The organism is Citrobacter sp. Cy070, assembly GCF_030332245.1.
Lineage (GTDB): Bacteria > Pseudomonadota > Gammaproteobacteria > Enterobacterales > Enterobacteriaceae > Citrobacter > Citrobacter youngae.
In genome coordinates, this window is record NZ_JAOWIG010000077.1 from 1 (window position 1) to 115,343 (window position 115,343).

At 51.6% G+C, this 115,343-nt stretch carries 100 protein-coding genes, 1 tRNA gene and 1 pseudogene (1 of these 102 running past the window's edge); 40 read left to right on the forward strand and 62 right to left on the reverse strand.

Annotated features, from left to right (window positions below; genetic code table 11):
- The first annotated feature begins 32 nt into the window (after positions 1 to 32).
- Positions 33 to 1,001, forward strand: a complete 969-nt coding sequence (locus OGY19_RS15770) for an IS5-like element IS903B family transposase (protein ID WP_000654812.1) — start codon at positions 33 to 35, stop codon at positions 999 to 1,001.
- Between the two features lie 52 nt (positions 1,002 to 1,053).
- On the opposite strand, the pseudogene OGY19_RS15775 reads toward OGY19_RS15770, so the two are convergent.
- The 20 genes and pseudogenes from OGY19_RS15775 to OGY19_RS15870 all read right to left on the reverse strand — a co-directional run.
- A pseudogene (locus OGY19_RS15775) lies at positions 1,054 to 1,830 on the reverse strand (mannose-1-phosphate guanylyltransferase/mannose-6-phosphate isomerase); the annotation flags it as partial.
- A 383-nt stretch (positions 1,831 to 2,213) separates the two neighbouring features.
- On the reverse strand, positions 2,214 to 3,104 hold the full coding sequence (gene galF / locus OGY19_RS15780) for a GalU regulator GalF (protein ID WP_115643576.1): 891 nt from the start codon (positions 3,102 to 3,104) through the stop codon (positions 2,214 to 2,216).
- A gap of 165 nt (positions 3,105 to 3,269) precedes the next feature.
- Positions 3,270 to 4,658: a colanic acid biosynthesis protein WcaM gene (gene wcaM, locus OGY19_RS15785; protein ID WP_286596775.1), complete on the reverse strand. Its 1,389-nt coding sequence runs from the start codon at positions 4,656 to 4,658 to the stop codon at positions 3,270 to 3,272.
- Positions 4,659 to 4,669: 11 nt separating this feature from the next.
- On the reverse strand, positions 4,670 to 5,890 hold the full coding sequence (gene wcaL / locus OGY19_RS15790; RefSeq protein ID WP_286596777.1) for a colanic acid biosynthesis glycosyltransferase WcaL: 1,221 nt from the start codon (positions 5,888 to 5,890) through the stop codon (positions 4,670 to 4,672).
- Positions 5,887 to 7,167, reverse strand: coding sequence for a colanic acid biosynthesis pyruvyl transferase WcaK (gene wcaK / locus OGY19_RS15795; RefSeq protein ID WP_048212030.1), 1,281 nt, complete (start codon positions 7,165 to 7,167; stop codon positions 5,887 to 5,889). The genes wcaL and wcaK overlap by 4 nt, the downstream gene beginning before the upstream one ends.
- Before the next feature lie 63 nt (positions 7,168 to 7,230).
- On the reverse strand, positions 7,231 to 8,709 hold the full coding sequence (locus tag OGY19_RS15800) for an MOP flippase family protein (protein WP_061067682.1): 1,479 nt from the start codon (positions 8,707 to 8,709) through the stop codon (positions 7,231 to 7,233).
- Position 8,710: 1 nt separating this feature from the next.
- Complete coding sequence (gene wcaJ, locus OGY19_RS15805) at positions 8,711 to 10,105, reverse strand: undecaprenyl-phosphate glucose phosphotransferase (protein ID WP_115602245.1); 1,395 nt, start codon at positions 10,103 to 10,105, stop codon at positions 8,711 to 8,713.
- Positions 10,106 to 10,400: 295 nt separating this feature from the next.
- The gene (gene cpsB / locus OGY19_RS15810) at positions 10,401 to 11,843 is read right to left on the reverse strand and encodes a mannose-1-phosphate guanyltransferase (protein ID WP_115602246.1); all 1,443 of its coding nucleotides are present in this window, start codon (positions 11,841 to 11,843) and stop codon (positions 10,401 to 10,403) included.
- 3 nt (positions 11,844 to 11,846) lie between these two features.
- Positions 11,847 to 13,070: a WcaI family glycosyltransferase gene (locus tag OGY19_RS15815; RefSeq protein ID WP_115602247.1), complete on the reverse strand. Its 1,224-nt coding sequence runs from the start codon at positions 13,068 to 13,070 to the stop codon at positions 11,847 to 11,849.
- Positions 13,067 to 13,546, reverse strand: coding sequence for a GDP-mannose mannosyl hydrolase (locus tag OGY19_RS15820; RefSeq protein WP_061067678.1), 480 nt, complete (start codon positions 13,544 to 13,546; stop codon positions 13,067 to 13,069). Before OGY19_RS15820 ends, OGY19_RS15815 begins: the two co-directional genes overlap by 4 nt.
- A complete protein-coding gene (gene fcl / locus OGY19_RS15825) occupies positions 13,546 to 14,514 on the reverse strand; it encodes a GDP-L-fucose synthase (RefSeq protein ID WP_115602422.1) in 969 nt (322 codons plus the stop codon). Before fcl ends, OGY19_RS15820 begins: the two co-directional genes overlap by 1 nt.
- Positions 14,515 to 14,519: 5 nt before the next feature.
- On the reverse strand, positions 14,520 to 15,641 hold the full coding sequence (gene gmd, locus OGY19_RS15830) for a GDP-mannose 4,6-dehydratase (RefSeq protein ID WP_115602248.1): 1,122 nt from the start codon (positions 15,639 to 15,641) through the stop codon (positions 14,520 to 14,522).
- A 24-nt stretch (positions 15,642 to 15,665) separates the two neighbouring features.
- The gene (gene wcaF, locus OGY19_RS15835; RefSeq protein ID WP_115602249.1) at positions 15,666 to 16,220 is read right to left on the reverse strand and encodes a colanic acid biosynthesis acetyltransferase WcaF; all 555 of its coding nucleotides are present in this window, start codon (positions 16,218 to 16,220) and stop codon (positions 15,666 to 15,668) included.
- A gap of 9 nt (positions 16,221 to 16,229) precedes the next feature.
- The gene (gene wcaE, locus OGY19_RS15840) at positions 16,230 to 16,976 is read right to left on the reverse strand and encodes a colanic acid biosynthesis glycosyltransferase WcaE (protein ID WP_115602423.1); all 747 of its coding nucleotides are present in this window, start codon (positions 16,974 to 16,976) and stop codon (positions 16,230 to 16,232) included.
- Between the two features lie 5 nt (positions 16,977 to 16,981).
- Entirely contained in the window at positions 16,982 to 18,199 is a 1,218-nt protein-coding gene (wcaD, locus tag OGY19_RS15845; RefSeq protein ID WP_115602250.1) for a colanic acid polymerase WcaD, read from the reverse strand.
- Positions 18,174 to 19,391 carry a colanic acid biosynthesis glycosyltransferase WcaC gene (wcaC, locus tag OGY19_RS15850; RefSeq protein ID WP_115602251.1) on the reverse strand — a complete coding sequence of 406 codons (1,218 nt, stop codon included), beginning with the start codon at positions 19,389 to 19,391 and terminating at the stop codon, positions 18,174 to 18,176. The genes wcaD and wcaC overlap by 26 nt, the downstream gene beginning before the upstream one ends.
- Before the next feature lie 37 nt (positions 19,392 to 19,428).
- The gene (gene wcaA, locus OGY19_RS15855) at positions 19,429 to 20,271 is read right to left on the reverse strand and encodes a colanic acid biosynthesis glycosyltransferase WcaA (protein ID WP_115602252.1); all 843 of its coding nucleotides are present in this window, start codon (positions 20,269 to 20,271) and stop codon (positions 19,429 to 19,431) included.
- A 77-nt stretch (positions 20,272 to 20,348) separates the two neighbouring features.
- The gene (gene wzc / locus OGY19_RS15860; RefSeq protein WP_115602253.1) at positions 20,349 to 22,511 is read right to left on the reverse strand and encodes a tyrosine-protein kinase Wzc; all 2,163 of its coding nucleotides are present in this window, start codon (positions 22,509 to 22,511) and stop codon (positions 20,349 to 20,351) included.
- Complete coding sequence (gene wzb / locus OGY19_RS15865) at positions 22,508 to 22,957, reverse strand: low molecular weight protein-tyrosine-phosphatase Wzb (RefSeq protein WP_115602254.1); 450 nt, start codon at positions 22,955 to 22,957, stop codon at positions 22,508 to 22,510. Before wzb ends, wzc begins: the two co-directional genes overlap by 4 nt.
- 5 nt (positions 22,958 to 22,962) lie before the next feature.
- Positions 22,963 to 24,102, reverse strand: a complete 1,140-nt coding sequence (locus tag OGY19_RS15870) for a polysaccharide export protein (protein WP_048212045.1) — start codon at positions 24,100 to 24,102, stop codon at positions 22,963 to 22,965.
- A 656-nt stretch (positions 24,103 to 24,758) separates the two neighbouring features.
- On the opposite strand from OGY19_RS15870, the gene OGY19_RS15875 reads away from it, so the two are divergent.
- A complete protein-coding gene (locus OGY19_RS15875) occupies positions 24,759 to 26,342 on the forward strand; it encodes a TerC family protein (protein ID WP_048212046.1) in 1,584 nt (527 codons plus the stop codon).
- Between the two features lie 43 nt (positions 26,343 to 26,385).
- Here the strand turns inward: OGY19_RS15875 and asmA are convergent, their stop codons facing one another.
- From asmA to udk, 3 genes are all read right to left on the reverse strand, one after another.
- Positions 26,386 to 28,239, reverse strand: a complete 1,854-nt coding sequence (asmA, locus tag OGY19_RS15880; RefSeq protein WP_115602255.1) for an outer membrane assembly protein AsmA — start codon at positions 28,237 to 28,239, stop codon at positions 26,386 to 26,388.
- Positions 28,240 to 28,264: 25 nt separating this feature from the next.
- A complete protein-coding gene (dcd, locus tag OGY19_RS15885; protein ID WP_003036774.1) occupies positions 28,265 to 28,846 on the reverse strand; it encodes a dCTP deaminase in 582 nt (193 codons plus the stop codon).
- A gap of 91 nt (positions 28,847 to 28,937) precedes the next feature.
- Complete coding sequence (gene udk / locus OGY19_RS15890) at positions 28,938 to 29,579, reverse strand: uridine kinase (protein ID WP_005128328.1); 642 nt, start codon at positions 29,577 to 29,579, stop codon at positions 28,938 to 28,940.
- Positions 29,580 to 29,894: 315 nt separating this feature from the next.
- Between udk and OGY19_RS15895 the strand changes: the two genes are divergently transcribed.
- Positions 29,895 to 33,224, forward strand: coding sequence for a diguanylate cyclase (locus tag OGY19_RS15895; RefSeq protein ID WP_115602424.1), 3,330 nt, complete (start codon positions 29,895 to 29,897; stop codon positions 33,222 to 33,224).
- On the opposite strand, the gene alkA is transcribed toward OGY19_RS15895, so the two are convergent.
- On the reverse strand, positions 33,192 to 34,061 hold the full coding sequence (gene alkA / locus OGY19_RS15900; RefSeq protein ID WP_115602256.1) for a DNA-3-methyladenine glycosylase 2: 870 nt from the start codon (positions 34,059 to 34,061) through the stop codon (positions 33,192 to 33,194). The genes OGY19_RS15895 and alkA overlap by 33 nt on opposite strands.
- Before the next feature lie 136 nt (positions 34,062 to 34,197).
- Here alkA and yegD point away from each other — a divergent pair, with 136 nt between their 5' ends.
- Entirely contained in the window at positions 34,198 to 35,550 is a 1,353-nt protein-coding gene (gene yegD / locus OGY19_RS15905) for a molecular chaperone (RefSeq protein ID WP_115602257.1), read from the forward strand.
- A 99-nt stretch (positions 35,551 to 35,649) separates the two neighbouring features.
- On the opposite strand, the gene OGY19_RS24475 is transcribed toward yegD, so the two are convergent.
- Complete coding sequence (locus tag OGY19_RS24475) at positions 35,650 to 35,763, reverse strand: type I toxin-antitoxin system Ibs family toxin (RefSeq protein ID WP_115602258.1); 114 nt, start codon at positions 35,761 to 35,763, stop codon at positions 35,650 to 35,652.
- A 224-nt stretch (positions 35,764 to 35,987) separates the two neighbouring features.
- On the opposite strand from OGY19_RS24475, the gene OGY19_RS15910 reads away from it, so the two are divergent.
- The 7 genes from OGY19_RS15910 to trhP all read left to right on the forward strand — a co-directional run bounded on the left by OGY19_RS15910 (position 35,988) and on the right by trhP (position 48,496).
- Positions 35,988 to 37,235: an MdtA/MuxA family multidrug efflux RND transporter periplasmic adaptor subunit gene (locus OGY19_RS15910; RefSeq protein ID WP_061067668.1), complete on the forward strand. Its 1,248-nt coding sequence runs from the start codon at positions 35,988 to 35,990 to the stop codon at positions 37,233 to 37,235.
- Positions 37,235 to 40,357, forward strand: coding sequence for an MdtB/MuxB family multidrug efflux RND transporter permease subunit (locus OGY19_RS15915; RefSeq protein ID WP_286596786.1), 3,123 nt, complete (start codon positions 37,235 to 37,237; stop codon positions 40,355 to 40,357). Before OGY19_RS15910 ends, OGY19_RS15915 begins: the two co-directional genes overlap by 1 nt.
- The gene (gene mdtC / locus OGY19_RS15920; RefSeq protein WP_115602260.1) at positions 40,358 to 43,438 is read left to right on the forward strand and encodes a multidrug efflux RND transporter permease subunit MdtC; all 3,081 of its coding nucleotides are present in this window, start codon (positions 40,358 to 40,360) and stop codon (positions 43,436 to 43,438) included.
- Complete coding sequence (locus OGY19_RS15925; protein WP_286596788.1) at positions 43,435 to 44,847, forward strand: MFS transporter; 1,413 nt, start codon at positions 43,435 to 43,437, stop codon at positions 44,845 to 44,847. Before mdtC ends, OGY19_RS15925 begins: the two co-directional genes overlap by 4 nt.
- Positions 44,847 to 46,250, forward strand: a complete 1,404-nt coding sequence (gene baeS, locus OGY19_RS15930) for an envelope stress sensor histidine kinase BaeS (RefSeq protein WP_048212054.1) — start codon at positions 44,847 to 44,849, stop codon at positions 46,248 to 46,250. The genes OGY19_RS15925 and baeS overlap by 1 nt, the downstream gene beginning before the upstream one ends.
- Positions 46,247 to 46,969, forward strand: coding sequence for an envelope stress response regulator BaeR (gene baeR, locus OGY19_RS15935; RefSeq protein ID WP_008785214.1), 723 nt, complete (start codon positions 46,247 to 46,249; stop codon positions 46,967 to 46,969). The genes baeS and baeR overlap by 4 nt, the downstream gene beginning before the upstream one ends.
- A gap of 165 nt (positions 46,970 to 47,134) precedes the next feature.
- Positions 47,135 to 48,496, forward strand: coding sequence for a prephenate-dependent tRNA uridine(34) hydroxylase TrhP (gene trhP / locus OGY19_RS15940; protein WP_115602261.1), 1,362 nt, complete (start codon positions 47,135 to 47,137; stop codon positions 48,494 to 48,496).
- A 269-nt stretch (positions 48,497 to 48,765) separates the two neighbouring features.
- Here trhP and clpA read toward each other — a convergent pair whose 3' ends face one another.
- Together clpA and clpS are read right to left on the reverse strand one after the other, a co-directional pair.
- On the reverse strand, positions 48,766 to 51,042 hold the full coding sequence (gene clpA, locus OGY19_RS15945; protein WP_048212056.1) for an ATP-dependent Clp protease ATP-binding subunit ClpA: 2,277 nt from the start codon (positions 51,040 to 51,042) through the stop codon (positions 48,766 to 48,768).
- Positions 51,043 to 51,072: 30 nt separating this feature from the next.
- Positions 51,073 to 51,393: an ATP-dependent Clp protease adapter ClpS gene (clpS, locus tag OGY19_RS15950; protein WP_005128368.1), complete on the reverse strand. Its 321-nt coding sequence runs from the start codon at positions 51,391 to 51,393 to the stop codon at positions 51,073 to 51,075.
- 322 nt (positions 51,394 to 51,715) lie between these two features.
- On the opposite strand from clpS, the gene cspD reads away from it, so the two are divergent.
- Complete coding sequence (gene cspD / locus OGY19_RS15955) at positions 51,716 to 51,940, forward strand: cold shock-like protein CspD (RefSeq protein ID WP_005128369.1); 225 nt, start codon at positions 51,716 to 51,718, stop codon at positions 51,938 to 51,940.
- 84 nt (positions 51,941 to 52,024) lie between these two features.
- Here cspD and macB read toward each other — a convergent pair whose 3' ends face one another.
- Positions 52,025 to 53,971 carry a macrolide ABC transporter ATP-binding protein/permease MacB gene (gene macB, locus OGY19_RS15960; protein ID WP_115602263.1) on the reverse strand — a complete coding sequence of 649 codons (1,947 nt, stop codon included), beginning with the start codon at positions 53,969 to 53,971 and terminating at the stop codon, positions 52,025 to 52,027.
- Positions 53,968 to 55,083 carry a macrolide transporter subunit MacA gene (gene macA / locus OGY19_RS15965; protein WP_048212058.1) on the reverse strand — a complete coding sequence of 372 codons (1,116 nt, stop codon included), beginning with the start codon at positions 55,081 to 55,083 and terminating at the stop codon, positions 53,968 to 53,970. The genes macB and macA overlap by 4 nt, the downstream gene beginning before the upstream one ends.
- A gap of 161 nt (positions 55,084 to 55,244) precedes the next feature.
- Between macA and OGY19_RS15970 the strand changes: the two genes are divergently transcribed.
- The gene (locus OGY19_RS15970; protein WP_115602264.1) at positions 55,245 to 56,195 is read left to right on the forward strand and encodes a VirK/YbjX family protein; all 951 of its coding nucleotides are present in this window, start codon (positions 55,245 to 55,247) and stop codon (positions 56,193 to 56,195) included.
- Here the strand turns inward: OGY19_RS15970 and OGY19_RS15975 are convergent.
- Entirely contained in the window at positions 56,192 to 57,850 is a 1,659-nt protein-coding gene (locus OGY19_RS15975; RefSeq protein WP_048212060.1) for an ATP-dependent endonuclease, read from the reverse strand. The two genes, OGY19_RS15970 and OGY19_RS15975, sit on opposite strands and share 4 nt — an antisense overlap.
- Before the next feature lie 364 nt (positions 57,851 to 58,214).
- On the opposite strand from OGY19_RS15975, the gene aqpZ reads away from it, so the two are divergent.
- The 4 genes from aqpZ (at position 58,215) to hcr (ending at position 62,865) form a co-directional block, all read left to right on the forward strand.
- Positions 58,215 to 58,910 carry an aquaporin Z gene (gene aqpZ / locus OGY19_RS15980; protein ID WP_048212061.1) on the forward strand — a complete coding sequence of 232 codons (696 nt, stop codon included), beginning with the start codon at positions 58,215 to 58,217 and terminating at the stop codon, positions 58,908 to 58,910.
- Between the two features lie 268 nt (positions 58,911 to 59,178).
- Entirely contained in the window at positions 59,179 to 60,078 is a 900-nt protein-coding gene (locus OGY19_RS15985) for a LysO family transporter (protein WP_048212062.1), read from the forward strand.
- 155 nt (positions 60,079 to 60,233) lie between these two features.
- On the forward strand, positions 60,234 to 61,886 hold the full coding sequence (hcp, locus tag OGY19_RS15990) for a hydroxylamine reductase (RefSeq protein ID WP_048212063.1): 1,653 nt from the start codon (positions 60,234 to 60,236) through the stop codon (positions 61,884 to 61,886).
- A 10-nt stretch (positions 61,887 to 61,896) separates the two neighbouring features.
- Positions 61,897 to 62,865, forward strand: coding sequence for an NADH oxidoreductase (hcr, locus tag OGY19_RS15995; protein ID WP_048212064.1), 969 nt, complete (start codon positions 61,897 to 61,899; stop codon positions 62,863 to 62,865).
- A gap of 87 nt (positions 62,866 to 62,952) precedes the next feature.
- On the opposite strand, the gene OGY19_RS16000 is transcribed toward hcr, so the two are convergent.
- Entirely contained in the window at positions 62,953 to 63,387 is a 435-nt protein-coding gene (locus OGY19_RS16000) for a DoxX family protein (protein ID WP_115602265.1), read from the reverse strand.
- A 153-nt stretch (positions 63,388 to 63,540) separates the two neighbouring features.
- On the opposite strand from OGY19_RS16000, the gene poxB reads away from it, so the two are divergent.
- The 4 genes from poxB (at position 63,541) to OGY19_RS16020 (ending at position 68,968) form a co-directional block, all read left to right on the forward strand.
- A complete protein-coding gene (gene poxB / locus OGY19_RS16005) occupies positions 63,541 to 65,259 on the forward strand; it encodes a ubiquinone-dependent pyruvate dehydrogenase (RefSeq protein WP_048212066.1) in 1,719 nt (572 codons plus the stop codon).
- A gap of 155 nt (positions 65,260 to 65,414) precedes the next feature.
- The gene (gene ltaE / locus OGY19_RS16010; protein WP_286596793.1) at positions 65,415 to 66,416 is read left to right on the forward strand and encodes a low-specificity L-threonine aldolase; all 1,002 of its coding nucleotides are present in this window, start codon (positions 65,415 to 65,417) and stop codon (positions 66,414 to 66,416) included.
- Between the two features lie 10 nt (positions 66,417 to 66,426).
- A complete protein-coding gene (locus OGY19_RS16015; RefSeq protein WP_115602425.1) occupies positions 66,427 to 67,857 on the forward strand; it encodes an SDR family oxidoreductase in 1,431 nt (476 codons plus the stop codon).
- A gap of 97 nt (positions 67,858 to 67,954) precedes the next feature.
- A complete protein-coding gene (locus OGY19_RS16020) occupies positions 67,955 to 68,968 on the forward strand; it encodes a 3-beta-hydroxysteroid dehydrogenase (protein ID WP_115602266.1) in 1,014 nt (337 codons plus the stop codon).
- Positions 68,969 to 69,074: 106 nt separating this feature from the next.
- On the opposite strand, the gene OGY19_RS16025 is transcribed toward OGY19_RS16020, so the two are convergent.
- Entirely contained in the window at positions 69,075 to 69,905 is an 831-nt protein-coding gene (locus OGY19_RS16025) for an N-acetylmuramoyl-L-alanine amidase (protein ID WP_286596796.1), read from the reverse strand.
- The gene (locus tag OGY19_RS16030; protein ID WP_001160725.1) at positions 69,902 to 70,225 is read right to left on the reverse strand and encodes a heavy metal-binding domain-containing protein; all 324 of its coding nucleotides are present in this window, start codon (positions 70,223 to 70,225) and stop codon (positions 69,902 to 69,904) included. Before OGY19_RS16030 ends, OGY19_RS16025 begins: the two co-directional genes overlap by 4 nt.
- Before the next feature lie 126 nt (positions 70,226 to 70,351).
- Between OGY19_RS16030 and OGY19_RS16035 the strand changes: the two genes are divergently transcribed.
- The 6 genes from OGY19_RS16035 (at position 70,352) to artJ (ending at position 74,872) form a co-directional block, all read left to right on the forward strand.
- Positions 70,352 to 70,867, forward strand: a complete 516-nt coding sequence (locus OGY19_RS16035; RefSeq protein WP_115602268.1) for a lipoprotein — start codon at positions 70,352 to 70,354, stop codon at positions 70,865 to 70,867.
- A gap of 225 nt (positions 70,868 to 71,092) precedes the next feature.
- The gene (artP, locus tag OGY19_RS16040; RefSeq protein ID WP_003027295.1) at positions 71,093 to 71,821 is read left to right on the forward strand and encodes an arginine ABC transporter ATP-binding protein ArtP; all 729 of its coding nucleotides are present in this window, start codon (positions 71,093 to 71,095) and stop codon (positions 71,819 to 71,821) included.
- Between the two features lie 16 nt (positions 71,822 to 71,837).
- A complete protein-coding gene (gene artI, locus OGY19_RS16045; RefSeq protein WP_003027298.1) occupies positions 71,838 to 72,569 on the forward strand; it encodes an arginine ABC transporter substrate-binding protein ArtI in 732 nt (243 codons plus the stop codon).
- A gap of 6 nt (positions 72,570 to 72,575) precedes the next feature.
- Entirely contained in the window at positions 72,576 to 73,292 is a 717-nt protein-coding gene (artQ, locus tag OGY19_RS16050) for an arginine ABC transporter permease ArtQ (RefSeq protein WP_040231854.1), read from the forward strand.
- A complete protein-coding gene (artM, locus tag OGY19_RS16055) occupies positions 73,292 to 73,960 on the forward strand; it encodes an arginine ABC transporter permease ArtM (protein WP_048212073.1) in 669 nt (222 codons plus the stop codon). The genes artQ and artM overlap by 1 nt, the downstream gene beginning before the upstream one ends.
- Positions 73,961 to 74,140: 180 nt before the next feature.
- Positions 74,141 to 74,872, forward strand: coding sequence for an arginine ABC transporter substrate-binding protein ArtJ (gene artJ / locus OGY19_RS16060; protein WP_115602269.1), 732 nt, complete (start codon positions 74,141 to 74,143; stop codon positions 74,870 to 74,872).
- A gap of 177 nt (positions 74,873 to 75,049) precedes the next feature.
- Here artJ and phoH read toward each other — a convergent pair whose 3' ends face one another.
- The 5 genes from phoH to putP all read right to left on the reverse strand — a co-directional run bounded on the left by phoH (position 75,050) and on the right by putP (position 81,389).
- Positions 75,050 to 75,838, reverse strand: coding sequence for a phosphate starvation-inducible protein PhoH (phoH, locus tag OGY19_RS16065; protein WP_005122110.1), 789 nt, complete (start codon positions 75,836 to 75,838; stop codon positions 75,050 to 75,052).
- 520 nt (positions 75,839 to 76,358) lie between these two features.
- Positions 76,359 to 77,642, reverse strand: a complete 1,284-nt coding sequence (efeB, locus tag OGY19_RS16070; RefSeq protein WP_048212075.1) for an iron uptake transporter deferrochelatase/peroxidase subunit — start codon at positions 77,640 to 77,642, stop codon at positions 76,359 to 76,361.
- A 5-nt stretch (positions 77,643 to 77,647) separates the two neighbouring features.
- Positions 77,648 to 78,775 (reverse strand): iron uptake system protein EfeO, encoded by a 1,128-nt coding sequence (gene efeO / locus OGY19_RS16075; RefSeq protein ID WP_286596799.1) that lies wholly within the window; start codon positions 78,773 to 78,775, stop codon positions 77,648 to 77,650.
- A gap of 58 nt (positions 78,776 to 78,833) precedes the next feature.
- A complete protein-coding gene (efeU, locus tag OGY19_RS16080; RefSeq protein ID WP_061067658.1) occupies positions 78,834 to 79,667 on the reverse strand; it encodes an iron uptake transporter permease EfeU in 834 nt (277 codons plus the stop codon).
- 213 nt (positions 79,668 to 79,880) lie between these two features.
- Positions 79,881 to 81,389, reverse strand: coding sequence for a sodium/proline symporter PutP (putP, locus tag OGY19_RS16085; RefSeq protein WP_115602271.1), 1,509 nt, complete (start codon positions 81,387 to 81,389; stop codon positions 79,881 to 79,883).
- A gap of 422 nt (positions 81,390 to 81,811) precedes the next feature.
- Between putP and putA the strand changes: the two genes are divergently transcribed.
- Both putA and OGY19_RS16095 read left to right on the forward strand, forming a co-directional pair.
- Positions 81,812 to 85,774 (forward strand): trifunctional transcriptional regulator/proline dehydrogenase/L-glutamate gamma-semialdehyde dehydrogenase, encoded by a 3,963-nt coding sequence (putA, locus tag OGY19_RS16090; protein ID WP_286596802.1) that lies wholly within the window; start codon positions 81,812 to 81,814, stop codon positions 85,772 to 85,774.
- 58 nt (positions 85,775 to 85,832) lie between these two features.
- Positions 85,833 to 86,228 carry a lysozyme inhibitor LprI family protein gene (locus tag OGY19_RS16095; protein ID WP_061067656.1) on the forward strand — a complete coding sequence of 132 codons (396 nt, stop codon included), beginning with the start codon at positions 85,833 to 85,835 and terminating at the stop codon, positions 86,226 to 86,228.
- Here OGY19_RS16095 and rutR read toward each other — a convergent pair.
- The 3 genes from rutR to OGY19_RS16110 all read right to left on the reverse strand — a co-directional run bounded on the left by rutR (position 86,225) and on the right by OGY19_RS16110 (position 88,172).
- Positions 86,225 to 86,863: an HTH-type transcriptional regulator RutR gene (gene rutR / locus OGY19_RS16100; protein ID WP_101741504.1), complete on the reverse strand. Its 639-nt coding sequence runs from the start codon at positions 86,861 to 86,863 to the stop codon at positions 86,225 to 86,227. The genes OGY19_RS16095 and rutR overlap by 4 nt on opposite strands.
- 58 nt (positions 86,864 to 86,921) lie before the next feature.
- A complete protein-coding gene (locus OGY19_RS16105; protein ID WP_048212081.1) occupies positions 86,922 to 87,836 on the reverse strand; it encodes a DMT family transporter in 915 nt (304 codons plus the stop codon).
- Between the two features lie 162 nt (positions 87,837 to 87,998).
- Positions 87,999 to 88,172, reverse strand: a complete 174-nt coding sequence (locus tag OGY19_RS16110; RefSeq protein ID WP_003036022.1) for a con-10 family general stress protein — start codon at positions 88,170 to 88,172, stop codon at positions 87,999 to 88,001.
- A gap of 385 nt (positions 88,173 to 88,557) precedes the next feature.
- On the opposite strand from OGY19_RS16110, the gene wrbA reads away from it, so the two are divergent.
- Complete coding sequence (gene wrbA / locus OGY19_RS16115) at positions 88,558 to 89,154, forward strand: NAD(P)H:quinone oxidoreductase (protein ID WP_003832057.1); 597 nt, start codon at positions 88,558 to 88,560, stop codon at positions 89,152 to 89,154.
- Positions 89,155 to 89,174: 20 nt separating this feature from the next.
- Positions 89,175 to 89,402: a YccJ family protein gene (locus tag OGY19_RS16120; RefSeq protein WP_061067654.1), complete on the forward strand. Its 228-nt coding sequence runs from the start codon at positions 89,175 to 89,177 to the stop codon at positions 89,400 to 89,402.
- A 38-nt stretch (positions 89,403 to 89,440) separates the two neighbouring features.
- On the opposite strand, the gene agp is transcribed toward OGY19_RS16120, so the two are convergent.
- The 16 genes from agp to OGY19_RS16200 form a co-directional block, all read right to left on the reverse strand.
- The gene (gene agp / locus OGY19_RS16125) at positions 89,441 to 90,682 is read right to left on the reverse strand and encodes a bifunctional glucose-1-phosphatase/inositol phosphatase (protein WP_115602273.1); all 1,242 of its coding nucleotides are present in this window, start codon (positions 90,680 to 90,682) and stop codon (positions 89,441 to 89,443) included.
- Between the two features lie 88 nt (positions 90,683 to 90,770).
- The gene (locus tag OGY19_RS16130; protein WP_115602274.1) at positions 90,771 to 91,478 is read right to left on the reverse strand and encodes an ArsR/SmtB family transcription factor; all 708 of its coding nucleotides are present in this window, start codon (positions 91,476 to 91,478) and stop codon (positions 90,771 to 90,773) included.
- Positions 91,479 to 91,547: 69 nt separating this feature from the next.
- Positions 91,548 to 92,303 (reverse strand): sulfite exporter TauE/SafE family protein, encoded by a 756-nt coding sequence (locus OGY19_RS16135; protein ID WP_101741507.1) that lies wholly within the window; start codon positions 92,301 to 92,303, stop codon positions 91,548 to 91,550.
- 86 nt (positions 92,304 to 92,389) lie between these two features.
- Entirely contained in the window at positions 92,390 to 92,878 is a 489-nt protein-coding gene (locus OGY19_RS16140; protein ID WP_061067652.1) for a hypothetical protein, read from the reverse strand.
- 24 nt (positions 92,879 to 92,902) lie between these two features.
- Positions 92,903 to 93,388 carry a TlpA family protein disulfide reductase gene (locus OGY19_RS16145; protein ID WP_142879276.1) on the reverse strand — a complete coding sequence of 162 codons (486 nt, stop codon included), beginning with the start codon at positions 93,386 to 93,388 and terminating at the stop codon, positions 92,903 to 92,905.
- Positions 93,375 to 94,070, reverse strand: a complete 696-nt coding sequence (locus OGY19_RS16150) for an ABC transporter ATP-binding protein (RefSeq protein ID WP_048212087.1) — start codon at positions 94,068 to 94,070, stop codon at positions 93,375 to 93,377. Before OGY19_RS16150 ends, OGY19_RS16145 begins: the two co-directional genes overlap by 14 nt.
- Positions 94,071 to 94,074: 4 nt before the next feature.
- Positions 94,075 to 95,205, reverse strand: coding sequence for an ABC transporter permease (locus tag OGY19_RS16155; RefSeq protein ID WP_061067650.1), 1,131 nt, complete (start codon positions 95,203 to 95,205; stop codon positions 94,075 to 94,077).
- A complete protein-coding gene (locus OGY19_RS16160) occupies positions 95,195 to 96,478 on the reverse strand; it encodes an ABC transporter permease (RefSeq protein ID WP_286596808.1) in 1,284 nt (427 codons plus the stop codon). The genes OGY19_RS16155 and OGY19_RS16160 overlap by 11 nt, the downstream gene beginning before the upstream one ends.
- Positions 96,479 to 96,482: 4 nt before the next feature.
- On the reverse strand, positions 96,483 to 97,862 hold the full coding sequence (locus tag OGY19_RS16165) for a Fe-S-containing protein (RefSeq protein ID WP_286596809.1): 1,380 nt from the start codon (positions 97,860 to 97,862) through the stop codon (positions 96,483 to 96,485).
- A 200-nt stretch (positions 97,863 to 98,062) separates the two neighbouring features.
- Positions 98,063 to 98,590: an iron transporter gene (locus OGY19_RS16170; protein ID WP_003035987.1), complete on the reverse strand. Its 528-nt coding sequence runs from the start codon at positions 98,588 to 98,590 to the stop codon at positions 98,063 to 98,065.
- Positions 98,591 to 98,619: 29 nt separating this feature from the next.
- Complete coding sequence (locus OGY19_RS16175) at positions 98,620 to 100,569, reverse strand: FTR1 family iron permease (RefSeq protein WP_201442548.1); 1,950 nt, start codon at positions 100,567 to 100,569, stop codon at positions 98,620 to 98,622.
- Between the two features lie 272 nt (positions 100,570 to 100,841).
- Positions 100,842 to 101,594: an NADH:ubiquinone reductase (Na(+)-transporting) subunit C gene (nqrC, locus tag OGY19_RS16180; protein WP_286596811.1), complete on the reverse strand. Its 753-nt coding sequence runs from the start codon at positions 101,592 to 101,594 to the stop codon at positions 100,842 to 100,844.
- 194 nt (positions 101,595 to 101,788) lie between these two features.
- Positions 101,789 to 102,295 (reverse strand): protein disulfide oxidoreductase, encoded by a 507-nt coding sequence (locus tag OGY19_RS16185; RefSeq protein WP_101741511.1) that lies wholly within the window; start codon positions 102,293 to 102,295, stop codon positions 101,789 to 101,791.
- The gene (locus tag OGY19_RS16190; RefSeq protein ID WP_061067645.1) at positions 102,285 to 102,908 is read right to left on the reverse strand and encodes a DsbA family protein; all 624 of its coding nucleotides are present in this window, start codon (positions 102,906 to 102,908) and stop codon (positions 102,285 to 102,287) included. Before OGY19_RS16190 ends, OGY19_RS16185 begins: the two co-directional genes overlap by 11 nt.
- Complete coding sequence (locus OGY19_RS16195) at positions 102,905 to 104,785, reverse strand: cytochrome c biogenesis protein CcdA (RefSeq protein WP_286596814.1); 1,881 nt, start codon at positions 104,783 to 104,785, stop codon at positions 102,905 to 102,907. The genes OGY19_RS16190 and OGY19_RS16195 overlap by 4 nt, the downstream gene beginning before the upstream one ends.
- A gap of 48 nt (positions 104,786 to 104,833) precedes the next feature.
- Positions 104,834 to 105,196, reverse strand: a complete 363-nt coding sequence (locus OGY19_RS16200; protein ID WP_286596815.1) for a copper resistance protein — start codon at positions 105,194 to 105,196, stop codon at positions 104,834 to 104,836.
- Between the two features lie 413 nt (positions 105,197 to 105,609).
- Between OGY19_RS16200 and dsbA the strand changes: the two genes are divergently transcribed.
- A complete protein-coding gene (dsbA, locus tag OGY19_RS16205) occupies positions 105,610 to 106,233 on the forward strand; it encodes a thiol:disulfide interchange protein DsbA (RefSeq protein ID WP_048212097.1) in 624 nt (207 codons plus the stop codon).
- 112 nt (positions 106,234 to 106,345) lie between these two features.
- Here the strand turns inward: dsbA and OGY19_RS16210 are convergent, their stop codons facing one another.
- Entirely contained in the window at positions 106,346 to 106,648 is a 303-nt protein-coding gene (locus OGY19_RS16210) for an antibiotic biosynthesis monooxygenase family protein (RefSeq protein ID WP_048212098.1), read from the reverse strand.
- Between the two features lie 274 nt (positions 106,649 to 106,922).
- Here OGY19_RS16210 and cbpA point away from each other — a divergent pair, with 274 nt between their 5' ends.
- Positions 106,923 to 107,843, forward strand: a complete 921-nt coding sequence (gene cbpA, locus OGY19_RS16215; RefSeq protein WP_115602275.1) for a curved DNA-binding protein — start codon at positions 106,923 to 106,925, stop codon at positions 107,841 to 107,843.
- Positions 107,843 to 108,136, forward strand: coding sequence for a chaperone modulator CbpM (gene cbpM, locus OGY19_RS16220; RefSeq protein ID WP_048212100.1), 294 nt, complete (start codon positions 107,843 to 107,845; stop codon positions 108,134 to 108,136). Before cbpA ends, cbpM begins: the two co-directional genes overlap by 1 nt.
- A 532-nt stretch (positions 108,137 to 108,668) precedes the next feature.
- On the opposite strand, the gene OGY19_RS16225 is transcribed toward cbpM, so the two are convergent.
- Together OGY19_RS16225 and OGY19_RS16230 are read right to left on the reverse strand one after the other, a co-directional pair.
- A tRNA-Ser gene (locus OGY19_RS16225) sits at positions 108,669 to 108,756 on the reverse strand.
- Positions 108,757 to 108,899: 143 nt separating this feature from the next.
- Positions 108,900 to 110,528, reverse strand: a complete 1,629-nt coding sequence (locus OGY19_RS16230) for an ABC transporter substrate-binding protein (protein WP_286596816.1) — start codon at positions 110,526 to 110,528, stop codon at positions 108,900 to 108,902.
- A 270-nt stretch (positions 110,529 to 110,798) separates the two neighbouring features.
- On the opposite strand from OGY19_RS16230, the gene yccA reads away from it, so the two are divergent.
- Both yccA and tusE read left to right on the forward strand, forming a co-directional pair.
- Positions 110,799 to 111,458 carry an FtsH protease modulator YccA gene (gene yccA / locus OGY19_RS16235; RefSeq protein ID WP_003035917.1) on the forward strand — a complete coding sequence of 220 codons (660 nt, stop codon included), beginning with the start codon at positions 110,799 to 110,801 and terminating at the stop codon, positions 111,456 to 111,458.
- Positions 111,459 to 111,546: 88 nt separating this feature from the next.
- Positions 111,547 to 111,876 (forward strand): sulfurtransferase TusE, encoded by a 330-nt coding sequence (tusE, locus tag OGY19_RS16240; protein ID WP_048212102.1) that lies wholly within the window; start codon positions 111,547 to 111,549, stop codon positions 111,874 to 111,876.
- Here tusE and yccX read toward each other — a convergent pair.
- Entirely contained in the window at positions 111,873 to 112,154 is a 282-nt protein-coding gene (gene yccX / locus OGY19_RS16245; protein WP_115602287.1) for an acylphosphatase, read from the reverse strand. The genes tusE and yccX overlap by 4 nt on opposite strands.
- 94 nt (positions 112,155 to 112,248) lie before the next feature.
- Between yccX and rlmI the strand changes: the two genes are divergently transcribed.
- Entirely contained in the window at positions 112,249 to 113,439 is a 1,191-nt protein-coding gene (gene rlmI, locus OGY19_RS16250) for a 23S rRNA (cytosine(1962)-C(5))-methyltransferase RlmI (protein WP_115602288.1), read from the forward strand.
- Positions 113,440 to 113,496: 57 nt separating this feature from the next.
- Positions 113,497 to 113,814: a heat shock protein HspQ gene (gene hspQ, locus OGY19_RS16255; RefSeq protein WP_005123508.1), complete on the forward strand. Its 318-nt coding sequence runs from the start codon at positions 113,497 to 113,499 to the stop codon at positions 113,812 to 113,814.
- A gap of 74 nt (positions 113,815 to 113,888) precedes the next feature.
- Here the strand turns inward: hspQ and OGY19_RS16260 are convergent, their stop codons facing one another.
- A complete protein-coding gene (locus OGY19_RS16260) occupies positions 113,889 to 114,302 on the reverse strand; it encodes a CoA-binding protein (protein WP_006685217.1) in 414 nt (137 codons plus the stop codon).
- A gap of 172 nt (positions 114,303 to 114,474) precedes the next feature.
- On the opposite strand from OGY19_RS16260, the gene csgI reads away from it, so the two are divergent.
- Both csgI and mgsA read left to right on the forward strand, forming a co-directional pair.
- Entirely contained in the window at positions 114,475 to 115,137 is a 663-nt protein-coding gene (gene csgI, locus OGY19_RS16265; protein WP_048212105.1) for a curli synthesis inhibitor, read from the forward strand.
- A gap of 93 nt (positions 115,138 to 115,230) precedes the next feature.
- Positions 115,231 to 115,343 carry the 5' portion of a methylglyoxal synthase gene (gene mgsA, locus OGY19_RS16270; RefSeq protein WP_048212106.1) on the forward strand. It continues 346 nt past the right edge of the window, so 113 of the gene's 459 nt are visible here — the first part of the coding sequence; its start codon is at positions 115,231 to 115,233; its stop codon lies off the right edge, out of view.

Here is a 115,343-nt window from a genome sequence, read left to right on the forward strand (position 1 = left end):
GGCTTTGTTGAATAAATCGAACTTTTGCTGAGTTGAAGGATCAGATCACGTATCTTCCCGACAACGCAGACCGTTCCGTGGCAAAGCAAAAGTTCAAAATCACCAACTGGCCCACCTACAATAAAGCCCTCATCAACCGTGGCTCCATAACTTTCTGGCTGGATGATGAAGCTATTCAGGCCTGGTATGAGTCAGCAACACCTTCTTCACGAGGCAGACCTCAGCGCTATTCTGACCTTGCCATCACTACTGTGCTGGTCATTAAACGCGTATTCAGGCTGACCCTGCGGGCTGCGCAGGGCTTTATTGATTCCATTTTTTCTCTGATGAACGTTCCGCTACGCTGCCCGGATTACAGCTGTGTCAGCAGGCGGGCAAAGTCGGTTAATGTCAGTTTCAAAACGCCCACCCGGGGTGAAATCGCACACCTGGTAATTGATTCCACCGGGCTGAAGGTCTTCGGTGAAGGCGAGTGGAAAGTCAAAAAGCATGGCCAGGAACGCCGCCGTATCTGGCGTAAGCTGCATCTCGCCGTTGACAGTAAAACACATGAAATCATCTGCGCTGACCTGTCGCTGAACAACGTTACGGACTCAGAGGCCTTCCCCGGGTTAATCCGGCAAACCCACCGGAAAATCAGGTCAGCCGCCGCCGATGGCGCTTACGATACCCGGCTATGTCACGATGAACTGCGGCGTAAGAAAATCAGCGCGCTTATCCCTCCCCGAAAAGGTGCGGGTTACTGGCCCGGTGAATATGCAGACCGTAACCGTGCAGTGGCTAATCAGCGAATGACCGGGAGTAATGCGCGGTGGAAATGGACAACAGATTACAACCGTCGCTCGATAGCGGAAACGGCGATGTACCGGGTAAAACAGCTGTTCGGGGGTTCACTGACGCTGCGTGACTACGATGGTCAGGTTGCGGAGGCTATGGCCCTGGTACGAGCGCTGAACAAAATGACGAAAGCAGGTATGCCTGAAAGCGTGCGTATTGCCTGAAAACACAACCCGCTACGGGGGAGACTTACCCGAAATCTGATTTATTCAACAAAGCCGTTTTCTCCATGACCGCGTAGTCAACGGACTCATCCGGACAAGCGATAAACAGATCGCGATCGATCTTGATAAATTCATCGCTATCTTTGCAACCACGGATCGCCGCCTTACAGGACTCAAGAATATCGGGTCTGAATTTTTCCAGTTCTTCAAGATATTTCTTGGCACGGAACATAAACATTCCGCTGTTCCAGTAATATTCGCCCGACGCTAAATAACTTTCCGCAGTTTCTTTGTTCGGTTTTTCCACGAAACGGTTGACCTGGTAAGCGATATTATCACCAAGGACTTCTTCCTTACCGCGGTGAATATAGCCATAACCTGTTTCTGCACCGGTTGGTACAATCCCAAATGTAACAAGGCGCCCCTGCATGGCAAATTTAAATGCTGACTTTACCGCCTGGTGAAATGCCGGTTTATTGTTAATGATATGATCTGCGGCTAATACCAGAAGAATTGGGTCATCACCATTCTCTATTGCACTTAATGCTGCCAGCGCTATTGCTGGCGCGGTATTACGACCAACGGGTTCAAGAATGATATTATGCGAGAGCTTGTTAATTTGTCTTAGTTGCTCAGCAACAAGAAATCTATGTTCCTGATTGCAAATGACTACCGGTTCCCGTGCATCGACATCATCCAGACGGAGCACTGTTTCTTGCAGCATTGAACGCTGTCCATACAAACGAAGAAACTGTTTTGGGTAGAGCTCGCGCGACATCGGCCATAAACGACTACCGGTACCACCGGCCATTATCACAGGAAGTAACATCTTAGGTCCTTAAATATCAATGCGTTATACTAAACCAACGAAAGAGTTTCATCGTCGCTCAATGACAAATGGGCACGCTACCGCACTGGCTCTACAGCTACCAGGACACTGCTCATTTTATGTTGGGCAAACAAATTGCTGATAACCCTCAACGAATTAAGGAATATCTCGACCGAATATTCTCTTATTTATTCACTGTGTAGACAAGAAAAATGTCCTACGGCGGACCGGTAATTTCTTACCGATCTACCTTTTTTAGTATTTGAAATTTATAAAAAAAACAGTTATAGCAGCATGCTGCGGGTATCAGACAAATCATTACTCTTTACATATACTGCTGCGATACTTGGTTCAAATCGTGGGCAACGAGGGGAGCAATGGCACTAGCTCAGCAGTTTTAAAATTTGATCCCTGAATTTCGGCCCTTCTTTCAGGTTGCGCAGTCCGTACTTCACAAATGCCTGCATGTAGCCCATTTTCTTACCACAATCGTAGCTATCGCCGGTCATCAACATGGCATCAACAGACTGTTTTTTCGCCAGCTCAGCGATAGCATCCGTAAGCTGAATACGCCCCCACGCACCAGGCTGCGTACGCTCAATTTCCGCCCAAATATCAGCAGAAAGCACATAGCGCCCTACGGCCATCAGGTCCGAATCAAGGGTTTGCGGCTGGTCGGGTTTTTCAATGAATTCAACGATGCGGCTGACCTTACCTTCGTTGTCTAAAGGCTCTTTGGTCTGAATAACGGAATACTCGGAAAGATCGCCAGCCATACGTTTTGCCAGTACCTGACTACGCCCGGTCTCATTAAAGCGTGCCACCATTGCGGCCAGGTTGTAGCGCAGTGGATCCGCACTCGCCGTGTCAAGAATGACGTCAGGTAACACCACCACGAAAGGGTTGTCCCCGATTACCGGGCGTGCACAAAGAATTGAGTGGCCCAGACCAAGCAATTGTGCCTGACGGACGTTCATGATAGTCACACCTGGAGGGCAGATGGACTGCACTTCGGCCAGTAACTGGCGCTTAACACGCTGTTCAAGCAGCGATTCAAGTTCATAAGATGTGTCGAAGTGGTTCTCAACCGCGTTCTTAGACGCATGTGTTACCAGAACGATTTCTTTGATACCTGCAGCTACAATCTCGTCGACAATGTATTGAATCATCGGCTTATCAACGATCGGTAGCATCTCTTTTGGGATGGCCTTTGTGGCAGGCAACATGTGCATCCCGAGGCCCGCTACCGGAATAACTGCTTTCAAATTAATCATTAAGTCATTCACCTATTCAATAGTTGCTGAATTATAGCTTTTTAGCTTGTTTTAGCCAGTATGAATTACATTGCTCAGTTAGGACGCATGTTACGCCGCTTATCGGCAGAATGCAGTAATCATAATCTTAGCCGGGTAGGTTTTTAGCCAGGAATGGTCGTAAAATTACCGACCCGGTAGTCGAAAATTCACTGCCGCGACATTCACAACCTGGTGGGTTACGCTGTCAATATCAACCGAGCTTTGTCCTGCTTCATTAACTGCATGAACGTTGGCCAGCGAGAGCAAGGTACCCTGTTTGGCCATAAACTTACCGCGGACATCTTTGCGCAGATCAAAGTGCATCTTTAATGCTGGACCTGTAGTGGATTGTTGCATCACCTTAATATTTCGCAAGAAAAGATGCTGAGGTTTGTTATGCAGCTCCAGCGTCGCGCGCTTCATCTCAACGTTGGTAATGGCCACAAATGAAGTTGCATTACCTGAGGAAATTTGAATACCACGTAATTTATAATCGAGATGTGTGTTATCCAGTTGAATATTATCTAACTTAAAGTTTTGTGGGATGGACAAATATTGTCCTTTGATCACACCGTAACCAATCAGCATCCCTGCGCTATTTTTCATATTGATATTATCGATAACGAAATTATCACATCCATAAATAGCGACTGTAGCATTATCGATACCCGCTTTCTTGCTGAAATCCGGGGTGATATTTCGCGCGGTAATATTACGAATGATAAAATGTTTGCCGTTCTCGACATGGACCAACTGCCGACAATCCGATCCCGTTATATTTGCGACCACAAATCTTTTCACCGCCAGTTCATCTGGATAGGTGTTGTCGTACGTACTACCTGCCAGCCCAATACCGATACCCCAGTTAACATTTCCGTTCGTACAATTGATGCGTTCTATAACATGGTCTGAAATCACGATGTCACTGTCGTTTATCGCGACATTCCACTCGATGGCGTCCCCCTGTAAATCACTAAAACGACTGTTGGTTATCCGTACGCCATCCATCTGGTTATGAAACCCCTGACGTAGGATCCCGTAATTCGCATCAGTGACGGTAATGTCATCAATGGTGAGGTTACGCATCGCCCTGGGCGTTTTCCCCCCGATATAAATTTGTGCCACGGGGGCGAAACCGCTCATGGCTATGCCTTTTATCACACAGTCGGAGCCCCGAACATCAAGGGTAATATTTCGCAAACGCCCCCCCTGCCCCCCTGTCACGCTACAGCCATCCTGCAGAATAAATCGCCCGCGACTGCTGCTACTCACACTGCCTTGCAGATGCAACATCTTACCTGGTGGGATCACGATTGCGGTATTGATATTCTTGCACTCCAGACCAGCAGGCACGACGACGGTTTGCGCGTCTATAAATGCCTGCCGGAAGGAAGCTACCCAATCCTGGGGATTGTAATCCTCGATATTGACGCTGCGTCTTGCTTCAAACGCTCTGGCGACGGGAGTATGGAGAACGGCAAGCGCAGAGCCTGCCGTCAGAAAAGTACGTCGGGAGAGTTTTTTCTCTGGCATACAACCTCGATTTACATCGTTTGCAGCAGACTGGCTAGCTGTTTGTTGATCGCAAGCTGGTTAAAATCAGCGGCTATTTTTTCGCGGGCGCACTCCACCACCGGCTTCACTTGCTCAGTGTCGAGCACACTGACCGTCGCCAATCGCTCCGCCAGGGCCTGAGCATCATTCTCTGGTGCCAGCCAGCCGGACCTTCCAGACTCTACCAGCTCAGGGATCCCACTGTGCACGGTAGAGACGACCGGTATCCCTACGGCCATGGCCTCCATCAATGCCACCGGGATCCCCTCCATGTCACCATCAATTCCCGTGACGGAGGGCAACAGGAAGACATCCGCTTGCTCAAGCATCTCTTTGACCTGATGGCTGGGTTTAAATCCTGACATTTCAATCACGTCATCCAGTTGATATTGTTCGATAAGCGTACGTAACCGACGCTCCCAAGGGCCAATTCCCAGAATGCGATAACGAAATGAGATACCCCGCTCCTTCAACTGACGGCACGCTTCGATAGCGACATGCAGCCCTTTTTTCTCGGTTAACCGTGCAACGGAAAGAATTTCTAGCGGCGTGCCCGGCGCTTTCACCTCACGGGGTGTAAAACGCGTCATATCAATCCCCATACGCGATACCGCTATTTTATGCGGTGGGCATCCCATATTCCGCAAACGTCCGGCCCAGAGATTGCTGATGGGCAACATCAAATCACCGCGCTGAAACAGCTTCTGATATTCGGGGGTATAGCGGGAAAGGATGTCCCGATGTGAAACGTCAATACCATGGAAGACAGTGGCTATTTTGCCGCGGAGCACGCCGAGTTCACGTAGTTTGGCCGCCGTTACGCCAGCGGGTCCAAAGTGCGCAATAAAGACATCGGCCTGGAATGCTCGTGGGGTTAGCGCACAGATGGACGCTAAAATCAGATTACGCGCCTCATCACCATAGCGTGGAACATTGAGCGCTTTCCAGGTCGCTGTCCGGGTGATGCCTTGTAAAACCGTCGTGGTGCGATATTTCAGCTTTGCCAACCTGTCAGCCGGTTCTTTCAATAACCATCGTGTTTTTTCGCCCAGGCGGTAGTCCATATAGGATGCATGGGTGTTATCAAGATCGCCCTGATATAACGCGATAATTTCAACATCATGCCCCATATCGATAAACGCGGTGATCTGATTCAGCACAAAGGTTTCAGAGGACAGCGGAAATTTAAGCAGGAAAAAGCTGACTTTCATTTCCCCTCCTGAATACGCGTTAATACCGATTGCACCATACGCCTACCGTGTTCACGTTCACGCTTAACCGCCTCCGCCACCCTGACGTTAAGTTCAGCGAGCCGTCCCAGGTTATCGGCAACCTTGCCTTCAAGACTACCATCCAGCAGATGGCGGATATCAACCGCCATTTCCGCTAACCCCAGTTGCTGCATAATTCCCGCCGATTTGTGCTCATAATTAATGGCTATCGCCGGCGTCATAAAGTTCATCGAGATAATGGCAGAGTGCAGGCGTGTGCCCACCGTCAGGTCACATGCGCCTAATATTTTTCCCATTTCGAGATCGTTTAGTTCATCCATGACCACGTGATAACGGGCCGGATCGTTAACGTACTGACGCAGGTTCAGTGCAACCATGCGATCATCTTTGTTGTAACTATCAATACCGGTACAGGTTGAGAGCGCCATCACCTGGTAACCTTCATCAAGGATCCGATTAACCACGCCGGCAAAGGCTTGCTCATAGGCCTGTTGTGTGGTTCCAAGACGCTTATCAAACGGCGCCAGTTCACGTAATGTAATGGCGACAGTCTTCTGCTTTGCAGCCGTTTGTAGCCAGTGCTGTACGGCATAACCCGGGTCAAAGTCATCGTGATGGTTATCTACCAGCCAGGCGGTATCCACACCCGACTCGACTTTCTCTGTCGTTATTTCACTGCGTTTCATCAGTTCCAGACTGACCGATTCGCGTAAAATTAACGCATTGCAGTGCCCAAAAACGTAGTTCGCCAACTGATTGAACTGTGCATCCTGAAATGGCCCTACGCTGTGACCAATCATGTACAGCGGTTTTTTAGCCATAAACGAACACAAGGCATGTTCAAACTGCGTCACGCCATACAGATCGACAAAAAACGATCCGCCGACCTGGATAATGGCGTCATAACGCGACAACAAGCGGACAAAGTCAGTAAACCCCTGAGCGATAGCGATATTGCGCAGATTCCCGGAATCGGTGACGCGCGAGAGCAGCACCTGATGCTGATAGCGACGACGCAGCACTTTCTTTACGCGGCCCATAACGCCTGCAGCATTGTTATGCTGCTTCATCTGTGAATACAGTGGATCGCCCATCACCGGTCGGTTTAGTAACCAGGAGGAACTCACCGGGTAGCGGCTCATCACATCCACTTCAGTCTCTGGCTGGAGCGTATGAATGGCATCCAGCAAACCGCGCAAAATGGCGCTGTCCCCGCGATTACCGCAGGTGTGGTTGCCCAGAATCAGTAATTTCATCATGACCTCTTAAAATCAGTGCGGATGACGGTTTTCCCGTCTCCGGACGACAACAAACGCAATTCACTCTGCGCGGAACAAGGCTTTCATTTTTTCACCACGGCAGAACTGGCGTTTGATTTCCACCACCAGCGGATGACGCGACAGCACAATCATCACGACAAACACCAGCGCGCCAGCGGTTATCTGTAGGCTCAGCAACGCACTTAACGGCAATTTATTTTGCAATGTCATTCCCAGCGCGTAGCTCACCACCAGCGTGGGTAAAGAGAGATAGAACGGTAGCCACAGGCTGAGCATGTACTGCCGATAGCTCGGTCCCAGTACCGGTTTGATCATCACGAAATAGCTCAGGATGGTGTTTATGACCTGTACCAGTAAAAAGCCCAGCGTGACGCCAATCACACCCGCCATATTTCCGCCAACCAGGATGGCGGGGATAAACAAAAAGGTTTTGAAAATATTGAATTTGAAGCTGATATCAACCCGGGCTTTGGCCATCAGCAGTGAGCCTATCGGATTACCGACTGAGCGCAGCAGACCCACAATGCACAGCAGTTGCAGCACCGGAACAATACTGTTCCACTTTTCGCCAAACACCAGCGGTACGACGTTATTTGATACCACCATCAGTCCCAGTAGGGCCGGAAAATTGATAATGCCAACAACAGATAGCAGCTTGTAAAAATTGACCCGTAGTTTTTCGGTATCGTCCTGAATTTTGGCAAACGCAGGAAACAGTACTCGGGTAATTATCGGATTCAGTTTGATTGGCGGTACAACTGCCACGTTCCAGGCAAGATTGAAGCCTCCCGCCACGCCAGCACCCAGGGTTCTGGCCAGCACCAGCGTCGAAAGGTTGGTGTTCACATAATTGATAATGCTGTCCGCCGTCAGCCACGCCCCAAAGCGCAGATTTTGCGACACGGATGAAAGTGAAAAACATAGCCCTGGTCGATATATTTTGCGACCAAAATAGCCAAATAGCAGTGTACGTAGCGTACTATTCACCAGATACCCAACAATGGCAGTCATAGCGATCGGCCAAAAATGCGCGCTAACCACGGTAAAAGTAAAACCGGCCAGTACTGAACTGGTTTCAATCATGCCAATTTTGTTGAAGGCCAGTTCTTTTTGCATCAGCGCACGGAACTGCTGCCCATGCGGGATCACCACAAACGCCAGCGCTAAGGTTTTAATCAGTGGCACCAGCTCAGGGTTATTAAGCGCATTGGCAATGGTTTCGCTGAGCGCAAACATAGCAATACATACGACTATCCCCAGCCCAACGTTTAACCAGTACAAGGTGGTTAGTTCAAGATAACCTATCTCTTTGCGCTGAATAATCGAGTTGGCGATGCCAAAATCAGACAGCGTATCGGCCAGCGCTATAATCACCAGCGACACGGTTAATAACCCGAACTGATGATTATCAATAATCCGTGCCATAACCGTCATCTGAATGAGCCCCAGACCGATGATGATTACCGTAGCAATGGCTGACCATTTGGCACCGTTGAGGGTTTTTTCTCGTAAACTCATATTAATATGCCGCTTTATTGACGAAGCCTTTAAACACCGTCAGAAAAACGATTTTAATATCGAACCACACGCTCCATTCGCGAATGTATTCGAGGTCAAACTCTACGCGTTTTTCCATTTTTTCCAGCGTATCGGTTTCACCACGCCAGCCGTTGATTTGCGCCCAGCCGGTAATGCCTGGCTTCACCTTATGGCGCAACATGTACCCTTCTATCAGCTGACGATACTGTTCGTTATGCGCCACCGCATGTGGACGCGGCCCGACAATAGACATCCCGCCTGTCAGCACATTTATAAACTGTGGTAATTCATCCAGAGACGTCCGCCGCAGGAAGTTACCCACGCGGGTCACTCGCGGATCGTTCTGCGTGGCCTGGGTAACCACCGTATCGTTTTCCATTACCTTCATGGAACGAAACTTCCAGACTTTGATCGGTTTCCCGTCCATCCCATAGCGGGTCTGACGAAAAATTACCGGCCCCTTTGAGGTCAGCTTCACCATCAGCGCAATGGCGCATAGCACAGGAGAAATAAGCAGCAAGATTAGCGATGCCAGCACAATATCCTCCGCGCGCTTCAGCAGACGATTAATGCCTGAAAGCGGTGTGTCATACAGCGGTACCACAGGAACACCGTTCATTTCTTCAATCCGCGAGTGCAGAATATTGAAGGTAAAGACATCAGGAATCAGGAGCACTGAACAGGTGGTATCAGCCAGTTCGCGTACCAGTTTTTTTACCCGCGCCCCATCGCTCATCGACATAGCGATATAGACGTTATGAATGCGTGAAGCTTTGGCATCATCCACAAGTTGCTGCAGATTTCCCGCCCAATCCCGGGCGTTTTTCCCCGGTATGGGGTCGTGATAAACACCCGCGACCTCAAACCCCAACCACTGCTCATGGCGAAAGCTGTCCAGCAGCACCTGTCCGGCAGGAAGGTCCCCTGCTACCGCTACCCGACGCGTGTTATAACCACGATTTCGCAACCATCCCGCCCCGTAGCGAATAAACGCACGGCATAGCACCAGGCCAATGCTTGAAAGCAGATACCATGCCAGCCATAGAGCAAACCGGTTATCAAAATCGTTATTAAAGGTAATCAGACCCGCGCAAAAAATCAGACTCAGCGTCCAGTTTTGCAGCAGCAGCACCAACTCAGTTGAAATTTTTACCCCGCGCCAGGAGCGGTAAAAATCCGTTATCCCGCCCAGCATCTGAAAAACGACCAGCGTGATTAACGCGACCAGCAGGTGCATATACAGGAAAGGCAAACCGCTCAGTTCGCAGACTATCCATAATCCACCAAACATGATGGTGATATCTGAAAAGCGTTGCACCATCGATATTAACGACGCATTGGTTTTGGCTCGTTCGCGCTTTTTTAGATGTGTCATCGTGGTTCCTGTTAGTCACCACTTGCCCTTATCGGGCAAGGGAAATACCAGCATTACTGATTTAGCAATACCAGGAGAGTGCGCGTTCGCACGTTCAGGCGTACATCACCAACTGACCCGTAACAAATATCACAAGTGGTAACGCGGATTATTTGGCTCATGTTATCTCCTTCTTCAGGCAACAGTTAGCCCGGGCCTGATTGCCTAAATAAATAAGTAACAAAGTCCAGATTCTGTTATTTTTATTTCATAAAAGATCGCAGAGAGTCAGTTAACAGAAATGAATAATAGATTTCTATATATGTTCATGATGTGTGCCAAATCTTACAATATCATCTTCTTCAAGGTAGACTCCGGAACGAACTTCAATCATCTCCAGCGGAACCTTTCCTGGGTTTTCAAGACAATGAATAGTACCCTGAGGAATATACACTGATTGATTTTCACTTAATAATTGGACCTCATCACAGATCGTGACCTTTGCCGTTCCCGCAACAATAATCCAGTGTTCAGCGCGATGATGGTGCATACGTAATGCAAAGCCCTGCCCGGGTTTTACGGTTATCCTTTTAACCTGATAACGATCACCTTCATCAATAGAATCATATTTTCCCCAGGGTCTAAAAACCTCACGGTGAATATGATGTTCCGAGCGACCATCCGCCTGAATTTGCGCAACGATTTTTTTTACATCTTGTACATCCGTTTTATTTGCGATTAATACTGCATCTTTAGTTTGGACGACAATCAGATCTTTTACGCCGACGGTTGCTACCAATCCCGACTCGGCGTAGACGTAACTGTTCTCTGTATTATGGTCAATGACATCGCCATGATAAACATTGCCCTCGTCGTTACGATCGCTGATTTCCCAAAGTGATGACCATGACCCCACATCGCTCCAGCCAACGTTCATCGGCAGGACTACGGCATCCGTGGTTTTCTCCATCACGGCATAGTCGATCGATTCCTCTGGGCAAGCCTGGAAATCGTCCCGACTGACACGGATAAAATCATTGTCCAGTTCAGCGTTATCCATCGCTAACAAGCAGGCCTGTAGAATATCCGGGCGATATTTTTCAAGCTCTTCAAGATAGCGTCGGGCCTGGAATAAAAACATACCGCTATTCCAGTAATATTCACCAGCAGAAATATATTTTTCGGCTGTTTCAAGGTCAGGTTTTTCCACAAAAGCATCAACATTGAAAGCAACAGAATCAACTTGAATCTGGGTACTACTGACTTCACCGCGTCGAATATAACCGTACCCTGTTTCCGGTGCATCCGGGACGATACCAAATGTTACCAGCTTGCCATTTTCGGCTAACGGAATAGCTGAGGTCACTGCATCGTGGAAGAATTTATTTTCTTCGATAATATGATCAGCTGCCAGGACCAGCAACAACGGGTTATGATCGGAATTATTGTTACATGCTGCGATTGCTGCCAGCGCGATTGCTGGTGCGGTATTCCTGGCTTGTGGCTCAAGAATAATATTCCCCGTTAGTTTATCGATTTCTTGCAATTGTTCAGCAACAATAAATCGATGCTTTTCATTACATATTACCAGCGGTGGTGAACAATCCAATCCATCAAGGCGACAAATTGTCGATTGCAACATTGTATTTTGCCCATCCAGACACAAGAACTGCTTTGGATATAATGTTCTGGATAATGGCCACAAACGGCTACCGGACCCACCTGCAATAATTACCGGATGAATGTTATTCTGACTCATAAGTCAACCCTTCAAATGATTAATAAATTGATTTAAGACATTATCTTTTTCAAGTGCAGACTCTGCATAGGAACGTGCAATCATATTGTATTCAGGCATAGTGATTGCATCAGTAATTCCGGCCACAAGCATCTCAACTGATTCTGGCTCAATACAGATAGCAATACCGGGATGTTTCTGACAAAGCTGCCCCAGTTCGGTGTGGATCTCTGCTGTAATCACGGCATTTCCCCCGACCGCCAATATGTTCGTTAACTTCGAAGGAAGGACCGCATCTGCAGCGCCACGTCTTTGGATGACTAAATGGCAATCTGCCAACCTTAATAACGCTGGCAACATTTCGTATGGTTGCAAGGGATAGAACTTAACATTCGTTAGGGCTCGTTCCTTGACCATTTGTTCCATCCTGGATTTCCCCCCTCCCTGACCCACAATAACGTATATCCATGGTTTATCCTGAGTCTGGCTTGCAGCCTCAACGATATTTTCAACGCCTTGTTTCTCACCAATATTGCCGGAATACAGAATAATTGTTTTATCGGTTGGCAAATCAAACTGCTGACGAATTTGCTCTATATCAGCACTATCCACCTTGCTAAATCTTTCCACTTCGGACCAGTTCGGGAAAAAGATAAGTTTTTCTGCAGCAACACCTTTCTCCTGCGCTTTTTGCATCATAGAGCGGGAGATCGTGGAAACATTATCCACATTCAACAAACTGCTACGCTCAAATGCTTTGGCTATTCGCGCAATCATTGTGGAATTTCCGGTTGCCGCCAATCCCAGCCCCAACATCGCATCAACTTCATAATCCTGAATATGCAGCACGGTGCGAGAGCCAGACAGTTTTGCCAGCAAACGCATCCCTGGTGTACAGAATAGCGTGGGTACCACGCCGATAATGTATTCAGGCTTCCACCGATACTGAGCCAATAGGGGAAAAAGACTGCTCAGGGCAAAACTGCCCAAATGTAACAACCGCTTTAACGTTGAAGGTTGAGTTGGTACATATAATGGACAGCGCCAGACAGTGGTGATACCAACTTCCCGACGATAGCGCCAGGAAGAATAAGGTTCGCCTACTTGCCACTGCGGATAATAAGGGGGTGCCGTGACCACCCGAACCTCATGCCCCTGGCTCGCCATCCACTCCACCATCTCTCCCGTGTATTTACCAATTCCGGTCAATTCGGGAGAGTAATTGATGCCATAAACCAGAATTCTCATATCCCGGGCACCCGATCTTTCGTCGCTGGGTTGAAATATGCCTGCGTATTCTTATGCACATTCCCATCGGCAATCAGCTCATCTGTTTTAGCCCAACGCCAGGTATCATGCTGTTTTGACGGCAACATTGATGTACTGGTATTAATCTTCAGTCGAAAACCCAGCACCACATAATGCGTTGAAAATGAAGAACCAGAAAAATTATCCTCATAAAAGTGCTGCCAGACACCAAAAAACTGACCGTGTGTTATGGGAAACTGCTGACCTAATTCTTCTTCCGTTAAACGCATAAATGCTTGTTCCAGCGTTTCATCTTTTAATACTCTGCCGCCGGGCACAAACCAATATCCTTGAGCAGGCCTGTTAGTTCTTTTCCCAACTAAAAACTCCCCAAACTCATTCTCAATGATAAAATCCAGAGAGATCAGCGGCGTCGTGCGCACCGCATTAGCGAAGTCTTCATTATTGAGAAACATTACTCACCCCGATACCGCTGCTGATTATCAAGGAACCAGCGATAAGTATTAACCAACCCCTGTTCAAGTCCTATTTCATGATGCCAACCGAGTCTTCTCAGGCGACTGACATCAAGCAGTTTTCGTGGTGTCCCATCAGGTTTAGAAGCATCAAAAATAATATCACCGCGAAAACCAACAACTTTTGCAATGGCGTCGGATAGTTCACGAATAGTGCAATCTTCACCCGTGCCTACATTGACATGAGAAAGCATTGGCTCTGTATTTTCCTGCCAAACTTCATTGTCTAACTCCATCACATGGATGCTTGCTGCCGCCATATCATCGACATGCAAAAATTCACGCATGGGTTTTCCACTGCCCCAAACCTCAACATACTTGTCATCCCGTTGGGTGGCTTCATGAAAACGACGCAATAGCGCAGGGATCACATGGGAATTATCTTTATGGAAATTGTCGTTAGGTCCATACAGGTTCGTCGGCATCACTGAACGGTAATCCCGGCGATGCTGCCGGTTATAGGACTCACACAGTTTTATTCCTGCAATTTTAGCGATGGCATAGGGCTCATTTGTCGGCTCCAGTGATCCCTGCAACAACTCGCTCTCTTTGATTGGTTGCTGCGCAAACTTAGGATAAATACATGATGAGCCTAAAAATAATAACTTCCCGACATTTGAATTATGAGCCGCATGAAGGATATTACTTTCCATCATCATGTTTTCATAAATGAAATCAGATGGATAATTATTATTAGCCATAATCCCGCCAACTTTTGCCGCGGCAAGATAAACCTGGTCAATATTTTCACTGGTAAAAAAATCATTAACCGCCGTTGTGTCTAATAAATTGAGCTGTTCACGGTTACGGATGATTAACTCGACATCTTCACGTTGTGCAAGTTGTCGGTAAATAGCAGAGCCCACCATTCCCCGATGTCCCGCAATATAAACACGTTTCTTCTTCATCATCATTAGCTCTCCAGTGCAATAACAACATCGTAACCATGGGACTTCAGCAGTGAATGTTTCTTCGCTGCTTCCAGATCGTGAGCAACCATTTCAGAAACCATCTGGCGCAATGTGATCTCCGGTTTCCAGCCCAGTTTTTCGTGTGCCTTTGTCGGATCGCCCAACAGCGTTTCAACCTCTGCAGGACGAAAATAGCGCGGGTCGACGGCGATCATCACATCCCCCGGTTTCACCCCTGGCGCATCATGCCCAGTCACCGAAACCACAATGCCTTTTTCATTCACGCCCTCACCTTCAAAGCGCAGCTTAATACCGAGTTGGGCAGCAGCCATTTCCACAAACTGACGGACGGAATACTGCACGCCAGTGGCGATCACGAAGTCTTCCGGCTGTTCCTGCTGCAGCATCATCCACTGCATCCTGACGTAGTCTTTGGCATGTCCCCAGTCACGCAACGAATCCATATTGCCGAGGTACAGACAGGACTCCAGCCCCTGGGCGATGTTGGCAATTGCACGGGTAATTTTGCGTGTGACGAAGGTTTCGCCACGACGCGGAGATTCATGGTTAAACAGAATGCCGTTACAGGCATATATGCCATAAGATTCACGGTAATTGACGGTGATCCAGTAGGCATACAGTTTGGCGACAGCATAGGGCGATCGCGGATAGAACGGCGTCGTTTCTTTCTGTGGGATCTCCTGAACCAGACCGTACAGTTCAGAGGTGGAGGCCTGATAGAAACGGGTTTTCTTTTCCAGACCCAGGAAGCGAATCGCTTCCAGCAAACGCAGCGTGCCGATCCCATCAACATCAGCAGTATATTCTGGCGAATCAAACGACACCGCCACGTGGCTCATTGCGCCCAGGTTATAGACTTCATCCGGCTGAATCTCTTGCAAAATGCGGGTCAGATTAGAGGAGTCCGTCAAATCACCATAATGCAGATGGAATTTGGGATTACCCGCATGTGGATCCTGGTAAATATGGTCTACCCGTTCGGTATTAAATGACGAGGCCCGGCGCTTAATACCATGAACTTCATAACCTTTTTCCAGCAGAAACTCTGCCAGGTAAGAACCATCCTGCCCGGTTACGCCAGTAATGAGAGCGACTTTTGACATGTTATTACCTCTTAAAATTTCCCTTCAGGGAGTAACGTTCTCGACGCGTTTACGCGTAACTACTGCGGGGTTACCCCGACATATGGCATTGGCCGGCAACGATTTAAAAACGCTGCTACGTGCACCCACGACGGTGCCGTCGCCTATCGTCACGCCAGGCGCGACAAAAACATCTGTCGCCAGCCAGCATTTCTCGCCAATCACAATTGGCGTGGCACTAATATCAAAGTGTTGGCTGGCATAATCATGACTTCCGGTGCATAAATAGCTTTTCTGCGAAATAACCGTATGAGCCCCAATCGTAATATTACCCAGCGTATATAAAACCGCGTCATCCCCTACCCAGGCGTAATCACCCAGTGTTAATTTCCACGGATAAGTAATTTTTACTGAAGGCCGAATAACTACGTTTTTTCCTATTTTTGCGCCAAATATCCTTAATAAAAAAACACGCCAGCGGTACATCACCTGTGGTGACCAGTGAAATAATGTTGCTTGTACCGCCCACCATAATTGCACTTTAATTGCACCACCGCCGCGAAAACCTTTCGGCACCGCGAAGCTGTTTAAATCCTGCATAGTGTGACCTTACGTTTTACCATATAAGTGTTTTGTCTTACCGGTTGTACGCAGACGTATGTATTCAGAAAATTCAGCCCAAAAGCCGGGCATACGCAATATTTGACGTTGGACTCTTTTGGCATCCCGACACAATTCCAGATTATTCGTAGTCGATACGCCGCCCATGGAAAACTCCGACACTAAACCAGTCAGTTTTTTAAACGCGAACCCGGACTTGTATAATTTTGCTGCCAGCGCATAATCCGATGATATTTTATATTGCAAATCATAATGCCAGGTTTGCAGCCCCGTCAGCGGAAAAAATATTGCCTGATGACTGGCTGGCAAACTGTGGTAGATATACCAACCCGGTTTAGCCCGGCGCGTCATTTTTTTACCATTACCAAAATCCAGCAAAGCATCGCCAATCACCATCGCTTTATCACTCTGCGTTTTTAACTGGCGGATAAAATGTGCAGAATCGGCATGCAGAATATCTCCAGAGTTGAGAAAGAGTGCAAAGCGCCCGCGCGCCATAGCGATACCTTTGTTCATTGCATCGTAGAGACCGTTATCAGGCTCGCTGACAAAACGTAACTGGTGCTCTCCATTGAGATTTTCCAGGAACGCCGGTGTACCGTCTGTTGACCCCCCATCGATAACAATCCACTCAAAGCGGATATCGCTCGCCTGCGCAAGATGCGCCAGTGACGCATGGGTTTTGACGATCCCGTCCAGATTGCGAAAAGCGACGGTGATAATACTCAGCAGCATGTAAATTACCTCGCGATATTCAGCGCCTTGCGCAAAATAAACGGACATACAATTAAAAATGCATATTCCGGACTAAATACTGAACCGGTGAAAAACAGCGACAACGGTGTAAAAAGATAAAGCTGCACCCGATAATTCTGATTATCACCAAACGCATTCATCATCATTTTCGTTACTTTTCCCATGTACCACAGGGATAATATTACGGCGAACCACGAAAAATAGATAATTAACAAATACAAACCATTGTCTATCGTTTTACCTACATCTGCACCGTTAAAGATTCCGAATGATGCAACATATTCATAAAGTGAGCCAAATCTCACTACACCATCGACATTCAGTAATGAATAGCCAACCATGACCAACGGTCCTACTATGCGATAATAAGATGAAGAGCCTTCAGTACCTAAATCACCAAGACGCGTCGTGATGTAGGGGAAGGCAAATATCACGCCCACCATAAACACACTCAGCGAGATAATTGCCAAGGGTAACTTCTTTTTTATCGCATCCTTATTCAGATACTGAAACGCCCACTCCAGCAGGTAAAACAAAATAAATGTCATCACCCCTGAAAACGATCCTGACAATATCACCCCTGCCAGAATCATAGCATCGGTCTTGGGCGTTTTGATACCAAACTGTTTGATGCTGAGCCAAATTGAGATTAACGCCAGAGCGAAAAATGCAGGCTCAAAATAGAGTGCGGTGGTACGCTTCCCACCAAATTTAATAAAGTTCAGCACATAGCTATTGCTGTAAATAAGATATTTCGAAATAGCTTCCATTATACTGCTGCCACCGCTGAGAATGATCTGTGCCATTTCAATGGCAGCCAGACCGACCACTAACCCCACCACCAGCCAGAATAAACGCAAAATTTTAGGATAGTTATGTGGCGAAATGGTTTTAAAGCGAATACTCCACACCATGCCAATAATGATCACGGTATAGATAAACAACATGGCAGATGTTACATACTTGCTGGCATCCAGCGATTGGCCAAACAGGTAGTTAAACACCGCCAGCCCCCCACCCACTCCCAACGCAATCAACAGCTTTTTAATATTGATACGGTCAACAAACAGCAGTAGCAACAGTGGTAAGAAAGTGACAACGGTGACAGGGAAACTTTCACCCAGTTGCGCAAGCTTGACGTTAACCAGCAGATAAAGCAGCGGCAACACCAGATAGCTACAGACCCTGATAGTACGAGACATATTCCTCCAGCATCTGTTGTCCGCTGTATGCTGTCCGGCTCTGCTGGCTAAAGGTAGCCAGCGAGGTGTCAAATACCGCCTGTGCAATTTCTGATTTTTTCAGTTGTACCAGATGCAGAACATCCGCTTCACTGAATGTTTTGCCGCCTGATTTTGCCAGCACTTCCTGTGCCGCCTCACTGTGCGTGGCGATAACCGGTACACCGATAGAAAGCGCTTCGCACAAGATTAGCGGATAGTTATCAACCCGCGAACTGAACACCAGCCCATCCATCTGATTTAGCGCCCCCATCAAGGTTCGTTTGTCACTTTCAAACCCATGGTTGATGACGTTTGCTCCGGCAAACGGGGAAAACTTACCGAAGGTATGCAGCTCTATTTTGTCACCGAGCGCGATAAGCGCCTGGACCAGTTGCTGGCTGGTTTTGCCGTCATAGCGCAAATCATGGGCCACCACGGCAATTTTCGGTCTGCCCAGCGGCTCATGCTGAACCGGCAAGTCAGCAAGAATCGCTTCCGTCGCCACATCGATACCGTTATTGATGATGTGACAACACCCGGCACCGTACAGGCTGTTAAATGCTTCCGCCACATGTTGACTGGGCGAGATAAACTGGCAGCCAAGTGCCAGCATCGTACGAAACATTTGACGTTTCCCGGGCAGTTGCTGATGCGCTTTATCAACGTTAACCGGGGGATAGTTGCTTAACGTTGGACATTTCTGGCAGCCCGTTTTCCAGCCTTCGCAGCCATCGGTAAAGGCGCAGCGTCCGGTAACACTCCAGTGATCGTGCAGCGTCCACACAAAGGTGATATCGGGCTTATGTGCCTTCACCTTTTGGCAAAACGCCACTACCTCTTCGAGGTTCAGCCAGTAACTGTGCAGCACATGGAAATGCAGAACCAGCGGGCCCGCGGTGCGGATGATTGTGCGATACATACTGTCGAGGTTGCCAAACAGATCGCGGTTTGCGAGGCGAAACAGGGCAATATTCGCCGCCGACGTCAAACGCGGCGCATGTTTAATCACGTGCGGATAATTTCCGTGACTGGCGCTTCTCTTGCCTCCTTTGCCATAACCGTATACAAACCGCGACACCCACCCTTTTTCCAGCGAGCGCAGGTGTAAATCCAGCGCGACCCCGGCCGCCCCGCCTTCGGCAAGCCGAACATTAAATTGCAGAATATTCATTGCATTACCTTTGCTCTCACATGTTGACTCAGCATACTTAACGTCCTCGCAGACCGTCAGCCAGGCGTTTGCCGTTACGGATGGAAAGCAACGTCAGCAATGTGCGCCAGTTCATCCGCTTGTTACGGATCTGATAAAGAGTAAACAGCTGATATTTTTTACTCGCCCGGTCAAATTTACCTTTGTGTTTGCGATAGAACTGGAAGTAACCGGAGAACTTATGTGGGGATGAGGTAATACGCATCTCGCCGTGATTCACATGCAGGATCTGCGTCGCCTCTTTTACCTTCCAGGGTTTACCGTAGGCCACGACCATGCGCAGAAAAATGTCGTAATCCTGCGCGGCTTTTAACGTCGTATCAAACAGGCATGCTTTGAAACGCCAGGCCCAGCTAAAGACCTGATTACCAATGATATTGCGTTTATAAAATCGGCGACGTGAGTACATCGATTTTGGATACAGCGGCAGACTGGCTGGCTGTGAATAAACCTCACCTTCACAGACATAATCATCAGCGTATAGAAAAGCATGCGTTACCAGTTGATGACGAGACTGAAGGAATGAGCTCAGGCGATTCGGCGTCCACTCATCGTCATCATCAATCCCCGTAATGTACTGCCCACTGGCCTGCATGATGGCCTGATTGCGTACTACGCACGCGCCGGAGTTCATCTCGTTATGCGTATAGTTCACGCGTGGATCGTTTAACGCCTCAACAAACTGTTGCAGCTGCTCATACTCGGCAGAGCAATCATCGACAATGATCATTTCCCAGTGACTATAGTCCTGGCGCAGCACCGATTTAATCGCCCGGATAGCCAACTGCTGGCGGTTCCAGGTGGGCATATAAATAGAAATTAGCGGGTTGTCTGTCGTCATTTTTTTGTCCCAGATAAAGTTGCCAGATGGCGCTACGCTTATCAGGCCTACATTCGATATGCGTTGCTGTTAGTTATCTATTTCGAATCCGACGTGTATTCGTATTCGTAGTAACCGTAATCCTGATACCCGCTGGCGCGCCGGAAAATGGAGTTGAGGATCACCCCTTTCACCTGAATTCCGTTTTGCCCGAAACGACTCAGACTGGTTTCCACCTCTTTCAGCGTATTGACCGCGTAACGCGCCACCATCAGCGTGGTTCCGACGTGGCGACCAACGATAGCCGCATCGGTCACGGCCAGTATTGGCGGCGTATCGATCAGCACCAGGTCATAGTTCGCACTGGCCCAGGTCATCAACTCGCCAAAGCGCTCGCTCATCAGCAGTTCTGAAGGATTAGGGGGAACCTGCCCGCGAGGGACCAGGTCAAAATGTGCAATTGAAGTTGGTTTTGCGCAGGAGGGAATGTCACCCTTGCCGCTAAGGATCTCAGACAGACCGTTGACGTTATTGGTCCCGAGCAGCTCATGGGTATAGCCTTTACGCATATCGCAGTCGATCAGCAGTACGCGCTTGTCGGTCTGACTGATAACCGCAGCCAGGTTGGCACAGACAAATGTTTTGCCGATCGACGGGCTGACCCCGGTAAGCATCAGCACATTATTACGTGATTGCATCATGGCAAAGTGCAGGCTGGTACGCAGGCTGCGCACCGCTTCTATCGCGAGATCGGTCGGATTCCCCACAGCCAGTAACTGACTTTGCTTGTAGCGTTTCACACCTTTGATGGTCTGAACGTTATCACGCGCTTTTTGCCATTCTGACAGGGGAATGCTGGCATACACGCTGATGCCGTGCTCTTCAAGCACCTGCGGGCTTTCAATACCGCGATTGAACAGCGACCGTAGCAGCACGCCAACCACTGAAAGCATCAAACCAAGTAGGATACTGCCGAGAATAATCAGCGCCGTTTTCGGTTTCAGGACACCAGGCTGGGCAATGGCAGGATCGACAATGCGCACATCGCCAACCGTACTGGCTTCCGTGATCTTCAGCTCCTGCTGTTTATTCAGCAGTTGCATATAGACCTGCTGGCCGGACTCCACGTCACGCGTCAGGCGGACAATTTCCTGCTGCGTTTTCGGCATCGCCGTCACGCGCCCGTTAAGCTTGTTTTTTTCATCTTCCAGCGCCTGGCGTTTTTCCAGCAACGTGCGATACGCCGGGTGCGCTTTGGTGAACAGTTTGGAGATTTCAGCTTCTTTAAAGGTCAGTTCATTTAACTGAGCATCAATATTTACCATCGAGTCCAGCACCGCTTTGGCCTCCAGCGGTAAATCGACGGAGTCTTTATCCTGACGAAATGCATTCAGTTTGTTTTCGGCAACGTCCAGACGGTTGCGCACCTCCGGTAATTGTTTTGCCAGAAACGCCAGGCTTTTAGCGGCCTCTTCAGATTTACGCTCCACGTTCTGTTGCAGATAGTTGCGGGTAATACTGTCAAGGATCTGGCGGATTTGTTCACGATCTTCCCCCGTGAAGGTCAGACTCAACACCCCGGTATCTTTACCTGTTTCCGTCACCATCAGGTTATTTTGCAGATTGTTGATCGTGCCAAGCGTGGAGAACTTACTGACGGTAAATTCGCTACCCGGACTGGCATGAATCGCCTCAACCAGCATCGTTACACCGTCATGGTTCAGTAACTGCCCAACCTGGCCACGAGCGCTAAAGCCGCCGTCACTCACCAGTTGATAACTTTTGTCGTTCAGTACGTTCAACGTGAAGGTCTGTTCATTCATTGACGTTGGCAAGGCGAAAGTCGTTACATTGACCGTTTCATTCTGGCGGCCCATCAGACGGTCCCAGCCGGCACCAAAAAGAGGAAATGAATCTTTAGTGACGGAAATATCCAGATTAAGATCGTCTACCGTTTTGCCCAATACCCGCCGTGACTGAATAAGCTGAATTTCCGCTTCAGAAGCAGGTGGCTTGTTGGATAACGCCGAGCCAATATCCTGAACTAACGAGCTGCCGGTGTTTTGCTCTATTTGTACCAGCGCATCGGCACTGTAGATCGGCGTGGCAAACAGGGTGTAGAGCGCCGCACATAGCGCAAATGCAGCGGTTATGCCCAGTACCCACCAGCGTGCTTCGACTACGGTCCCCACCAGACGTCCGATATCGATTTCATCGCTGCCTGTTGCCGACGTGGCAGACTGTTTTTCTTTTTCTGTCATTGTTTTCCCTGCTCCGCATTCAGTGCCTGAGCCCATTGGTGGGCAGACCGCTCAAGTAGTGCATACACCGCATCAAACGCATCACGGCTTTTACGATACGGGTCAGGTATTTCGCGTTCGCTGTCCCAATGGCCAAACAGCATTACTTTGCCGCGCATCTCCGGCACCATTTCACACAACGCCGTAATATGGCGTTTTTCCATGGTCAGGATCAGGTCATACTCCCGACACATCCGTCCCGAGATTTGCCGTGCACAATGATTTTCCAGCGACAAGTTATGTGCCTGCGCCACACTGATAGCGCACGGATCGGCGCCCTTGCCTACCAGCGCGCCGAGACCAGCGGAAGACACCGTCAACGCCGGATGAAATTGCCTTAACAAGCGCTCTGCCGTCGGAGAACGGCAAATGTTCCCCACACAGACAACTAAGATTTTGTTAAACATGGCGATTACCAGTTGTGAAGGTCGCTGGCCGTATCCGTCATATAACGAACACCGCTAATGGTCGGCAGCAACTGATTGATCAAACGGTTCCAGCGAGCAACCGGCGCGGTCGTGACATACACCACATCGTAAGGCTGGAGTCGGAAAGAGGTCGCCATCACCAACGATGTCGCGTCAGACATATCAAGCTGGTAGATATTGGCTATCTTGCCGTTATGTCCACCCTCGCCTTTTAATGGACGAATAACAAAGATGCCACTGGCATTGGAGGTGGTCAGGTCGATGCCCTCCGCATTACCCAGCGCTTCGGTGAGTGTCATACCGCTGAAGTCCATCTTGAGGGTGCTCTGTTTTTTCACCTCACCCATCACGAACACTTTCAGGTCGTCATTTCGTGGGACAAACAGAATATCGCCAGGATAGAGCAGACGGTTCTGGCTCAGATCGCCATTTTGCATTAGCGCTTGCAGTGAAATGCGTTGCTCCTGCCCTTTGTGAGTCAGCACAACGTTGCGCCAGTCGGCCGCTTCTGTGAGGCCGCCTGCGGCATTAATAGCATCAAGGATAGTAAGAGGTACGTTGGTGATGGCCTGCTGACCGGATTTATTCACCTGCCCGGAGACATATGCCTTTTGCGAGCGGAATGCGGCGATATTAACGTCCACCTGCGGGTCTGCGATGTACTTCGCTAAGCGCCCGGTAATATCACTACGAATTTCTGCCAACGTTTTTCCCACCACGCTAACTTTGCCAATGTAGGGATAAAACATGGTGCCATCAGGTTGCACCCAGTTTCCTGTATCGCTTGAGCTACGATACTGTCCCGCAGGCGTGGTGAGTTCGGGATGATCCCAGACGGTGACATTCAGGACATCGCCGGGTCCGACCCGGTACTGATACCCGGAGATCTCCTGATCCAGCGACATATTAGGTTGAGCAACATTCGGTCGCGGACGCAATTGTTCAACCAGTCGAGGGGTAAGCGGATAAACATTCACCATCCGGTTGATATCAAAATCGGCATCCTGCTGCTTAATCACATCTTTGCCCATGGTAGACATATTGCTGCCCGGAAACACGGTACAACCGTTGATCAATATTACCGACACCAATACTGGCATCAATTTAAGTTTGGATTTCATCATTGATTATTTATCACTTTGGCAGAGTCATTATCACGTGCGTTTTAAATAGCGATTACGCCTGTTTGCATTCACCTTGCCGTTAATCGAATAGAAATTTAACTGGCATCAGTCCTAAAAAAAATGAATCCATCTGCAGTCTCTTGACAGAATAATTTAGGTTTATCATCAGGCGACCAGGCACGCTACCGCCCCTGGCTTTATTGGCTACCAATGCACTGATTAATTTATATTTTTACCATCCTCGCTGTTGTCATCATATTCATAGCGCCTGCCCATCAGTAATAGCATGGTGCGATACTGGCAACATATTTCTCTTTTGATTATTACGGGAAGAATTGTTGCAGCTAACCGAATAGCAGGCAAGATAACAAGCCCTGAAACGTAGCCTTTTAAGATTAATATTAAGCATAAGGTATGTATATTTTTAGGATTTTATTGATGTTGACAATGTTAATATATAAATATCCAGCCTGCGATATTTCCTAAATATAACTGCATAAATAAAGCCATTTCTTGCAGTTACCTTCCGACTATTCTCTCGCCTCTGTCTTGATATAAAGGGCAGAGAAATCCCTTCTCGCCATTGCATTTTTCGTCGGTTTTACCCATGATCGAATTGTGACAATTGTCATATAACTATGGGTATAGCATTTACTATGGAATGGATTGCCGATCCGTCAATCTGGGCCGGACTCGTCACGCTAATCGTGATAGAACTCGTTCTTGGCATTGATAATCTTGTTTTTATTGCCATCCTCGCGGAGAAACTCCCGCCATCCCAGCGGGATAAGGCGCGTATTACCGGGCTACTGCTGGCGATGGTTATGCGCCTGCTGCTGCTGGCATCAATATCATGGCTGGTGACGCTGACCACACCTCTGTTCAGCATTCGGGACTTCAGCTTCAGCGCCCGCGACCTGATCATGCTGTTCGGCGGTTTCTTCCTGCTGTTTAAAGCGACGATGGAGCTCAACGAACGGCTGGAAGGGAAAGACAGCGACAATCCCACCCAACGTCGGGGTGCGAAATTTTGGGGCGTGGTCGCGCAAATTGTGGTACTTGATGCCATTTTCTCACTGGACTCGGTGATCACCGCTGTTGGTATGGTTGATCATCTGGCGGTCATGATGGCGGCGGTGATCATTGCCATCAGCCTGATGATGCTGGCCAGTAAATCGTTGACCCGCTTTGTTAACAGCCACCCAACTATTGTTATTCTGTGCCTGAGCTTCCTGTTGATGATTGGTTTCAGCCTGGTCGCGGAAGGCTTTGGTTTTCGCATACCGAAAGGCTATCTGTACGCGGCTATCGGCTTCTCGGTCATGATAGAAGCCCTGAACCAGTTGGCTATTTTTAACCGTCGTCGCTTCCTGTCGGCTAACCACACGTTACGCCAGCGTACCGCCGAGGCGGTGATGCGTCTGATAAGCGGTCAAAAAGAAGATGCCGAGCTGGATGCCGAAACTGCCGCTATGTTGGCGGATCATCATGAAGGCCAGATTTTTGCACCACAAGAACGGCGGATGATTGAGCGCGTACTGAACCTTAATCAGCGAACCGTCAGCAGTATCATGACGTCACGCCATGATATCGAGCATATTGATCTCAATGCTCCGGAAGCAGAAATTCGCACACTACTGGAGAAAAACCAGCATACGCGCCTGGTCGTAACCGGAGAAGATGAACAGGAAGAACTGCTCGGTGTGGTGCATGTAATTGACCTTCTGCAACAGTCGCTGCGTGGCGAACCGCTCGATTTGCGCGTCTTACTTCGCCAGCCGTTGGTATTCCCGGAAACCCTGCCGCTTCTTCCTGCGCTGGAGCAGTTCCGTAATGCCCGTACACACTTCGCTTTTGTGGCCGATGAGTTTGGTTCGGTGGAAGGAATTGTGACGCTCAGCGACGTGATGGAAACCATCGCGGGTAACTTGCCAAATGAAGTCGAAGAGATCGACGCTCGTCATGATATTCAGAAAAATGCCGATGGGTCGTGGACGGCAAACGGCCATATGCCGCTGGAAGACCTGGTGCAGTATGTCCCGATCCCATTAGATGAGAAACGTGAGTACCACACCATTGCCGGGCTGTTAATGGAGTATCTGCAGCGCATCCCGAAAACCGGAGAGGAAGTACAGGTTGGCGACTATTTGCTGAAAACCTTGCAAGTAGAAAACCATCGAGTGCAGAAAGTCCAGTTGATACCACTGCGCAGTGAAGAAGAGATGGATTACGAGGTATAAGCGACATGCCGGATGGGGCTGAAGCCGCCATCCGGACCAGGGTTCAAAGTTTATCCAGCAGCTTTTTAACGTCTTTGCCGTTGCGAGAGTCTTTGTTGCGATCGGCCCAGTCGTTCAATCGGCGTTTCGCTTCATCCTGCATATGCTTACGCAAGAGTTGGTCCACCTGCAGGTTATAGTTCAACGACTGCCACTTACCATAGACCCTGAGCGGAACTGGGGTCGCTTTGAGGAAATCGATCAATTTACTTTCCCCATTCCATCCGCCCAGCACGCGCACGTTAAACTGAGTATCACAATTTTGCTCAACCAGATCTAACGTGCCCTTACCCGAAAGCGCCAACATGGCAGACTGCCCTTCCATGTTATCCAGCGTAACCTTGCCGTTATCCAGCGTCAGATCGGTCACAAAGCGATCCAGCCGCGTCGCATTATCCAAATCCTGTTGTGAGCCTGCATTACCGCCGCTACGTTCAACCGCCTGTTGCACCAGTTGCTGGAAGTTCATGCCTTCCATACGCGTGCCGCTCATCTCAACATTGGCCTGTCCTTGCCAGCTGTGGCGAAATGCCTGCGCATCAATGTCAGAGCCCGAAAAATCGCCAGCCAGTGACAGCTTGCCAGTAAGGGCTATCGGATAGTCAAAAGCTTTCAGGATAGTGCCGATTTCTACGCCTTCCAGCCGTGGGTGAAAGACTGCCCGTGGTGAGCCTTTTCTGGCATCCAGCGAACCTGGAAGTGAGATCAATCCACCGTCACTTTTCCCCTGCAACTCATTGATATTCAACAAGCCAGCCTGGTTGACGATTTTTGCAGAAACATGATCAAATGCCATTTTCCGCCAGAGAACTTTATCCGCCTGTAGTGCAATGTTGGCGGAAAATCCTTGCAGCCCCTGATAAGAGACGGCATCAACCTGCGAGGAAATGACTGGTCGCGCCAACGTCGACTGGCTCTGACTCTGCTGTGCCCCGGTATCTGTCGCCGCCAGAGCATCATGCTGTACAATCAGGTTATCCAGATTGAGCTGGCCGAATTTCAGATTGACGTCCCATGCGGGTTTCTCCGCCAGCGTCACCTGGGCTTGCCCGGCGAGTGAACTGTCATTAGCAGTTAAGTTAATCTGCGTAAAGTTGAGCTGTTTTTTCTCTTCCTGCCACCGAGCCTGAAGCTGCCCCTGGCCGCGGATCCCCTGCGGCGGCAAGTCAGCGCCCAGTAACTGCCAGCTCAGTTGCTCAATATTGGCGACTAAATCATGCGGATAGTCAGACGCATCGACAGCGCCGCTGATGGACAACGTCAGGTCGCGCTGGTCACGGTTAACGCGGCCGGTGAAATCGAACGTTCCACGATGCTGGGCATCCTGTTCCATATTCAGGTGAATATCACGAACCGTTATCTGTTCATCGTCTTCATGCTGGAATACCAGAACGCTGTCAGCCACGCGCAGGCGAGCGATATCAAACGACCATCCACGATCCTCTGCCAGATCCGGCAGTGTATTATCTTTTGGCGCAACAGGGGCATCGACTCCGCGCACAGCCTCGGTTTCAGGTATGAGTTGAATCACCGCGCCTTTGAGCATGACTTGCTTTACGCTGAGTTGGTGACTCAACAACGGCCACAAGGCGACGTCCAGACGCATATTGTCGGCACGAACCAGCGGTTCGCTGGCACCTTCGGCCGTTAGCACCATGCGCCCGGAGAGAATGCTCAACTGGGGCCATACGTGCCAGCGCAGAGGACCATCCAACTGCAGTTGATATCCGCTACGCGCAGCAACTTGCTTCACCATGTATGCGCGGAAATCATTCGGATTAACCAACAATACTAACGCAGAGAAACCGGCCACCAGCACGACCAGAATAATCATCAGCGTCGTCAGAAATCGTCTCATGCTATCCCCAATGGACTGAAAACACTCAGTCTTTATCGATCCGGCTGGCTACCGCGCCCTGCTGATCGCGATACTTCGCATCCTGGCGACGGTTGTAAGGTCGCGCTGCCGGGCCGGAAAGCGGTTCGAAGCTCAGTGCCCCTATCGGCATACCGGGGCGCAGAGCCAACGGTAATTTTCCTGAGTTGTAAAATTCCAGGACGATGCACCCCGACCAGCCCGGATCAATACGGTGTGCCGTAACGTGTACCATCAGGCCCAGACGTGCCAGCGAAGAACGGCCGTCTAACCAGCCAACAAGGTCGGAAGGTAGCGTAACGGATTCGAAAGTTACCGCCAGCGCTAATTCACCCGGATGCAGGAAAAACGCCTCACCGTCTTTGAGGACAATTTCATCACTCATTACGCGGTCAAGCGCAGCACTGACTTCATCCTTCGGTCCGCTCAAATCGATATACGCCGCCGTATGACCGCGGAACGTACGAAATTTGTTACCAAGACGCACATCTACCGTTGCGCCATTGATACGCTCGACAGGAGGACGTGGATTGATCGACAGACGACCTTCATCCAACCAGGCTTCAATATCTCGGTCACATAAACGCATGGCACTTTCTCCTTTCGTGCTTCAAACCCTTAATGCCAGGCGCGTTAAGGGTGAACCAGGTTATCACTGAACGGTACACAATTCGCTGAACTTATTCAAAGAACTGACTGATTTTCGCCTTCAGAATATCGATAGCAATGCGGTTTTTACCCCCGCGAGGCACGATGATATCGGCGTATTGTTTTGAAGGCTCAATAAATTGCAGGAACATCGGACGTACGGTTTTTTGGTATTGCGCCATCACCGAATCCATTGAACGACCACGTTCATTCACATCCCGCTTGATACGGCGCATCAGGCAAATATCCAACGGCGTATCAACAAAAATAGAGAAGTTCATTTCATCACGCAAACGTGCATCCGTCAGCAACAAAATGCCTTCCAGAATAATGACTTTCTTAGGTTCAATATGAATAGTTTCTTGTGTGCGCGTGTGTTCAACATAGCTATAAACGGGCAATTCAATGGCGGAACCACGTTTAAGTGTTTGCAGATGCTGAAACAGCAAACTGTGATCCATCGCGTTCGGATGGTCGTAGTTCGTTTTTACGCGTTCTTCCATCGACAGATGGCTTTGATCCTTGTAATAGCTGTCTTCGGGAATAACGCCAATATGTTCGTCACCGACTTGTTCACGCAATTCGCGATAAAGGGTACTGGCAATAAGACTCTTGCCGGAAGCCGATGCGCCGGCAATGCCGATAATGACGCACTGATGGGACTGATCAGTCATAAATTTAGCGACCTGATTAACCTGGATGTAAGGAAGGGCGGCGTCGAAACGCCAAACGCGGCAATTATAGGGATTTCAGCAGCGCGATGCCAGCCCAGGCTGCACCAATGCTTTCCCTGTCGCAAATTAAAACGGTTAATTTTAAAGCAGGCTCAAATTTTATTCACCCGCCTTAGGAATTAATGGCTTGGGCGTGTTAATTTATGAGCAACTGGCGTATAAATTGTAAATTATTTGTACTAGCATAAACGAAGATTAAACGTGATGCGGCCGGTAACTCTGCTGGCCGACATCGGCTATTTGGGTAAAGTGGTAATGAGTAAACAATTCCAACATGTTTTAGTTACCCTACCCCATCCTCTGCTGCGCCTGGCCAGTTTAGGTCTGGTAGCATTTATCTTTACGCTATTTTCGCTGGAGCTGTCGCGCTTCGGTACCCAACTGGCACCGCTTTGGTTTCCAACCTCAATCATGATGGTGGCGTTTTACCGCCATGCAGGAAAAATGTGGCCCGGGATAGCGCTGGCTTGCTCATTCGGCAGCATCGGCGCGTCTTTGCTGTTTTTTCCTGGAGGTTCGCTTAACTATACTTATACGACCATCAATATTATTGAAGCGGTCGCCGGCGCGATGTTATTGCGCAAACTGCTCCCCTGGTATAACCCTTTACAGAATCTGAATGACTGGGCGCGTTTGGCCTTGGGTAGCGCCGTCATCCCTCCGCTGTTAGGTGGTGTGCTGATGTGGCTACTGCTCCCGGAGGGAACCTCGTTAAATACATTTCTCATTTGGGTGCTTTCCGAATCCATCGGCGCGTTGGCGCTGGTGCCATTAGGTCTGTTATTCAAGCCTCATTATCTGCTGCGCCACCGCGATCCACGTTTACTGCTTGAGACCCTCATCACGCTGCTCGTCACCTTAACGTTCAGCTGGCTTTCCATGATGTACGTGCCGTGGCCGTTTACCTGCGTCATTGTGTTGCTGATGTGGAGCGCCGTCCGTTTGCCGCGTATGGAAGCATTTTTAATTTTCCTCAGCACCGTCCTGATGGTCTCTCTGATGCTGGCGGCCAACCCATCGCTGCTCTACACCCCGAAAGCGAATGTGATGACAAGTATTCCGTGGCTGCCGTTTTTGATGATTCTGTTGCCAGCCAACATGATGACTATGGTGATGTACGCATTTCGGGCCGAGCGAAAACACATCTCGGAAAGCGAATCGCGTTTTCGTAATGCTATGGAATATTCCGCGATTGGCATGGCGCTGGTCGGTACCGAAGGGCAGTGGTTACAGGCAAACAAGGCGTTGTGTCAGTTTCTTGGCTACAGTCAGGAAGAGCTGAGAGCGCTGACCTTCCAGCAGCTCACCTGGCCGGAAGATCTGAATAACGACCTCGAACAACTCGGCATGTTGGTCCGTGGTGAAATCAACAGTTACTCCATGGAAAAGCGCTATTACACGCGCGCGGGCGACGTTGTCTGGGCATTGCTGGCCGTTTCGCTGGTACGCCACAGCGACAACACCCCGCTCTACTTTATTGCACAGGTTGAAGACATAAACGACCTGAAGCACACCGAGTGGATGAATAAGCGGCTGATGGAACGCATTACCCTCGCCAACGAAGCGGGCGGTATCGGTATCTGGGAGTGGGAACTGCAACCCGACGTGATCAGTTGGGATAAGCGCATGTTCGATCTCTATGAAGTCCCGCTACATATCAAACCCAGTTGGCAAGTCTGGTACGAGTGCGTCGTACCGGAAGATCGCGAGCATGCTGAAAATGTGATTCGCGACTCTCTGGCCGCACGAATTCCCTTTAAGCTCGAATTTCGTATTGCAGTACGTGACGGCGTACGCCATATCCGCTCGTTGGCTAACCGGGTACTGAATAAAGACGGAGAAGTTGAACGCTTACTCGGTATCAATTTGGATATGACCGAAGTGAAGCAGCTTAACGAAGCGCTGTACCAGGAAAAAGAGCGCCTGCACATCACGCTGGACTCAATCGGCGAAGCGGTGATTTGCATTGATGTCGACATGAACGTGACCTTCATGAACCCGGTTGCCGAGAAGATGAGCGGCTGGCAGCAGGACGACGCGATAGGTATTCCGTTACTGACAGTGCTGCGAATTACCTTTGGCGATAACGGCCCATTGATGGAAAACATCTACAGTGCCGATATGTCGCGTACTGCCATAGAGCAGGAGGTGGTTCTGCATTGCCGTAACGGCAGCAGTTACGACATTCAGTACAGCATTACGCCACTCAGTACCCTTGACGGTGGTAGCATTGGCTCCGTACTGGTCATTCAGGATGTCACCGAGTCGCGTAAGATGTTACGCCAACTGAGCTACAGCGCGTCGCATGATGACCTCACCCATCTTGCTAACCGGGTCAGCTTCGAGAACCATCTGAAACAATTGCTACAAGCCGTACACAATACGCATCAGCGCCATGTTCTGGTCTTTATCGATCTGGATAGGTTTAAAGCCGTGAACGATAGCGCGGGCCATGCTGCAGGCGATGCCCTGCTGCGCGAACTTGCTTCTCTGATGCTCAGCATGCTGCGTACCAGCGATGTACTGGCTCGTCTCGGTGGCGATGAATTCGGCCTGTTGCTGCCGGATTGCAACATCGAAAGCGCTCGCTTTATCTCAGGCCGTATTATCAGCGCCATCAACGAGTATCAGTTCAGGTGGGAAGGCCGTCTGCACCGCATAGGCGCCAGTGCGGGTATTACGCTGATCGATGAGAAAAATCATGTCGCGACTGAGGTCATGTCTCAGGCAGATATCGCCTGTTATGCCGCCAAAAATAGTGGGCGTGGCCGGGTCTGCGTGTATGAACCCCAGCAAAGTCAGACGCACGCCTCACGGGAACTGCTGTCGTTTGATGAACAGAAGCACATTATTGCGCACAACCCGATGCTCATGATCGCCCGGGGAGTGGCCTCTCCACGCATTCCTGAGACATTCAGCTTCTGGCTACTCTCACTGCGCCTGGGAACAGAGGACGGTGATGTTATCGAAGAGCATATTTTCCGTACCGGACTCGTTGACCCCACGCTTAATCATGCGCTTGACCGCCGGGTTTTTAACGAATTTTTCCAGCATGCAGCGACGGCGATTGCCAGTAAGGGGCTCAGTATTGCCCTGCCCCTTTCTGCCGCCGGACTGTTGAGTACCGAACTTGTGGATGAACTTCTGGCGCAGTTGCAGCATAGTCCGCTACCACCACGCTTATTACACCTGACCATTCCAGCCGGAGTGATGAAATCGCATCCAGCTCAGAGCCTATCGGCCATTCAGCGACTTCGTCACGCGGGTTGTCGGATTATTTTAAGCCAGGTCGGACGCGACTTAGAGATTGTTGAAAACCTGAAGTTTCACACCGTCGATTACCTGTTACTCGACAGCGAGATCAGCGCCAGTGTTCACGGCAACCTGATGGATGAAATGTGGGTTTCTATTATCCAGGGTCATGCACAGCGACTGGATATCAAAACGATCGCCGGCCCCGTGCAAATGCCGCTTATTATGGACGCACTTTCTGGTATCGGTATTGATATGATCTACGGCGACATCATTGCTGATGCTCAGCCGTTGGATCTGCTACTCAATACCAGCAACTTCGCTATCAACTGACGGCTGCCACCCTTCCGTATACCAGATATGTAATAACGCATAGGAGCGCCACGGCTTCCAGCGCTCGGCATAGCGCCGGATCTGGGCTGGTGTCATGCCCGGAAAGCGTTGTTTGATCAAATAATCGTCAGGAAGAAAAACATCTTTCGCCTGCCAACCGCGTAGCGCGAAATAATTGGCAGTCCAGCGCCCTATACCGGGAAACGTTTGTAAGTGCTTTACGCCTTGCTCAATATCAACTGGTGCAACCGATGCAAGCCTTCCGGTAAGCATTGCTCGTGCCAGATGAATGAGCGCTTCGGCGCGTTTGAGCGGCATCCCTAAGGCTTTCAGATGCAAAGGCTCAGCTGCAGCCAGCGCTTGTGGTGTGGGAAAACAAACATACTCAGGCGCGTCATCAAGCCTGTCACCGTAGGCGCGTACAACTTTCGCGGTCAGTTTTGCCGCCATTGCAACGCTAACTAACTGGCCTAATATCGCCCTCACACCTTGTTCAAAGGCATCGACAGAGCCAGGCAGCCGCAGTCCAGGACGCGCTGCGCCCAGGCTGCCCAGCGCGTTAGCAATATGCTGTGGGCAACAGCGAAGATCGAACAACCGCTCAATTTTGGCGAGGCATTCTGGCGCAACGGGCTGTAACCCCGGACTTAGCCTGACCTGCAGCTGGTGTGTCTTCAGGTCAGGCACTACGCTCACCAGTCCACGATATTCACCGATAACCAGGCTTCTGGTGTAATACAGCTCCCCGACGGTTTCGACGCCATCCACCGCACGGGCGGCAAGAAACCCTAGCATCCAGGACCAGTCATAAGGCGGCTGCCAGCTCAGTGTTAACATTCAGGTGTCCTTTTTAGTTAAACCTACAGCATAAACAGTATTCAATCGATACGCCTTGCTTTCATATTCCAGTTGTCGGGGCGGCGACATTTCGCTAAAGTCACGCCCCTTCTTCACTGGCATGGGGATTTCTACGGTGTTTATTGGTTTTGACTACGGTACGGCAAACTGTTCAGTAGCCGTAATGCGTGACGGGCAGCCACACTTGCTCAAAATGGAAAACAACAGCACGTTACTGCCCTCCATGCTTTGTGCGCCTACGCGCGAAGCGGTGAGCGAATGGTTGTATCGCCATCATGATGTCCCCACGACGGATGCCGAAACACAGGCGCTACTGAGTCGTGCAATGCGTTATAACCGCGATGAAGACATCGATGTTAGCGCCAATAGCGTGCAGTTTGGTCTGGCGTCACTGGCGCAATACATTGACGACCCGGAAGAGGTGTACTTTGTTAAATCGCCAAAATCATTCCTGGGTGCCAGCGGTCTGAAGCCGCAGCAGGTTGCGCTGTTTGAGGATCTGGTCTGCGCGATGATGCTGCATATTCGCAATCAGGCGCAAAACCAGCTGCCGGAAGCGATCACCCAGGCCGTTATCGGTCGCCCGATCAACTTCCAGGGGTTAGGCGGTGATGACGCCAACGCCCAGGCGCAGGGTATTCTGGAACGTGCGGCCAAACGCGCCGGTTTTCAGGATGTCGTCTTCCAGTACGAGCCGGTAGCCGCGGGTCTGGATTTTGAAGCAACCTTGCAGGAAGAAAAACGCGTACTGGTGGTGGACATCGGCGGTGGCACCACTGACTGTTCGCTACTGCTGATGGGGCCGCAATGGCATCAGCGCGCCGATCGCGAAAACAGCCTGCTGGGACACAGCGGTTGCCGCGTGGGCGGTAACGATCTGGATATTGCGTTAGCCTTTAAACATCTGATGCCACTGCTGGGCATGGGCGGCGAAACGGAAAAAGGCATCGCATTGCCGATTTTACCTTGGTGGAATGCGGTCGCGATCAACGATGTTCCCGCGCAAAGTGATTTCTACAGTACCGCCAATGGACGTTTACTCAACGATCTTGTCCGCGACGCGCGTGAAGCAGACAAAGTCGCGCTGCTGCTTAAAGTCTGGCGTGAACGCCTGAGTTATCGCCTGGTACGCAGCGCAGAAGAGAGCAAAATTGCGCTTTCTGACCAGACAAATGTTACCGCGGCACTGCCGTTTATCAGCGATGCGCTGGCCACCGCTATCAGCCAGCAAGGACTGGAAATGGCGTTAAATCAACCGCTGGCACGTATTCTTGAGCAGGTTCACTTAGCGCTGGATAACGCGCAGGAAAAACCGGATGTCATTTATCTGACCGGCGGTAGCGCCCGTTCACCGCTGATCAAAAAAGCCCTTGCTGAACAGCTTCCGGGGATCCCTATCGCCGGTGGCGATGATTTCGGCTCTGTCACCGCCGGACTGGCCCGCTGGGCTGACGTTGTTTTCCGCTAAGCGGCTCGCAGGCTTAAAGGTGCGCGTATTGACATCATCGTTACTGTGGCTTATTTTCAGGAGTGAGGGTTAGGGAAGGTTTCCCCTCCCCCTGGTGTCTTAGTAAGCCGGTAAGCTAATGACTAAGAGTACCACCAGTATGATGACGTACTTCATCATAACCCTTTCCTTATTTTGGCCCCTTCCTCGGGAGGGGCTTTCCCGTTCCAGCATCCCGCTGAAATCTTTGGCTTACCTCCTTTTGCCTTGACCGCACTCTAACGCACAATGACGCATTCGCTATTTTCGCCGCAAATTGTTGCGTAATGCCTCGCAAAGCCGCGCCGTCATTCAGACGAATCCCGACAGTGTTTCATAATTCCTCCATTTTTCTCCCTTGTTCACTGGCTAAACTAGTATCATTCCGCGAAACGTTTCAGGATGAGAAACTCATAACAATGAAAGGCCGTAACAAATCCCGCTGGGTGATAGTAATCGTGATCGTCGTGGCCGCCATCGCCGCCTTCTGGTTCTGGCAAAGTCGCAGCGAGCCCCAGGGAACAGCCCCCGGCGCAACCCGTCAGACGCAACCCGCTCCGACAGCGGGACGGCGAGGAATGCGTTCCGGTCCGTTGGCTCCGGTTCAGGCGGCCACGGCAGTCGAACAAGCGGTTCCACGCTATCTGACCGGGCTGGGTACCATTACTGCCGCGAACACCGCGACGGTACGCAGTCGCGTGGACGGCCAACTCATCGCCATACACTTTCAGGAAGGGCAACAGGTGAAAGCCGGCGATCTGCTGGCTGAGATAGACCCCAGTCAGTTCAAAGTCGCACTGGCGCAGGCGCAGGGGCAACTGGCAAAAGATAAAGCCACGCTGGCCAATGCTCGTCGCGACCTCGCACGCTATCAGCAGTTGGTTAAAACCAATCTGGTCTCTCGTCAGGAACTGGATGCGCAACAGGCGCTGGTCAACGAAACACAAGGGACGATAAAAGCCGATGAAGCCAGCGTCGCCAGCGCGCAATTGCAGCTCGACTGGAGCCGGGTAACGGCACCTGTTGATGGTCGGGTGGGCCTGAAGCTTGTGGATGTGGGTAACCAGATATCCAGCAGCGATACCACCGGGATTGTCGTCATTACACAAACCCATCCTATTGATCTGGTTTTCACTTTGCCAGAGAACGATATCGCGACCGTAGTACAGGCACAGAAATCGGGGACGCCACTGAAAGTTGAGGCCTGGGACCGTACCAACTCACAAAAACTGAGCGAAGGCGTGCTGCTGAGCCTCGATAACCAGATTGACGCCACCACCGGCACCATCAAAGCAAAGGCCCGCTTTAACAACCAGGACGATGCCTTGTTCCCGAATCAGTTTGTTAACGCTCGCATGCTGGTCGACACGCAGCAAAATGCCGTTGTGATCCCAACAGCCGCCCTGCAGATGGGCAACGAAGGCCACTTTGTCTGGGTGCTGAACAGCGACAACAAAGTCAGCAAACATCTGGTTAAACCGGGTATTCAGGACAGCCAAAAAGTGGTGATCGCCGCAGGGTTGTCCGCGGGCGATCGCGTCGTCACCGACGGGATTGATCGTCTGACGGAAGGAGCTAAAGTCGAGGTCGTGGAGGCTCACGCCGCCACCACTAGCGACGACAAAGCCACACCGCGCGGCTATGGCAAAAAAGGAGCGAGCTCCTGATGCAGGTGTTACCTCCCGGCAATACAGGCGGCCCGTCCCGCCTGTTTATTCTGCGCCCCGTCGCCACCACGTTGCTGATGGTCGCGATTCTGCTTGCGGGTATCATCGGCTATCGTTTCCTGCCCATTGCGGCATTGCCGGAAGTGGATTACCCCACCATTCAGGTCATAACGCTCTATCCCGGAGCCAGCCCGGATGTCATGACGTCTGCGGTTACCGCGCCGCTTGAACGTCAGTTCGGTCAGATGTCTGGCTTAAAACAGATGTCATCACAAAGCTCCGGTGGCGCATCGGTCGTCACGTTGCAGTTTCAACTGACCCTGCCACTGGATGTTGCCGAGCAGGAAGTTCAGGCCGCAATCAATGCTGCTACCAATTTATTGCCGAGTGACCTACCTAACCCACCGGTCTACAGCAAAGTTAATCCAGCCGATCCGCCGATCATGACGCTGGCGGTCACTTCCAGCGCCATGCCGATGACGCAGGTGGAAGATATGGTCGAAACCCGCGTCGCGCAGAAAATATCTCAGGTTTCCGGCGTCGGTCTGGTAACACTTTCCGGTGGACAACGTCCGGCGGTCCGCGTGAAGCTTAACGCACAGGCCATTGCCGCACTCGGTCTGACCAGCGAAACCATCCGAGCGGCCATCACCGGTGCCAACGTCAATTCAGCAAAAGGGAGTCTTGATGGGCCTACGCGTGCCGTTACCCTTTCAGCTAACGACCAGATGCAGTCCGCAGATGAATATCGTCAGCTCATTATTGCCTATAAAAACGGTGCGCCGGTTCGTCTGGGCGATGTCGCTACCGTCGAACAAGGAGCAGAAAACAGCTGGCTGGGTGCATGGGCCAATAAGCAACAAGCTATAGTGATGAATGTGCAGCGCCAGCCTGGGGCGAACATTATCTCCACGGCAGACAGTATCCGCCAGATGCTGCCGCAGCTCACCGAAAGCCTGCCCAAATCGGTTAAGGTCAGCGTACTTTCCGATCGTACAACCAATATTCGTGCCTCTGTGGCAGACACCCAGTTCGAGCTGATGCTGGCGATAGCGCTGGTGGTGATGATTATCTACCTGTTTCTGCGCAATATTCCGGCGACGATTATTCCTGCAGTCGCCGTACCGTTGTCGTTAATCGGCACCTTCGCGGTGATGGTATTTCTTGATTTCTCCATCAACAACCTGACCTTAATGGCGCTCACCATCGCAACGGGCTTTGTGGTGGATGACGCTATCGTGGTTATCGAGAATATTTCGCGCTATATCGAAAAAGGGGAAAAACCGCTGACTGCCGCCCTGAAAGGTGCAGGCGAGATTGGTTTTACCATCATCTCCCTGACGTTTTCATTGATTGCGGTATTGATCCCACTGCTATTCATGGGCGATATCGTCGGGCGCTTGTTCCGTGAATTCGCCGTTACGCTGGCCGTGGCGATTCTGATTTCCGCCGTCGTTTCACTTACCCTCACGCCGATGATGTGCGCGCGTATGCTTAGTCAGGCCTCGTTGCGTAAGCAAAACCGCTTTTCCCGCGCCTCGGAGCGCATGTTCGATCGTGTGATTGCCGGGTACGGTCACTGGCTGGCAAAAGTGCTTAACCATCCGTGGCTGACGCTGAGCGTGGCGCTCGGCACGCTGGCATTGAGCGTCATGCTGTGGGTTTTCATCCCCAAAGGTTTCTTCCCAATTCAGGACAACGGCATTATTCAGGGCACGCTGCAGGCTCCACAATCCAGTTCATTTGCCAGCATGTCCGAGCGCCAGCGTCAGGTTTCAGATGTCATCCTTAAAGATCCGGCGGTAGAGAGCCTGACCGCGTTTGTTGGCGTAGATGGTACGAATCCGGCATTAAACAGCGCGCGTTTGCAAATCAACCTTAAACCGCTGGATGAACGTAACGATCGCGTGCAGAAAGTGATCGCCCGGTTACAGGACGCGGTTGACAGAGTCCCCGGCGTTGACCTCTACCTTCAGCCGACCCAGGACCTGACAATTGATACCCAGGTCAGCCGGACGCAATATCAGTTCACGCTGCAAGCAACTTCCCTGGATGCCCTCAGCACCTGGGTTCCGCAGCTGTTAGCAAAACTACAGCAGCTACCGCAACTATCCGATGTCAGCAGCGACTGGCAGGATCAAGGTCTGGTGGCGTATGTGAACGTCAATCGCGACAGCGCCAGCCGTTTAGGCATCAGCATGGCGGATGTCGATAACGCCCTGTACAACGCCTTCGGTCAGCGGCTGATTTCAACCATTTACACCCAGGCCAACCAGTATCGCGTGGTGTTAGAACATGACATCAACAATACCCCTGGGATTGCTGCGCTGGATACCATTCGTCTGACCAGTAGCGATGGCGGGATCGTACCGCTCAGCGCGATCGCCAGCATTGAGCAGCGCTTTGCACCGCTATCAATTAACCATCTTGATCAGTTCCCGGTGACGACTATCTCGTTCAATGTGCCAGATAATCAGTCATTGGGCGATGCAGTACAGGCGATTCTGGATACTGAAAAAACGCTTAACCTGCCTGCTAACATTACCACTCAGTTCCAGGGCAGTACGCTGGCCTTCCAGGCTGCGCTGGGCAATACCATCTGGCTGATTGTGGCGGCAGTGGTCGCGATGTATATCGTGCTCGGCGTATTGTACGAAAGCTTTATTCACCCGATTACGATTCTCTCTACACTCCCCACCGCGGGTGTCGGAGCGCTGCTGGCGCTCATGATTGCCGGCAGCGAACTGGACGTCATCGCGATTATCGGCATTATTTTGCTCATTGGGATCGTCAAGAAAAACGCCATCATGATGATCGACTTTGCCCTTGCCGCTGAACGCGAACAGGGTATGGCGCCACGCGACGCCATTTTCCAGGCGTGTTTACTGCGTTTTCGCCCGATCCTGATGACTACGCTGGCAGCACTGCTCGGCGCGTTGCCGCTGATGTTAAGTACCGGTGTGGGCGCAGAGTTACGCCGTCCGTTAGGCATTGGCATGGTCGGCGGTCTGTTGGTAAGTCAGGTATTAACTCTGTTTACCACGCCGGTGATTTATCTGCTGTTTGATCGACTGTCGCTGTACGTGAAAAGCCGCTTCCCACGTCAGGAAGAGGAAGCGTAAATGAACTTTTTCGCGCTTTTCATTCATCGTCCGGTAGCGACCATTCTCATCTCGGTGGCGATTACGCTGTGCGGCATTCTGGGCTTTCGTCTGCTGCCGGTCGCTCCACTGCCGCAGGTTGATTTCCCGGTGATTATGGTCAGCGCATCATTACCCGGTGCCTCCCCTGAAACGATGGCATCTTCGGTCGCAACTCCGCTGGAGCGCTCACTTGGGCGGATCGCGGGCGTAAATGAGATGACATCAAGCAGTTCGCTTGGCAGTACGCGCATTATTCTCGAATTTAAATTTGACCGCGACATCAACGGTGCAGCACGGGACGTACAGGCCGCCATTAACGCCGCGCAAAGCCTGCTGCCCAGCGGGATGCCCAGCCGCCCGACGTATCGGAAGGCCAACCCTTCTGATGCGCCAATCATGATCCTGACGCTCACGTCTGACACATACTCACAGGGTGAACTGTACGATTTCGCATCGACGCAACTGGCGCAGACCATCGCACAAATCAATGGCGTCGGTGATGTGGATGTCGGAGGAAGCTCTCTTCCCGCCGTGCGTGTGGGGCTTAATCCGCAGGCGCTGTTTAACCAGGGTGTATCACTGGACGCAGTGCGTAGCGCGATCGACAACGCTAATGTGCGTAAGCCACAGGGCGCTATCGAAGATGAAACCCATCGCTGGCAGGTACAAACTAACGATGAGCTGAAAACCGCCGCCGAATATCAACCTATTATCATCCACTATAACAACGGCGCAGCGGTGCGGCTGGGTGACGTTGCGTCTGTAACCGACTCAGTACAGGATGTTCGTAACGCGGGGATGACCAACGCCAAACCGGCCATTCTGCTGATGATCCGCAAACTGCCGGAAGCCAATATTATTCAGACAGTAGACAGCATTCGCGCCAAATTGCCGGAATTACAAACGCTGGTCCCGACCGCCATCGATCTGCAAATCGCCCAGGACCGTTCGCCGACTATTCGCGCCTCGCTGGAGGAAGTCGAACAGACGCTGATTATCTCCGTCGCGTTGGTTATCCTGGTGGTGTTTGTTTTCCTGCGCTCCGGGCGCGCGACCTTAATCCCCGCAGTAGCGGTTCCGGTCTCGCTGATTGGTACCTTTGCCGCCATGTATCTGTGCGGATTCAGCCTGAATAACCTGTCGTTGATGGCGTTAACCATTGCAACGGGATTTGTCGTCGATGATGCCATTGTGGTACTGGAAAATATTGCCCGCCACCTGGAAGCGGGAATGAAGCCACTCCAGGCGGCATTACAGGGTACGCGCGAAGTAGGATTCACGGTGCTCTCCATGAGCCTGTCGCTGGTGGCGGTTTTCCTGCCTCTGCTGTTAATGGGCGGGTTGCCTGGACGCCTGTTGCGCGAATTTGCCGTCACGCTGTCGGTTGCCATCGGTATTTCACTGCTGGTATCGCTAACGTTGACGCCGATGATGTGCGGCTGGATGCTCAAATCCAGCACGCCACGCGAACAATCGCGTAAGCGGGGATTTGGCCGTGTATTGGTGGCATTACAACAAAGCTACGCCACCTCGCTGAAGTGGGTGCTACGCCACACGCGCATGGTGGGCGTGGTGCTACTCGCAACCATTGCCCTGAACGTCTGGCTCTATATTTCAATCCCCAAAACCTTCTTCCCGGAGCAGGATACCGGCGTACTCATGGGCGGGATCCAGGCCGACCAGAGCATCTCTTTCCAGGCGATGCGCGGCAAACTGCAGGACTTTATGAAGATCATCCGCGACGATCCTGCGGTGAATAACGTTACCGGGTTTACCGGCGGATCACGCGTCAACAGCGGAATGATGTTTATCACCCTGAAGCCACGTGGCGAACGTCACGAAACGGCGCAACAGGTGATCGACCGCCTGCGTGTCGCGCTTGCCAAAGAACCCGGCGCAAACCTGTTTCTGATGGCGGTGCAGGATATTCGCGTCGGTGGTCGCCAGGCTAATGCCAGCTACCAATACACTCTGTTATCAGATGACCTCGCAGCACTACGCGAGTGGGAACCGAAAATCCGTAAGGCGCTTGCCGCCCTGCCCCAACTGGCTGACGTCAACTCCGATCAGCAGGACAATGGCGCGGAGATGAATCTTATCTACGATCGCGACACCATGTCTCGTCTGGGGATCGACGTCGCAGCCGCCAACAGCCTGCTGAATAACGCCTTTGGTCAGCGACAAATTTCAACCATCTATCAGCCGATGAACCAGTACAAAGTGGTGATGGAGGTCGACAGGCGTTACACCCAGGACATTAGCGCGCTGGACAAAATGTTCGTCATCAACAATGACGGTAAGGCGATCCCGTTATCGTACTTTGCCAAATGGCAACCGGCGAATGCGCCGCTATCGGTAAACCATCAGGGATTATCTGCCGCCTCAACCGTGTCGTTTAACCTGCCAACAGGTTCTTCTTTATCTGAGGCGACAGAGGCCATCAACCGAACCATGACCCAGCTCGGCGTTCCCTCGACGGTTCGCGGCAGCTTTGCCGGTACGGCGCAGGTATTTCAGGACACCATGAACTCACAGGTGATCCTGATCATCGCCGCTATTGCCACGGTCTACATCGTGCTGGGCATGCTGTATGAAAGCTATGTTCACCCGCTGACCATTCTCTCCACGCTACCTTCAGCGGGCGTTGGGGCTTTGCTGGCGCTGGAGCTGTTCAATGCCCCGTTCAGCCTAATCGCCCTGATAGGGATCATGCTATTAATTGGCATTGTGAAGAAAAACGCCATCATGATGGTCGATTTTGCGCTGGAAGCGCAGAGAAATGGCAATTTGCAGCCGGAAGAAGCGATTTTCCAGGCCTGCCTGCTGCGTTTTCGCCCAATAATGATGACCACGCTGGCGGCCCTGTTTGGTGCGCTGCCGCTGGTATTATCCGCAGGTGACGGCTCTGAACTGCGTCAACCACTGGGGATAACCATTGTTGGCGGGCTGGTTGTCAGTCAGCTCCTGACGCTGTACACCACGCCTGTGGTCTATCTCTTTTTCGACCGTCTGCGTCTGCGTTTTTCGCGTAAAAACAGCAAACCGGTAGCAGAGTTATGACAGAACTTCCCGACAGCACCCGCTGGCAACTTTGGATTGTGGCATTTGGCTTTTTTATGCAGTCGCTGGATACCACCATCGTCAACACCGCGCTTCCCTCGATGGCCAAAAGCCTCGGGGAAAGCCCACTGCATATGCACATGGTCATTGTGTCGTATGTGCTTACCGTTGCCGTAATGCTCCCCGCCAGCGGCTGGCTGGCTGATAAAATCGGTGTGCGCAATATATTCTTCACCGCTATCATTCTGTTTACGCTGGGATCGCTTTTTTGCGCCTGGTCCGGAACGCTGAATGAACTGGTGATGGCTCGCGTGTTACAAGGTGTAGGCGGCGCGATGATGGCGCCGGTCGGCAGATTGACGGTGATGAAAATCGTCCCACGCGAGCAATACATGGCGGCAATGACATTCGTCACCTTGCCCGGTCAGATTGGTCCACTTCTGGGCCCGGCATTAGGCGGTATTCTGGTTGAGTACGCCTCCTGGCACTGGATCTTTTTGATTAACATTCCGGTAGGCATTGTCGGGGCAATAGCGACGTTAATGCTGATGCCCAACTACACCATGCAAACTCGCCGTTTCGACCTTTCTGGATTCATGATGCTGGCTGTCGGCATGGCGGTACTCACCTTAGCGCTTGATGGTAGTAAGGGAACCGGCATTTCCCACATCACGCTGGCAGCACTGGTTATCTGTGGCGTACTGGCGATCCTGCTGTATCTGAAACACGCCCACAACAACCCTCGTGCACTGTTTAGCCTGCACCTGTTTCGTACACACACCTTCTCATTAGGCCTGTTTGGCAGCTTTGCCGGGCGGATTGGTAGCGGGATGTTACCGTTCATGACCCCGGTATTCCTGCAGATTGGATTGGGCTTTTCGCCATTTCATGCCGGTTTGATGATGATCCCGATGGTGCTGGGCAGTATGGGAATGAAACGCATCGTGGTGCAGGTCGTCAACCGGTTTGGTTACCGTCGCGTACTGGTCACCACCACGCTTGGCCTGTCGATGGTCAGCTTGTTGCTGATGAGCACCGCGTTACTCGGTTGGTATTACGCCCTGCCGTTCATACTGTTCTTACAGGGAATGGTCAATTCTACCCGCTTCTCCTCAATGAACACGCTGACGCTAAAAGACCTGCCGGATGACCTCGCGAGCAGCGGCAACAGCCTGCTGTCGATGATCATGCAACTGTCGATGAGTATCGGGGTAACCATCGCCGGTCTGTTGTTAGGCATGTTCGGGCAGCAACATATCGCCATCGACAGCGCGTCTACGCATACCGTCTTTATGTATACCTGGCTGTGCATTGCGTTCCTTATCGCACTGCCCGCCATCATTTTTGCCCGCGTGCCGGACGACACGCAGACCAACGCGGTGATTTCACGGCGCAAAAGGAGCACCTGATGAAGTTCTGGCGGCCCGGTATCACCGGCAAACTGTTTCTGGCGATTTTCGCCACCTGCATTGTGTTGCTGATCAGCATGCACTGGGCCGTACGCATAAGCTTCGAACGCGGTTTTATCGACTATATTAAGCACGGTAACGAACAGCGGCTGCAAATGTTGAGCGATGCGCTCGGCGAACAGTATGAACAACATGGCAACTGGCGATTTTTGCGCAATAACGATCGGTTTGTTTTTCAGATCCTACGTTCTTTTGAACACGACAACGACGATGATAAACCGGGTCCAGGTATGCCGCCGCACGGCTGGCGTACACAGTTTTGGGTTGTCGATCAAAATGCCCACGTACTGGTCGGCCCGCGGGCTCCGGTCCCCCGCGACGGTATGCGCCATCCCATCCGCGTCAACGGTAGCGAAGTGGGTGCTGTGATTGCCTCTCCGGTGGAGCGCTTAACGCGTAATACCGATATCAATTTCGACATGCAGCAAAGACGTTCCAGCTGGCTTATCGTTGCGCTCTCCACGATCCTGGCGGCGCTGGCAACGTTTACGCTGGCGCGTAGCCTGCTGGCCCCGGTCAAACGGCTGGTGGAAGGCACGCACAAACTTGCGGCTGGTGATTTCACCACTCGCGTTGCGCCGACCAGTACGGATGAGCTGGGTAAACTGGCGCTGGACTTTAACCAGCTCGCCAGTACGCTGGAAAAAAACCAGCAGATGCGCCGTGACTTTATGGCCGATATTTCTCATGAACTGCGCACGCCGCTGGCAGTTTTGCGCGGCGAACTCGAAGCCATCCAGGATGGTGTACGTCAGTTCACGCCGGATTCGGTAGCCTCACTGCAGGCCGAAGTCGGTACGCTCACCAAACTGGTAGACGATCTCCATCAGCTTTCTATGTCTGATGAAGGTGCGCTGGCCTATCAGAAAACCTCGCTGGACCTGATCCCTCTGCTGGAAGTGGCCAGCGGCGCGTTTCGTGAACGTTTTGCCAGCCGTGGACTGACGATCCAACTTTCACTCCCGGACAGCATGACAGTCTTTGGCGACAGGGATCGCCTGATGCAACTGTTTAACAACCTACTGGAAAACAGCCTGCGCTACACCGACAGCGGTGGCGGTCTGCATATCAGCGCCGAACAGCGCGAGCGGATGGTGTTATTAACCTTCGCCGATTCCGCCCCCGGCGTTAGCGACGAACAGCTACAGAAACTGTTTGAACGTTTTTACCGCACCGAAGGGTCCCGTAACCGGGCCAGCGGAGGGTCCGGGCTGGGGCTGGCAATTTGCGTCAACATCGTCCAGGCGCATAATGGTCTGATCCGCGCCGCCCATTCGCCTTTTGGCGGGGTTAGCATTACAGTAGAATTACCGCTGGAACGCGATTTACAGAGAGATGTATGACTGAGTTACCCATTGATGAAAACACGCCGCGTATTCTGATCGTGGAAGACGAACCCAAGCTGGGGCAACTGCTAATCGACTACCTGCGTGCGGCAAGCTATGCCCCTACGCTCATCAATCACGGTGATCTGGTGTTGCCTTACGTACGCCAGACGCCGCCCGATCTGATCTTGTTAGATCTGATGTTGCCAGGTACCGACGGTCTGACTCTGTGTCGGGAGATTCGTCGTTTCTCGGAAGTCCCCATCATGATGGTGACCGCCAAAATCGAAGAGATTGACCGCCTGCTGGGGCTGGAGATCGGCGCCGATGACTACATTTGTAAACCGTACAGCCCGCGGGAAGTCGTCGCGCGAGTGAAAACGATCCTGCGCCGTTGCAAGCCGCAGCGCGAACTGCAACAAATGGATGCAGACAGCCCGCTGATTGTCGATGAAGGTCGTTTTCAGGCGTCCTGGCGTGGGAAAATGCTCGACTTAACACCCGCCGAATTCCGCTTACTCAAAACGCTGTCGCATGAACCGGGAAAAGTGTTCTCCCGCGAACAGTTGCTTAATCATCTCTACGACGATTACCGCGTGGTTACCGACCGCACTATCGACAGCCATATCAAGAACCTGCGCCGTAAACTGGAATCGCTTGATACAGAGCAGTCGTTTATCCGCGCGGTCTATGGCGTAGGATATCGCTGGGAAGCCGATGCCTGCCGGATTGCTTAATCTGCCAGAAGTCAAAAAGGCCGGGTAAGGCGAAACGCCCACCCGGCACAATAACTTTACCTACCCGTCACGCAGCGATACAATGCCCGCCCTTAATATGGGGGCACTCCCCCAACCGCTTCATTCAGTGAAGCGAGTCTGACCTGTCATCAGAACGAGAAAACTATGTTTAAACCGGAACTCCTTTCCCCGGCGGGAACGCTGAAAAATATGCGTTACGCTTTCGCCTATGGCGCAGATGCTGTGTATGCGGGCCAACCGCGTTACTCTCTGCGTGTACGCAACAACGAATTCAACCACGAAAACCTGCAGCTCGGCATTAATGAAGCCCATGAACTGGGTAAAAAATTCTATGTGGTGGTGAACATTGCCCCGCACAACGCCAAGCTGAAAACCTTCATTCGTGACCTGAAACCCGTTGTGGAAATGGGGCCGGATGCGCTGATCATGTCCGATCCAGGGCTTATCATGCTGGTGCGCGAAAACTTCCCGGAGATGGACATTCACCTTTCGGTACAGGCTAACGCCGTAAACTGGGCAACGGTGAAATTCTGGAAACAAATGGGGCTGACCCGCGTGATCCTGTCTCGCGAACTGTCGCTGGAAGAAATTGAAGAGATCCGCACCCAGGTTCCGGATATGGAGCTTGAAATCTTCGTGCACGGTGCGCTGTGCATGGCCTACTCCGGCCGTTGCCTGCTCTCCGGCTACATCAACAAACGCGACCCTAACCAGGGTACCTGTACCAATGCCTGCCGCTGGGAATACAACGTGCAGGAAGGGAAAGAAGATGTAGTGGGTAATATCGTACACAAATATGAACCCATACCGGTACAAAACGTGGAACCGACGCTTGGGATCGGCGCGCCTACGGACAAAGTGTTTATGATTGAAGAAGCCCAGCGTCCGGGTGAATACATGACCGCGTTCGAAGACGAACACGGTACTTACATCATGAACTCAAAAGATTTACGCGCAATTGCCCACGTTGAACGCCTGACCCAGATGGGCGTGCATTCGCTGAAAATCGAAGGCCGTACCAAGTCTTACTATTACTGCGCCCGTACCGCACAGGTCTATCGTAAAGCCATTGACGATGCTGCAGCCGGTAAACCGTTCGATCCGCAACTGCTGGAAACACTGGAAGGCCTGGCGCACCGTGGTTATACCGAAGGATTCCTGCGCCGCCATACGCATGACGACTATCAGAACTACGAATACGGTTTTTCTGTTTCCGAACGTCAGCAGTTTGTCGGCGAATTCACCGGCGAACGCAAAGGCGATCTGGCCGCTGTACTGGTGAAAAACAAATTCACCGTCGGTGACAGTCTGGAGCTGATGACCCCACAGGGCAACATCAACTTTACTCTCGAGCAGATGGAAAACGCGAAAGGCGAAGCGATGCCAGTGGCACCAGGCGACGGCTACACCGTCTGGATGCCGGTCCCGGAAGATATCGACCTGAATTATGCATTGTTGATGCGTAATTTTGCCGGTGAGTCCACGCGCAACCCGCATGCTAAGTAGTTAATTACGGTTATTTTTCAGTGTTCGGAAGATTCTTAGAAATCGATCACATACCGTTTCGTTCATTAAGGGTATTATCCCACCCGCTGAAAAACATAACCCATAAATGCTAGCTGTACCAGGAACCACCTCCTTAGCCTGCGTAATCTCCCTTACGCAGGCTTATTTTTTGCCTGCCGTTTAAACTTTCCGAGTCCCCCCAATTCAAATCACTAATTTCAGGCGAAAAAAAACCGGGCATTACACCCGGTTTATCATGTAATTAGAAATTAATGGGCAGCTTCTGGCTTGTGCTTTTGCGCACTCTGGAAACCATAGGTCAGCTCATTTTTTTCTTTGTCCAGTGCGACGGTAACCTGACCGCCATCCACCAGCGAACCAAACAGCAATTCGTTGGCCAATGGTTTTTTCAGGTTGTCCTGAACCACTCGCGTCATCGGACGTGCGCCCATTGCGCGGTCGTAGCCTTTTTCCGCCAGCCAGTTACGTGCTTCCTGACTCACTTCCAGAGAGACACCTTTCTGATCCAGTTGAACCTGCAGCTCGACAATAAATTTATCCACCACCTGATGAATCACCTCAGTAGAGAGATGATCGAACCAGATAATGTTGTCGAGGCGGTTACGGAATTCCGGCGTAAACACTTTTTTGATTTCGCCCATCGCATCAGTACTGTTGTCCTGATGAATAAGCCCAATCGATTTACGCTCAGTTTCACGTACCCCGGCGTTGGTCGTCATCACCAGCACCACGTTGCGGAAATCCGCTTTACGCCCGTTATTGTCGGTCAGCGTACCGTTATCCATCACCTGCAGCAGCAGGTTGAAGACGTCCGGGTGCGCTTTTTCGATTTCATCCAGCAACAGTACCGCATGAGGATGTTTAATCACCGCATCGGTCAGTAAACCACCCTGATCAAAACCGACATAACCCGGAGGCGCACCAATCAGGCGGCTGACGGTGTGGCGCTCCATATATTCGGACATATCAAAACGCAGCAGCTCAATGCCGAGCGCTTTGGACAGTTGTACCGTGACCTCGGTCTTACCAACGCCAGTCGGCCCGGCAAACAGGAACGACCCGACCGGTTTATGCTCGTGTCCCAGACCAGCACGGCTCATTTTGATCGCTTCGGTCAGTGCTTCAATGGCTTTATCCTGCCCGAATACCAGCATTTTCAGACGGTTGCCCAGATTTTTCAGCGTATCACGATCGCTCTGCGAAACGCTCTTCTCCGGGATCCGCGCAATGCGGGCCACGACGGACTCGATATCTGCCACGTTGACGGTTTTCTTGCGCTTGCTGACCGGCATCAGACGCGCACGTGCGCCCGCTTCATCAATCACGTCAATCGCTTTATCCGGCAGATGACGATCGTTAATGTATTTCACCGCCAGTTCGACCGCTGCACGTACCGCTTTGGCGGTGTAGCGAACATCATGGTGCGCTTCGTACTTCGGTTTCAGACCGTTGATGATCTGCACGGTCTCTTCCACTGACGGCTCAGTGATATCGATTTTCTGGAAGCGACGCGCTAACGCACGGTCTTTCTCAAAGATATTGCTGAACTCCTGATAAGTGGTAGAACCTATCACACGGATTTTCCCGCTGGAGAGCAGCGGCTTGATCAGATTAGCCGCATCCACCTGGCCGCCCGATGCCGCACCCGCACCGATAATGGTGTGGATCTCATCGATAAACAGAATGCTGTTGGTATCCTGTTCCAGTTGTTTCAGCAGCGCCTTAAAGCGTTTTTCAAAATCGCCGCGGTACTTGGTACCAGCCAGCAGCGAACCGATATCCAGAGAGTAAAGGGTGCAATCAGCCATCACTTCCGGCACGTCGCCCTGGACGATACGCCAGGCGAGACCTTCGGCAATGGCGGTTTTACCGACACCAGACTCTCCCACCAGCAGCGGGTTGTTTTTTCTGCGACGGCACAGGACCTGAATGGCGCGCTCCAGCTCTTTGTCCCGGCCAATGAGCGGATCAATTCCGCCCACACGGGCAAGCTGGTTAAGGTTAGTCGTGAAGTTCTCCATACGGTCCTCCCCGCCAGCTTGCTCTTCGTTATTTGGCTGATTTCCTGAGTCAGAAGATTGACTCGGTTCGTCTTTACGCGTGCCATGAGAAATGAAATTCACCACGTCCAGGCGACTGACTTCATGCTTACGCAGCAGATAGGCCGCCTGTGACTCCTGCTCGCTAAAAATAGCGACCAGCACATTCGCGCCGGTCACTTCATTGCGCCCGGAAGACTGAACATGAAAGACAGCGCGTTGCAAAACACGCTGAAAACTCAACGTCGGCTGCGTGTCGCGCTCTTCTTCGCTGGCAGGCAATACGGGTGTGGTTTGTTCAATGAAGGCTTCGAGTTCCTGACGGAGCGCCACCAGATCCACAGAACACGCTTCCAGCGCTTCGCGGGCCGATGGGTTACTGAGCAACGCCAGTAACAAGTGCTCGACGGTCATAAACTCATGTCGGTGCTCGCGCGCTCTGGCGAAAGCCATGTTTAAACTGAGTTCCAGTTCTTGATTGAGCATAGGCACCTCCCCCAATATTTATGCCTGCATTCAGGCTTTTTCCAGCGTACACAGCAACGGATGCTCGTTTTCCCTCGCATATTTGTTCACCATCGCCACTTTGGTTTCAGCAACCTCGGCGGTAAATACGCCACAGATGGCTTTACCTTGATAGTGAACAGCAAGCATCAGTTGCGTTGCACGTTCTACATCATAAGAAAAGAATTTTTGTAACACGTCAATAACAAACTCCATCGGAGTGTAATCATCATTGACTAATATCACTTTATACATAGATGGCGGTTTTAGCGCGTCGCGCAATTTGTCTTCCGCCAGCTGTTCGAAATCCAGCCAGTCGTTCGTCTTACCCATTGTCAGTCGTCATCTTCAGTTACGGTTACCGGCAGAATAACTTGCCGCTGACAAGAGCCTATGCGCACAATCAATCTACCTCAAGTATTAGATAACTATCATCTATCAGTGCCATCCGCGACATCTGTCACATATCCGACAATAGCGTTAACTGCTTCAAATTTTGATGCATTTTTACCCTATTCCACCTGCCTGGCGCTTGACGCCTCGCCTGATTTCTCTAAATTGTAGTTTCGAGAGTTGGCGAGGTTTTGAACAGCCCCCACTCCGCCACCGGTTCATTCCATCTTACTTATATAAGATTTACGAAGGATGTCGAAGTATGGAAACGGGTACTGTTAAGTGGTTCAACAATGCCAAAGGGTTTGGTTTCATCTGCCCCGAAGGCGGTGGTGAAGATATCTTCGCCCATTACTCCACCATTCAGATGGATGGTTACAGAACGCTAAAAGCCGGACAGTCTGTCCAGTTTGATGTCCACCAGGGGCCAAAAGGCAATCATGCCAGTCTTATCGTGCCCGTCATTGAAGCAGAAGCTGTCGCATAGCTCTTCTGTCTCATTGTGTACATCCCGCAGACAAAATGCCAGCCCCTAAGGCTGGCATTTTTATTTCTTATGCAATACAACGCGTTATTCTCGTGCCAGAGCATCAACGGGATCCAGACGCGCTGCATTACGGGCCGGAAGCCAGCCAAACAAAATTCCGGTGGCGGTTGAACACAGGAAAGCCGTTAGCAGCGCGACAGGAGAGAAACCAATTTCCCACCCGGGCAGGAACAGCTGTAACGTAAAGGCAATTAACATCGACAAACTGATGCCGAGCGCGCCGCCCACCAGACACACCAGCACAGCCTCAATTAAGAACTGTTGTAACACATCGCTGGCCCGCGCACCCACGGCCATCCGAATACCGATTTCACGCGTACGCTCTGTCACCGATACGAGCATAATGTTCATCACACCGATCCCGCCCACCACCAGCGAAATCACCGCCACCAGCGTCAGAAAGAGCTGTAATGTACGTGTGGTTTTTTCGGCGGTTTTCAAGATGCCATCCATGTTCCAGGTGAAGAAATCTTTTTTGCCATGACGCAGCGATAACAGACGGGTGAGTTGCTGCTCGGCCTGGGCGCTATCAAAACCCTCTTTTACCCGCACGGTAATAGAGTTTAACCACGATTGCCCCATGATCCGCCCTGACATGGTGCTGTATGGCAGCCAGACGCGCAGGATCTTGCTGCTGCCAAACATCGATTGTTTTTCTTCCGCGACGCCAATAACGGTGGCTGGCATATTTCCCACCAGAATAACCTCACCCACCACTTTTGCTTTGCTGGGGAACAACTGACGTCGGGTATTGCTGTCGAGCACCACCACCTGCGCCCTCCCCGCCAGCTGTTCTGCATTAAAGGTGGCGCCTTCACTGAACGTCATGCCATAGACGTTGAAGTAATCACCGCTAACGCCGTTTGCGCTGGCGGCGACATCAATATTGCCATAGCGCAGGCGTAGGTTCTTCGATACCGCAGGCGTAACGGAACTGACCCAGGGTTGCTTCTGAATCGCGACTAAATCGTCATACTTCAGCGCCTGCTGATATTGTGGGTCGTCATCACCGAAATCTTTGCCCGGATAGATATCGATAGTATTCGTACCAATCGCCCGGATGTCTGCCAGCACCAGCTGTTTTGCCGCATCGCCCACCACCACAATCGACACCACCGAAGCGATACCGATGATAATACCCAGCATTGTGAGCAGTGTACGCATCTTGTTGGCGGCCATGGCCAGCCATGCCATGGTCAATGCTTCACGAAAACCGCTGACAAACTGGCTCCAGCCAGAAGCCGTCGTCACCGTTGGTTCATCAATATCACGTCCGGCAGTGGGCTTTTGTGGTGGTGGATTACGCACAATCTCGCCATCACGAATTTCAATGACACGTTCTGCCTGGGCGGCAACCTGGCTGTCGTGCGTGACGATAATTACCGTATGCCCGCGATCGCGTAGCTGATGCAGAATAGCCATCACCTCTTCGCCGGAGTGGCTGTCCAACGCGCCAGTGGGTTCATCGGCCAGAATAACCTGACCACCGTTCATCAACGCACGCGCAATACTGACACGTTGCTGCTGACCACCGGAAAGCTGGGAAGGCTGATAATCAACCCGGTCGCCCAATCCCAGGCGCTGAAGTAATTCCTGAGCACGCGCCAGACGCTGCTTACGTTCAGTCCCGGCATACACCGCCGGGACCTCTACGTTTTGTGCCGCCGTTAAATGTGACAGCAAATGATAACGCTGGAAGATAAAGCCGAAATGCTCACGCCGCAGTTGCGCTAACGCATCGCTATCCAGTGTAGAAACATCCCGCCCCGCAACCCGATAGGTTCCACTGGTCGCCTTGTCCAGGCATCCCAGAATGTTCATCAGCGTCGATTTACCCGAGCCTGACGCCCCGACAATCGCCACCATTTCACCGGCCTGGATGCGCAAGGAAACGTCCTTTAATACCTCGACCTGTCCCTCGCCTGACGGGTAACTGCGGCGGATATTGCTCAACTCAAGCAATGCCGTCATTGTGCTACTCCCGCTTTACCCTCACCGGTGATAACTTCATCACCCTCTTCCAACCCTTTCACAATCTCTACGTCGGTATCATTACGGGCACCGATGACCACCTCGCGCTCGCGGGTTTCACCATTGCGCAGCAGCCTGACGTTATAGCGGTTGTTGCCAATAGGATCGCCCAACGCCGACAGCGGGATCGTCAGTACATTTTTAACGTCTGTGAGCTGGATGTGCACCTGCGCGGTCATATCAAGGCGCAGGATACCTTTCGGGTTAGGCACTTCGAAGCGGGCGTAGTAGAAAATGGCGTCATTCACCTTCTCAGGCGTCGGAAGGACATCTTTGAGCACGCCTTCATACCGTGTCTGCGGATCGCCCAGCACAGTGAACCAGGCTTTTTGGCCTGGCTGCAGGTGAATAACATCTGCCTCGGAGACCTGCGCTTTTACCAGCATGGTGCCCATATCTGCCAACGTCAAAATGTTGGGCGCTTGCTGGGCGGCAATCACGGTTTGCCCCTGGAGGGTGGTGATTTGCGTCACTTCACCCGCCATTGGCGCGACGATTCGCGTGTAATCGAGGTTCGTTTTTGCCGTATCAAGGGAAGCCTGATTACGCTTAATTTGTGCATCAATAGTGCCAATCTGTGCCTGCTTGACCGCCATTTCGGTCGCTGCCGTGTCGAGATCCTGCTGCGAAACCGCCTGCGTTTTCGCCAGTTGTTGCTGACGAGAAAGCGTTACGCGCGCCAGTTTCCACTCAGCTTCGGCCTGTAAACGCTGAGCCCGCAGCTCCATGAGCGTCGCTTCTACTTCTTTGATTTGGTTTTGCGCCTGCTCAGGATCGATAACGCCGAGCAACTGATCTTTTTTAACTTTATCGCCGATGGCTACTGACAGCGTTTTTAACTGCCCACTCACTTGTGCACCAACATCAACTTTGCGTAACGCATCCAGTTTCCCGGTAGCCAGCACACTTTGCTGGAGATCGCCTGGACGTACAATTAACGTTTGATACTGTGGTAGTGGCGCATTAAGCGTTCGCCAAAGTGAAATCATCGCCACAATAATGATGATGGCGAGCAGAAAATAACGTTTTTTAATTTTTCCCTTGAGCTTCATAAATGTCCCAGTGTCCCCCAATACGCCTACCAGAGTGGAGTGATAACCATCAACGATAAATTAACAGACGTTGAAAAGTGCAAAGAATAACAGAGTTATTGATGAACCGTTAAGGTCCACTGTGCTGAAATTGGTATCAGAGTATCTATTGGATTGTTATTATGAGCCAGCTAACAGAAAGCACTTTTCATTCTTCCAGACCCGCCACAAGTTTTAGTCTTTTTTGTCGTCTGACAACCGGACAATGGCGGCCAGGTAAATTTTGGCATCAACGAAGCTTTCGCCGTAAGTTTGTATGGCGCTCATTGCTGATGCCACGATTAACACGTGAATGGATGGCTGAGCTGGCGCAATGGCCGGATCTCGAAAAAATTCTCGCGATCCAACCCCGTATACCGGTTCGCCTGCATCGCGCGTATCTCGCAGTAAACCTTGACCGTAAAACAAAACTCGATGCTGTGCGTTTTCATTACAATGTTATTCGCAACGCTTTTTCATCGACAGAATTTAATGATTATTTAAGTGCCGATGGGTTACAACTGGCACAAGTTGAAGGCAAAGACAGCGCAATATACACCATTATAATGTCATCATTTATTGCCCTGGATAAAGAAGGTGAAAGTACCATTCTTGTCCGTAATAGTGAGGGCGAGACATTAGCAGAAATGACCTTCACCCTGTGCAACTATGAAGGGCGCAGCGCGCTTTTTATTGGTGGCTTGCAGGGGGGTAACCGATTAATGCCGCACGAAGAAATTCAAAAAGCGACAAAATCATGCCATGGTTTGTTTCCTAAACGTATTGTAATGGAAGCTATTTGTCGTTTTGCAGAACAATTGAATATTGAACAAGTACTGGCCGTCAGCAATGACCAGCATATTTTTCGCAGCCAGCGTTACCATGATAAAAACAAGGTTATTCTTTCTGACTACAATTCATTTTGGGAGTCAGTTGGCGGCGAATGTGACAGCAATGGCTACTATCATATTCCGCGTACGCTGGCGCGTAAAAGCGAAACAGATATTGCCAGTAAGAAGCGCGCGGAATATCGCCGCCGCTATCAGTTACTCGACAGTATCCACTCGCAGTTATCAGTCATGTTCCGCCGCTAATCCGCTCGCCCGCGTGCTAACCACAGCACGCGGGAGAACATTTTCCGCAGCAACGTTGGCACCGCTTCAACACCGCGTCGCCCCGCTTCCATCGCCACTTCAATCGCCAGATCCGGTTTTGACGAGCGATGGATCGCCTTCGCTATAATTTTCCGCATATTCATCGGCACATTTTCCGGTATTTGCGCCACCCGATGAAAAACGTCCGAGAACCCCTGGCGGTACATAAAGTGTTCCATATCCAGCGCAGGTAACATGGTCAAATGCTCGCGCTCTTCCTCTTTGTCATCGTTCAGCAGGCTGCGTACCGTGGCCGCATACTTTTTCCCCGCCTCATCGCCATCGACCAACACATGCCACTCAATTCCCATCCGGCGGGCAAACTTCACCAGGGGTTTAAGCCCTGACTGGGCAAATTCAATGACTTTAATCCCTTCGGCATCAAAGTGATGCCCACACTGACGAGCCAGTTCGTTAATGACCCATGTTTCTGTTTCTCCCTCCACCAACAGCCAGCAACGGGCAAACAGTGAAGACGCCCGATTAAAACGGATATGGAAGGCAATGCGCCGCCCATCTTCCGCATTGAGTCCTCCCGGTCCCAGTCGCCAGGCCGCGACGCGGGAAGATTCTCGAACCAAACGGACCACATGTTCAACGGGCGTAAGCGATAACAGTTCACCAGAGTTGGTCGTCGTCACCCGCTGTAGGGGAAGCAGATTCAACAGTTGCCAGGCAACAGACAACATAATGGGGTGTAAGCGCGTTTCAGGATCCTCTACCAGTAGCAACGGACGAGCATCTTTATCCAGTCTTAGCGACCCTTTGGCCTGTAACAGCGTAGAAAACAGTCCCAGCAGAATCACACGGTGCGTGCGCCCTCCGGGTTTATCAATCATACGGTTGATAATATCCAGATAACGCCAGCTGCGTTGCTCGTTGTTGGAGCGTCGGCGCATCAGACGATAGCGGGATTGACCGGAACCTTGTTCTGAAAAGTAGTGCTCCAGCAGTTGAACCATCGCCGAAAGCCCCTGGCGAATCTGCCCATCTGTCAGATTCTGCGGTCGGGTGGCCAACTCACGTGCCATAAAATCCAGTTGACGCGCAGTCACTTCAACATCCGCGGAATCCGGCACCGTTCCATTACGGATGCGCCGCATAAAACGCGCATCACGTAAACGTAATACTGGCATCAAACGCACCAGATGACGCGCCTGATCGTTAATATTGTCGATGGGTAATGGGTGGCCTTCGCCATCAAGAAAACTGCGTAATGTCAGGACGCTGCCGTCATCAGCGCACTCGCCTTCCAGCCGATAAAATATACGGTGATAGTTATCATGGCACGGCGACCAGCACGCTTCTAACGGGCGATATCGACGCACACGATGGCGACCCGGTTGAGATTCACGAAATGTCAGGACAATATGCAGATGATGTTCCCGGCCCTGGATGTCACCCGGCGGGAACCAGAAATCTTCGCGGTTAAAGTGGTACAAATCCGACTCTGGCGACAACAGCAGGGTTAACGCATCCAGCAGGCTGGACTTACCCCACGCGTTTTCCCCAATCAGCACGTTGTTTTGCTCCAGCATCAACGACAGCCGATTAATACCACGAAACCCAACAATCTCAACGCGTTCGAGAATCATATAGCCTCCGGAAATGCTCACTTTTTCCTTCAAGTTATCAGGAGTATAACGGTAAGCGGGCGCTCAGAACACCCGATATCATCCGCAGATAAATCGAAAGAGTTAAGAATATTCTCTTTAAAAATTACTTTTGAATATAATTTCAGACGTCAATCATCAGACTTCTGATAACTGAACTATGCTTTATTCACCTGAACTCCAAAAAGGATTCGCATCACATTGCCTTAAATCAAATTTTTTTATTAATTTAAGTGGCGAAGGGATGAGATTTTTTTCTAGAATAAGCGCGTTTTAATCATCGTCCCTTTTAGCGATGAAATACCGGGATAGAAAAACTAACCCGGAACTTTTAATTGAGGTGGTTATGTTCAGGAAATTAGCAGCCGAATTCTTCGGCACGTTTTGGCTTGTTTTTGGCGGGTGTGGTAGTGCCGTTCTGGCCGCGGCTTTCCCGGAGTTAGGTATTGGGTTTGCCGGTGTCGCCCTGGCCTTTGGTCTGACAGTATTAACCATGGCATTCGCTGTGGGTCATATTTCAGGTGGCCATTTTAACCCAGCAGTGACATTCGGTTTATGGGCTGGTGGTCGCTTCCCGGCGAAAGACGTTATTGGTTATGTTATTGCTCAGGTTGTGGGCGGCATTGTAGCAGCAGCAGTACTTTATCTTATTGCCAGCGGCAAAGCCGGTTTTGATGCAGCAGCCAGTGGCTTCGCCTCAAACGGTTACGGTGAGCATTCACCTGGCGGGTATTCCATGCTTTCTGCCATCGTAATTGAAATCGTCCTGACCGCAGGTTTCTTATTAGTGATCCACGGTGCGACCGATAAACATGCTCCGGCAGGTTTTGCGCCAATTGCCATCGGTCTTGCATTAACGTTGATTCACCTGATCAGTATCCCGGTCACCAATACATCCGTAAACCCGGCTCGTAGTACTGCGGTTGCTATCTTCCAGGGTGGCTGGGCATTACAACAGCTTTGGTTATTCTGGGTTATGCCGATTATCGGCGGGATCGTCGGCGGTCTTATTTACCGCACCCTGCTGGAAAAACGCGATTAATCGCTAACAACAAGGCCTGATGAATTGTCAGGCCTTTTTTTCCTCGCTATATTTCCTTTTATTTGCAACTTTACTCCCCTCTTTGCTTTCAGTAGTGTGTATATCCGTCATACTTCAAGTTGCAGATGTGTTGACTGCGCTCGCTCCCCCCAGCTACGTACTTATGTACGCTCCCGGGGATTCACTCCCTTGCCGCCTTCCTGCAACTTGAATTATTTAGGTTATAGTTGTGCATTTCGTCTTACTTCTCAGCAAGGATCGGGGTTTCATGTTCTCAGGGCTGTTAATCATTCTGGTACCCCTTATTGTGGGTTACCTCATTCCGCTTCGACACAGAGCCGCATTAAAACTTATCAATCGGCTGTTGAGTTGGATCGTCTACCTTATTCTCTTTTTTATGGGGATCAGTCTGGCATTTCTGGATAATCTCGCCAGTAATCTGTTATCCATTCTTTATTATTCTGCCGTTAGTGTGACGGTCATTCTGCTGTGTAATATCGCAGCGCTGCTGTGGCTGGAGCGCTCACTCCCCTGGCGACACAGCCACCAGCAAGAGAAGCTCCCCTCCCGGATCGCGATGGCGCTTGAGTCGCTACAGCTTTGCGGCGTCGTGGTGCTGGGTTTTCTGTTGGGTCTTAGCGGATTGTCGATGCTGCAGCACGCGACCGAAGCCAGCGAATATACGCTGATCTTTTTATTATTCCTGGTCGGGATCCAACTGCGAAACAGCGGTATGACATTAAAGCAGATTGTACTGAACCGTCGGGGCATGATTGTTGCCGTGGTCGTGGTGGCCAGTTCTCTGCTGGGCGGCGTCATCAATGCGCTGATCCTCGGCCTGCCGTTGAAAACAGCACTGGCGATGGCATCGGGTTTTGGCTGGTATTCCCTGTCAGGCATTCTGTTGACCGAATCATTCGGTCCAGTAATTGGCAGCGCCGCCTTCTTTAACGACCTGGCGCGTGAGTTGATTGCCATTATGCTGATCCCTGGACTGGCGGTCCGCAGCCGTTCAACCGCATTGGGTCTTTGCGGGGCGACGTCAATGGATTTCACGCTGCCCGTGTTACAACGCAGTGGCGGTCTGGAGATGGTTCCCGCAGCCATTGTGCACGGCTTTATTCTGAGTCTGTTAGTGCCACTGTTAATGGCCTTTTTCTCCGCCTGATACACAGACAAATACCTCTCTGGCGGTAGTCAGCTACCGCCAAAATTGCGCTAAATCAATCTCCCTGCAAGTTGTAGCAGAAATCCCTTTAATCCCTTCGCGCGCAGGCATAACCTTAAACATGTATATCAAATATAACTTTAAAAGGTGTGACCATGTTTTGTGTGCAATGTGAACAAACCATCCGTACTCCGGCAGGAAACGGCTGCTCTTACGCGCAGGGTATGTGCGGTAAAACGGCTGAAACCTCCGATCTGCAGGATCTGCTGATTGCTGCCCTACAAGGTCTGTCTGCATGGGCTGTTAAAGCACGTGAATACGGCATCATCGACCATGAGGTTGATAACTTTGCGCCGCGTGCATTCTTCTCCACGCTGACCAACGTGAACTTCGATTCCCCGCGTATTGTTGGCTATGCTCGTGAAGCTATCGCCATGCGCGATGCACTGAAAGCGCAATGCCTGAACATTGATGCTAACGCAACTGTTGAAAACCCGATGGCCGACCTGCAACTGGTCAGCGACGATCTGGGCGACCTGCAACGTCAGGCCGCTGAATTCACCCCGAACAAAGACAAAGCGACCATCGGCGAGAATATCCTCGGCCTGCGTCTGCTGTGTCTGTACGGTCTGAAAGGTGCGGCAGCTTACATGGAGCACGCACACGTTCTCGGCCAGTACGACAACGATATCTACGCTCAGTACCACAAAATCATGGCGTGGCTGGGTACCTGGCCTTCCGATATGAATGCTCTGCTGGAGTGTTCAATGGAAATCGGCCAGATGAACTTTAAAGTGATGAGCATTCTGGACGCCGGTGAAACCACGAAATACGGTCACCCGACCCCAACTCAGGTCAACGTAAAAGCAACCGAAGGGAAGTGCATTCTGATCTCCGGTCACGACCTGAAAGATTTGTACAACCTGCTTGAGCAGACTGAAGGCACCGGTGTTAACGTTTATACCCACGGTGAAATGCTGCCGGCGCACGGCTACCCGGAGCTGCGTAAGTTCAAACACCTGATCGGTAACTACGGCAGCGGCTGGCAGAACCAGCAGGTTGAATTTGCTCGCTTCCCTGGCCCAATCGTCATGACCTCTAACTGCATCATCGACCCAACCGTTGGCGCATATGATGACCGCATCTGGACCCGTAGCATCGTCGGTTGGCCGGGTGTGAGCCACCTCGAAGGTGATGACTTCGGTCCGGTTATTGCTCAGGCGCAGCAGATGGCTGGCTTCCCGTACAGCGAAATTCCGCATCTGATCACCGTTGGTTTCGGTCGTCAGACGCTGCTGGGTGCAGCTGATACCCTGATTGACCTGGTGAGCCGTGAAAAACTGCGTCACATCTTCCTGGTTGGCGGCTGCGACGGCGCACGTGGTGAACGTAACTACTTCACCGATTTCGCCACCAGCGTACCGGACGACTGCCTGATCCTGACTCTGGCCTGTGGTAAATACCGTTTCAACAAACTGGAATTCGGCGATATCGAAGGTCTGCCGCGTCTGGTCGATGCCGGTCAGTGTAACGATGCCTACTCTGCCATTATCCTGGCGGTCACGCTGGCGGAGAAACTGGGTTGTGGCGTGAACGATCTGCCGCTGTCTCTGGTGCTCTCATGGTTCGAACAGAAAGCGATTGTTATTCTGCTGACCCTGCTGTCGCTGGGCGTGAAAAACATCGTGACTGGCCCGACTGCGCCTGGCTTCTTCACGCCAGATCTGCTGGCAGTTCTCAACGAGAAATTTGGTCTGCGTTCCGTGACCACCGTTGAAGAAGACATGAAGCAACTGCTGAGCGCGTAAGGAGTAAAGAATGACAATGCCAACTCATCAGTGCCCATGGCGGATGCAGGTTCATCACATCCATCAGGAAACGCCGGATGTATGGACAATTTCGTTGCTGTGCCACGACTATTATCCGTACCGCGCCGGGCAGTATGCACTGGTCAGCGTACGTAATTCAGCGGACACGCTGCGTGCTTACACCATTTCTTCAACGCCGGGCGTTAGCGAATACATTACGCTGACCATCCGCCGCATTGACGAGGGTGCAGGTTCGCAGTGGCTGACCCGTGACGTGAAGCGCGGCGACTACATCTGGCTGTCCGATGCCATGGGTGAATTTACCTGTGAAGATAAAGCAGAAGACAAGTTCCTGATGCTGGCTGCCGGCTGTGGCGTAACGCCAATCATGTCGATGCGTCGCTGGTTGGCGAAGTACCGTCCACAAGCCGACGTGCAGGTGATTTTCAACGTTCGCTCGCCAGAAGATGTCATCTTTGCCGATGAATGGCGTGAATATCCGGTGACATTAGTCGCTGAAAACAATGCCACTCAGGGTTTTGTTTCCGGCCGACTGACCACCGAACTGCTGAAGAACGTCCCGGATCTGACCTCACGTACCGTGATGACCTGTGGCCCGGCTCCGTATATGGATCTGGTCGAAAAAGAAGTGAAAGCGCTTGGCGTAACACGCTTCTTTAAAGAGCAGTTCTTCACACCTGTTGCCGAAGCCGCCACCAGTGGTCTGAAGTTCACCAAGCTGCAACCCGCACAAGAGTTCTATGCGCCGGTGGGCACGACGCTACTGGAAGCACTGGAAAGCAACAAGGTTCCGGTCGTTGCCGCATGCCGTGCAGGCGTTTGCGGCTGCTGCAAAACCAAAGTGGTTGACGGTAACTACACGGTCAGCAGCACCATGACGCTGACCGATGCGGAAATTGCGGAAGGTTACGTTCTGGCTTGTTCCTGTCATCCGCAGGGTGATCTGGTACTTGCGTAAAGAGTCATTGCCGGATGGCATACTTATCCGGCCTACAAGAACCGTTGTAGGCCGGACGGAGTATTAATACCGTCATCCGGTCATTTATCACCGCCAGGCTGAATTGCCGCCCAGGGCATATTTTCCCGCGCCCAGGAACGCCACCGCCATCGCGCCAACAAAAAAGTACACCAGACTTTCAATCGCCCATGCACCGGTTTTATCCAGTGTCCAGGTTTCGCCCATCCCGACCATCAGCCACGCCACAATCATTGTAAACGCCAGCCCTAATGCCGCCGGGCGTGTCAGGATCCCAAGAATAATCAGACACGGCGCTACAACCTCTCCCAGCAGAACGCCGTACGCAATAAAGCCCGGGAAACCTTTCGCTATCAGCATGCCGCTGATGCCATCAATACCCGCGAACAGTTTATGCAGCCCATGAAACAGCATCAGTCCACCGACAGCAAGGCGTAACAAAAACTTGCCAAAATCTTCGTGAGCCAGTACCCGGTTAACTGTATTTAATAGTTTTATAACCATTTGAATTTATTCCTTGTTTCACCATGTGCAATTAACAAACTACGCTTAATACAGATTAAATGAAACCTGCCGGAAATAAGGGGTAATGAGAAGCATAACGATTATCTTCATCTAAACTTGTAACCGGTATCACATTAGAGGAGAAGGAAAACCATGAAACAAACGGTTGCCGCTTTTATTGCTAAAACACTCGAACAAGCTGGCGTTAAACGTATTTGGGGTGTGACGGGAGACTCGCTCAATGGCCTTAGTGACAGTCTGAATCGTATGGGCACGATTGACTGGATGCCAACCCGCCATGAAGAGGTTGCCGCTTTTGCCGCGGGCGCTGAAGCGCAGTTGACGGGCGAACTGGCCGTCTGTGCCGGCTCGTGTGGGCCAGGCAACCTGCACCTGATCAACGGCCTGTTTGATTGCCACCGCAACCATGTCCCGGTGCTGGCGATTGCCGCGCATATTCCCTCCAGTGAGATAGGCAGCGGTTATTTTCAGGAGACCCACCCGCAGGAGTTGTTCCGCGAATGTAGCCACTATTGCGAGCTGGTTTCCAGCCCTGAGCAGATCCCCCAGGTGCTGGCTATAGCTATGCGTAAAGCGGTGCTCAACCGTGGCGTCTCCGTGGTGGTATTACCCGGCGACGTGGCGCTGAAGCCCGCCCCTGAAAGCGCCACCACGCACTGGTATCATGCGCCGCTCCCGGTAGTCACCCCGGAAGAAGAAGAGCTGAGAAAACTGGCGCAACTGCTGCGCTACTCCAGCAATATCGCCCTGATGTGCGGCAGCGGCTGCGCCGGTGCGCATAAAGAGCTGGTTGAGTTTGCGGCTAAAATCAAAGCCCCGATTGTTCACGCCCTGCGTGGGAAAGAGCATGTTGAGTACGACAACCCGTACGACGTGGGTATGACCGGGTTAATTGGCTTTTCATCCGGCTTCCATACCATGATGAATGCCGACACGCTGGTTTTGCTCGGCACCCAGTTCCCCTATCGCCCGTTCTACCCCTCTGATGCCAAAATTATTCAGATTGATATCAATCCCGCAAGCATTGGCGCACACAGCAAAGTGGATATGGCGCTGGTAGGCGATATTAAATCCACGTTACGTGCCCTACTGCCTCTGGTGGAAGAGAAAACCGAGCGGCAGTTCCTGGACAAAGCGCTGGAGCACTACCGCGAGGCGCGCAAAGGGCTGGATGATTTAGCCAAACCCAGTGATAAAGCCATTCACCCGCAGTATCTGGCACAGCAAATCAGCCACTTTGCCGCTGACGACGCCATCTTCACCTGCGACGTGGGCACGCCAACGGTTTGGGCGGCACGCTATCTGAAAATGAACGGCAAACGCCGCCTGATTGGATCCTTTAACCATGGGTCGATGGCCAATGCCATGCCGCAGGCGCTCGGCGCACAAGCGACCGAACCGGGACGCCAGGTCGTCGCCATGTGCGGTGACGGCGGCTTTAGCATGCTGATGGGCGATTTTCTGTCGGTTGTGCAAATGAAGTTACCGGTGAAGATTATTGTCTTCAACAACAGCGTGCTGGGATTTGTGGCGATGGAGATGAAGGCTGGCGGTTATCTGACCGACGGCACCGAACTGCACGACACGAATTTCGCGCGGATTGCCGAGGCCTGTGGCATCACGGGCATTCGCGTGGAGAAATCCTCAGAGGTTGATGAGGCGCTGCAACGCGCCATGTCAATCGATGGTCCGGTTCTGGTCGATGTTGTTGTGGCGAAAGAAGAGCTGGCAATCCCGCCGCAGATCAAGCTCGAACAAGCCAAAGGTTTTAGCCTGTATATGCTGCGCGCAATCATCAGCGGACGCGGTGATGAAGTGATCGAACTGGCGAAAACTAACTGGCTCAGGTAAAACATCCTTATTAAACCACACACAAAATCATTCATGATGCATCAAGGCGGCAAGCCCGAAAATCCCCAGGAGCATAGGAATACTATGTGACTGGGGTTTGAGGGTGAGGCCAACGCCGAGGCAGCTTGAAGGATGAAGTGTAATAAGGAGATACCATGATTGATTTACGCAGTGATACCGTCACCCGACCCAGTCGCGCCATGCTCGAAGAGATGATGGCCGCCCCGGTCGGGGACGACGTCTACGGTGATGACCCTACCGTTAATGCCCTCCAGCAATACGCAGCCGAGCTTTCTGGCAAAGAAGCCGCAATTTTCTTACCTACCGGCACTCAGGCGAACCTGGTGGCCCTGCTCAGCCATTGTCAGCGCGGCGAAGAGTATATCGCCGGTCAGGGCGCGAATAACTATCTCTACGAAGCGGGTGGCGCAGCGGTGCTTGGTAGCATTCAACCGCAACCCATTGATGCCGCTCCGGATGGCTCCCTGCCGCTGGACAAAGTTGCAGCAAAAATCAAAGCAGACGATATCCATTTTGCCCGCACCCGTCTGCTCAGCCTGGAAAACACGCATAACGGCAAAGTGCTGCCGCGCGAGTATCTGAAAGAGGCCTGGGAATTCACCCGGGAGCGCAATCTTGCCCTGCACGTCGACGGCGCGCGTATTTTTAACGCCATCGTCGCCTATGGCTGTGAGCTTAAAGATGTCACGCAATACTGCGACTCGTTCACCATTTGTCTTTCCAAAGGTCTGGGAACGCCGGTAGGCTCGCTGCTGGTCGGCAGCCACGAGTACATCAAGCGTGCCATTCGCTGGCGCAAAATGACCGGCGGCGGAATGCGCCAGGCGGGTATTTTGGCGGCGGCCGGACTGTATGCGCTGAAAAATAACGTGGCGCGTTTGCAGGAAGACCATGACAACGCCGCCTGGATGGCGGAGCAACTGCGCGAAGCAGGGGCGGACGTCATGCGCCACGACACCAACATGCTGTTTGTTCGTGTTGGCGAAGAGCACGCTGCCGCGCTGGGCGAATATATGAAAGCACAGGGGGTGCTGATTAACGCCTCCCCGATTGTGCGCCTGGTGATGCATCTGGACGTATCGCGTGAACAACTTACCGAAGTCGTCGCCCACTGGCGCGCTTTTTTAACCCGCTAAGGAGATGGGCGTGCCGCAACGGATTTTGGTTCTTGGCGCCAGTGGTTACATTGGTCAGCATCTGGTACAGGCGCTCAGCCAGCAAGGGCATCAGGTGCTGGCTGCGGCACGCCGCATTGAACGGCTGGAAAAGCAGCAACTGGCCCACGTCAGTTGCCATAAGGTCGATTTAAACTGGCCAGAAAACCTTACGCCGTTGCTGACCGGCGTTGATACGGTTTATTACCTGGTCCATGGCATGGGTGAAGGCGGTGATTTTATCGCCCACGAACGTCAGGTGGCGATGAACGTGCGCGATGCGCTGCGTAATACACCGGTCAATCAGCTTATTTTCCTGAGCTCATTACAGGCTCCCCGGCATGAACAATCCGATCATCTGCGTGCGCGACAGATAACCGCAGATACTCTGCGTGAATCGGGCGTGCCAATGACGGAATTGCGTGCGGGCATTATCGTGGGGGCAGGTTCTGCTGCCTTTGAAGTAATGCGCGATATGGTTTACAACCTGCCGGTTCTCACCCCTCCACGCTGGGTACGCTCGCGTACCACGCCTATCGCGCTGGAGAATTTAATGTACTACCTGGTGGCGCTATTGGACCGTCCCACACAACATCACCGCGTACTCGAAGCCGCCGGGCCGCAGGTGTTGAGCTATCAGGAACAGTTCGAGCATTTTATGGCGGTCAGCGGTAAACATCGCCTGCTCATCCCCATCCCCTTTCCTACCCGCTGGATTTCGGTCTGGTTTTTAAACGTCATTACGTCGGTGCCGCCGACCACGGCCAAAGCGCTGATCCAGGGCCTGAAACACGACCTGTTAGCCGATGATACCGAATTACGTGCGCTGATCCCGCAAAAGCTGATTGCCTTTGATGACGCAGTGCGCAGCACGTTGAAGGAAGAAGAAAAACTGGTTAATTCCAGCGACTGGGGTTACGACGCGCAGGCGTTTGCCCGCTGGCGTCCTGAATATGGCTATTTCGCCAAACAGGCTGGCTTTAGCGTCGAAACCTCCGCCAGCAAAAAAGCGCTGTGGCAGGTAGTGAACCGACTCGGCGGCAAAGAGGGCTATTTTTTTGGCAATATTCTATGGAAGACGCGCGCGGCGTTGGACCTGCTGGTCGGCCATAAGCTGGCAAAAGGTCGTCCCGAACACCCACTGTTGCAAGTTGGCGACACCGTTGATAGCTGGAAAGTCATCATCGTTGAGCCGGAGAAACAGCTGACGCTGCTGTTTGGGATGAAAGCGCCGGGATTGGGTCGTCTGAGCTTCACACTGGAAGATAAAGGCGATCATCGACGCATTGATGTACGCGCCTGGTGGCATCCGCACGGTATGCCTGGCCTCTTCTACTGGCTGTTGATGATCCCCGCCCACCTGTTCATTTTCAGGGGGATGGCGAAGCGTATAGCCAAACTTGCAGAACAAATCACAGACTAATGATAAAAAGAGCCTGTATTCTTTCATGTTTCCCATTGCATACAGGCGTATTTCACGGAAGAATGCGCACGACGTTTTTTAAACACAGTGGATTGATATGAAGGTACTGGTTACCGGAGCCACCAGCGGCTTGGGCCGAAACGCGGTTGAATTTTTATGCAGCAGAGGCGTCAGCGTCAGAGCCACCGGTCGCAACGAAGCGATGGGCAAACTGCTGGAAAAAATGGGCGCAGAGTTTGTGCATGCGGATTTGACCGAGCTGGTTTCTTCGCAGGCAAAAGTGATGCTTGCCGGCATCGACACGCTGTGGCACTGCTCCAGTTTTACCTCACCGTGGGGAACTCAGGAAGCCTTCGATCTGGCTAACGTTCGCGCAACTCGCCGCCTGGGCGAGTGGGCCGTGGCCTGGGGCGTTCGCAACTTCATTCATATCTCCTCGCCGTCGCTCTATTTTGATTATCATCACCATCGCGATATCAAAGAGGACTTTCGTCCGCACCGCTTCGCCAATGAATTTGCCCGCAGCAAAGCAGCTGGCGAAGACGTGATCGCGTTGCTGGCGCAGGCCAACCCGCAGACGCGTTTTACGGTATTGCGTCCGCAAAGCCTGTTCGGACCACACGATAAGGTCTTTATCCCGCGCCTGGCCCATATGATGTACCACTATGGCAGCATCCTGTTGCCGCACGGCGGAAGTGCGCTGGTAGATATGACCTACTACGAAAATGCGGTGCACGCGATGTGGCTGGCAAGTCAGCAAGCCTGCGATAAGCTGCCTTCAGGTCGCGCGTACAACATTACCAACGGCGAGCATCGCACTCTGCGCAGCATTGTGCAGAAGCTCATCGACGAGCTGAATATTGATTGTCGGATCCGCTCAGTTCCCTACCCGATGTTGGACATGATTGCCCGCAGCATGGAACGTTTAGGCAATAAATCGGCAAAAGAGCCAAAGCTGACGCATTACGGCGTCTCGAAGCTAAATTTTGATTTTACGCTGGATACTACCCGCGCTCAGGAAGAGTTGGGTTATCAGCCCGTTGTGACGCTGGATGCAGGGATTGAACGTACCGCGGCCTGGCTGCGCGACCACGGTAAGCTGCCGCGTTAACCATTGCCGGATGGCGGCGCAAGCGCCTTATCCGGCCTACAAAAAACCAGCCCAAATTAGCCGTAGGCCTGATAAGCGAAGCGCCATCAGGCATTGGTGTTCTGCGTTAACCCTGCCCGTATTTTTCCAGTAACGCTTCGGCAATCGCCTGAGTTTCTGCGTCCGCCACGCCGTTCCACAACGTGGGGCGGAAGTGCATCTGGAAGGCCATAATCACCCGCTGCTGTTCGCGCGGCGTCATTTCAGATTTTACCTCATAGCCGTAACGCGACAGCAGATCGAGTAAAGATGCGGTTGCTACCGGCGTATGAGGCGCTCGCCCGGCAAGATAAAACGCCACACGCTGAGCATCCGGCCACGCGCCAATGCCCTGTTCGGCCAGCACTTTCCATGGGAAAAGCGGTCCGGGATCGTCCTTACGTTGCGGCGCGATGTCCGCATGGGCTACCACGTTCTGCGGTTTGATGTCGTAGCGGGCGATAATATCTTTCGCCAATGGGATCAGCGCCTGAATCTGCGCGGGCTCAAACGGCGCAAAATATTTTATCCCTGCCGACTTTTGCCAGCCGCGATTTTCCAGCTCAATGCCAATCGAGGTATCGTTAATACGCGTAGCGCCACGCCAGAAGCTAATCCCCGCATGCCAGGCCAGATCTTTTTCCGGCACCAGTTGCCAGATACGAGGTTTGCCGTGGTAGAGCGGCGGCACAGCCGGGATCAGATAGTGCGAGCTGACGTTTTTATCGGTCAGCGTAGCCAGAGAAGAGTCAAAATCATCGGCCGTGTAATGGATAACCAGTACTTTAATGCGCGGGTAAGCAGCCTGCGCCTGACGGCGGGTATCTAACTGATACCCGTCTTTGTCGACAATCCCTTTTTCGCCAGCACATCCCACCAGCAACAGCGTAAATGCCAGCAGACACAACAGACGCTTCATCGGCGAGTTTTCACCGCGGTACCGCTGACGCTCACCATCAGCATACTGCCGTCTTTGCCCACGGTTTCGTAATCAATATCAATACCGACCACCGCATCAGCACCCAGCGCTTTCGCCTGTTCGCCCAACTCCTGGAAAGCAATTTCACGCGCTTTACGCAGCTCTTTTTCATACGCGCCGGAGCGACCGCCGACAATATCGCGAATGCCGGCGAAAAAATCGCGGAAGATATTCGCGCCTAAAATGGCTTCGCCAGTAACAACACCGCAGTATTCCACGATGCTCTGCCCTTCCAGCGTAGGGGTAGTCGAAAACTGCATGGTTAATCTCCTTTTTGCGCTAAGAGCACGATCTCAAAAGCATTATCGAACCGATCCACTATCATTGAAAGGATATATTCTATCAACGTAGAACACTAATAGTAGAAAGCTAATAAGGAAATCATTATGCGCTACTCGAAACTCTCTCTGCTGGTTCCCTGTGCACTCCTTCTCAGCGCCTGTACTACCGTGACGCCGGTTTATAAAGATAACGGCGCGCGTAGCGGTTCATGCGTAGAAGGTGGGCCAGACAGCGTGGCTCAACAATTCTATGATTACCGTATTCAGCATCGAAACAACGATCTTACCGCCCTGCGCCCATACCTCAGCGACAACCTGGCAAAACTGCTGAACGATGCCAGCCGTGATAACGCGCATCGCGCTCTGTTTAACAGCGATCCGTTTTCCAGTCGTGCCACATTACCAGATAGCGCCAGCGTCGCCAGCGCATCAACCATTCCGAATAGCGATGCACGCAATATTCCGCTGCGCGTAGAGCTTAAACAAGGCGATCAGAGCTGGCGCGATGAAGTGCTGATGATCCGCGAAGGCCAGTGCTGGGTGATCGATGATGTGCGTTATCTGGGCGGCAGCGTACACGCGCCAGCCGGGACGTTGCGCCAGTCTGTCGAAAACCGTTAATCGCGCCATTTGCTCGCCCAAATCATAACCCCCATTAATTGTCTGGCATTCTGCATAGAATGCCGACAATTATTCTTGCCCACTGGTAGCCCCGCTATTTTGTGCTATGTTTAGATAAGAATGCGGTTTGCATTTAACTTTTAACGCATAAATATTGCATAACTATTCTGTCAAAGGTAGTATCTGCGGCTTCAATAGCTATCAGACTGCCAGTATCGAGTGTCAATGAGTATTCAATTAAACGGCATTAACTGCTTCTACGGCGCACATCAGGCGCTGTTCGATATCACGCTGGATTGCCCTCAGGGTGAAACACTGGTGTTACTTGGCCCAAGTGGAGCCGGGAAAAGCTCGCTACTGCGCGTACTCAACCTGCTTGAGATGCCGCGCTCGGGCACGCTCTCTATTGCGGGTAACCGTTTCGACTTCACGAAAACCCCGTCAGATAAAGCCATTCGGGATCTGCGTCAAAACGTGGGCATGGTCTTTCAGCAATATAATCTTTGGCCGCATCTCACGGTGGTGCAGAACCTGATTGAAGCGCCCTGCCGCGTACTCGGTCTGACAAAAGAGCAGGCGATGGCGCGCGCCGAGAAACTGCTGGAACGTCTGCGCCTGAAGCCATACAGCGATCGCTATCCGCTGCATCTCTCCGGTGGCCAGCAGCAGCGTGTGGCTATTGCCCGCGCATTGATGATGGAGCCACAGGTATTGCTGTTTGATGAGCCTACCGCAGCGCTTGATCCGGAAATTACCGCCCAAATCGTCAGCATCATTCGTGAGCTGGCAGAAACCAATATTACTCAGGTGATCGTCACCCACGAAGTGGAAGTTGCTCGTAAAACGGCCAGTCGCGTGGTGTACATGGAAAACGGTCATATCGTCGAGTTTGGGGATGCGAGCTGCTTTGCCAACCCGCAAACCGAAGCGTTTAAAAACTATCTTTCTCACTAAGATTCGGGACAATACAATGAAAAAAGTTCTGATTGCCGCACTAATCGCAGGTTTTAGCCTTTCCGCTACCGCAGCCCAAACCATTCGTTTCGCCACCGAAGCGTCTTATCCTCCATTTGAATCGATCGATGCTAACAACAAGATCGTAGGGTTTGACGTTGATCTGGCGAATGCGCTGTGTAAAGAGATTGACGCTACCTGTACCTTCACCAATCAGGCCTTCGACAGCCTGATCCCGAGCCTGAAATTCCGTCGTTTTGACGCGGTGATGGCCGGTATGGACATCACGCCTGAACGTGAAAAACAGGTTCTGTTCACCACTCCTTATTACGACAACTCTGCGCTGTTTGTTGGCCAACAGGGTAAATACACCAGCATTGATCAGCTGAAAGGCAAAAAAGTCGGTGTTCAAAACGGTACTACGCACCAGAAATTCATCATGGATAAACATCCGGAAGTGACTACCGTGCCGTATGACAGCTATCAGAATGCCAAACTCGATCTGCAAAACGGTCGTATTGACGGCGTCTTTGGTGATACCGCAGTAGTAACGGAATGGCTGAAAGACAATCCGAAACTGGCCGCGGTTGGCGACAAAGTCACGGATAAAGATTACTTCGGTACCGGTCTGGGCATTGCTGTGCGCCAGGGTAATACCGAGCTGCAGCAGAAATTTAACGCTGCGCTGGAAAAAGTGAAGAAAGATGGGACTTACGAGACCATCTACAACAAATGGTTCCAGAAGTAATATTTGATGAATGAATTTTTTCCTTTAGCAAGCGCCGCCGGGATGACCGTCGGCCTTGCCGTTTGTGCGCTGATCATCGGCCTCGCGCTCGCCATGTTTTTTGCCGTCTGGGAGTCCGTAAAATGGCGTCCAGTGGCATGGGCAGGTTCAGCGCTGGTCACCATTCTGCGCGGGTTACCAGAAATTCTGGTGGTTCTGTTTATCTATTTCGGCTCCTCACAGTTGCTACTGACGCTGGCCGATGGCTTTACGATCAATCTCGGATTTGTACAAATTCCGGTGCAGATGCAGATCGAAAACTTCGACGTCAGCCCGTTCCTGTGCGGTGTGATTGCGCTGTCATTGCTGTACGCCGCTTACGCGTCGCAAACGCTGCGTGGCGCGCTGAAGGCCGTACCACTCGGGCAATGGGAATCAGGCCAGGCGCTGGGTTTATCTAAAACCGCGATTTTCTTTCGCCTGGTGATGCCGCAAATGTGGCGTCACGCGCTGCCGGGGCTCGGTAACCAGTGGCTGGTATTGCTGAAAGATACCGCGCTGGTCAGCCTTATCAGCGTGAACGATCTGATGCTGCAAACCAAGAGCATCGCTACCCGTACCCAGGAACCCTTTACCTGGTACATTGTGGCGGCCGCTATTTACCTGGTGATTACACTGGTGAGTCAGTACATTCTCAAACGCATTGACCTGCGCGCGACACGTTTTGAGCGGAGACCGGGCTGATGCTTGAGTATTTACCTGAATTGTTGAAAGGGCTACATACCAGCCTGACGCTGACGGTCGCCTCCATCGTAGTTGCTCTGGTGCTGGCGCTGATTTTCACTGTCATCCTGACGCTTAAGACGCCGATTGTGGTCTGGCTGGTTCGCGCCTATATCACGTTGTTTACCGGTACACCGCTGCTGGTGCAAATTTTCCTGATCTACTACGGACCAGGGCAGTTCCCTGCGTTGCAGGAATATCCGGTGCTCTGGCATTTGCTGTCAGAACCGTGGCTGTGCGCGTTAATCGCGCTGTCCTTAAACAGTGCGGCCTATACCACGCAACTGTTTTACGGTGCGATTCGAGCAATCCCGGAAGGCCAGTGGCAGTCCTGTGGTGCGCTGGGGATGAGCAAAAAGGATACGCTGGCCATTCTGCTGCCGTACGCCTTTAAACGCGCCCTCTCCTCATATTCCAACGAAGTGGTGCTGGTATTTAAAAGTACCTCACTGGCTTACACCATCACCCTGATGGAAGTCATGGGTTATAGCCAGCTGCTGTACGGTCGCACTTATGACGTGATGGTTTTCGGCGCAGCCGGCGTGATTTACCTGATCGTCAACGGCTTGCTGACGCTGATGATGCGCTTAATCGAACGTAAAGCGCTGGCGTTTGAACAGCGTAATTAAGCCGAATAACTGCATAAACTGAAAAACACAAGACGGGCAAGTGTCACAATTGCCCGTCTTTTTTTATGCCAATAAAAATATTTAATCATTTTTATTGCATACAAATTCATTAAATGGCATTGTTAATCCACGCCGCAGACACGGTAAATAATCATAAGATTGACAGACGGGAGTTCCACCATGAAAAAGTTAGTACTGGCCGCATTACTTGCTACTTTCGCCGCTGGCGCCTCAGCTGCAGATAAAATTAATTTCGGTGTATCAGCGACTTACCCGCCATTTGAGTCGCTGGACGCCAGCAATAAAATTGTCGGTTTTGACATCGACCTGGCAACGGCACTGTGCAAACAAATGCAGGCAGAATGTACTTTCACCAATCACGCTTTCGATAGCCTGATCCCCGCGCTGAAATTCAAGAAATATGATGCGGTGATTTCCGGCATGGACATCACGCCTGAACGTAGCAAGCAGGTTTCCTTCACCCAGCCGTACTATGCCAACTCAGCGCTGGTAATTGCGAAGAAAGACACCTATAAAAGCTTTGATGATCTGAAAGGCAAACGTATTGGGATGGAAAACGGCACCACGCACCAGAAATACCTGCAGGACAAACATCCTGAAGTAAAAACCGTGGCCTACGACAGCTATCAGAATGCGATTATCGACCTGAAAAATGGCCGTATTGATGGCGTATTTGGCGACACTGCCGTCGTCAATGAGTGGCTGAAAACTAATCCACAGTTAGGTACTGCAACGGCAAAAGTCACCGATCCGCAATACTTTGGTACGGGTCTTGGAATTGCTGTTCGCCCGGATAACAAAGCACTGCTGGAAAAACTGAACAGTGCGCTGGCCGCCATCAAAGCGGACGGCACGTACCAGAAAATCAGTGACCAGTGGTTCCCACAGTAACCTCAGTTTTATTTAAAAAGCCGCGACCAGCGGCTTTTTTATAGCTATTTTCCCATGCGGGATACAACGTGAACACCTGACCTCACCAACAATGTTGGCCACGCCATCAGTCCGTTGTGCTCATAGGGGTACAAAAAACAAAGCCCGGTTTCCCGGGCCTTGAAGACGCAAAACAGATCAATTGTAAGCATTGAGCGTCCGCTGACACAGTGCCGAGCGAACGCAATCATCTTTGTTGAATCGAACGATCCCAATCATGTCATCTTCTTCGAAACGGGCCAGCGCATCGCTTAGCCCTGAACGAACATGAGCGGGGAGATCGCACTGGGTAATATCCCCATTCACAATCACCGTCACATTCTCTCCGAGGCGAGTCAAAAACATCTTCATTTGCGCAGCAGTCACATTCTGAGCCTCATCCAGAATAACAACAGCATTTTCAAATGTACGTCCCCGCATATACGCGAACGGCGCGATTTCTACCTTACCAATCTCAGGTCGCAGGCAATATTGCATAAAGGAGGCTCCCAGACGTTTTACCAGCACGTCATAAACCGGACGAAAATAGGGAGCGAACTTCTCGGAGACATCCCCAGGTAAGAAGCCGAGGTCTTCATCAGCTTGCAGAACTGGACGGGTTACAATGATCCTGTCCACATCTTTGTGGATCAGGGCTTCTGCTGCTTTCGCCGCGCTGATCCAGGTTTTACCACACCCGGCTTCACCGGTGGCGAAGATCAGCTGCTTGCTCTCGATAGCATTCAGGTAGTGCGCCTGAGCTTCATTTCGCGCCGTGATCGGTGTGGCGTCGCGGCTATCACGCGCCATACCAATCGCTTCTACGCCGCCCATCTGCACAAGCGAGGTGACCGATTCATCTTCGCGCTGTTTATGGCTACGCGAATCCCGCCTCAGCACACGTTTTGCTTCGCGACGAGCTTTGATCACTGCTTTTTGTCTTCCCATGGATAGCACCTTGAGTTGTAGGTATACATCACACGCGCCGTTGGCGGCACGATTATGCGCACGAACATCTGAGGGTTGGCTTCCTTGTAAGCCATTGCCTGCCTTCGGATAAGACACCATACACGGCTACGCGCACCGTACAGGGTGTCAGTTACAAGGATAAGAAGTGAAAGGGAGAGAGATTTAACGGTGACGAGATGGCTACCGGAAGAGAAACGTCCGCGTAAGGGACTGCAATAACGTTGAAAAACATGTCCAGTACAGGACTTTTCCATTCGCGATCTCCATAGTGAACGACTATCACCGCCGGGAACTACCGCTATTACTTATAATTACATCATAACCCTTCGTTAATGCAACAATATTTTTACTTATTGTTAACTTAATTTCATCTTATCGCCAGCAACAGTCTCTTGCAGAGAGATGACAGAATTATTTCAGTCGCCGCCGATCATGAAAAATAATTTTTTCATTCATCAGAGTGTCAGGAAATGCCCCGCCGCACTGCGGGGCACAATCATCATGCTTCGAGCAGGGCCTGTCCCAGATAATGGTCTGCAGTTTTGACGCCCGGCAAGGCAAAGAAGTATCCCCCACCAATAGGTTTGACATACTCCTCAAGCGCTTCACCGTTCAGACGTTTCTGCACCGTCAAAAACCCTTTTTCCAGGTCGTGCTGATAGCAAACAAACAACAGTCCCATATCCAGTTGACCAGAATTGGTCACGCCGAGCGAATAGCTGTAGCCACGGCGCATCATCAAACTGGAGTCAGTCTCTTTGGTGCGCGGATTTGCCAGACGGATATGGCTGTCGAGTGCAATTACCTCGCCTTCGGGATCGTTGGCGTAATCCGGCACATCATGCTCGTGCTGCATACCCAGCGGTGCGCCGGTATGTTTATCGCGGCCGAAAATCGTTTGCTGCTCTTTAAGCGGCGTACGGTCCCAGAATTCCACGCGGAACTGGATGAGCCTGACGGCCTGATAGCTACCATCTTGTGCCCATGCCGGTTCCCCCTGCTCCGCAGTGACCCACACCACGTTTTGCATCAGCGTTGCATTGGCTGCGTCGGGATTCGCGGTTCCATCCTTAAATCCCAGCAAATTGACAGGTGTCTCTTTACCTTTACTGCGTGCGGCGTGGTCGGAAATAAACCCTTCCCGCTTCCAGCGCACGCTGAGCAGATCAGGCGTGTGCTTAATGATATCGCGCAGCGCATGGATAACGGTGTCCTGCGTGTTGGCGCAAATCTGCAACAGCAAATCGCCATGACATAACGCAGCATCCAGTGAGTCATTCGGAAAACGCGTCATTTTTTGCAGTTTTTTCGGCATCTGTGCTTTCAGACCATAGCGATCATCAAACAGTGAAGATCCAACCGACAGCGTCATCGTCAGATTATCCGGCGCTATGTATGCCCCAAGAATACCGGAATCCATTGGCGGTAAACGTGGATTCGGCGTTTCTGGTGCCGGCCCACCGGTGGTTAGAAACGCAAACCGGCTGGTTAGTAAACGAAACAGACGCTCAAGATCAGCTTTATCACTGGCGAGCACATCGAACGCCACCAGCATCATTGAGGCTTGCTGCGGCGTCAGGATCCCGGCCTGGTGCTGGCCATAAAACGGTTGTTGTTCACTGCGTGCATCAGGTGACAGTGTTCCCGGCGCGCTTTGCGTTTTTTGCGCGTGAGCGACCGGGCATCCACCCGCCAGCGCCAGCGCCCCACCCAGGGCGCCCATCCCTTTCAGTAAACGTCGGCGTGACGGTTCGCTCACGCCGTTTTCATTATCTTGCTGCATAGTGCTTAATCCAGACCCAGAACACCGCGTAATTGCGACAAGTCTTCCGCCAGCGTCGTGATTGGCCCTTTCAGCGCATTGCGATCGGCATCGGTCAGTTTGTCATAGGTTTCAAAACCGTCTTTGGTACGGTACTTGCTCAGAATGGTATCGACTTTTTTGAAGTTCGCATCCACCTTCGCCAGCAGTTCAGCATTGGATTTTTGTAATTGAGGACGCAGGAGATCGACAATTTTCTGCGCGCCATCGACGTTAGCCTGGAAATCCCACAGATCGGTATGGCTGTAGCGATCTTCTTCCCCACTGATTTTGCTGGCAGCAACTTCTTCAATCAACCCTGCTGCTCCGCCAACCACTTTAGACGGTGGGAAAGCCAGCTCGCTAATACGCGTTTGCAGGTCAAGAACATCACTGTTTAATTGGTCGGCGTACTTGTCCATACCTTTAGTGGTATTGTCGCCAAACAGCGCTTTCTCCAGGCGGTGGAAGCCGGTGAATTTCGGATCGGCGGCTTTTTGCTCATAGTCATCTTCACGCGCATCAATGCTGCCGTCGAGATCGGAGAACAGTTCAGCAATCGGTTCAATACGCTCATAATGCTGACGGGTTGGCGCATACAGCGATTTCGCTTTTTCCAGATCACCTGCTTTAATCGCATCGGTGAAGGCTTTCGTGCCTGTCACCAGTTGCGCGGTTTCTGCCGTTACATAGGCTTTGTATTCAGTAATCGCGCCGCTCAGACTCAGCAGAGCGTCGCTGTGCGCGGCATCTGCCGTTGCAGTCCCCTTCACGATCAGCTTGCCTTTCGGGTTGTTCAGCAGACCGCAGGTCATATCATATTCACCCGGCTGCAGATTAGCCGTCATTTTCTGGCTAAAGCCTGGTGCAATGTTTTCGCGCTCTTCAACCACCATAACGCCTTTAAGAATTTCCCACTCCAGCGCTTTCTGGCTGTGGTTCTGGATGATGAACTGCGTTTTCCCGGCATTCACCGTGATGGTCATCGGCTCACACTGTTTGTCGTTAACCGTGACTTTCACCTGCGGAATATCGGCGGCTTGTGCAGAAAAAGCGGATGCAAACAGCGCGGCAATACCCAACTGCAGCGCACTACGGCGAAAATTAAACGTCATAACCTATCCCTATAAATAAGTATGTTGTAACTAAAAAGTATTCTGCATCGCGTTTTTATCAAGGTGCGGTACGCGATGCCGTAGTGCCTGAACGCGGCGGTAGTGCAAACATAATCAATGCCGGAATCAGATAGATAAACCAGACAGCAACTTCACTGACGCTTGGCGCTTCCTGATAACCGAAGATCCCTTCCATCAATGTGCCAAACAGCGAATGCGTTGACAGAACGCTGCTCATATCAAACGCCACATCCTGAAAATGATTCCACAACCCAGCTTCGTGGAATGCACGAATGGCCCCAGCGGCAAGACCGGCAGCTACCAGCAAAATGAACAGGCTGGTCCATTTAAAGAATGCCCCGAGGTTGAGGCGAATGCCGCCGAGGTAAATCAGGTATCCCAGTACCACTGCGGTAGCCAGTCCCAGCATCGCACCTAGCGGTGGCCAAATACCCACATCCTGCTGGAATGCCGCCAGCAGGAAGAAGACAGACTCCAGCCCTTCACGGGCAACGGCAAAAAAGACCATCATCACCAGCGCCCAGCCATGATGATTGCCTTTCTGTAACGCGTTATCGACAGCCTGTTCCAGTTGTACTTTGACGTTGCGCGATACTTTACGCATCCAGAAGACCATCCAGGTCAGGATCACCACGGCAATGAGCGCCACGATGCCTTCAAACAGCTCCTGTTCTTTTTGCGGAAATTCACCGGTGGTTTCGTTGATGAAAATGCCTAACGCCAGGCACAACGCCGCCGCCAGCAGAACACCAATCCACATCACACCAATCCATCGACCGCGCTGAGTCCGTTTCAGGTAGCTGGCAATCAGGCTGACAATCAGCGCGGCCTCTAACCCTTCGCGCAACATAATTAGAAATGGAACAAACATGCGAAGAACCCTTAAACGTTATTCTCGGTCAATTGATGAAAAGAAAAGTAAATTACAGTGATAGTGATTATCATTACAGCAAAGAAAAACTCAAGCAGAATGTTTTGAGAATGATGACTGAATGTAAAAGGTTAGGTAGGTAACGGTTATGACGGTTTTACGACCGGGTCAATAAAAAAGCCCGCACACGGCGGGCTTGAGGACAGAGGCTGATTATTCTTCCTGCAAACGCGACGGCGGTGCTGAATGATAATGCGCATCAGCCTCGGCAAAACGTTTCTGCATTGCTTCTGATGGCGCTTTCCCCCACAGACTGAAGACCACAATCCCGATGCTGCCGAACACGAAGCCCGGGATGATTTCATACAGGCCCAACCAGGCAAACTGCTTCCAGACGATAACCGTCACTGCACCAATGACCATCCCTGCCAGTGCGCCGTTACGGGTCATACGCGACCACATTACGGAGAACAGAACAACCGGACCAAAGGCAGCACCAAAGCCAGCCCAGGCGTAGCTCACCAGGCCGAGCACACGGTTCTCTGGGTTTGCCGCCAGCGCGATGGACACCAGCGCCACGACCAGCACCATGATACGCCCAATCCATACCAGCTCTTTCTGGCTGGCATTTTTACGCAGGAACGCTTTGTACAAATCTTCGGTAATCGCACTGGAGCATACCAGCAGCTGGCAGCTCAGCGTCGACATCACCGCTGCAAGGATCGCAGACAACAGAATACCGGCGATCCATGGATTGAACAGGATCTGCGCCAGTTCAATAAACACACGCTCAGCATTCTGGTTCACGGCACCCGCCAACGACGGGTTGTTATTGAAGTAAGCAATGCCGAAGAACCCAACGGCAACCGCGCCAGCCAGACACAGGATCATCCAGGCCATGCTAATGCGGCGAGCATGAACGATGCTATGGTGGGAATCTGCAGCCATAAAGCGCGCCAGAATATGCGGCTGACCGAAATAGCCCAGACCCCAGCCCATCAGGGAAATGATGGCAACAAAATTCAGCCCTTTGAACATGTCCACGTTCTCAATGCTCTTTTGTTTAATCACTTCCAGCGAATCGTCAAACCCACCCACGCCAATAATAACCATCACCGGCGTCAGGATCAGGGCGAAGATCATCAGGCTGGCCTGGACGGTATCGGTCCAGCTTACTGCCAGGAAACCACCGATAAAGGTGTAAATGATCGTCGCGGCCGCGCCCGCCCACAGCGCGGTTTCGTAGCTCATACCAAAGGTGCTTTCAAACAGACGCGCCCCTGCCACAATCCCTGAAGCACAATAGATGGTGAAAAACAGCAGGATAACCAGTGCTGAGATAATTCGCAGGATACGACTTTTATCTTCAAAACGGCCGGTAAAATAATCCGGCAACGTCAGCGCGTTGTTATTGTATTCGGTGTGTACACGTAAACGCCCGGCCACCAGTTTCCAGTTGATCCATGCCCCTAATACCAGACCGATAGCGATCCAACTTTCTGAAATCCCCGACAGGAAAATCGCGCCAGGCAGCCCCATCAGCAGCCAGCCGCTCATGTCAGATGCCCCGGCGGACAACGCCGTTACGAACGGACCCAGACTGCGTCCACCCAGAATATAATCGTCAAAGTTTTTGGTCGAACGCCAAGCAATAAACCCTATCAATATCATGCCGAAAATATAGACACAGAATGTCACTAACATCGGTGTGCTAATAGCCATCAAAACTCTCCAAAATTATGTATCAGCAATGCCGTGGCTTGCCGTTTTATTACCCTGCCGGAACGTGGCAAAGATATCTATGTTGACCAGGGCGACCGTATCCTGCCGGAAGCGATGGTTATTCACAATCGATTTAACACACCATTTACATCAAATTTGATCCAGAGTAGATAGCATTTTTCTGTAGGTTGCACTCTCTCACATTTTTTTCGGTTGCACCTTTTAAAAGTGTTAACTACCGCAGAGAAAAAGATTTTGTAATTTTTACAGCCCACATCATAAAACTCACATTTATTAACATTTCATTCATTTCCAAGCTTGCAAACCAAGTCACATTTAACACGGTTGCACAAAGTTGCAACATAGTGGATATTTCTCGGTAACTATCAGACCCGTATTTCAGTACAACAGGAGTAAACGGCATGGGAACCACCACGATGGGGGTTAAGCTGGATGACGCCACTCGCGAGCGTATTAAAACAGCAGCATCACGAATCGATCGCACGCCACATTGGCTGATCAAACAAGCCATCTTTAATTATCTCGAAAGACTGGAAAATGACGACGCGCTTCCTGAACTACCGGCCCTGCTGGCGGGTGCCGCGAATGAGGGTGAGGAGCCAACCACGCCGCAGAATGAAGCGCACCAGCCTTTCCTTGAATTTGCCGAGCAGATCCTGCCGCAGTCAGTTTCCCGCGCAGCAATCACCGCCGCGTACCGCCGCGCCGAAACCGACGCAGTGCCGATGCTGATGGAGCAGGCTCGTCTGCCGCAACCCATCGCTGAGCAAGCGCACAAGCTGGCGTACGATCTGGCCGACAAACTGCGTAACCAGAAAACCGCCAGCGGCCGCGCCGGGATGGTACAAGGTTTATTGCAGGAGTTCTCCCTATCTTCACAGGAAGGCGTCGCGCTGATGTGTCTGGCGGAAGCCTTGCTGCGTATTCCTGATAAGGCAACCCGCGATGCGTTAATCCGCGACAAGATCAGCAACGGCAACTGGCAATCGCACATTGGACGCAGCCCGTCACTTTTCGTCAACGCGGCGACCTGGGGGCTGTTGTTTACCGGTCGTCTGGTTTCTACGCATAATGAAGCCAGCCTTTCACGCTCACTCAACCGTATTATCGGCAAGAGCGGTGAACCACTGGTGCGTAAAGGCGTCGACATGGCAATGCGCTTGATGGGCGAGCAGTTTGTCACCGGAGAGACTATCGCCGAAGCGCTGGCTAACGCGCGTAAACTGGAAGAAAAAGGTTTCCGCTACTCTTATGACATGCTGGGCGAAGCGGCTCTAACCGCCGCTGATGCCCAGGCTTATATGGTTTCGTACCAACAGGCGATCCACGCCATTGGCAAAGCCTCAAACGGGCGCGGCATCTATGAAGGGCCGGGCATTTCTATCAAGCTGTCGGCGCTGCATCCGCGTTATAGCCGCGCGCAGTATGACCGCGTGATGGATGAACTCTATCCGCGTCTGAAGTCGCTTACTCTGCTGGCCCGCCAGTACGACATCGGTATCAATATTGATGCTGAAGAGGCAGACCGACTGGAGATCTCCCTCGATCTGCTGGAAAAACTGTGCTTTGAACCTGAGCTGGCGGGCTGGAACGGTATCGGTTTTGTTATCCAGGCCTACCAGAAGCGCTGCCCGTATGTTATCGACTACCTGATTGACCTCGCCACGCGCAGCCGCCGTCGCCTGATGATCCGCCTGGTTAAGGGCGCCTACTGGGATAGCGAAATCAAACGTGCGCAGATGGACGGTCTGGAAGGCTATCCGGTTTACACCCGTAAGGTGTACACCGACGTTTCCTATCTGGCCTGTGCGAAAAAACTGCTTGCTGTACCGAATCTGATCTACCCACAGTTCGCCACCCACAACGCGCATACGCTGGCGGCGATTTATCAGTTAGCCGGTCAAAACTACTATCCGGGTCAGTACGAGTTCCAGTGCCTGCACGGTATGGGCGAACCGCTATATGAGCAGGTCACCGGTAAAGTCGCTGATGGCAAGCTGAACCGTCCATGCCGCATTTATGCGCCGGTCGGCACGCACGAAACGCTGCTGGCGTACCTGGTGCGTCGTCTGCTGGAAAACGGCGCCAACACCTCATTCGTCAACCGTATTGCAGACACCACCCTGCCGCTGGACGAACTGGTTGCCGATCCAGTCGAAGCTGTTGAAAAACTGGCACAGCAGGAAGGTCAGGCCGGGCTGCCGCATCCGAAAATTGCCCTGCCGCGTGACCTGTACGGTAAAGGCCGCGAAAACTCAGGCGGGCTGGATTTAGCTAACGAACATCGTCTGGCCTCGCTGTCCTCTGCCCTGCTCAACAGCGCGCTGCAAAAATGGCACGCTAAGCCAATACTCGAACATCCGGTTGCTGACGGTGAAATGACGCCCGTCGTCAACCCGGCCGAACCGAAAGACATAGTCGGTTACGTGCGTGAAGCGACTCACAGCGAGGTGGAACAGGCATTACAGAACGCGGTAAATAACGCGCCGATCTGGTTCGCCACACCGCCACAAGAGCGCGCCGCTATTTTGCATCGCGCCGCCGTTCTGATGGAAGGCCAGATGCAGCAATTGATTGGCATTCTGGTGCGCGAAGCAGGTAAAACCTTCAGTAACGCCATTGCGGAAGTGCGCGAAGCGGTCGACTTCCTGCACTATTATGCCGGCCAGGTGCGCGATGACTTCGATAATGAAACCCATCGTCCGTTAGGCCCGGTGGTCTGTATCAGCCCATGGAACTTCCCGCTGGCTATTTTCACCGGACAGATTGCTGCCGCACTGGCGGCGGGCAATAGCGTGCTGGCGAAACCTGCGGAGCAAACCCCACTGATTGCCGCCCAGGGCATCGCAATCTTGCTTGAAGCGGGAGTCCCGCCGGGCGTGGTGCAACTGTTGCCTGGTCAGGGTGAAACGGTCGGGGCGCAGCTCACTTCCGATGAGCGAGTTCGCGGCGTGATGTTTACCGGCTCCACGGAAGTCGCCACGCTGTTACAACGCAATATCGCGACTCGTCTCGATGCGCAGGGGCGTCCAATCCCGCTTATCGCCGAAACCGGTGGGATGAACGCAATGATTGTCGACTCCTCCGCATTGACGGAACAAGTCGTGGTCGACGTTCTGGCCTCTGCCTTTGACAGTGCCGGACAACGCTGCTCGGCACTGCGCGTCCTGTGCCTGCAGGATGATATTGCCGACCATACGCTGAAAATGCTGCGCGGCGCGATGTCGGAATGCCGCATGGGCAACCCGGGCCGCCTGACTACCGATATCGGGCCGGTTATCGATGAAGAAGCCAAAGCCAATATTGAGCGCCATATTCAGGCCATGCGCGCCAAAGGACGTCCGGTATTCCAGGCCGTGCGCGAAAATAGCGACGATGCGCGGGAATGGCAAACCGGTACCTTTATCGCCCCGACGCTTATTGAGCTGGAAAGCTTCGATGAATTACAAAAAGAGGTGTTTGGTCCGGTACTGCACGTCGTGCGTTACACCCGTAACACTCTGGGCAGCCTGATTGAGCAAATTAATGCCTCCGGCTACGGTCTGACGCTGGGCGTGCACACCCGCATCGATGAAACCATCGCCCAGGTCACGGGATCGGCACATGTGGGTAACCTGTACGTTAACCGCAATATGGTCGGTGCCGTTGTCGGCGTACAGCCATTCGGTGGCGAAGGCTTGTCAGGCACCGGACCCAAAGCGGGTGGACCGCTGTATCTGTACCGCCTGCTGGCAAACCGACCGGAAAATGCGTTAGGCATTACGCTTGCGCGTCAGGATGCAGACTACCCTGTCGATACACAGCTTAAATCAGCGCTGATTCAACCGCTGGAAGCGCTCACCGCATGGGCAATCGATCGCCCGTCGCTGCATGCGCTCTGTCAGCAGTTTGGCGAACTGGCACAGGCCGGAACGCAACGCCTGCTGCCAGGACCAACCGGCGAGCGCAATACCTGGACGCTGTTGCCGCGCGAACGCGTGCTGTGTATCGCCGATGATGAGCAGGATGCACTGGTACAGGTTGCCGCGGTGGCTTCCGTAGGTAGCTTAATCCTGTGGCCGGATGATACATTCCATCGCGACCTGGCAAAACGTCTGCCAACTGCGGTTTCCGGGCGTATTCAGTTTGCCAAAGCGGACAACATCACCTCGCAGCCGTTTGATGCCGTTATTTTCCACGGCGATTCCGATCAGCTTCGCGCATTGTGCGAATCTGTGGCAGCCCGCGAAGGGGCGATTGTCTCGGTCCAGGGCTTTGCCCGTGGCGAAAGCAATATTCTGCTGGAGAGGCTGTACATTGAACGTTCCCTGAGCGTCAATACTGCCGCTGCCGGGGGGAACGCCAGCCTGATGACAATCGGCTAAGGTTGTGGTTAATTAAGGCTCCGGCAACGGAGCCTTTTTTATGAAGCCAGAGGGAAGCATGAAACGAATTGTACTGACCTGTGCCGCACTGCTGCTGAGCGGCCAGGTGCTGGCGGATGACTGCGCCAACGCGAACACGCAGATTGAGATGAACACCTGTGCGGCAGAGCAGTATAAGGCGGCCGACGCCAAACTTAATGAAACGTACCAGAATGCGCTGAAGCGCGCCGCTCCAACCCAGCGCGATTTACTGAAAAAAGCGCAAATATCCTGGATAACTCTGCGCGATGCGGACTGTGCGTTAATCAGTTCAGGTACCGAAGGCGGTAGCGTTCAGGCGATGATTTCCAGCCAGTGCCTGACGGATAAGACCAACGAGCGCGAAGCGTTTCTCGCCTCGCTCTTACAGTGCGAAGAGGGTGACTTAAGCTGCCCGTTACCGCCGGCAGGTTAACGCACGCGGATCCCTTCAATAATCATCCGCTGCACGCTCTCAACGGTTTGGTTAAAAAAGGCTTCATCACGCAGCGTTGCGCCCGTCACTGCCTCTACCTGTGGGGCAAAATCGGCGTAATGCTGGGTTGAAGCCCAAATCATAAAAATCAGATGATGCGGATCGACCGGCGCCAGCTTCCCGCTTTTAATCCACCCAGCAATCAGCGCAGATTTCTCATCAATCAGCGTTTTGAGATCGCCAGTTAACTCAGCCATCAACAACGGCGCGCCTGCCAGCATTTCCATACAAAATAGTCGCGATGCCTGGGGATAATCGCGGGACACTTCCAGTTTGAGTCGGATGTACTCTTTAATCGCCGACAGTGGCGCAAAGTCCTCGCGAAAGGCCTTTAGCGGTGCCAGCCAGATATCGAGGATCTGGCGTAATACGGCAATATAGAGCACTTCTTTAGAAGGGTAGTAATAAAGCAGATTCGTTTTAGACACCCCCGCCAGTTCCGCAATCTGCTCCAGACGCGTGCCATGAATGCCATACTGGGAAAAGACATTTAATGCCGCGGTTAAGATAGCCTGGCGTTTTGCACTCACGGCCTGCGAGCGTTTACCTGTTTTTTTCTCTGCGCCTTGAGCCATGCACCCTCTCCTTGTTCTGAGGGCGCCAGCATAACAAATCGCACACTGAAACGTTAAATTAAAGCGACTCGGGCGGAGCCTCCTGCTGGACGGCTTTCTTCTTTTTGAACTTGAGTTCGCTGACCAGTACGCCAATGATAATGAATGCCGCCCCCAACAGAGCAAGCAGCGGCAGACGTTCCCCTGCGAGTCGACCAAAAATCCCCGCCCATACAGGCTCACCGGTATAGATTACCGTTGCGCGTGTCGGCGAAACGCTGCGCTGCGCCCAGTTCATGGTGACCTGGATAATCGCACTGAAAATCCCCAGCCCCAGCGCCACCACCAGCAATCCGGTAGACATTGGCGGTACGGTCTCTCCGGCTGGTCCCATCGCAATAAACGCCACTATCGAAGCAGTTGCCAGTTGCACTACCGTTACCCGCCGTACATCCACTTTTCCCGCCCACGCGCTAATCAGGATAATTTCCGCCGCAATCGCCACCGCACCGGCGAGCGTGATCCACTCTCCTTCGCCCAAAGCCAGCAAATTGCCTCCTGGCCCGGCGAGAAAAATCAACCCGATAAAAGCCAGCACAATACCGACACACGGCATCAGTCCGGGCATACGTCCCAGACACAGCCATTGTAAAAGCGGTACCAGTGGCACGTACATCGCAGTAATAAACGCCGATTTACTGCTGGGAATAAACTGTAGTCCCCAGGTTTGCAGACTATAGCCCAGCGCAATGGCGATACCGATTGCCACGCCTGCTTTGAATTCCAGCCACGTTAGCTTATGCAATGTGCGTAACGACAAAAGCGCGACCGCCAGCGCGGCGGTGGCAAAACGCACGCCGACAAAGAAAAAGGGACCGCTCAGCGTGACAGCATATTGCACAGCCAAAAACGTTCCGCCCCAGAACATGGTGATCACAATAAGGATCGCCTCCTGGGGTTTAACAGAGAAGGAATAACGAGAAAGTAATGACATGAGACACCCGATTATCTGAATGTCATTAGTCTGCGTTGCGTTTTGTTACAGTTCAACCTTGCAGACAAAAAAAACCGCCGGAACGACCCGGCGGCGGTGGCGACGTAACGTCTGTCTCTGAACACTCAGCCGTCACGATATCTCTAACAGACAGCCCGACAATTACGATTTGTTATTGCCGTGACTATTCTTGCCCCCTTTTTTTCCTGCTTCTGAAGCGCGTTGCGGGTCATTCTTGAAGTTGCCCCCGCTGTGCTGGCCACCTTTTCGACCTGCTTCTGATGCTCTTTCGCGGTCTTCCGCAAAGTTGCCGGAACCGCCCCGATGGTTTGCCATTACTGACCTCCGTCATTGATTAGCCATCATATTGCATAGGTACTGAGGAGTGATACCTCACGCAGCGCAAGGGCCGTGCCCTGATTTTTACTGCGTGGGATTAAGCATAGTGAAGAGTAACCGGATAACCGGCGAACTGTAATATTCTGCAACAGGAATGGCCGCCAGATGTTAATAATCGCGGCATGAAATCAATAAGTCTTTCTTATGGCTACCAAATTCCGCTCGGTTAAAAATGTATCATTTTGCAACAAAAACAGTTGTTATAAAAATTGTTATAAATCAAAGAAGTGATTGTGAAATTTGCACTCCTGGCCGTACGTCATATCTTTAAAGGGAGGTAGCGAATCGCTACGGACACAGTTAACTCGAGGAGTAGTGTAAAATGGCAAAAGTTCTGGTGCTTTATTATTCCATGTACGGACACATTGAAACTATGGCCCATGCAGTCGCAGAAGGCGCAAATAAGGTAGATGGCGCGGAAGTGATTATTAAGCGCGTACCAGAGACCATGCAGCCTGAGATTTTCCTCAAGGCTGGCGGCAAAACCCAAAACGCACCAGTCGCCACCCCGCAAGAACTGGCTGATTACGACGCCATTATTTTTGGTACCCCGACACGCTTTGGCAATATGTCCGGCCAGATGCGCACCTTCCTCGACCAGACTGGCGGACTGTGGGCTTCTGGCGGCCTTTACGGCAAACTCGCCAGCGTATTCAGCTCAACAGGCACTGGCGGCGGTCAGGAACAAACCATTACATCAACCTGGACAACACTTGCCCACCATGGGATGGTGATTGTACCCATCGGTTATGCGGCGCAAGAACTGTTTGATGTCTCACAAGTTCGTGGAGGCACACCTTACGGCGCAACGACCATCGCCGGAGGCGACGGCTCTCGTCAGCCAAGTCAGGAAGAGTTATCTATCGCCCGCTATCAGGGTGAATATGTCGCGGGTCTGGCAGTAAAACTCAACGGCTAATCTTCAACAGGAGGATTCGAATGCCAACTCAAGAAGCGAAAGCTCATCACGTTGGTGAATGGGCAAGTCTGCGCAATACATCGCCGGAAATAGCCGAAGCCATTTTTGAAGTCGCGAATTATGACGAAAAACTGGCGGAAAAAATTTGGGAAGAAGGTAGCGACGAGGTACTCATCAAAGCCTTTGAAAAAACAGACAAAGATTCGCTCTTTTGGGGTGAACAGACTATCGAACGTAAAAACGTCTAGCGCTCAGACTCCCCCGCGAACACGGGGGAGTTTTTCTTTTACTTCGCCGCCTCATTCAGCACGCTGTCGAACTTATCTATCGGGCAAAAACCATTCACATCTATCGGGCAACCTTTCAGCTCCAGCGTTACGCGCTGCGCCGGGGATTTCAGCGTCAGAACGTCTGCATTACGCAACTGCTGCGAGCTCTGATACACATACTCGATTTTCATCAGATCACGATTTGCGTTGCTGTCATGCCAGCGCTGGAAGACAATCTTCCCGCCAATCGGCGTACGCTCGTTCTGATCGTGAAGCTGGTAGGGTTTGAAATCCAGCGCGGTGAGCAGCGAAGCGATGTTTGAGTCATGTCCCACCAGCACAGTTATTTTCGGTGCTTTCACGCGTTCCGTAACCAACGCATTATCAATATATTTCACCAGCGGTTTGGCGACGTTCTGCGCCACTTCCGGGGAGGTGAACAGACTGTCCTGATAGCCGTTTTTCAGCTTCGACAGCACCTTCCATTGTTGATCGGATTTAATCTCGCCCCAGGCAACCTTGTCCATCGGGAAGCCTTCGTAATATTGCAAGGTGAAGGCATCAACCAGCGAATTCCCCACCTTCAGCGGCCCCGACACGCCTGGCTCCTGCTGATACTTAGCACTGAATGTGTCTTTCGCATCAGTCAGAGAACACTGCTGTTTTTCTTTGCAGGACGGCGAGTCTTTGTAGTCGGTCATTTGCTCAAGCAGTTGGTAACTGTCGTCGAGCTGCATTTTACTACGCTCTTTCTCCATCGCCTGAACGGCCTGCTGGCTGAAGGCGGCGGAATCATCGGTGATCACCGGATTAAAGGTGGGATCCATGGTGCCCATTTTTTCCTGATGATGGACCGGAACATCGCAACCAGGGAAAGCACCGGTGACAAAAAACTGCGCCGTAGCAACAGTGCGCTGCAGGCTGTTAGCATAGGTATAAACCGTATCCGGTGCCGGACATTCGCCCGATTTCACCATCCCCTGCTCTGCCAGCCACTCTCGCATATAGTGACCCATATAGATTTCCAGCACGCCGCCTTTGGTGGTGAGTTGTCCGCCGGGGACATCCCATTCTGGCCATTGTTTGGGGGTGGACTGCTCAAGAACGCTGCCGTTATTGGCTAAAGGTGCGCGTAAGTTATGCCGACTCATCATCAATACTTGTTGAAGCTGATAGCCTTCCGGCGCGGTCTGCGCCTGCGCGGCGGTGGACAGTAATACAGCCCCTGCCACAGCGGCGGCGATTAACGATTTATTCATCCCTACGACCTCTTGTTGTTATCAATCACCACAGAGTGTGACAGATATATGACATTTTTCCGGGAACGCTTTCGCAAAAATGGGGCATCTACCGTGTCGTTTGGATGCCAAACTCCGTCTGAAGTTTGCGCACACCAAGTGGGGTAAAGGTAACGTGGCGGCTGCCTGTCTGCGTTTTTATCCATTGCTTTTCAATCAACCAGCGCAGCAGCGATGCGCCAAGCACGCCGCCGGGATGATAACGTCGTTCGCTCCAGTCCAGACAACCACAGGTTAATTTCCGCCGGGATGAGCCAGCAGTGAGGACAATCCCCATCAGCGCCAGCTTTTCCTGTCCAAGTAACGTCAGCGTTTCGCCATCCGGCGTTAACCACTGGCGGGAAACCAGCGTATCGAACAGCCTTACCGCCACCTCTCCAGCCAGATGATCGTAGCAAGTTCGGGCATGCCGCAAGCTTAGCGGCGTAGTAATTTTTCGTGGTACGGATGTGCTCCACGCCACGCCCATCAGGCGCTCCAGCAGTTCGGCGATATCGTGACTCGCAAGGCGAAAATAACGATGCCTGCCCTGCGCAAGCGCCACAACAAAGCGTTGTTCGCACAGACGCGCCAGATGCGCGCTGGCGGTCGACGCAGACACATCCGCCACAGCGCTAAGTTCGGTTGCAGTCCAGGCGCGCCCATCCATCAGGGCGCACAGCATACGCGAGCGCGACTTATCGGCCATTGCCGCCGCAGTAAGCGCCATTCTCGACTCCAGATCGTCCTCTTCTTCATTTAACACCACTGATGCCATAACGCCCCCTTTGACCCTAAATAGCTGAATGAACGATGCCATGAGAGCGCCCTAAAGTCACTGCACAGGTCACGCCGCTCGCAGCATCATCTCTACGCCAAGCCCGATCAGACAAAACAGAAAACAGCGTTTAAACACGAGCGGAGAAATAACTCTTCGCACACGGGTTCCTATCCACTGGCCAATAAGTGCAGGAACAATGGCCAAAGCCGACAAACTTAGGGATTGTACGGGCAGCGCGTTGTGCCACCACAAGCCCAGTGCTAACGCCAGTGTCGAAAACGTAAAAGAGATCCCAAGCGCCTGTACCAGTTCATCCTTTTCAAAGCCCAAAGACTGGATCCATGGCACGGCGGGCATGACAAATACCCCCGTTCCCCCCGTCAATAAACCGGTCACGAATCCAATGACAAGGGAAAAGGGTTTTTCACGCTGCGGATCCACGGTAATTTTCTTTCCCGCCAGCGTCCAGATAGCATAAGCAACCAGTGCCATACCCAGCGCAAACTGGGTCCGGGTTGTGTCGCCCCCGGTGATCCAGACACTGGCAAGCAAAGTGGCAATCACCACCGCCAGCAGCATAGGCCACAATCGTTGCAGCAATCGGCCAGTGTTACCACCACCGCCAAACTGAAACAGATTGCTAATTAGAGAGGGTAACAGCAACATCGCCGCCGCTGCGACCGGAGAAATAAGCGATCCGAGGATCCCCATCGCCACCGTGGGCAAACCCATACCGGTGACACCTTTCACCATCCCGGCGAGGACAAACGTGACGGTAATCATCATCACCAGGGAGGGTTCAAATGCGTATACATTGGCCATTCTTTATTTTCCCACAAAAAAAGATAAGCCAGGTTAAACGCAACTATGAATACTTGCTTCGTCGGGTGACGAAATATGCCATCCAATTATTCGCAGATAATCACTTCGCTGCGGATATTACGTGCACAATATAAGGTTCCGTCTGTCAGATACAATTGATGAAAGCACGTGTTATCTGGGATGTTGTGTAAAAGGGAACGCTCAGTATCAATGAACTCTCGTTGTATCCGATAATGAACCGCATCATCAGTTTCAAAGGAAACATATTCCCGTTTGGTATATGGTTTACTTTTTAATTTCACATATACAATGTATTGCACCGTACTGAATGTCAGTCCAGTTTTTGCAGCAATCTCTTTCAGATTTAGTGGTTCAGAAGACGTATAGAGAGTTTGTACCTGCTCAATACGTTTTTGATTGTAGGCGGATACCCGCAGGCTGAGTTTCAGTCGGTACGCCATATTGCGCACAACCGTAATATTAGTGCGAAGCATCCCCGCAATCTGCTCCGTCGTGAGAACGCCTGCGTTTTCACGCAGGACGGCCAGACTCTCTTTATTCCACCTGAATGCCATATAGTGTTTCTCTTTGTATCGCGTTCATCGGGCGGCCAGTCGCGCAAACGTTGCATCTAACTCAGGCGGTTTCCGCATCCCCTGGTGTAATTCCAGTACACGACCGTCCCTGTCAATTAACACAGAGGTTGGCGTACCGATGACCTGATAGCGCTCCTGGGAAATCTTAAGCTGATCGCGGAGTACCGGGTAAGAAACCTGATGTTTCGCCAGTAAGTTATCTATGTTAACCGTCGCCGGATCGGTATTCACGGCCACGACCACAACGTTATCGCCCCACTTTTTACTTAGCGCTTCCAGCGCGTCCATTTCGGCAAGACAGCCACCGCATCCCGCCGACCAAAAGTTTAGATAAACAGCCTTTCCACGCCAGCGTTCAAGCCCTGCTTCTCCCCCCTGCAGGTCGAATGTTGCCAGCGCCGGGGCTTGCTGCCCAACCACCAACTTCTCTTCTTTACATCCACTAATCAGAACCAAAATGGAGAAAGTTAATATGTTAATCCAGCGCATGTTGATTCGCCTCCTCACCCTGATATTTGCCATGCTGCAAACGGATAATACGATCGGCAAATAACCCAAGCGCCGGATTATGCGTCACCATCACAATCGTGCGCCCCTGCCGATGCAGATCAGTGAGTAGATCCAACACCCGCTGTTCATTCTCTTCGTCAAGGTTACCCGTAGGTTCATCGGCAAAAATCACCGGCGGCTCATTGACCAGCGCCCGGGCAATGCACACCCGTTGCTGCTCTCCCCCAGAAAGTTGACTCGGCAGGTGTGTTACTCGATGCCCAAGACCGACTTGTTCCAGAACCTTTCTGGCCGCCGCTTCATCTACCACGCTATGGTAGTGTTGCGCCAGCATGATATTCTCCAGCGCGGTTAAAAACGGGATCAGATGAAACTGCTGGAATACCAACCCTATTTTCTCAGCACGAAAACGGCGACGCCCCTCTTCATCCAGTGCGGCAGCATCAATCCCATCTAAAAACACCTGACCTTCTGTCGCGGTGTCCAGGCAGGTCAGAATATTCATCAGTGTCGTTTTACCCGAACCAGAAGCGCCCATAATCGCGACAAACTCCCCCTGCACTATTTGCAGGTTAATGTCATCTAAGGCGGTAACATCGCCGAACCGTTTATATAAATGGCGGGTTTCAATCGCCATTGACGGGGTCTGCACAACGGACATTGCGTTACTCTCCTTTCAACACTTTTGCGGGTTCGACGCTAACCGCGCGACGGACCGGAACAATCGCCGCCAGAATGGCGACCAGTAAAGATAATGTCAGGGTGATGGGCAGCACTGGCCAGCGTAGCGCTATTGCGGCATTGAATACGGTCAGTCCCAGTAGTTGGGCCAACATGTACCCTAAGATCCACCCACAAACCACTGCAGCCAGCGCGATAATGCAGGTTTCAAGGAGAATTTGCCGGACAATATCACCGTTGCTGGCCCCCAACGCTTTTTGCAGCGCAAATTCCCTGGCCCGCTCACCCACAATGGCCATCAACGTGGTATTCACGCACAAAGATGACAGCGCAAGGATCACAACCGATACCAGCCCCATTAACCCTTTTATTTTATCCAGTACCTGTCCTTCTGATGCGGAGACTTTCCGTATAGGACGGATCTCCAGATCCGGGTATTGAGCCTGCAATCGGCTGGCATAGTTTTCCACCTGACCAACATCGTTACTGACACTCAGCAGCCCATGGCTGATTTTATCGGGCTGATGCAACCACGCCTGCGCCACATCAAGACTCACAATTAGCATGTTATCTGTCGCATCACCGGCTTCAACAATGCCTTTTATCTGTAAGTTTTTGCGCTGATTGTGATCCACCAGGATGATGTTATCGCCCGGTTGGACGTTAAGACGCTCAGCCAATTTGACGCCAATCATCGCATTGCGATCGTCAAAGCTAACACCAATCCAACTCCCCTGAACCTGCCAGTACGGCACCAGCTTTTGCAAGGATTCAAACCACACGCCGACAATCACCACCTTCTCCAGCTCGGTACGCGCCATACCGTAAAGCCAAGGACTGGCTCCGTGAACCAGGCCTTGCGGTGCCTGATCTAAAATAGTCTGCAACGCTTGCTGCGGCATGCTGGAGCCATGGCCTGGCCCGATGTAGAAATTTGCGCCAAAGGTCCGCAATTCTTCACTCATTTTGGTATTGATGTCGAACCACACCGCAGATAGCGCGGTCACAATGGTCGCCCCGACCATCAATGCGGCAAATACTACGCTAACTCGCTGAAAACGCAGACGCAGCGCCCGCCATACCAGCAACCAGAGCATGGTACGTTTAGCGGCCATACAGCACCTCCACAGGATACAGGCGGGCAATACGGCGGGCCGGGAACCAGGTGCCAATCAGGGCAATCAGGACCGCAATAACCAATACACATGGCACCACAATCCAGGCAAAATTTAATGGCGCATCAAATAGCATCAGGCCAATCGCTTTCGCCATTCCCCATCCAGCAACACATCCCAATGCCCCACCGGCCAGTCCACTGGACGCGGCTTCAAGATAGAACAACAGCATGATTTGCCACTGATGCGCGCCAAGCGCCTTCATCAGGCCGATCTCTTTAGCGCGCTCCATAATGGTGCTGGTCATCAGTGACGCGATTCCCATAGCCGAAGCTGCCAGTGCTGCGACGGTCACGACGGCCATCAGCAACTGAATTTTATCGATTACAACCCCCTCAGATGCAGCAACCTGCCACACAGGGCGAACTTCTGCACCGGAAATAGCCTCCTCCAGTTGAAGAGCAATGGACGAGACATAGGCCGTGCAGTACCAAAGGTCGTACTCTTCAGCATTCAGTGCATCGAGATTTTCACGCGCCCGACGCGACAACTCATTTTCCGGCACCGTCAGCGCTGAGACACGAATGGCCTGCACTTTGCCGGGTAAATCCAGCAACGTTTGCGCCGTGCTCAACGGCATAACCAGTTGGTTATCCTCATCCCCGCCGCTGGAGAGGATGCCGCTGACGGTCACATTCACCGTTGTATTGCTGGTACGGATCACCAGTTGATCGCCTGGCTTCCAGCCCGTTTGTCGTGCCAACGCATGCCCTACCAGTGTTTGAGGAGCATCACCAGCAGGCTCTTGCGGCCAGTGGCCTGTCACTTGCCAGAACGGGCTTACCGTTTTTTGCCCCGTCTCAAACCCTTCTTCATCTGGAATATCTACCGGTTGGCTGAAGAAGGTGCCGAGAATACGTACTTCTTTGCCGTTAACGTCGACATCACCGCCAAGCATAGGGGCAAAGCCGACAATGTTGTTGCGCCAGAAAATATCCTTAATGTTGGGGAGTTCCGCTTCATCAAGGAAATCCTGTCCTGATAGTGGATTACTGTTTTCACTGAAAAGTGTAGGCAGCGCCGCCTGTCCGGCAGGTTCAATCAAAATATTGGCACCATAGGACTTCAATTCTCTGGACATTTTATCGCCAATATCAATCGACACCGCCAGCAGGGCGGAGATCAGGCTGGACGCAAGAAAGACGGTCATAATAGCCAGCCCCTTGCGTCGGAGATTACGCCCCCAGGATTGTCGTAACATTCTCCACAGCATTTTGTTACTCCTCCCTCAATTCAGCAGGGACGAACTGTTCCGGAGTTTTACGGAAGCGATCGTAATTGGCCTCGGACGAGAAAAACCAGGTTTTGCCACCATAGCTGTATTTGTAGTCAGCAGAAGTATTGGTCAATGTGGAACCATCAACCGGGTCGGTCACCTTGATGGTCATGACCGTCGAGAAGTAATTCACGCCAGCAGCCAGCTCTTTACCTGGGATCACCAGCTCTTTCTCATCATTACGCCAGTTTTCAATTGGCACCGGATTGCAACCACCAGGTTTACCAATCGAAGGAATGAAAATGTGTACCCCGCATGCCACGCAGATAACCTGATTACCTTCCATCACGTAACCCTGATCGCCACACAGTAGACAGGCATCAAAAACCACCCCCAAACGCAACTTGTCGGGATAGCGGTTAATCACGAAAAAACGTACCGCTTTACCATCATCGGCCACCCAAACAAAGCGGTGCAGCTTGCCATCACGGAGTCGTTCTATTGGCAGATGAACCATGCCATCACTGGCAAGTTGTACCGGAATGGCTTCTGACAACTGCGGCGGTTGAGAGGCGACTTTTTCCCACCACAGTTGCCCGGCGATCACCACCACCGCACAACCTAGCGTGACCAGCCAAAGACGAAACGCATTTCGACGATGCGCCAGCGCCAGTCGATAAGCAATCGGCTCATCGGCTTTACGCGTCTGGCGGATCGCGCGTAACAACGCCGGTACCCAGCACAGTGCCAGAGCAAGTAATAGAGCGGCCCCCAACCAGTTATACATCGCCGCGTTGTTTGTCACTTTGGCCACAAAACTCAATAGCGATCTCGCCAGCGGTAGCACCTGCAGTTTCATTAACAGCAGCAACAAATTACCGCTTAATGGCAGCCAAATCATGACCATCAGAATCAGCGTCAACGGCCAGTAGAGTCCACGAATACGACGCAACAGCATGGCGCTCAGTACCCCCGCCAGGCAGAGGATCGCAAATGCCAATAGCATTGCCGTCAGATTCAACAGCAGATCGGTATTTAGCACATGGGTGCTGGTTAATCCGCCGAGATTGGGATCCAAAGCCCAATGTCGGGCTGCGCCAAACACCAAAATCCCTTGCCACAGGTAGCGAATGCGCTTTGATACCCACCAGAAGCTCAATACGAACAGCAGCGTAATCATCACTTCTGTGCCAACCAGCAACAATTGCAGTGGCTGCGAGCCACGGAGGGTAAGTCCCACCAGCACGCCAAGGATTAAGCCTGGGAGTAATGTCCAGACGAGTGGGCGCAATGAAGGGGGATCGATGCGACTCCAGAGAACCCCGGAGAGCAGCGCAATGCAGAAAAAAACCTGTAGCGTCGTGACAAAAAAATAACTCATAACATCGACTCTGTACGGCGGATTGAATGATGTAACTATCCAGGTACATCGATAATTTAGAGCCTGCCCATCAGGGGGATAAGTTCGCGGTCAGTTAAGACATGAGCAGCGCAAAACAAATCGTGGGTACACTTCGTACGTAAGATTGTGAGCACTGCCCGGTCCAAAATGGCAAATCAAGCAGCCTGATGGAAAAGCGCTTAGTTCAGGCCGACGTATTTAAATTCATAACTCACATCAAATGGTTTCCACCAGCGACCAACGCCGGTCTCACTGTCTGTATGACGGTGCATACCTGCTTTTGACGGCGGTTCGATGTGATAGGTCACTTTATAGTTACCCACCCCCATCATTTTGATGTTCGCACCGTAATGAGGGCCATCGCTGGCAACCATCGGCATGAACGTACCTTCTTGTTTTTCACCCGTATCACTGTTAATCAAGGTGTAACTGATAGTCAGATAAGGGATCCATTCGCCTGCGCCAAAACCATTTTTACTGCCTTCCACGGCATGAATATCCGCCTCAAGGTGAATATCGGCTTTTGCTGCCGGTAATCCCATGCCACGCGGTTCCATATCGATTGGCTGCAGGTACACAGCGGCCAGTTCCATCTCATTCATGGTGACAGGCTCGCCTGCCGGATACTCCTTAAAGGCAAACGCTGCCGGAGCAGTGAAAATACCGGCCATCACTGCACTGGCAATCAGGGTTTTCTTCATGGTCATCAGACATATCCTCTCGTCTCAAATAACAGCTATAGATTAGTTTTTATCGTTTCCCCAGGAACAGTGCTTTTCCGCCGCATCACCCACAGCGCCACCAGCGCCGCAAGTAGCAATATGGCCTGCGGTAATAACGTTTCCACGTAGGGATAAATTCCCAACCAACTGATTTCAGGGAAGCCGTTAATCAACGTTGGCTGGAACAGCTTACCTTCCACCAGTTCCAGAACCCCTTTGCCCGCAAATACAAAGGCCATCAGGTACATAAAACTGCCGGTAAACATAAAGAACGGCTTCAAAGGCAGGCGTACAACCGAGTAGCGCATGATGAGCCAGGCGACCAGCAGAACAACACAGCCGATAACAAAACCTGCCGCAATCGCCATATGCCCAGAAATATCATTCGCATCCCCGATCAGGGCGTAGTAAAACAGCACGGTCTCCGCCCCTTCGCGGTAAACCGCCAGGAAGCTGGTAAGCCACAGTCCAACCAGTGAACCACGGGAAAGTGAGTGGGACAGTTTCCCTTCCAGCCATGCTTTCCAGTGGCGAGCCTCGACTTTAGACAGTAACCAGTAGCTCATGAAGAACAGCATGACGACGGCAATCAGCATCGTTACGCCTTCCAGCAGTTCTCGGCTGGCGCCGGAATTCGTGAACAGGAGTTGGAATATCACAGCGGTAATAACGCTTGCGATTAACGCGACAATCACCGACTGGCGAATTAACGGAAGCTTATCCTGGTGATTGTTTTTCACCATATAAGCCACGATGGCCGCCACAATAAGCAGGGCCTCCAGTCCTTCGCGCACGATAATCATCAGGCTGTAGAGCAGCAGGCTCCACTGGGTTTCTTCTCCTTCCCCCAACATCACCACTGCTTTTTGTAAATCCTGCTCCAGTGCGCTGGCTTCAGCGTTGAGTCTTTCCACTGGCTGACCCGCTTTCATCAGACTAACCAGACGCGTGAAGTAAGCCTCCAGCGAGGTTTTAAATGCCGAATCGCGAGAACCGATTTTGTTTTCCATACCGCTAGCTTCAAAGCGGTCAAAATAACTGTCTTGCACATCCAGAATGGCATTCTTCGCATCGCCCTCCTGGTAACGGGCAATCGCTTTCTGAATACTTTGATGGATACCCAACGAGACGGCAGCCCAGTCTGCGCGGGCTATATCATCCTGTGCCGTGGGCGTATTCCCCGTGTTTTGCACCGCCGTGACCTGCTGTTCGTCACGGGTAGTAGGCAGACCAGGCAGAAGATCCTCAATATCCTGTAACAACGTCGTGACCTGATAAGAGACATCATTAAGGCGATCCGGCTCTGCGGTGAGCGCAATCAACGCAGAAAATTGCTGGTTAATCGCAGCAGCGTCTTTTGCCGATCGATTCTGTCTGACCGACATTTCCATCTCTGAGTTTTTAAAACCCTGATAGTGCGCTTGTTGAACGTTCTGGCTGGCTACGCTTAAATTCCCGGCCTGATAGTTATTTACTGCCTGAGCCAACAAATCGTCGATAACGCGAAAACTTTCTTGCCAGTGTACGGCGATATCTGTCCTGGAAAACGCATTGTGCTGCTCTTCGGCAACCAGGCGATGTCCGCCATCTAACACAGGTTCAACTTCGCGCAGCGAGGCTTTGAGCCAGTCGATTTTAGACTGCACGTCAGAGAGCGATTTTTTTTCGCCAATCATGCGACGAATCTCACCAAAAGCGCTTTCCATCTCATAACTTTTGCTGGCGGAAATGTTGATTCGAATAGGACCTTCAAGGTTTTCAAATACCTCAAAGTACGCCATTTGCACCGTTCGCCGCGCTTCATCAGTTTGTTGCTGAGAGTAAAGTTCTGCTGTTTTATCAAGACGTTGTTCAATATCCTCAATTAACGGAGCATAGTTTGTTGCGGCCCATACATGAAGGCTTACAAGCAAGCTACACACAGTGGTCAGCAGGAAAACACAGAACTTACGCACGGTACGCATCCTGTAAAATACAAATGATAATTATTATCATTATCGATGATAGCTTGCGTTGTACATGACCTGGATCATAAAAATGTCAATAGGTAACAAGTTATGTAAATTTATCTCATGAAAATGTGATGAATACGAAATTGAGACATTCGGGATTTATTAATGATGCCGTCAATACAGGAGAATTTATCGGTGATATGGAATTGAGTTGCCCCATACTCACTGACGCAAATGAGGCCGGCAATGAGTATGAAGATAAACGTTATTTAAAACAAAAGCGATCAGGGAACTATTATATCAGGGCCACGAGTAATTCGTTGCAAAAAACGGCCATAACCCTGTTCGCCTGTCCAGTAGTTGATGCTTCTCTCAACCCCATTCGATGTCAGGGTCGCACCAGAAATACCATCTACTGTATATTCATCGATATTCTGTGGTTTCTCCTGAGTTATTCTTAGTGCTGGCATCCTGTTATTATCAACTACTTTTTTACCCGGCCATTGCTTACGCCAACTCTCATCTTCCACTCTGGCTCCCAAAAAAGGAGTTTCCCGCTGCTGATAGTAATACAGGTTTTTAACCGTACGTCCGTCTGGGTCAAGAGCCAGAAAGGCATACATCATTGACTTCGCGCCCTTACCGAAAACATGGAGTATAATTTGTTGAATTTTATTGCTTTTATCTTTTACAAGATATACATCTGCAATCGTACAGCGCTGATGGATCTTCGCGGGATCATGTTCCGGAGCGAGTTTTTTACATCCCTGCGTCTGGACGTCATCAGCGACCCATTCACCGGAATCCAGATTAACCTTACGCGCTAAAATATAACGTTGATACAAATTGTTAATTGTTTTTTTATCCTGCGCATCTGATTTCAACAGGCCTGAAGCATGCAGAATAGCGGCATGTTTCTCTTCACCGGTAGGTTCAGCGAGTTCCCCCTGATACATCATAAACCAGACAATAGCAGCAATAAAAATAAGGATACAAAAAAACATCATTGATATAACAATAACTTTACCCTTGCGCATTATTCTTTAATCCCTGCGAGAAATAAGATATTTAAAACACCATCAGATATGCCATTACCTTTGTGGATTTGCAACTACAGAAAAAATCAAAAATATATAACTATTAGTATATAATTTCAGGATCCAATATCAGAACAACATGTTTTTCTTACCTTTTTATCGAAAAAAAATGCCGGGTTTCCCCGGCATCAGAATCAGACGTTTTTTGCCCACCAGAGGCGTAGCTTCATTCCCCAGTAACTGGTCCAGCCGCTGGTTGTCGACACCACGCGACCGTGCGACATCACGACCAGCGTTGGCGTGACGCTGATGTCCCAGCTGCGGGAGATGGTCCCGTCGGCATCGTTGATGACGGGAAAGTCTACGCCTTTACGCGCCAGCCAGCGCGTCACCTCCGCCTCATTACCAGAACGCAGCGCAATGGTTATCACGTTCTCGCCTTCTGAGTACAGTCTGGCGACTTCCGGTGTCGTGAACCGACACACGCCGCACCAGCTCGCCCAGAAATAGATCAGCACTGGCTCCTCTTTGCTGAGCGAGGCCAGCGTAACGTTTTCACCATCCAGCGTCTGCAAAGGCGTACTGTCAAACGCTACGGGAAGCTGGGGCGCTCGCCAGGCATCCATCAACAACATCGCCCCGGCGAATAACACCAGTAAGATCAGTCCTTCGCGCAGCCAGCGGCGCAGTTTACTGACCATTTGCGGCCGCCAGTTTTTCTTTGACCACCTCTTCCAGTGTTTCCCACGGTACTGCACCCGGGATCAGCTCATCGCCAATAATCGTTGCAGGCGTGCCTCGCACACCGACCAGACGTGCCAGTTGCAGGTTGGTGCTCAGCGTCTCCTCACTTTGTGCATCCAGCGTCACAGGGCTGGCAGCGGCTTTCTCCTGTGCCTGTTTAATACTCACTGCCGTGTGGTAGCCCTTCTTCTGCATCAGTTTCTCATGTAACGCCAGAAACTGCTGCGGATGCTCACGCCAGGTCGTCAGCGCGGTTCGCGCCGACAGAACCGAACTCTCCCCTTTAAACGGCAGCGGTTTAATCACCACCGCCACATCAGGATATTTCTGTACAATTTTTTCCAGCATCGGATCCAATTGCTTGCAGTATGGGCAGTTGTAATCGGTGAAGTTTATCAGGGTCAGTTTTGCCTGCTTTGCGCCAATCCGCGGGCTGTTGGGATCGTTAAACAGGGCTTCCTGAATTAATGCTTCAATTTGCTTTTCCTGTTCCGGGGTAAACGGTGCAGGTTCTTTCGCCACGCTGACGGCAGAAAACAGGGTTAGCAGCAGGACAATCATCATTTTCATGGGTTCACTCCTTTGGCATCGGCCAGTGTATTCAGCAGCGCATCGCGGGTTAACAACGTCGGCAATGCCTGACCTTGCGGCAAACCGGGACCATAAATTTGGTTGAACGGCACAGCAACCTGGCCGCGTTTTTTCAGGAATTCGGTGATCGCTTCAGAGGGCAGCGTCCAGTCACCCCGCAGAGCCACCACATCGGGTTGTTGCAGTGCAGTCTGGACATCTTCTTTTTGTAGAACATTGAATTTATTGACTTTACAGGTAATGCACCAGTCAGCCGTCACATCTACAACTACGCGCTTATGCTGAGCCAGTGCATCTTCAATGGCCTGCTCGCTCAGCGGTTGCCAGTTCACACTCTCTTTGGCTGTACTTTGGCTTGCGAACCCCAGGTGCGGGAGCAGCAATGTTGCCAGCCAAATAGCCGAGCCAAGCATCATCACGCCAAGAAGACGCCGCAAGATATTCATCCAACGCCCCGGACGCGGCAGACGCAGCGCCAGACCCGGACGCAGTGCCACCAGCAACCATGGCAAACTCATCCCCAGCCCGAGCGCGAGGAACAGCCCCCATAGCGTCGGCAGCGAGGCGGTCAACGCCACCGCCACTGCCGTCCCCAGGAACGGCGCACTGCACGGCGTGGCAAGCAACGTCGCAAACGCGCCCTGCCAGAAATGCCCTGACAAGCCGTTACCGCCGCGAGTTGCCAGTATGGTGGTCATTGCTGAAGGAAGGCGAAATTCAAACAGCCCAAACAGGCTGGCGCTGAACGTCAGCATCACCAGCATCATAAAGCCGATAAACCACGGACTCTGGAACTGGATCCCCCAACCAAGCGCCTGATTGGTCAGGCGCAGCACCGTCATCAGCAGCGCGAGAGCCATAAAAGAGACCAGGATCCCAGCCACAGATGCCAGAAACTGGCGGCGAACCTGAAGACGGCTTTTCTCCTCAACCAGTAAAATCGAGCCCAGCTTCATGCCCAGTACTGGAAGCACGCAGGGCATTAAGTTAAGAATTAACCCGCCTGACAGCGCCATCAGCACCACCTGCCACAGTGGGATCGCTGCATTCTTCACCACTGGTGCATCGCCAATGGCAAGACGACTTTCCTGTGCAACGCCGTTATCAGCCAGAACCAGTGTAAGTTGTTTACCACGAAGATTCGGCGCCCCTTCCCCCCAGCTGTCATGAACCGGAACCGTTGCCCGTAGTATTTCGCCCTCTACGCGGATTTGCGGCATACCAAAATCCGCATCATCAACGGTGTCCAGGTACAGGCCTGGCGCAGACCAGCCCCCCGCACGACGAGCCTCAACCACCAGCTCTCCGGCTCGCGCCCCGGCACTAAGCGCATCGGTCAGCCCGCTGGCCAGCGGTATCTGCCCCATCGCTTGCGCATAGTCATGAGCAAAAGACGGGTCCTGGACGCTCGGCGTCACGGAAAAGGGAAAATCCGTTAACAGGCAGACATTGCTGCAGGTTGATAGGGTCAATACACCGTTAAGGGCGGCTGGCGTGGTGCCACGTACTACCATCGGGAAGGTGACATTATCGTGATATCCCTGGGTGGTGATATTGGCGACCTCAAAACGAGCAGGGGTTGGCCAGAACCAGTCGACCGCAGGCATTTCCTCTTTCCAGGAGATAGCAGGCGCAACGCCTCCCTCACCCGGCGATCGCCAGTAGGTTTTCCAGCCATCCTCCAGTTTAACATCGAGCAGCAGACGGGTTTCACCGTCAGCTGCTGTATCGGCACGTAACCGCACACTGGCGTGATTGTTATCGGGTGAACGCAGCCAGCCGGATTCAGCTGCCCAGGATACGGGCAGCCATAGCAATAACAGGCAGAGCAGCGCCTGCCTGGAAACAGTCTTCATATTTTTTCTCCGTGAATAATTATCTAACAGTCTGCAACGGCTGCGCTGTCATTCACGGAAGACACAAAATCGGAGATGCACCCGGAGAGTGGGCGGCGAGATAGCGCGCGGAGGGAAAAAAGGTAGGCGAAATGTCCGCACGGGTGCCAACAGCGACAGCAGCAAACATAGCACCAGAATCGCGCCTTCAAACAATACTGGCGGTGCAGCCAGCAATGATTTTGCGCTCAGCTCACAAGGCGTAACGGGCGAAGCTTCATCGGTATCGGCCTGGGCGCTCGCGACAACAGCAGTGGTCGTGGTGTTCATCTGCAACGCGTGCAGACCCGCCATGCGCTGCGCGGTGCATACCATCACCACAACACATGCCAGGCAGAGGAACCACCATCCCATCCGTTGACGTTTCGCCATTATACCCTCACTGATTGACGCGAGTTATCTTAGTCACTGGCGAGGTTTTGGCAACCTTTACCCTGTAAAGTTATGTCGGCAGAGGCCGGTCAATTCTCATTCCGCCCCAGCGCGCTGCCCAGAAATGATAATTAATATTGTTAATTAATTTCATTATTGCAAAATAATGACGCTAATAAAACAAAGCTAAAAATATCACGGGGTTTATTATTTACTATTCACAAAGCGTCCCTACAAGTATTTCACCACTGACCATGAAATTGAATGACAAGTATGCCAGTAGATATGCCTGCGTAAATGAAAGTAAGGGCCAGCACATTTTCGGATAAATATTGTATTATAACTTACCGCCATGAACATTATGTTCATCATCAAAACAATTGTTTGTTAAATGTTATTTAGAGTATATGGAAATGAAAAAAATCTTACTTCCTCTTCTAGGCCTGATTTTTACTGTGAGCGTTCAGGCAGCAACATTTACCGATGGCAAGGAATATATTTCACTTGAAAAGCCAGTTGCGTCAGCGCCCGCTGCGCTTAAGTTCTTTTCATTTTATTGCCCTTCATGCTACCAATACGATGAAGTTCTGGAAGTCACTGATAATGTGAAAAAAGCATTACCTACTGATGTCAAACTTACTGACTATCACGTTGATTTCTTAGGTCCGTTGGGGCCGGAGATGACGCACGCGTGGTCTGTCGCTATGCTGTTAAACGTGGAAGATAAAGTAAAACCTTTACTGTTTGATGCCGTGCAGAAAAAACAAACTGTTAAAACAGCAGATGATATTCGCAATGTATTTATCCGCGCTGGTGTCAGTGCAAATGACTATGATGCTGCATGGAATAGCTTTGCCGTAAAATCATTAACGGCGAAGCAACAGGAGTTGGCTAAAGCGGTAGACCTGAAAGGTGTACCGGCTATCTTTATCAAGGGTAAATATATGATTAACCCGAAAGGATTAAAATCAGATAACGTTAACGCTTTTGTCCAGAACTACGCTGATACCGTTCGTTTTCTTTTTTCCAGACCTTGATAAGCCGTTAATATTACTGACGCACCACCAACAGGAGCCAGAGCCTGTCCTGGCTCCTGTTGCTACAGGCAGACATTATTGACTGCCAGCTGTCATATACGCTGGCAGAACCTTATTCAGAGGCGTAATCCTTCAAAACAGTGGCAACACGTATTCTGTAGTATGAAAAAATCAACTGTTTACCCTCCTGTTGTGCGGCCTGATGCCTGACGTTGCATTTCCACCTGCGCACTGCATCCTCATCCTCCCACCATGAAAGTGACAGCATTTTCCCGGGCGTATTAATGCTCTGAAATCGTTCGATAGAAATAAACCCAGGGATCTCTGCCAACAACAGCTTCAGCTCTGAGGCCAGTTGAAGATATCGCTCTCCAGCCTGAGGATGCACATCTGCTTCAAAAATAACGGCGATCATTCAGTATCTCTCTCTTGTTAATTTCAGCCACTCTATTACTGGATAAAATGCGATGCTTCGCTCAACAACGAACAGTCTGGTGAAAAGGGAAAATGTGAGTATGACAGGTAGATAAACAAGCAGGCTCACCGCATTAGCCGGTGACCCTTTTATGACCTGCGCCCCCCTTTTTCATGGTTGGCATTCGCGCCTATCGGGATTACCCTAAACTTAACGGTGATACCTTTTGAGAGGGATTGCCTTCTTCATGTGTTGATTTACACGAGAGAACGCTATGGAATTAAAGGATTATTACGCCATTATGGGCGTGAAGCCGACAGACGATCTCAAGACAATCAAGACCGCCTACCGTCGTCTCGCGCGAAAATACCATCCCGATGTCAGCAAAGAACCCGACGCTGAAGCTCGTTTTAAAGAAGTTGCCGAAGCCTGGGAAGTACTGAGCGATGAACAGCGCCGCGCCGAATACGACCAGCTGTGGCAGCATCGCAACGACCCGCAGTTTAATCGTCAGTTCCAGCAAGGAGAAGGTCAAAGCTACAGCGCTGAAGATTTCGACGATATCTTCTCTTCAATTTTTGGCCAGCACGCACATCAGTCACGGCAGCGCCACACCAGTCGCGGGCATGATATTGAAATCGAGGTCGCCGTTTTCCTCGAAGAAACCCTTGCTGAGCATAGCCGCACCATCAGTTACAACCTGCCGGTATACAATGCGTTTGGCATGATCGAGCGGGAAATCCCCAAAACCCTCAACGTTAAGATCCCGGCCGGTGTCGGCAATGGGCAGCGCATTCGCCTGAAAGGTCAGGGAACCCCTGGTGAAAACGGTGGCCCGAACGGTGATTTGTGGCTGGTGATTCATATCGCGCCGCATCCGCTGTTTGATATTGTTAATCAGGATCTGGAAGTTGTCGTTCCGCTTGCCCCATGGGAAGCCGCATTGGGCGCAAAAGTAACTGTACCAACACTCAAAGAGAGTATTTTGCTGACCATCCCCGCAGGAAGCCAGGCTGGACAGCGATTACGTATCAAAGGCAAAGGTCTGGTCGGTAAAAAACAGACTGGCGACCTGTACGCGGTCATCAAAATCGTGATGCCGCCGAAACCTGACGACAACAGCGCCGCCTTGTGGCAACAGCTGGCGGATGCGCAGAAGTCCTTTGATCCGCGCAAAAAGTGGGGGAAAGCATAATGGCTAACGTGACCGTTACCTTTACCATTACCGAGTTTTGTCTGCATACCGGTGTTTCTGCAGAAGAACTGAATGAAATTGTCGGTTTAGGGGTAATCGAACCCCGTGAAGATGAGACCTTTGATGACCATGCACTGACCGTGGTGCAACGCGCACTGCGTCTGCGCCATGAACTGGCGCTTGACTGGCCAGGAATTGCCGTCGCACTGACGTTGCTCGAGGAGAACGCGCAACTGCGGCAGGAAAACCGCTTTTTGCGCCAACGCCTGTCCCGATTTATTAGCCATCCGTGAATATGTTAAGAGTGCGGCGATGAGCCGCACCTACAGGTAAGCAGGGCGTATTTTTTATAAAAAACCAAACTCATCAGATTCGATTTCTCGGCTACGGATTGCCCAGCTCGGTACCTGCCCGGCAGATATTCAGAAAAACTGTGGATGAATGACTCTATCCGCGTCAGCTTTTTAGCCAGAAATAACGTTTATGGGTAACCGTCTCACTAGTACCGACAATGTCCTTCTGCGCAACGCATCAATTTGCTGATGATCTGAACTTGCCCCCCAGGCAAACACTACTGGACTGGCCTGGGTTCAGTTAAGGCTTTTACAGGTCATGAATACATCATGGCCATGCCTTCAGCCACGCCAGTATGGAAAGACTTTCAATGTGCAGTTAAATTGCAGCGTATAGCACTAAAAAGAAAAGCCTGGGATTGGGGTAGGCAAGTGTTTGAATGTTACATAAGGGGATTGGTCAAGATTGCAAGTCTATTCTAATGCTTCAAAAGCAAAAAGGGGTTACCTTTCGGTAACCCCTTTTCATGTTTGGCGGAAGCGTAGAGATTCGAACTCTAGAACCCTTTCGGGTCGCCGGTTTTCAAGACCGGTGCCTTCAACCGCTCGGCCACGCTTCCAATGAGGCGCACTATAAACATCCCGAACGAACCTGTAAAGCACCAATGTGTTCGTTTGCCTGAAAAACAGCCAAAATGTTGTTAATCGACTTAAATAACAACAAATTGACCGTTTATTCAGCACAAATCCGGGCTGCTGCTGTTTACTGTTTTTTGATGTACATATCTTTGGTGTAGTAGTTTCCCCGGTTATCCGGTGCAAATCCCCCCACCCATGGCTTCACCAGATGGGTACGAACATAGTGGTAAACCGGAATCGCTGGCACATCTTCCCCTAAAAAGTCTTCAGCCTGCTGGTAATATTTGCCTCGCTCCTGGAGCGAAGTTGCTTTCGCCGCATTGTGCATCGCTTCGTCAAAGGCTGGATTACTGTATCGGGTGGTGTTTTCACTATCACCTGTGCGGAAAATATTGAGGAAACTCGACGCATCGTCGTAATCCGCTATCCATGCATAGCGTACGACGTCAAAACTGCCGGTGTGCATGGTATCCAGCATCGTTTTCCATTCCTGGTTCTGCAGTTTTGCCTCAACGCCAAGATTTTTCTTCCACATTGACGAGGCGGCAATCGCGATTCGCTGATGCGTTTCGAAAGTGTTGTAGAGCAGATTTAAGTTAAGCGGATGCTCAGGACCGTAGCCCGCTTCCGCCAGCAGTTTTTTTGCCTCGGCAATGCGTTTGTCGAGTGGCCATGATGCGTAGTCCGGCGCGTGTAATTTTACCCCGCCAATTTCAGGCTGGCTGATAACCCACGCCGCACGCTGTCCCTGTCCCATCACCTTTTGTGCGATGATGTCCTTATCCAGCGCCATATTCAACGCCCGACGCACGCGTGGGTCGTTAAACGGCGCACGCGTGGTATTAAACTGATAATAATAAGTTGAAAGCTGAGGTGAGACATGGAGTTCATCACCCATCGTCTTTTTCAATTGAGCGAACTGATTGACCGGAACACTAAAAACAATATCGATTTCCCCGGCTTTGTAACGGTTAACGTCTGCAGCCTCTGAACTGATGGGCAAATACGTCACTTTATTAATGACCGTGTGCTGATCGTCCCAGTAATGCGGGTTGCGCACGGCAACAATCCGCTCGTTGACGACCCACTGCGACAACTTATACGCACCACTGCTGACAAAGTGCTCCGGACGAGTCCACTTATCGCCAAAGCGGCCAATCAGCACTTTATCCAGCGGCACCAGCGATGGGTGCGCCAGCATCGCTAAAAATGCCGCTGTCGGCTGCGTCAGGGTAATTTCCAGCGTGGTGTCATTCAGCGTCTTGACTCCAAGCGTCGCGGGATCTTTTTTCCCCTGAGCAATATCAACCGCATTTGCGACATGTATATTGCCCAGATAAGAGGCATAGGGTGAGGTAGTTTGCGGTGAAACCAGGCGCTGCCAGCTCCAGACGACATCCTGTGCAGTAATAGCCGATCCATCTGACCAGGTTATGCCTGGACGTAAATGAAAGGTCCAGACAGTGTTATCTTTATTCTCCCAGGAGGCAGCAAGACGGGGCGCAATAGTGCCATCCAGGTTTACGGCCACCAACCCATCGAACATATCGCTGATTAAATTAAACTCAACGTTGCTTTCGACTTTATGCGGATCCAGTGAGGCTGGCTCACTGCCGTTGTTTCTGACCAGCTCCTGTTTTTCTGCAAGTAGTGTACCTGCAGGCACATTTGCCGCCCTTGCCGCGCCGTTAATAGACATCAAACAGACAGCCAACAGCGTAAACGTCAATATCTTCGATTTATGTTGAGTCATTCCCTTTACCTTATTGCTCTGTTTTATGTAAACACCGCTGTCACTGTCAGAGAGATTCGGGAATAACGCAATATTTTTCAGTTACCTGGGAGAGGTGGATCTGACATTTTCGCACTTATAGTGCTAACATCTGATTCGGGAGCTTTTGTTGAAATAATATGCTTAAGCCTGGCGGGTTAAAATGCGTAAAGATGGGTAAAACCGCTGTGTCATTCCCCTTGATTTCATTATCCTCCATCATTAATTACATCTGTCATAAGAGAGTGACTCATGGATCGTATTATTAGTTCTTCGCGCGATCGTACATCGCTACTCAGCACACATAAGGTGCTGCGTAATACCTATTTCCTGCTCAGCCTGACGCTGGCGTTTTCAGCGATCACCGCAACTGCCAGTACAGTACTGATGCTGCCATCTCCGGGTCTGATTCTGACGCTGGTTGGTATGTATGGTCTGATGTTCCTGACCTACAAAACGGCAGATAAACCAGTAGGTATTCTGTCTGCTTTCGCTTTCACCGGTTTCCTGGGTTACATCCTGGGACCGATTCTGAACACTTACCTGTCGGCAGGTATGGGTGACGTGATCGGTATGGCACTGGGTGGTACGGCGCTGGTCTTCTTCAGCTGCTCTGCGTATGTTCTGACCACGCGTAAAGACATGTCCTTCCTCGGCGGTATGCTGATGGCAGGTATCGTGGTGGTGCTGATTGGTATGGTTGCGAATATCTTCCTGCAACTGCCAGCGCTGCATCTGGCGATTAGCGCGGTGTTTATCCTGATTTCTTCAGGTGCCATCCTGTTTGAAACCAGCAACATCATCCGTGGTGGTGAAACCAACTACATCCGTGCAACCGTCAGCCTGTATGTATCACTGTACAACATCTTCGTCAGCCTGCTGAGCATTCTGGGCTTCGCCAGCCGCGATTAAAATGACCACGTACATTATCCAGCCCCGCTTATGCGGGGCTTTCTTTTTTGGTAAACTGCCGCCAGTTTGACTAACGCAGTGAAGAATTATGTTGATCTTTGAAGGTAAAGAAATCAGTACTGATAGCGAAGGCTATTTAAAAGACACAACCGAATGGAGCGAACCGCTGGCAGTTGCCATTGCTGAAAACGAAGGAATTACGCTGTCAGTTGAACACTGGGAAGTAGTGCGCTTTGTGCGCGAGTTTTATCTGGAGTTTAATACCTCCCCCGCTATTCGTATGCTGGTCAAAGCGATGGCCAATAAGTTTGGCGAAGAGAAAGGCAACAGCCGTTATCTCTACCGCCTGTTCCCGAAAGGTCCGGCCAAGCAGGCAACCAAAATTGCCGGTCTGCCAAAACCGGTCAAATGTATTTAATAGCGGATACTAAATCCCGTTAACTCTTCGCCAGGCCGATGCGGTTCGCTGAGGACTCTGTCTACCCTGGCGCTAGGCGGGCCCCCGGCTTTTAACCACTTCATCAGTTGTTCCACCCGGTCGCTTTCACCGCAGGCGACAACCTCTACGCTGCCGTCATCCATATTCTTCGAGTAGCCAGTCAATCCCAGCCGTTGCGCTTCATGCTGAGTGGTATAGCGAAACCCCACCCCCTGTACCCGGCCATAGACCCAGGCAATTATGCAGACTTTCGACATTATGGTTCTCCTTATCATCGCGGTGCGCGTTGCAAATACACGTAAAACTCAGGACAATGGCGCCCATTTCTTTGAATTGACAGAATAGTAAATTATGAGTGTACGTTTAGTGTTAGCCAAAGGGCGCGAAAAATCATTACTTCGTCGCCATCCGTGGGTATTTTCCGGTGCCGTCGCACGTATGGAAGGTAAAGCCAACCTCGGTGAAACCATCGATATTGTTGACCATCAGGGTAAATGGTTAGCACGCGGCGCGTACTCACCCGCGTCGCAGATCCGTGCACGCGTCTGGACATTCGACAAGTCTGAATCCATCGATATTGATTTCTTTACCCGCCGTCTGCAACAGGCACAGAAATGGCGAGACTGGCTAGCGAACAAAGATGGTTTGGATAGCTACCGTCTGATCGCCGGCGAATCCGATGGTCTGCCGGGCGTCACCATTGACCGCTTCGGCAACTTCCTGGTATTGCAGTTGCTCAGCGCCGGTGCTGAATATCAACGCGCCGCATTGATTAGCGCCCTGCAGGTTGTCTTCCCGGAGTGCGCAATTTATGACCGCAGCGATGTTGCCGTGCGTAAAAAAGAAGGCATGGAACTGACTCAGGGTCCCGTCACGGGTGAACTGCCGCCAGCTCTACTGCCGATTGAAGAGCACGGGATGAAACTGCTGGTTGATATTCAGCACGGACATAAAACCGGTTATTACCTCGATCAGCGTGACAGCCGCCTGGCCACGCGTCGTTACGTGGAAAACAAACGTGTCCTGAACTGTTTCTCTTATACCGGCGGCTTTGCTGTCTCAGCATTAATGGGCGGATGCCGTCAGGTGGTCAGCGTCGACACCTCCCAGGAAGCGCTCGATATTGCCCGCCAGAACGTAGAGCTGAACAAGCTGGATCTGAGCAAAGCTGAGTTTGTGCGTGATGACGTGTTCAAGTTGCTGCGCGCCTATCGCGATCGTGGTGAGAAATTTGATGTTATCGTGATGGACCCGCCGAAGTTTGTCGAAAACAAGAGCCAGTTGATGGGCGCCTGCCGTGGCTATAAAGACATCAATATGCTGGCAATTCAGTTGCTGAATCCGGGTGGCGTACTGCTGACATTCTCCTGCTCCGGATTGATGACCACCGATTTATTTCAGAAAATCATCGCCGATGCCGCAATAGATGCCGGGCGTGATGTACAATTTATAGAGCAGTTCCGTCAGGCCGCCGATCATCCTGTGATCGCTACCTACCCGGAAGGGCTGTATCTGAAAGGGTTTGCCTGTCGCATCATGTAACTTGAAAAGTGGAATATTACCCTTACATAGAGGGTATCTATTTCCCGGGAGGTGACTATGATTGCCAGCAAATTCGGTATCGGCCAGCAGGTCCGCCATTCCCTGTTAGGTTACCTCGGAGTGGTCGTGGATATCGACCCGGAATATTCGCTTGATGACCCGTCACCTGATGAGTTGGCGGTTAACGACGAACTTCGCGCCGCTCCCTGGTATCACGTGGTGATGGAAGACGATAATGGCCTGCCAGTACATACGTATCTGGCTGAAGCACAGTTGAGTAGCGAGCTACAGGAAGAACATCCAGAGCAACCATCGATGGATGAACTGGCACGGACAATCCGTAAACAGCTTCAGGCTCCACGCCTGCGCAACTGACAACATTTATCCGGCCTACGACAAACACCGTTGCAGGCCGGATATACAATGCGCCATCCGGCAACAGTACAACCTTACTTCGCCAGTCCCAGTCTGGGGATTTCAATCGCCGGGCAACGATCCATCACTACCGCCAGGCCCGCATCGCGCGCCAGCACGGCGGCCTGCTCATTAATAACGCCAAGCTGCATCCACAAAGTCTTCGCACCAATAGCAATAGCCTCCTGTGCGACTCCCCATGCTGCTTCTGAGTTTCTAAAGACATCCACCATATCCACTTTCTCTGGTACGTCTGCCAGTGTCGCATAGCCCTGCTGCCCCAGCAGTGTTTTTCCGGCAACTTTAGGAGACACGGGGATAACGTGATAACCCTGATCGAGTAAATACTTCATCACCCGATAGCTCGGGCGATCGGGTTTATCGCTTGCTCCTACCAGCGCAATCGTACGGGTAGATGTCAAAATGCCAGCAATATCGGTCTCTTTCATCGTCTTCCTCCAGGCTGTTTTGCAAAGTGTACGACAAAGCTGACGTCGCAACCATTCATCCCATACTGGCGCATGAGAGCTAAACTGGAAAATATGTCTATATGTTAGTAAACATGATTGTCGAAAAATTTAGATACATCTTATACAGAAATCTTCTGGACAGGAGAACCTTATGAAAACCGGCATTGTGACAGCCCTGATTGCTCTGTTTTTGCCGGTAACCGTTTGTGCGACCTCTTTGCGCCTGTCTAATGATATTGACCTGCTGGTGCTGGACGGAAAAAAGGTGTCCAGCTCTTTACTGCGCGGTGCCGACAGTATTGAGCTGGAGAATGGTCGGCATCAGCTTGTCTTTCGCGTTGAGAAAACGATTCGTCTCTCCAGCCATGAAGAACGTCTGTATATTTCTCCTCCGCTGGTCATCAGTTTTGATACTCAGTTGGTTAGTCAGGTCAATTTTCATCTCCCCCGTCTGAACAACGAACGTGACGCAACGCATTTCGATGAAGCTCCCCGTGTGGAACTATTAGATGGCGATTCCATGCCCATTCCGGTCAAGCTGGATATTTTGTCGATTACCTCATCGGCAAAAATCGTGGATTATGAACTCGAGACTGAACGCTATAACAAATCGTCTAAGCATGCTTCACTCCCACAATTTGCCACTATGATGGCAGATGACAGCGCATTGCTCTCAGGGGTCTCTGAACTGGATCGGGTGCCGCCGCAGTCACAAACACTCACCGAACAGCGTTTGAAATATTGGTTTGGCCAGGCCGATGCGCAAACACGAAGTAATTTTCTGCAATGGGCAGAGAAACAGCCACCCTCATGACGTTTATGTTCACCTACGCATTTTTTTTGTCTTTCTCTTGCAGCGTCAAACGCTTCCAGTACTCTGTAATAAGGTTAACTTGGGAGCTGTACTATGGAACTGACGACTCGCACTTTACCGGCGCGTAAGCATATTGCGCTGGTTGCACATGATCACTGTAAACAGATGCTGATGAGCTGGGTGGAACGCCACCAGCCATTGTTAGA

Bases quoted from the DNA above. Each gene is read 5' to 3' on its own strand.
- galF (WP_115643576.1), bottom strand. From the start codon at position 3,104: ATGATTAATTTGAAAGCAGTTATTCCGGTAGCGGGCCTCGGGATGCAC.
- wcaM (WP_286596775.1), bottom strand. From the start codon at position 4,658: ATGCCAGAGAAAAAACTCTCCCGACGTACTTTTCTGACGGCAGGCTCT.
- wcaL (WP_286596777.1), bottom strand. From the start codon at position 5,890: ATGAAAGTCAGCTTTTTCCTGCTTAAATTTCCGCTGTCCTCTGAAACC.
- wcaK (WP_048212030.1), bottom strand. From the start codon at position 7,167: ATGAAATTACTGATTCTGGGCAACCACACCTGCGGTAATCGCGGGGAC.
- OGY19_RS15800 (WP_061067682.1), bottom strand. From the start codon at position 8,709: ATGAGTTTACGAGAAAAAACCCTCAACGGTGCCAAATGGTCAGCCATT.
- wcaJ (WP_115602245.1), bottom strand. From the start codon at position 10,105: ATGACACATCTAAAAAAGCGCGAACGAGCCAAAACCAATGCGTCGTTA.
- cpsB (WP_115602246.1), bottom strand. From the start codon at position 11,843: ATGAGTCAGAATAACATTCATCCGGTAATTATTGCAGGTGGGTCCGGT.
- OGY19_RS15815 (WP_115602247.1), bottom strand. From the start codon at position 13,070: ATGAGAATTCTGGTTTATGGCATCAATTACTCTCCCGAATTGACCGGA.
- OGY19_RS15820 (WP_061067678.1), bottom strand. From the start codon at position 13,546: ATGTTTCTCAATAATGAAGACTTCGCTAATGCGGTGCGCACGACGCCG.
- fcl (WP_115602422.1), bottom strand. From the start codon at position 14,514: ATGAAGAAGAAACGTGTTTATATTGCGGGACATCGGGGAATGGTGGGC.
- gmd (WP_115602248.1), bottom strand. From the start codon at position 15,641: ATGTCAAAAGTCGCTCTCATTACTGGCGTAACCGGGCAGGATGGTTCT.
- wcaF (WP_115602249.1), bottom strand. From the start codon at position 16,220: ATGCAGGATTTAAACAGCTTCGCGGTGCCGAAAGGTTTTCGCGGCGGT.
- wcaE (WP_115602423.1), bottom strand. From the start codon at position 16,976: ATGCTGCTGAGTATTATCACCGTCGCTTTTCGCAATCTGGACGGGATC.
- wcaD (WP_115602250.1), bottom strand. From the start codon at position 18,199: ATGTCTCGTACTATCAGGGTCTGTAGCTATCTGGTGTTGCCGCTGCTT.
- wcaC (WP_115602251.1), bottom strand. From the start codon at position 19,391: ATGAATATTCTGCAATTTAATGTTCGGCTTGCCGAAGGCGGGGCGGCC.
- wcaA (WP_115602252.1), bottom strand. From the start codon at position 20,271: ATGACGACAGACAACCCGCTAATTTCTATTTATATGCCCACCTGGAAC.
- wzc (WP_115602253.1), bottom strand. From the start codon at position 22,511: ATGACAGAAAAAGAAAAACAGTCTGCCACGTCGGCAACAGGCAGCGAT.
- wzb (WP_115602254.1), bottom strand. From the start codon at position 22,957: ATGTTTAACAAAATCTTAGTTGTCTGTGTGGGGAACATTTGCCGTTCT.
- OGY19_RS15870 (WP_048212045.1), bottom strand. From the start codon at position 24,102: ATGATGAAATCCAAACTTAAATTGATGCCAGTATTGGTGTCGGTAATA.
- OGY19_RS15875 (WP_048212046.1), top strand. From the start codon at position 24,759: ATGGAATGGATTGCCGATCCGTCAATCTGGGCCGGACTCGTCACGCTA.
- asmA (WP_115602255.1), bottom strand. From the start codon at position 28,239: ATGAGACGATTTCTGACGACGCTGATGATTATTCTGGTCGTGCTGGTG.
- dcd (WP_003036774.1), bottom strand. From the start codon at position 28,846: ATGCGTTTATGTGACCGAGATATTGAAGCCTGGTTGGATGAAGGTCGT.
- udk (WP_005128328.1), bottom strand. From the start codon at position 29,579: ATGACTGATCAGTCCCATCAGTGCGTCATTATCGGCATTGCCGGCGCA.
- OGY19_RS15895 (WP_115602424.1), top strand. From the start codon at position 29,895: ATGAGTAAACAATTCCAACATGTTTTAGTTACCCTACCCCATCCTCTG.
- alkA (WP_115602256.1), bottom strand. From the start codon at position 34,061: ATGTTAACACTGAGCTGGCAGCCGCCTTATGACTGGTCCTGGATGCTA.
- OGY19_RS24475 (WP_115602258.1), bottom strand. From the start codon at position 35,763: ATGCTGGAACGGGAAAGCCCCTCCCGAGGAAGGGGCCAAAATAAGGAA.
- OGY19_RS15910 (WP_061067668.1), top strand. From the start codon at position 35,988: ATGAAAGGCCGTAACAAATCCCGCTGGGTGATAGTAATCGTGATCGTC.
- OGY19_RS15915 (WP_286596786.1), top strand. From the start codon at position 37,235: ATGCAGGTGTTACCTCCCGGCAATACAGGCGGCCCGTCCCGCCTGTTT.
- mdtC (WP_115602260.1), top strand. From the start codon at position 40,358: ATGAACTTTTTCGCGCTTTTCATTCATCGTCCGGTAGCGACCATTCTC.
- OGY19_RS15925 (WP_286596788.1), top strand. From the start codon at position 43,435: ATGACAGAACTTCCCGACAGCACCCGCTGGCAACTTTGGATTGTGGCA.
- baeS (WP_048212054.1), top strand. From the start codon at position 44,847: ATGAAGTTCTGGCGGCCCGGTATCACCGGCAAACTGTTTCTGGCGATT.
- baeR (WP_008785214.1), top strand. From the start codon at position 46,247: ATGACTGAGTTACCCATTGATGAAAACACGCCGCGTATTCTGATCGTG.
- trhP (WP_115602261.1), top strand. From the start codon at position 47,135: ATGTTTAAACCGGAACTCCTTTCCCCGGCGGGAACGCTGAAAAATATG.
- clpA (WP_048212056.1), bottom strand. From the start codon at position 51,042: ATGCTCAATCAAGAACTGGAACTCAGTTTAAACATGGCTTTCGCCAGA.
- clpS (WP_005128368.1), bottom strand. From the start codon at position 51,393: ATGGGTAAGACGAACGACTGGCTGGATTTCGAACAGCTGGCGGAAGAC.
- cspD (WP_005128369.1), top strand. From the start codon at position 51,716: ATGGAAACGGGTACTGTTAAGTGGTTCAACAATGCCAAAGGGTTTGGT.
- macB (WP_115602263.1), bottom strand. From the start codon at position 53,971: ATGACGGCATTGCTTGAGTTGAGCAATATCCGCCGCAGTTACCCGTCA.
- macA (WP_048212058.1), bottom strand. From the start codon at position 55,083: ATGAAGCTCAAGGGAAAAATTAAAAAACGTTATTTTCTGCTCGCCATC.
- OGY19_RS15970 (WP_115602264.1), top strand. From the start codon at position 55,245: ATGAGCCAGCTAACAGAAAGCACTTTTCATTCTTCCAGACCCGCCACA.
- OGY19_RS15975 (WP_048212060.1), bottom strand. From the start codon at position 57,850: ATGATTCTCGAACGCGTTGAGATTGTTGGGTTTCGTGGTATTAATCGG.
- aqpZ (WP_048212061.1), top strand. From the start codon at position 58,215: ATGTTCAGGAAATTAGCAGCCGAATTCTTCGGCACGTTTTGGCTTGTT.
- OGY19_RS15985 (WP_048212062.1), top strand. From the start codon at position 59,179: ATGTTCTCAGGGCTGTTAATCATTCTGGTACCCCTTATTGTGGGTTAC.
- hcp (WP_048212063.1), top strand. From the start codon at position 60,234: ATGTTTTGTGTGCAATGTGAACAAACCATCCGTACTCCGGCAGGAAAC.
- hcr (WP_048212064.1), top strand. From the start codon at position 61,897: ATGACAATGCCAACTCATCAGTGCCCATGGCGGATGCAGGTTCATCAC.
- OGY19_RS16000 (WP_115602265.1), bottom strand. From the start codon at position 63,387: ATGGTTATAAAACTATTAAATACAGTTAACCGGGTACTGGCTCACGAA.
- poxB (WP_048212066.1), top strand. From the start codon at position 63,541: ATGAAACAAACGGTTGCCGCTTTTATTGCTAAAACACTCGAACAAGCT.
- ltaE (WP_286596793.1), top strand. From the start codon at position 65,415: ATGATTGATTTACGCAGTGATACCGTCACCCGACCCAGTCGCGCCATG.
- OGY19_RS16020 (WP_115602266.1), top strand. From the start codon at position 67,955: ATGAAGGTACTGGTTACCGGAGCCACCAGCGGCTTGGGCCGAAACGCG.
- OGY19_RS16025 (WP_286596796.1), bottom strand. From the start codon at position 69,905: ATGAAGCGTCTGTTGTGTCTGCTGGCATTTACGCTGTTGCTGGTGGGA.
- OGY19_RS16030 (WP_001160725.1), bottom strand. From the start codon at position 70,225: ATGCAGTTTTCGACTACCCCTACGCTGGAAGGGCAGAGCATCGTGGAA.
- OGY19_RS16035 (WP_115602268.1), top strand. From the start codon at position 70,352: ATGCGCTACTCGAAACTCTCTCTGCTGGTTCCCTGTGCACTCCTTCTC.
- artP (WP_003027295.1), top strand. From the start codon at position 71,093: ATGAGTATTCAATTAAACGGCATTAACTGCTTCTACGGCGCACATCAG.
- artI (WP_003027298.1), top strand. From the start codon at position 71,838: ATGAAAAAAGTTCTGATTGCCGCACTAATCGCAGGTTTTAGCCTTTCC.
- artQ (WP_040231854.1), top strand. From the start codon at position 72,576: ATGAATGAATTTTTTCCTTTAGCAAGCGCCGCCGGGATGACCGTCGGC.
- artM (WP_048212073.1), top strand. From the start codon at position 73,292: ATGCTTGAGTATTTACCTGAATTGTTGAAAGGGCTACATACCAGCCTG.
- artJ (WP_115602269.1), top strand. From the start codon at position 74,141: ATGAAAAAGTTAGTACTGGCCGCATTACTTGCTACTTTCGCCGCTGGC.
- phoH (WP_005122110.1), bottom strand. From the start codon at position 75,838: ATGGGAAGACAAAAAGCAGTGATCAAAGCTCGTCGCGAAGCAAAACGT.
- efeB (WP_048212075.1), bottom strand. From the start codon at position 77,642: ATGCAGCAAGATAATGAAAACGGCGTGAGCGAACCGTCACGCCGACGT.
- efeO (WP_286596799.1), bottom strand. From the start codon at position 78,775: ATGACGTTTAATTTTCGCCGTAGTGCGCTGCAGTTGGGTATTGCCGCG.
- efeU (WP_061067658.1), bottom strand. From the start codon at position 79,667: ATGTTTGTTCCATTTCTAATTATGTTGCGCGAAGGGTTAGAGGCCGCG.
- putP (WP_115602271.1), bottom strand. From the start codon at position 81,389: ATGGCTATTAGCACACCGATGTTAGTGACATTCTGTGTCTATATTTTC.
- putA (WP_286596802.1), top strand. From the start codon at position 81,812: ATGGGAACCACCACGATGGGGGTTAAGCTGGATGACGCCACTCGCGAG.
- OGY19_RS16095 (WP_061067656.1), top strand. From the start codon at position 85,833: ATGAAACGAATTGTACTGACCTGTGCCGCACTGCTGCTGAGCGGCCAG.
- rutR (WP_101741504.1), bottom strand. From the start codon at position 86,863: ATGGCTCAAGGCGCAGAGAAAAAAACAGGTAAACGCTCGCAGGCCGTG.
- OGY19_RS16105 (WP_048212081.1), bottom strand. From the start codon at position 87,836: ATGTCATTACTTTCTCGTTATTCCTTCTCTGTTAAACCCCAGGAGGCG.
- OGY19_RS16110 (WP_003036022.1), bottom strand. From the start codon at position 88,172: ATGGCAAACCATCGGGGCGGTTCCGGCAACTTTGCGGAAGACCGCGAA.
- wrbA (WP_003832057.1), top strand. From the start codon at position 88,558: ATGGCAAAAGTTCTGGTGCTTTATTATTCCATGTACGGACACATTGAA.
- OGY19_RS16120 (WP_061067654.1), top strand. From the start codon at position 89,175: ATGCCAACTCAAGAAGCGAAAGCTCATCACGTTGGTGAATGGGCAAGT.
- agp (WP_115602273.1), bottom strand. From the start codon at position 90,682: ATGAATAAATCGTTAATCGCCGCCGCTGTGGCAGGGGCTGTATTACTG.
- OGY19_RS16130 (WP_115602274.1), bottom strand. From the start codon at position 91,478: ATGGCATCAGTGGTGTTAAATGAAGAAGAGGACGATCTGGAGTCGAGA.
- OGY19_RS16135 (WP_101741507.1), bottom strand. From the start codon at position 92,303: ATGGCCAATGTATACGCATTTGAACCCTCCCTGGTGATGATGATTACC.
- OGY19_RS16140 (WP_061067652.1), bottom strand. From the start codon at position 92,878: ATGGCATTCAGGTGGAATAAAGAGAGTCTGGCCGTCCTGCGTGAAAAC.
- OGY19_RS16145 (WP_142879276.1), bottom strand. From the start codon at position 93,388: ATGCGCTGGATTAACATATTAACTTTCTCCATTTTGGTTCTGATTAGT.
- OGY19_RS16150 (WP_048212087.1), bottom strand. From the start codon at position 94,070: ATGTCCGTTGTGCAGACCCCGTCAATGGCGATTGAAACCCGCCATTTA.
- OGY19_RS16155 (WP_061067650.1), bottom strand. From the start codon at position 95,205: ATGGCCGCTAAACGTACCATGCTCTGGTTGCTGGTATGGCGGGCGCTG.
- OGY19_RS16160 (WP_286596808.1), bottom strand. From the start codon at position 96,478: ATGCTGTGGAGAATGTTACGACAATCCTGGGGGCGTAATCTCCGACGC.
- OGY19_RS16165 (WP_286596809.1), bottom strand. From the start codon at position 97,862: ATGAGTTATTTTTTTGTCACGACGCTACAGGTTTTTTTCTGCATTGCG.
- OGY19_RS16170 (WP_003035987.1), bottom strand. From the start codon at position 98,590: ATGACCATGAAGAAAACCCTGATTGCCAGTGCAGTGATGGCCGGTATT.
- OGY19_RS16175 (WP_201442548.1), bottom strand. From the start codon at position 100,569: ATGCGTACCGTGCGTAAGTTCTGTGTTTTCCTGCTGACCACTGTGTGT.
- nqrC (WP_286596811.1), bottom strand. From the start codon at position 101,594: ATGCGCAAGGGTAAAGTTATTGTTATATCAATGATGTTTTTTTGTATC.
- OGY19_RS16185 (WP_101741511.1), bottom strand. From the start codon at position 102,295: ATGGTCAGTAAACTGCGCCGCTGGCTGCGCGAAGGACTGATCTTACTG.
- OGY19_RS16190 (WP_061067645.1), bottom strand. From the start codon at position 102,908: ATGAAAATGATGATTGTCCTGCTGCTAACCCTGTTTTCTGCCGTCAGC.
- OGY19_RS16195 (WP_286596814.1), bottom strand. From the start codon at position 104,785: ATGAAGACTGTTTCCAGGCAGGCGCTGCTCTGCCTGTTATTGCTATGG.
- OGY19_RS16200 (WP_286596815.1), bottom strand. From the start codon at position 105,196: ATGGCGAAACGTCAACGGATGGGATGGTGGTTCCTCTGCCTGGCATGT.
- dsbA (WP_048212097.1), top strand. From the start codon at position 105,610: ATGAAAAAAATCTTACTTCCTCTTCTAGGCCTGATTTTTACTGTGAGC.
- OGY19_RS16210 (WP_048212098.1), bottom strand. From the start codon at position 106,648: ATGATCGCCGTTATTTTTGAAGCAGATGTGCATCCTCAGGCTGGAGAG.
- cbpA (WP_115602275.1), top strand. From the start codon at position 106,923: ATGGAATTAAAGGATTATTACGCCATTATGGGCGTGAAGCCGACAGAC.
- cbpM (WP_048212100.1), top strand. From the start codon at position 107,843: ATGGCTAACGTGACCGTTACCTTTACCATTACCGAGTTTTGTCTGCAT.
- OGY19_RS16230 (WP_286596816.1), bottom strand. From the start codon at position 110,528: ATGACTCAACATAAATCGAAGATATTGACGTTTACGCTGTTGGCTGTC.
- yccA (WP_003035917.1), top strand. From the start codon at position 110,799: ATGGATCGTATTATTAGTTCTTCGCGCGATCGTACATCGCTACTCAGC.
- tusE (WP_048212102.1), top strand. From the start codon at position 111,547: ATGTTGATCTTTGAAGGTAAAGAAATCAGTACTGATAGCGAAGGCTAT.
- yccX (WP_115602287.1), bottom strand. From the start codon at position 112,154: ATGTCGAAAGTCTGCATAATTGCCTGGGTCTATGGCCGGGTACAGGGG.
- rlmI (WP_115602288.1), top strand. From the start codon at position 112,249: ATGAGTGTACGTTTAGTGTTAGCCAAAGGGCGCGAAAAATCATTACTT.
- hspQ (WP_005123508.1), top strand. From the start codon at position 113,497: ATGATTGCCAGCAAATTCGGTATCGGCCAGCAGGTCCGCCATTCCCTG.
- OGY19_RS16260 (WP_006685217.1), bottom strand. From the start codon at position 114,302: ATGAAAGAGACCGATATTGCTGGCATTTTGACATCTACCCGTACGATT.
- csgI (WP_048212105.1), top strand. From the start codon at position 114,475: ATGAAAACCGGCATTGTGACAGCCCTGATTGCTCTGTTTTTGCCGGTA.